At 69.5% G+C, this 114,391-nt stretch carries 106 protein-coding genes and 1 pseudogene (1 of these 107 running past the window's edge); 61 read left to right on the top strand and 46 right to left on the bottom strand.

Annotated features, from left to right (window positions below):
* On the top strand, positions 1-276 hold the 3' portion of the coding sequence (locus BM417_RS10375; RefSeq protein WP_093590545.1) for a hypothetical protein. Its footprint begins 687 nt before the window's first position; only the last 276 of its 963 coding nucleotides appear in the window; its start codon lies beyond the left edge, outside the window; it ends in the stop codon at positions 274-276.
* A gap of 7 nt (positions 277-283) precedes the next feature.
* On the opposite strand, the gene BM417_RS10370 is transcribed toward BM417_RS10375, so the two are convergent.
* Positions 284-2,956, bottom strand: a complete 2,673-nt coding sequence (locus BM417_RS10370; RefSeq protein WP_093590542.1) for a helix-turn-helix transcriptional regulator — start codon at positions 2,954-2,956, stop codon at positions 284-286.
* Positions 2,957-3,063: 107 nt separating this feature from the next.
* Between BM417_RS10370 and BM417_RS10365 the strand changes: the two genes are divergently transcribed.
* The 11 genes from BM417_RS10365 to BM417_RS10315 all read left to right on the top strand — a co-directional run bounded on the left by BM417_RS10365 (position 3,064) and on the right by BM417_RS10315 (position 12,803).
* Entirely contained in the window at positions 3,064-3,510 is a 447-nt protein-coding gene (locus tag BM417_RS10365) for a VOC family protein (protein WP_093591122.1), read from the top strand.
* Positions 3,510-4,853: a dihydrolipoyl dehydrogenase family protein gene (locus tag BM417_RS10360; RefSeq protein WP_093590539.1), complete on the top strand. Its 1,344-nt coding sequence runs from the start codon at positions 3,510-3,512 to the stop codon at positions 4,851-4,853. Before BM417_RS10365 ends, BM417_RS10360 begins: the two co-directional genes overlap by 1 nt.
* Positions 4,850-5,446 carry a VOC family protein gene (locus tag BM417_RS10355; protein WP_245821820.1) on the top strand — a complete coding sequence of 199 codons (597 nt, stop codon included), beginning with the start codon at positions 4,850-4,852 and terminating at the stop codon, positions 5,444-5,446. The genes BM417_RS10360 and BM417_RS10355 overlap by 4 nt, the downstream gene beginning before the upstream one ends.
* Positions 5,447-5,456: 10 nt before the next feature.
* Positions 5,457-7,484 carry a leucine-rich repeat domain-containing protein gene (locus BM417_RS10350; protein ID WP_093590536.1) on the top strand — a complete coding sequence of 676 codons (2,028 nt, stop codon included), beginning with the start codon at positions 5,457-5,459 and terminating at the stop codon, positions 7,482-7,484.
* A 66-nt stretch (positions 7,485-7,550) separates the two neighbouring features.
* Entirely contained in the window at positions 7,551-8,519 is a 969-nt protein-coding gene (locus BM417_RS10345) for an NAD(P)-dependent alcohol dehydrogenase (RefSeq protein WP_093591116.1), read from the top strand.
* Between the two features lie 49 nt (positions 8,520-8,568).
* Positions 8,569-9,075: a DUF4231 domain-containing protein gene (locus BM417_RS10340; protein ID WP_093590533.1), complete on the top strand. Its 507-nt coding sequence runs from the start codon at positions 8,569-8,571 to the stop codon at positions 9,073-9,075.
* 55 nt (positions 9,076-9,130) lie between these two features.
* Positions 9,131-10,582 (top strand): carboxylesterase/lipase family protein, encoded by a 1,452-nt coding sequence (locus BM417_RS10335; RefSeq protein ID WP_093590530.1) that lies wholly within the window; start codon positions 9,131-9,133, stop codon positions 10,580-10,582.
* Positions 10,583-10,609: 27 nt separating this feature from the next.
* Positions 10,610-10,918 (top strand): hypothetical protein, encoded by a 309-nt coding sequence (locus tag BM417_RS10330; protein WP_143138584.1) that lies wholly within the window; start codon positions 10,610-10,612, stop codon positions 10,916-10,918.
* On the top strand, positions 10,915-11,877 hold the full coding sequence (locus tag BM417_RS10325; protein WP_093590524.1) for a hypothetical protein: 963 nt from the start codon (positions 10,915-10,917) through the stop codon (positions 11,875-11,877). The genes BM417_RS10330 and BM417_RS10325 overlap by 4 nt, the downstream gene beginning before the upstream one ends.
* Complete coding sequence (locus BM417_RS10320) at positions 11,874-12,308, top strand: YbaB/EbfC family nucleoid-associated protein (protein ID WP_093590521.1); 435 nt, start codon at positions 11,874-11,876, stop codon at positions 12,306-12,308. The genes BM417_RS10325 and BM417_RS10320 overlap by 4 nt, the downstream gene beginning before the upstream one ends.
* Before the next feature lie 54 nt (positions 12,309-12,362).
* On the top strand, positions 12,363-12,803 hold the full coding sequence (locus BM417_RS10315) for a tetratricopeptide repeat protein (RefSeq protein WP_093590518.1): 441 nt from the start codon (positions 12,363-12,365) through the stop codon (positions 12,801-12,803).
* Here the strand turns inward: BM417_RS10315 and BM417_RS10310 are convergent.
* The 3 genes from BM417_RS10310 to BM417_RS10300 are packed head-to-tail and all read right to left on the bottom strand — an operon-like array spanning position 12,789 to position 16,214.
* Positions 12,789-14,402 carry an SDR family oxidoreductase gene (locus BM417_RS10310; protein ID WP_245821819.1) on the bottom strand — a complete coding sequence of 538 codons (1,614 nt, stop codon included), beginning with the start codon at positions 14,400-14,402 and terminating at the stop codon, positions 12,789-12,791. The genes BM417_RS10315 and BM417_RS10310 overlap by 15 nt on opposite strands.
* A 2-nt stretch (positions 14,403-14,404) precedes the next feature.
* Complete coding sequence (locus BM417_RS10305; RefSeq protein WP_093590515.1) at positions 14,405-15,301, bottom strand: PDR/VanB family oxidoreductase; 897 nt, start codon at positions 15,299-15,301, stop codon at positions 14,405-14,407.
* Between the two features lie 55 nt (positions 15,302-15,356).
* A complete protein-coding gene (locus BM417_RS10300) occupies positions 15,357-16,214 on the bottom strand; it encodes a metal-dependent hydrolase (protein ID WP_093590512.1) in 858 nt (285 codons plus the stop codon).
* A gap of 71 nt (positions 16,215-16,285) precedes the next feature.
* Here BM417_RS10300 and BM417_RS10295 point away from each other — a divergent pair, with 71 nt between their 5' ends.
* Positions 16,286-16,897 carry a TetR/AcrR family transcriptional regulator gene (locus tag BM417_RS10295; protein WP_093590509.1) on the top strand — a complete coding sequence of 204 codons (612 nt, stop codon included), beginning with the start codon at positions 16,286-16,288 and terminating at the stop codon, positions 16,895-16,897.
* Here the strand turns inward: BM417_RS10295 and BM417_RS10290 are convergent.
* Entirely contained in the window at positions 16,842-19,799 is a 2,958-nt protein-coding gene (locus BM417_RS10290) for a BTAD domain-containing putative transcriptional regulator (RefSeq protein WP_143138583.1), read from the bottom strand. The genes BM417_RS10295 and BM417_RS10290 overlap by 56 nt on opposite strands.
* A gap of 63 nt (positions 19,800-19,862) precedes the next feature.
* Between BM417_RS10290 and BM417_RS10285 the strand changes: the two genes are divergently transcribed.
* Complete coding sequence (locus BM417_RS10285) at positions 19,863-20,393, top strand: DUF4386 domain-containing protein (protein ID WP_093590504.1); 531 nt, start codon at positions 19,863-19,865, stop codon at positions 20,391-20,393.
* Here BM417_RS10285 and BM417_RS10280 read toward each other — a convergent pair.
* The 4 genes and pseudogenes from BM417_RS10280 to BM417_RS10265 form a co-directional block, all read right to left on the bottom strand.
* On the bottom strand, positions 20,365-21,321 hold the full coding sequence (locus BM417_RS10280; protein ID WP_093590501.1) for a class I SAM-dependent methyltransferase: 957 nt from the start codon (positions 21,319-21,321) through the stop codon (positions 20,365-20,367). The two genes, BM417_RS10285 and BM417_RS10280, sit on opposite strands and share 29 nt — an antisense overlap.
* 105 nt (positions 21,322-21,426) lie before the next feature.
* Positions 21,427-22,254 (bottom strand): SGNH/GDSL hydrolase family protein, encoded by an 828-nt coding sequence (locus BM417_RS10275; RefSeq protein WP_177320361.1) that lies wholly within the window; start codon positions 22,252-22,254, stop codon positions 21,427-21,429.
* A gap of 67 nt (positions 22,255-22,321) precedes the next feature.
* Positions 22,322-23,164, bottom strand: coding sequence for an SGNH/GDSL hydrolase family protein (locus BM417_RS10270; RefSeq protein WP_093590495.1), 843 nt, complete (start codon positions 23,162-23,164; stop codon positions 22,322-22,324).
* A gap of 63 nt (positions 23,165-23,227) precedes the next feature.
* A pseudogene (locus BM417_RS10265) lies at positions 23,228-23,974 on the bottom strand (HAD-IC family P-type ATPase); the annotation flags it as partial.
* Positions 23,975-24,227: 253 nt separating this feature from the next.
* Here BM417_RS10265 and BM417_RS10260 point away from each other — a divergent pair.
* Both BM417_RS10260 and BM417_RS10255 read left to right on the top strand, forming a co-directional pair.
* Entirely contained in the window at positions 24,228-26,162 is a 1,935-nt protein-coding gene (locus tag BM417_RS10260) for a potassium transporter Kup (protein WP_245821818.1), read from the top strand.
* Between the two features lie 8 nt (positions 26,163-26,170).
* Complete coding sequence (locus BM417_RS10255; RefSeq protein ID WP_093590492.1) at positions 26,171-26,773, top strand: AAA family ATPase; 603 nt, start codon at positions 26,171-26,173, stop codon at positions 26,771-26,773.
* On the opposite strand, the gene BM417_RS10250 is transcribed toward BM417_RS10255, so the two are convergent.
* Positions 26,770-28,551 (bottom strand): FAD-binding dehydrogenase, encoded by a 1,782-nt coding sequence (locus tag BM417_RS10250; RefSeq protein WP_093590489.1) that lies wholly within the window; start codon positions 28,549-28,551, stop codon positions 26,770-26,772. The genes BM417_RS10255 and BM417_RS10250 overlap by 4 nt on opposite strands.
* A gap of 161 nt (positions 28,552-28,712) precedes the next feature.
* Here BM417_RS10250 and BM417_RS10245 point away from each other — a divergent pair, with 161 nt between their 5' ends.
* A complete protein-coding gene (locus tag BM417_RS10245) occupies positions 28,713-29,843 on the top strand; it encodes a helix-turn-helix domain-containing protein (protein ID WP_093590486.1) in 1,131 nt (376 codons plus the stop codon).
* Between the two features lie 4 nt (positions 29,844-29,847).
* Here the strand turns inward: BM417_RS10245 and BM417_RS10240 are convergent, their stop codons facing one another.
* The gene (locus tag BM417_RS10240) at positions 29,848-30,261 is read right to left on the bottom strand and encodes a ribonuclease domain-containing protein (protein ID WP_245821817.1); all 414 of its coding nucleotides are present in this window, start codon (positions 30,259-30,261) and stop codon (positions 29,848-29,850) included.
* Positions 30,262-30,483: 222 nt separating this feature from the next.
* Here BM417_RS10240 and BM417_RS10235 point away from each other — a divergent pair, with 222 nt between their 5' ends.
* Positions 30,484-31,308, top strand: a complete 825-nt coding sequence (locus tag BM417_RS10235; protein WP_093590479.1) for a cellulose binding domain-containing protein — start codon at positions 30,484-30,486, stop codon at positions 31,306-31,308.
* Here the strand turns inward: BM417_RS10235 and BM417_RS10230 are convergent.
* Positions 31,305-32,117: an alpha/beta fold hydrolase gene (locus BM417_RS10230; RefSeq protein ID WP_093590476.1), complete on the bottom strand. Its 813-nt coding sequence runs from the start codon at positions 32,115-32,117 to the stop codon at positions 31,305-31,307. The two genes, BM417_RS10235 and BM417_RS10230, sit on opposite strands and share 4 nt — an antisense overlap.
* Positions 32,118-32,186: 69 nt before the next feature.
* A complete protein-coding gene (locus BM417_RS10225; RefSeq protein WP_093590473.1) occupies positions 32,187-32,759 on the bottom strand; it encodes a TetR/AcrR family transcriptional regulator in 573 nt (190 codons plus the stop codon).
* Between the two features lie 107 nt (positions 32,760-32,866).
* Between BM417_RS10225 and pcaH the strand changes: the two genes are divergently transcribed.
* The 9 genes from pcaH to BM417_RS10180 are packed head-to-tail and all read left to right on the top strand — an operon-like array spanning position 32,867 to position 40,180.
* Complete coding sequence (pcaH, locus tag BM417_RS10220; protein WP_218164417.1) at positions 32,867-33,604, top strand: protocatechuate 3,4-dioxygenase subunit beta; 738 nt, start codon at positions 32,867-32,869, stop codon at positions 33,602-33,604.
* A complete protein-coding gene (locus BM417_RS10215; protein ID WP_093590467.1) occupies positions 33,597-34,091 on the top strand; it encodes a dioxygenase family protein in 495 nt (164 codons plus the stop codon). The genes pcaH and BM417_RS10215 overlap by 8 nt, the downstream gene beginning before the upstream one ends.
* Before the next feature lie 2 nt (positions 34,092-34,093).
* Positions 34,094-35,200 (top strand): lyase family protein, encoded by a 1,107-nt coding sequence (locus BM417_RS10210; RefSeq protein WP_245821816.1) that lies wholly within the window; start codon positions 34,094-34,096, stop codon positions 35,198-35,200.
* Positions 35,197-35,952 carry an alpha/beta fold hydrolase gene (locus BM417_RS10205; protein WP_177320359.1) on the top strand — a complete coding sequence of 252 codons (756 nt, stop codon included), beginning with the start codon at positions 35,197-35,199 and terminating at the stop codon, positions 35,950-35,952. The genes BM417_RS10210 and BM417_RS10205 overlap by 4 nt, the downstream gene beginning before the upstream one ends.
* Positions 35,949-36,290 carry a carboxymuconolactone decarboxylase family protein gene (locus BM417_RS10200; RefSeq protein WP_093591104.1) on the top strand — a complete coding sequence of 114 codons (342 nt, stop codon included), beginning with the start codon at positions 35,949-35,951 and terminating at the stop codon, positions 36,288-36,290. Before BM417_RS10205 ends, BM417_RS10200 begins: the two co-directional genes overlap by 4 nt.
* Complete coding sequence (locus BM417_RS10195; protein ID WP_093590461.1) at positions 36,287-36,649, top strand: CoA-transferase; 363 nt, start codon at positions 36,287-36,289, stop codon at positions 36,647-36,649. The genes BM417_RS10200 and BM417_RS10195 overlap by 4 nt, the downstream gene beginning before the upstream one ends.
* Complete coding sequence (locus tag BM417_RS10190) at positions 36,646-37,815, top strand: 4-hydroxybenzoate 3-monooxygenase (RefSeq protein ID WP_093590458.1); 1,170 nt, start codon at positions 36,646-36,648, stop codon at positions 37,813-37,815. Before BM417_RS10195 ends, BM417_RS10190 begins: the two co-directional genes overlap by 4 nt.
* A 34-nt stretch (positions 37,816-37,849) precedes the next feature.
* The gene (locus tag BM417_RS10185; protein ID WP_093590455.1) at positions 37,850-38,938 is read left to right on the top strand and encodes a winged helix DNA-binding domain-containing protein; all 1,089 of its coding nucleotides are present in this window, start codon (positions 37,850-37,852) and stop codon (positions 38,936-38,938) included.
* Positions 38,939-38,983: 45 nt separating this feature from the next.
* Positions 38,984-40,180, top strand: coding sequence for a hypothetical protein (locus BM417_RS10180; protein ID WP_143138582.1), 1,197 nt, complete (start codon positions 38,984-38,986; stop codon positions 40,178-40,180).
* 1 nt (position 40,181) lies between these two features.
* Here the strand turns inward: BM417_RS10180 and BM417_RS10175 are convergent, their stop codons facing one another.
* Positions 40,182-41,441 (bottom strand): molybdopterin molybdotransferase MoeA, encoded by a 1,260-nt coding sequence (locus BM417_RS10175; RefSeq protein WP_093590450.1) that lies wholly within the window; start codon positions 41,439-41,441, stop codon positions 40,182-40,184.
* Between the two features lie 62 nt (positions 41,442-41,503).
* On the opposite strand from BM417_RS10175, the gene BM417_RS10170 reads away from it, so the two are divergent.
* A complete protein-coding gene (locus tag BM417_RS10170) occupies positions 41,504-42,745 on the top strand; it encodes an MFS transporter (RefSeq protein ID WP_093590447.1) in 1,242 nt (413 codons plus the stop codon).
* 390 nt (positions 42,746-43,135) lie between these two features.
* Complete coding sequence (fdhD, locus tag BM417_RS10165) at positions 43,136-43,975, top strand: formate dehydrogenase accessory sulfurtransferase FdhD (RefSeq protein WP_093590444.1); 840 nt, start codon at positions 43,136-43,138, stop codon at positions 43,973-43,975.
* Here the strand turns inward: fdhD and BM417_RS10160 are convergent.
* Positions 43,972-44,445, bottom strand: a complete 474-nt coding sequence (locus BM417_RS10160; RefSeq protein WP_093590441.1) for an NUDIX hydrolase — start codon at positions 44,443-44,445, stop codon at positions 43,972-43,974. The genes fdhD and BM417_RS10160 overlap by 4 nt on opposite strands.
* A 90-nt stretch (positions 44,446-44,535) precedes the next feature.
* Here BM417_RS10160 and BM417_RS10155 point away from each other — a divergent pair, with 90 nt between their 5' ends.
* Genes BM417_RS10155 through BM417_RS10140 form a run of 4 tightly spaced genes read left to right on the top strand, consistent with a single transcriptional unit; the run spans position 44,536 to position 48,526 of the window.
* Entirely contained in the window at positions 44,536-45,405 is an 870-nt protein-coding gene (locus BM417_RS10155; protein WP_093590438.1) for an ABC transporter ATP-binding protein, read from the top strand.
* Between the two features lies 1 nt (position 45,406).
* Positions 45,407-46,474 (top strand): ABC transporter permease, encoded by a 1,068-nt coding sequence (locus BM417_RS10150; protein WP_093590435.1) that lies wholly within the window; start codon positions 45,407-45,409, stop codon positions 46,472-46,474.
* A 4-nt stretch (positions 46,475-46,478) separates the two neighbouring features.
* Complete coding sequence (locus BM417_RS10145) at positions 46,479-47,390, top strand: Gfo/Idh/MocA family protein (RefSeq protein WP_093590432.1); 912 nt, start codon at positions 46,479-46,481, stop codon at positions 47,388-47,390.
* Positions 47,391-47,422: 32 nt separating this feature from the next.
* The gene (locus tag BM417_RS10140; protein WP_093590429.1) at positions 47,423-48,526 is read left to right on the top strand and encodes a macrolide family glycosyltransferase; all 1,104 of its coding nucleotides are present in this window, start codon (positions 47,423-47,425) and stop codon (positions 48,524-48,526) included.
* Here the strand turns inward: BM417_RS10140 and BM417_RS10135 are convergent.
* Positions 48,501-49,343 (bottom strand): alpha/beta fold hydrolase, encoded by an 843-nt coding sequence (locus BM417_RS10135; protein WP_093590426.1) that lies wholly within the window; start codon positions 49,341-49,343, stop codon positions 48,501-48,503. The genes BM417_RS10140 and BM417_RS10135 overlap by 26 nt on opposite strands.
* Positions 49,344-49,452: 109 nt before the next feature.
* On the opposite strand from BM417_RS10135, the gene BM417_RS10130 reads away from it, so the two are divergent.
* A complete protein-coding gene (locus BM417_RS10130; RefSeq protein ID WP_093590423.1) occupies positions 49,453-50,172 on the top strand; it encodes an SDR family NAD(P)-dependent oxidoreductase in 720 nt (239 codons plus the stop codon).
* On the opposite strand, the gene BM417_RS10125 is transcribed toward BM417_RS10130, so the two are convergent.
* Positions 50,135-50,734, bottom strand: a complete 600-nt coding sequence (locus tag BM417_RS10125) for a DedA family protein (protein ID WP_245821815.1) — start codon at positions 50,732-50,734, stop codon at positions 50,135-50,137. The two genes, BM417_RS10130 and BM417_RS10125, sit on opposite strands and share 38 nt — an antisense overlap.
* An 88-nt stretch (positions 50,735-50,822) precedes the next feature.
* Here BM417_RS10125 and BM417_RS10120 point away from each other — a divergent pair, with 88 nt between their 5' ends.
* The 7 genes from BM417_RS10120 (at position 50,823) to BM417_RS10090 (ending at position 56,684) form a co-directional block, all read left to right on the top strand.
* The gene (locus BM417_RS10120; RefSeq protein WP_093590420.1) at positions 50,823-52,934 is read left to right on the top strand and encodes an XRE family transcriptional regulator; all 2,112 of its coding nucleotides are present in this window, start codon (positions 50,823-50,825) and stop codon (positions 52,932-52,934) included.
* 93 nt (positions 52,935-53,027) lie between these two features.
* Positions 53,028-54,269: a hypothetical protein gene (locus tag BM417_RS10115; RefSeq protein ID WP_093590417.1), complete on the top strand. Its 1,242-nt coding sequence runs from the start codon at positions 53,028-53,030 to the stop codon at positions 54,267-54,269.
* Positions 54,266-54,568 (top strand): hypothetical protein, encoded by a 303-nt coding sequence (locus tag BM417_RS10110; RefSeq protein WP_093590414.1) that lies wholly within the window; start codon positions 54,266-54,268, stop codon positions 54,566-54,568. Before BM417_RS10115 ends, BM417_RS10110 begins: the two co-directional genes overlap by 4 nt.
* Positions 54,565-55,182 carry an ESX secretion-associated protein EspG gene (locus tag BM417_RS10105; RefSeq protein ID WP_093590411.1) on the top strand — a complete coding sequence of 206 codons (618 nt, stop codon included), beginning with the start codon at positions 54,565-54,567 and terminating at the stop codon, positions 55,180-55,182. The genes BM417_RS10110 and BM417_RS10105 overlap by 4 nt, the downstream gene beginning before the upstream one ends.
* Before the next feature lie 13 nt (positions 55,183-55,195).
* Complete coding sequence (locus BM417_RS10100) at positions 55,196-55,540, top strand: YbaB/EbfC family nucleoid-associated protein (protein WP_030478699.1); 345 nt, start codon at positions 55,196-55,198, stop codon at positions 55,538-55,540.
* Complete coding sequence (locus BM417_RS10095) at positions 55,537-55,836, top strand: type VII secretion target (protein ID WP_093590408.1); 300 nt, start codon at positions 55,537-55,539, stop codon at positions 55,834-55,836. Before BM417_RS10100 ends, BM417_RS10095 begins: the two co-directional genes overlap by 4 nt.
* Positions 55,833-56,684, top strand: coding sequence for a hypothetical protein (locus tag BM417_RS10090; RefSeq protein ID WP_177320358.1), 852 nt, complete (start codon positions 55,833-55,835; stop codon positions 56,682-56,684). Before BM417_RS10095 ends, BM417_RS10090 begins: the two co-directional genes overlap by 4 nt.
* Here the strand turns inward: BM417_RS10090 and sucD are convergent.
* Positions 56,681-57,559: a succinate--CoA ligase subunit alpha gene (gene sucD, locus BM417_RS10085; protein ID WP_093590405.1), complete on the bottom strand. Its 879-nt coding sequence runs from the start codon at positions 57,557-57,559 to the stop codon at positions 56,681-56,683. The genes BM417_RS10090 and sucD overlap by 4 nt on opposite strands.
* A complete protein-coding gene (gene sucC, locus BM417_RS10080) occupies positions 57,559-58,659 on the bottom strand; it encodes an ADP-forming succinate--CoA ligase subunit beta (RefSeq protein WP_093590402.1) in 1,101 nt (366 codons plus the stop codon). The genes sucD and sucC overlap by 1 nt, the downstream gene beginning before the upstream one ends.
* Positions 58,660-58,786: 127 nt before the next feature.
* Here sucC and BM417_RS10075 point away from each other — a divergent pair, with 127 nt between their 5' ends.
* The 6 genes from BM417_RS10075 (at position 58,787) to BM417_RS10050 (ending at position 67,024) form a co-directional block, all read left to right on the top strand.
* Positions 58,787-60,472 (top strand): thiamine pyrophosphate-binding protein, encoded by a 1,686-nt coding sequence (locus tag BM417_RS10075; protein ID WP_093590399.1) that lies wholly within the window; start codon positions 58,787-58,789, stop codon positions 60,470-60,472.
* 10 nt (positions 60,473-60,482) lie between these two features.
* Positions 60,483-61,712: a formyl-CoA transferase gene (gene frc / locus BM417_RS10070; RefSeq protein WP_093590396.1), complete on the top strand. Its 1,230-nt coding sequence runs from the start codon at positions 60,483-60,485 to the stop codon at positions 61,710-61,712.
* A gap of 23 nt (positions 61,713-61,735) precedes the next feature.
* Positions 61,736-63,883, top strand: a complete 2,148-nt coding sequence (locus BM417_RS10065; protein ID WP_093590393.1) for an acetate--CoA ligase family protein — start codon at positions 61,736-61,738, stop codon at positions 63,881-63,883.
* A 254-nt stretch (positions 63,884-64,137) separates the two neighbouring features.
* Positions 64,138-65,544: an Nramp family divalent metal transporter gene (locus BM417_RS10060; RefSeq protein WP_218164416.1), complete on the top strand. Its 1,407-nt coding sequence runs from the start codon at positions 64,138-64,140 to the stop codon at positions 65,542-65,544.
* Position 65,545: 1 nt separating this feature from the next.
* Positions 65,546-65,980 carry a hypothetical protein gene (locus tag BM417_RS10055; RefSeq protein ID WP_093590390.1) on the top strand — a complete coding sequence of 145 codons (435 nt, stop codon included), beginning with the start codon at positions 65,546-65,548 and terminating at the stop codon, positions 65,978-65,980.
* 30 nt (positions 65,981-66,010) lie between these two features.
* Positions 66,011-67,024, top strand: a complete 1,014-nt coding sequence (locus BM417_RS10050) for a TerC family protein (RefSeq protein WP_093591095.1) — start codon at positions 66,011-66,013, stop codon at positions 67,022-67,024.
* Here the strand turns inward: BM417_RS10050 and BM417_RS10045 are convergent.
* Both BM417_RS10045 and BM417_RS10040 read right to left on the bottom strand, forming a co-directional pair.
* Entirely contained in the window at positions 67,015-67,200 is a 186-nt protein-coding gene (locus BM417_RS10045; protein WP_093590387.1) for a hypothetical protein, read from the bottom strand. The genes BM417_RS10050 and BM417_RS10045 overlap by 10 nt on opposite strands.
* 266 nt (positions 67,201-67,466) lie before the next feature.
* Entirely contained in the window at positions 67,467-68,192 is a 726-nt protein-coding gene (locus BM417_RS10040; RefSeq protein WP_093590384.1) for a GntR family transcriptional regulator, read from the bottom strand.
* A gap of 99 nt (positions 68,193-68,291) precedes the next feature.
* Between BM417_RS10040 and BM417_RS10035 the strand changes: the two genes are divergently transcribed.
* Positions 68,292-69,269, top strand: coding sequence for a 2-dehydropantoate 2-reductase (locus BM417_RS10035; RefSeq protein WP_093590381.1), 978 nt, complete (start codon positions 68,292-68,294; stop codon positions 69,267-69,269).
* Complete coding sequence (locus BM417_RS10030; protein WP_093590378.1) at positions 69,270-70,187, top strand: LysR family transcriptional regulator; 918 nt, start codon at positions 69,270-69,272, stop codon at positions 70,185-70,187. It abuts the gene before it with no gap.
* Positions 70,188-70,253: 66 nt separating this feature from the next.
* Here BM417_RS10030 and BM417_RS10025 read toward each other — a convergent pair whose 3' ends face one another.
* Complete coding sequence (locus BM417_RS10025) at positions 70,254-70,757, bottom strand: hypothetical protein (protein ID WP_143138581.1); 504 nt, start codon at positions 70,755-70,757, stop codon at positions 70,254-70,256.
* A 139-nt stretch (positions 70,758-70,896) separates the two neighbouring features.
* On the opposite strand from BM417_RS10025, the gene BM417_RS10020 reads away from it, so the two are divergent.
* The 3 genes from BM417_RS10020 to BM417_RS10010 are packed head-to-tail and all read left to right on the top strand — an operon-like array spanning position 70,897 to position 72,825.
* Positions 70,897-71,322: a helix-turn-helix domain-containing protein gene (locus BM417_RS10020; RefSeq protein WP_093590372.1), complete on the top strand. Its 426-nt coding sequence runs from the start codon at positions 70,897-70,899 to the stop codon at positions 71,320-71,322.
* Positions 71,319-71,789 (top strand): hypothetical protein, encoded by a 471-nt coding sequence (locus BM417_RS10015; RefSeq protein WP_093590369.1) that lies wholly within the window; start codon positions 71,319-71,321, stop codon positions 71,787-71,789. The genes BM417_RS10020 and BM417_RS10015 overlap by 4 nt, the downstream gene beginning before the upstream one ends.
* Positions 71,782-72,825 (top strand): MAB_1171c family putative transporter, encoded by a 1,044-nt coding sequence (locus tag BM417_RS10010; RefSeq protein ID WP_093590366.1) that lies wholly within the window; start codon positions 71,782-71,784, stop codon positions 72,823-72,825. The genes BM417_RS10015 and BM417_RS10010 overlap by 8 nt, the downstream gene beginning before the upstream one ends.
* Here BM417_RS10010 and BM417_RS10005 read toward each other — a convergent pair.
* Entirely contained in the window at positions 72,790-73,668 is an 879-nt protein-coding gene (locus BM417_RS10005; RefSeq protein WP_177320357.1) for an AraC family transcriptional regulator, read from the bottom strand. The two genes, BM417_RS10010 and BM417_RS10005, sit on opposite strands and share 36 nt — an antisense overlap.
* Positions 73,669-73,780: 112 nt before the next feature.
* On the opposite strand from BM417_RS10005, the gene BM417_RS10000 reads away from it, so the two are divergent.
* Positions 73,781-74,818 carry an aldo/keto reductase gene (locus tag BM417_RS10000; protein WP_093590363.1) on the top strand — a complete coding sequence of 346 codons (1,038 nt, stop codon included), beginning with the start codon at positions 73,781-73,783 and terminating at the stop codon, positions 74,816-74,818.
* Here BM417_RS10000 and BM417_RS09995 read toward each other — a convergent pair.
* On the bottom strand, positions 74,808-75,638 hold the full coding sequence (locus tag BM417_RS09995; RefSeq protein ID WP_093590360.1) for an alpha/beta fold hydrolase: 831 nt from the start codon (positions 75,636-75,638) through the stop codon (positions 74,808-74,810). The two genes, BM417_RS10000 and BM417_RS09995, sit on opposite strands and share 11 nt — an antisense overlap.
* Positions 75,639-75,730: 92 nt before the next feature.
* On the opposite strand from BM417_RS09995, the gene BM417_RS09990 reads away from it, so the two are divergent.
* From BM417_RS09990 to BM417_RS09965, 6 genes are all read left to right on the top strand, one after another.
* Positions 75,731-76,309, top strand: coding sequence for a TetR/AcrR family transcriptional regulator (locus BM417_RS09990; RefSeq protein WP_093590357.1), 579 nt, complete (start codon positions 75,731-75,733; stop codon positions 76,307-76,309).
* 97 nt (positions 76,310-76,406) lie between these two features.
* On the top strand, positions 76,407-78,332 hold the full coding sequence (locus BM417_RS09985) for a molybdopterin oxidoreductase family protein (protein WP_093591089.1): 1,926 nt from the start codon (positions 76,407-76,409) through the stop codon (positions 78,330-78,332).
* Positions 78,333-80,102, top strand: a complete 1,770-nt coding sequence (locus BM417_RS09980; RefSeq protein WP_093590353.1) for an NAD(P)H-dependent oxidoreductase subunit E — start codon at positions 78,333-78,335, stop codon at positions 80,100-80,102.
* Positions 80,099-80,956, top strand: a complete 858-nt coding sequence (locus tag BM417_RS09975; RefSeq protein WP_093590350.1) for a 2Fe-2S iron-sulfur cluster-binding protein — start codon at positions 80,099-80,101, stop codon at positions 80,954-80,956. The genes BM417_RS09980 and BM417_RS09975 overlap by 4 nt, the downstream gene beginning before the upstream one ends.
* Positions 80,957-80,991: 35 nt before the next feature.
* On the top strand, positions 80,992-82,533 hold the full coding sequence (locus BM417_RS09970) for an aldehyde dehydrogenase family protein (RefSeq protein ID WP_093590347.1): 1,542 nt from the start codon (positions 80,992-80,994) through the stop codon (positions 82,531-82,533).
* Entirely contained in the window at positions 82,530-83,516 is a 987-nt protein-coding gene (locus tag BM417_RS09965) for an acyl-CoA dehydrogenase family protein (RefSeq protein ID WP_093590344.1), read from the top strand. Before BM417_RS09970 ends, BM417_RS09965 begins: the two co-directional genes overlap by 4 nt.
* Here the strand turns inward: BM417_RS09965 and BM417_RS09960 are convergent.
* The 9 genes from BM417_RS09960 to BM417_RS09925 all read right to left on the bottom strand — a co-directional run bounded on the left by BM417_RS09960 (position 83,502) and on the right by BM417_RS09925 (position 97,995).
* Positions 83,502-85,001, bottom strand: a complete 1,500-nt coding sequence (locus BM417_RS09960) for a thiopeptide-type bacteriocin biosynthesis protein (RefSeq protein WP_093590341.1) — start codon at positions 84,999-85,001, stop codon at positions 83,502-83,504. The two genes, BM417_RS09965 and BM417_RS09960, sit on opposite strands and share 15 nt — an antisense overlap.
* An 18-nt stretch (positions 85,002-85,019) precedes the next feature.
* Positions 85,020-86,546: a YcaO-like family protein gene (locus BM417_RS09955; protein WP_177320356.1), complete on the bottom strand. Its 1,527-nt coding sequence runs from the start codon at positions 86,544-86,546 to the stop codon at positions 85,020-85,022.
* Complete coding sequence (locus BM417_RS47665) at positions 86,543-88,270, bottom strand: hypothetical protein (protein WP_177320355.1); 1,728 nt, start codon at positions 88,268-88,270, stop codon at positions 86,543-86,545. The genes BM417_RS09955 and BM417_RS47665 overlap by 4 nt, the downstream gene beginning before the upstream one ends.
* Positions 88,267-89,346 carry a hypothetical protein gene (locus tag BM417_RS09945; RefSeq protein WP_093590332.1) on the bottom strand — a complete coding sequence of 360 codons (1,080 nt, stop codon included), beginning with the start codon at positions 89,344-89,346 and terminating at the stop codon, positions 88,267-88,269. The genes BM417_RS47665 and BM417_RS09945 overlap by 4 nt, the downstream gene beginning before the upstream one ends.
* Positions 89,343-91,760: a lantibiotic dehydratase gene (locus BM417_RS09940; RefSeq protein WP_093590329.1), complete on the bottom strand. Its 2,418-nt coding sequence runs from the start codon at positions 91,758-91,760 to the stop codon at positions 89,343-89,345. The genes BM417_RS09945 and BM417_RS09940 overlap by 4 nt, the downstream gene beginning before the upstream one ends.
* Positions 91,757-91,930: a thiazolylpeptide-type bacteriocin gene (locus BM417_RS46535; RefSeq protein ID WP_094030699.1), complete on the bottom strand. Its 174-nt coding sequence runs from the start codon at positions 91,928-91,930 to the stop codon at positions 91,757-91,759. The genes BM417_RS09940 and BM417_RS46535 overlap by 4 nt, the downstream gene beginning before the upstream one ends.
* 110 nt (positions 91,931-92,040) lie before the next feature.
* A complete protein-coding gene (locus BM417_RS09935) occupies positions 92,041-94,725 on the bottom strand; it encodes an AfsR/SARP family transcriptional regulator (RefSeq protein ID WP_093590326.1) in 2,685 nt (894 codons plus the stop codon).
* A gap of 309 nt (positions 94,726-95,034) precedes the next feature.
* Positions 95,035-95,658, bottom strand: coding sequence for a TetR/AcrR family transcriptional regulator (locus BM417_RS09930; RefSeq protein WP_093590323.1), 624 nt, complete (start codon positions 95,656-95,658; stop codon positions 95,035-95,037).
* Positions 95,659-95,667: 9 nt separating this feature from the next.
* Positions 95,668-97,995, bottom strand: a complete 2,328-nt coding sequence (locus BM417_RS09925) for a glycoside hydrolase family 3 protein (RefSeq protein WP_093590320.1) — start codon at positions 97,993-97,995, stop codon at positions 95,668-95,670.
* A 142-nt stretch (positions 97,996-98,137) separates the two neighbouring features.
* Here BM417_RS09925 and BM417_RS09920 point away from each other — a divergent pair, with 142 nt between their 5' ends.
* A complete protein-coding gene (locus BM417_RS09920) occupies positions 98,138-98,839 on the top strand; it encodes an AfsR/SARP family transcriptional regulator (protein WP_177320354.1) in 702 nt (233 codons plus the stop codon).
* Positions 98,840-99,032: 193 nt separating this feature from the next.
* On the opposite strand, the gene BM417_RS09915 is transcribed toward BM417_RS09920, so the two are convergent.
* The 11 genes from BM417_RS09915 to BM417_RS09865 all read right to left on the bottom strand — a co-directional run bounded on the left by BM417_RS09915 (position 99,033) and on the right by BM417_RS09865 (position 111,163).
* Positions 99,033-101,240: a hypothetical protein gene (locus tag BM417_RS09915; RefSeq protein WP_093590314.1), complete on the bottom strand. Its 2,208-nt coding sequence runs from the start codon at positions 101,238-101,240 to the stop codon at positions 99,033-99,035.
* 87 nt (positions 101,241-101,327) lie between these two features.
* A complete protein-coding gene (locus BM417_RS09910; protein WP_093590311.1) occupies positions 101,328-102,710 on the bottom strand; it encodes an FGGY-family carbohydrate kinase in 1,383 nt (460 codons plus the stop codon).
* A complete protein-coding gene (locus BM417_RS09905; RefSeq protein WP_093590308.1) occupies positions 102,707-104,182 on the bottom strand; it encodes an FAD-binding oxidoreductase in 1,476 nt (491 codons plus the stop codon). The genes BM417_RS09910 and BM417_RS09905 overlap by 4 nt, the downstream gene beginning before the upstream one ends.
* 18 nt (positions 104,183-104,200) lie before the next feature.
* A complete protein-coding gene (locus BM417_RS09900) occupies positions 104,201-104,968 on the bottom strand; it encodes an SDR family oxidoreductase (protein WP_093590305.1) in 768 nt (255 codons plus the stop codon).
* Positions 104,968-106,380: an NAD-dependent succinate-semialdehyde dehydrogenase gene (locus BM417_RS09895; RefSeq protein WP_093590302.1), complete on the bottom strand. Its 1,413-nt coding sequence runs from the start codon at positions 106,378-106,380 to the stop codon at positions 104,968-104,970. The genes BM417_RS09900 and BM417_RS09895 overlap by 1 nt, the downstream gene beginning before the upstream one ends.
* Positions 106,381-106,391: 11 nt before the next feature.
* A complete protein-coding gene (locus tag BM417_RS09890; RefSeq protein ID WP_245821814.1) occupies positions 106,392-107,285 on the bottom strand; it encodes an NAD(P)-dependent oxidoreductase in 894 nt (297 codons plus the stop codon).
* The gene (gene fae / locus BM417_RS09885; RefSeq protein WP_093590299.1) at positions 107,282-107,782 is read right to left on the bottom strand and encodes a formaldehyde-activating enzyme; all 501 of its coding nucleotides are present in this window, start codon (positions 107,780-107,782) and stop codon (positions 107,282-107,284) included. The genes BM417_RS09890 and fae overlap by 4 nt, the downstream gene beginning before the upstream one ends.
* A complete protein-coding gene (locus tag BM417_RS09880) occupies positions 107,782-108,702 on the bottom strand; it encodes a glycine betaine ABC transporter substrate-binding protein (protein ID WP_093590296.1) in 921 nt (306 codons plus the stop codon). Before BM417_RS09880 ends, fae begins: the two co-directional genes overlap by 1 nt.
* Before the next feature lie 28 nt (positions 108,703-108,730).
* On the bottom strand, positions 108,731-109,549 hold the full coding sequence (locus tag BM417_RS09875) for an ABC transporter permease (RefSeq protein WP_093590293.1): 819 nt from the start codon (positions 109,547-109,549) through the stop codon (positions 108,731-108,733).
* Complete coding sequence (locus BM417_RS09870; RefSeq protein WP_093590290.1) at positions 109,546-110,517, bottom strand: ABC transporter ATP-binding protein; 972 nt, start codon at positions 110,515-110,517, stop codon at positions 109,546-109,548. Before BM417_RS09870 ends, BM417_RS09875 begins: the two co-directional genes overlap by 4 nt.
* A complete protein-coding gene (locus BM417_RS09865) occupies positions 110,510-111,163 on the bottom strand; it encodes an ABC transporter permease (RefSeq protein WP_177320353.1) in 654 nt (217 codons plus the stop codon). Before BM417_RS09865 ends, BM417_RS09870 begins: the two co-directional genes overlap by 8 nt.
* 110 nt (positions 111,164-111,273) lie before the next feature.
* Between BM417_RS09865 and BM417_RS09860 the strand changes: the two genes are divergently transcribed.
* A complete protein-coding gene (locus tag BM417_RS09860; protein WP_093590287.1) occupies positions 111,274-112,110 on the top strand; it encodes an IclR family transcriptional regulator in 837 nt (278 codons plus the stop codon).
* 117 nt (positions 112,111-112,227) lie between these two features.
* On the opposite strand, the gene BM417_RS09855 is transcribed toward BM417_RS09860, so the two are convergent.
* The gene (locus BM417_RS09855) at positions 112,228-112,794 is read right to left on the bottom strand and encodes a hypothetical protein (protein ID WP_322788949.1); all 567 of its coding nucleotides are present in this window, start codon (positions 112,792-112,794) and stop codon (positions 112,228-112,230) included.
* The gene (locus tag BM417_RS09850; protein ID WP_093590284.1) at positions 112,781-114,382 is read right to left on the bottom strand and encodes a vWA domain-containing protein; all 1,602 of its coding nucleotides are present in this window, start codon (positions 114,380-114,382) and stop codon (positions 112,781-112,783) included. The genes BM417_RS09855 and BM417_RS09850 overlap by 14 nt, the downstream gene beginning before the upstream one ends.
* Positions 114,383-114,391: the final 9 nt, after the last annotated feature.

Raw genomic sequence — 114,391 nt, 5'->3', positions numbered from 1 at the left:
AACGACGGGACCTTCGGCGTGCGCTGGAACGCCGACGGGTCGATGACCAAGTACGGTCCCAACCTCAGGCCGTCGAGCATCAACGACCACGGTACGGCGGTCGGGTGGAGCACGACCGCGAACCAGAACGTCCCGTACCGCTGGAGCAACGAGGGTGAGGAGCTCGACCTCGGGTTCCCCAGCGGCACCCAGTTCGCGTACCCGATGGACATCAACAACGACGGCGTGATCGTCGGACTGGCAGGCGCGGCCGCGTACAAGTGGATCGTCAGCTGATCGTCGGCTAGAACCTCGCGTCGCGCAGCTGGCGGCGCGAGGTCACGCCCACCTTGCCGAACACCTTGCGCAGGTGCCATTCCACGGTGCGCGGGCTGATGAACAGCCGCGTGCCGATCTCCGGGTTCGAGTAGCCCTCGCGGGCCAGCCGGGCGATCTGGTACTCCTGCGCGGTCAGCTCGTCGGTCGGTTCGGCGGTGCGTTTGCGGGCCGTCTCCCCGGTCGCCTGCAGTTCGCGGAAAGCCCGATCGGCGAACGTCGGCATGCCACTGGCCGTCAGAATCTCGTGCGCGGTGCGGAGATGCTCACGTGCCTCGACGCGCTGGCCCTCACGACGAAGCCACTCCCCGAACAACAGGTGGGCGCGGCCCAGTTCGCCACGCAAAGCCGTCTGTGCCAAGGAAGAGATCGACTCGGCGAACGCGGCGGTGTCGCCGTTCAACGCACGCAGCCGGGCCTTGATGCCCAACGACCAGTGCGTGTCGACCCACGGCGCCGAACGTTCCAGGGCCTCCGCGACCAGAGCCGTGTCGCCGGTGCGGGACGCGGCCTCGGCCAGTTCGGACGCGATCAGGCAGCTGTAGACCAAGGTGTCGGACGCGAACACCCGCAGCGCGGCGTCCCGGGCGAGGTCGTGGCGTCCCAGTCCGTTGTGGAGGATCGCGGCGGTCCAGTCGGCGATCACGGCCAGCCGTCCCTGACCGGCGGCCAACGCCTCCGCCCGAGCCGTGGCGGCGGCGTCCTCGCCGCGGTAGGCGGCCTGCAGCAGCATCGCGTAGCCGACCGGCGGGGTGCCGGTGACCTCCGAGATGCGCTGGTCCTCCTCGATCAACGCCTGTGCGGCCGCGGGTTCGCCGGCGAGCAGTTCGTTGTCCGCCAAGAAGTTCAGCGCGAACTGGAGCTGCACGAGTGCGCCGGCGTCGCGGGACAGGCGGACCTGTTGCTGGGCGAACGCGCGGCGCGTGTCGAAGTCCCACAGCTCGCTCGCGACGATCCCGCCCGCGCGGTTGCCGAACAGCCACGGCACCCGGCTGATGTCGTCGGCGCCGACCTTCAACGCCCGCACCTCGTCCAGTGCGCGCGTCATCTGCGCAACGGCCGGCGCGTACCCCGACGTGACGCGGGTCGTCAACGCGTCGAGGACCAGGTCCACGGCACGGGCCGGGGTGCGCGCAGGGGGAGCGGTGCGGGCGGCCTCGGCCAGCGGCGTACCGGCCCAGATCGCGGCCGAGAGGCCCTCCAGGTGCGTTTCGCGGGCCAGGTCGGCGTCGAACGGCGCGAGCCTGCGGGCCGCGCTGAACAGCAGCGGTGCGGCGTCGGCGACGCGGCGCTGGTCGAACGCGATGTGTCCGCGCAGGTGCTCGATCTCGGCGCTGCGGCGCTCGTCCGGTGGCCCGGCCTCGACCGCGGACAACAGCCGCAGCGACGCGTCCAACGCCCCGGCGTCACGCTTGGCCCGCGCGGCGGCGAGTTCGCGGGAAGCCCGGCGGCCGGGTTCGGGGGTGAGCACCGCGGCCTGTTCGAGGAACGCGGCCGCGGCCAGCAGCCCGCCACGGGCCTGCGCGCGACCCGCGGAGTGCTCCAGGGCGGCGGCGACCTCCTCGTCCGGCGCGGCGGTGCCCTGCGCCCGGTGCCACGCGCGGCGGTCCGGGTCGATGGCCGGATCGGTCACGTCGGCCAGCGCCCGGTGCACCCGCATGCGCTCCACGGTGGAGGCCGACCGGTACACGGCGGACCGCACCAGTGGATGCCGGAACTGGACGCGGGCGCCGAACTCGATCAGCCCGGTGCCCAGCGCGGCGGCGGCCGGGTCGGCGCCCAGCCCGAGCAGCCCCGCCGCCTGCCACAGCAGGGTCGCGTCACCGAGCGGTTCGGCGGCGGCGGTCAGCATCAGCAACCGCGTGTCGGCGGGCAGCGGCGCGATCTGCCGGACGAACGCGGCCTCGATGCGGCTGGTCAGCGGCTCGGCGTCCAGTCCGTCCACCAGTTCGGCGGTCGTCCACGCGCGCGGCAGCTCCAGTAGCGCCAGCGGGTTGCCGCGGGCCTCCGCGACGATCCGGTCGCGCACCCGGCCGTCCACCGGGCCCTTGATGACGGACTCCAGCAACGAGCGGGCGTCGGCGTCGTCCAGGCCGCGCACGAACAGCTCTGGCAGCCCGTCGAGGTAGTCGTTGCCCTCGCGCAGCACGAAGACCAGCGCGATCCGTTCGGCGAGCAGCCTGCGGGCGACGAACCCGAGCACCGCCGACGACATCGAGTCGAGCCACTGCGCGTCGTCGACCAGGCACACCAGCGGCTGTTCGTCGGCGACCTCGGCGAGCAGCGTCAGCACCGCCAGACCGACCATGAACCGCGTCGGCCTGGGGCCGGTGGCCATGCCGAACGCCGTGCCGAGCGCCTCGCGCTGCGGTGGCGGCAGCTTGTCGAGCCGGTCCAGGAACGGCACGCACAGCTGGTGCAGCCCCGCGTACGGGAACGCGCTCTCGGACTCGACGCCCGCGGCCCGTGCCACGCGGAAGCCCGAGGCCCGCGTCGACACGTGGTCGAGCAGCGCGGTCTTGCCGATCCCGGCCTCACCCCGCAGGACCAGCACCTGACCAGCACCGGAGCGCGCCTGCGTGAGCAGTCGGTCCAGCGTTTCGCCCTCAGTGCGTCTGCCCAGCAGACCTTCGTCCGACACGGGTCCGAGCGTAGTCACCAGGGATCGACCAGGGGGTTCCACGGGTTCGAACGGGCCCCTGGCGGGAGCAGTCTCATGTCATCGACAAAACGAAGGAGATGGACCTGATGGACTACAAGTTCGAGGTGACCGTCATCCCGGTCAGCGACATCGACCGGGCCGTGCACTTCTACAAGACGCTGGGCTGGCGCTTCGACGCCGAGTTCGCCGACGACGAGGGCTACCGCCTGGTCCAGTTCACCCCGACCGGCTCACCCGCGTCGATCATCTTCGGCAGCGGCGTCTCGAACGCCGCGCCGGGCAGCGCCGAGGGCATGCACCTGATCGTCGACGACATCGAGGCCGCCCGCGAGGACCTCGTCGGCCGCGGCGTGCAGGTCAGCGAGATCTTCCACGACAAGACCGGCGTCTTCCACCACGCTGGCACGGTCGGTCGCGTCGCTGGTCCCGATGCCGCCCGCACCACCTACGGCTCGTTCGCCTCGTTCAGCGACCCGGACGGCAACGGCTGGGTGCTTCAGGAGGTCACGACGCGCCTCCCGGGACGTGTGTGATGACCTCGCACTACGACGTGATCGTCATCGGCGGCGGATCGCCCGGCGAGCACTTCGCCGCCGCCGTCGCCGAGGGCGGGCTGAGCGTGGCACTGGTCGAGCGCGAGTTGCTCGGCGGCGAATGCACCTTCTACGCCTGCATCCCGTCGAAGACCCTGCTGCGTGCCGGTGAGGCCGTGGCGGCGGCCCGGGAGGTCCCCGGTGCCCGTGAGGCGGTCACCGGCGAGATCGACGCGCAGGCCGTGCTCGCGTACCGCGACTTCATGGTCTCGTCCTACGACGACGCGGGCGGCCAGAAGTGGGCCGAGAGCGCCGGAATCGACGTGCTGCGCGGCGACGGCAAGATCGCCGGTCCCGGCACCGTCGCGGTGGGCGACCAGACCTACACGGCCGACCACGTCGTGATCGCCACCGGCTCGTCGGCGTTCATCCCGCCGATCCCCGGCCTGCGCGACCTGGACGTCTGGACGAACCGCGAGGCGACGTCGGTCCAGGAGATCCCGCGCCGGCTGCTGATCCTCGGTGGCGGCCCGACCGGTGTCGAGCTGGCCCAGGCGTTCACGCACCTCGGCGCCTCGGTCGCGCTGGTCGACGGCTCCGACCGGGTGCTGCCTCGCGAACCGGAGGCGGCCGGCCGCGCACTGGGCGAGGCACTGGCCGCAGGCGGAGTCGAGCTGCACCTGGGTGTTCACGCCAACAACGCTTCGTTCGAGAACGGCGAGTGCGTGCTCGACCTATCGGACGGCACGCAGTTGCGCGGCGACAAGCTCCTCGTCGCCACCGGCAGGCGACCGCGCGTCGACGGCATCGGGCTCGACACGGTGGGCATCGAACCGGACCCGCGTGGGCTCGCCACCGACGAGCGGATGAACGTGGCGGACGGCATCTGGGCGGTCGGCGACGTCACGGGCCAGTGGAACCTGACCCACGTCGGCAAGTACCAGGGCCGTGTGGCCGCCGCGAACATCCTCGGCCAGAAGGCGAGCGTCAACTACGACGCCGTGCCACGGGTCGTGTTCACCGATCCGCAGGTCGCCGCAGTCGGTGCGGCAGAAGGAAAGTACACCGCGACAGCCCACCTGTCCGGCGTCGCGCGCACGGCCACCTACACCCGTGAGTACGCCACGCGACCCGGATTCCTGACCCTCGTGTCGGACGGCGAAGTCCTCACCGGCGCCTACGCCGTCGGCCCGGAAGCGGGCGAGTGGTTGCAGCAGGCCACCGTCGCGATCCGCGCGAAGGTCCCGCTGTCCGTGCTGCTCGACGTCATCCAGCCGTTCCCCACCTTTTCGGAGGCGTTCCTCAACGCCCTCCGCGATCTCGCAAAGGAAGTAGCGAAGTGAAGAACCTCGACCAGATCGACATGTTGCTCGAAGTCACCGTCATCCCCGTCACCGATGTCGAGCGCGCCAAGGAGTTCTACTCCCGCCTCGGCTGGCGCCTGGACGTCACCCCGCCGTGGGTCGTGCAGTTCACCCCACGCGGATCCGACGCCTCCATCCACTTCGGCGAGGGCGCGACGACCGCGGAACCCGGCTCTGGCAGGCACTTCCTGATCGTCTCGGACATCGTCGAGACGCACGAGGCCCTGCTGGCGTCCGGCATCAAGGTCGGCCCGCTCTTCCACGGCGGCCCGGACGGCCCCGTCGAGGGCCCGGACCCCGATCGCCGCAGCTACTTCACCCGCGCCGAGTTCGCCGACCCGGACGGCAACACGTGGATCCTTCAGGAGGTCACGACCCGTCTGCCCGGCCGCGTCGACGCCGACGACACGTCCTACGCGTCGATCGCCGACCTGGCCGCGGCGTTGCGCAGGGCCGCTGTGGCCCATGGCGAGCACGAGAAGCGCAACGGCGGCGAGTACGACGAGAACTGGCCCGACTGGTACGCCGAGTACATGGTCAAGGCGCAGACGGGCGAGCAGCTGCCGCAGTAGGTTCGGGCGGGTGAACGAGGAAATCGCCAGAGCGTTGCGCGGAACGCCGAGCTCCTTGGCGTTCCGCGCGCTTTGCGCTGCCGTGACGAGGTCCGGTGAGGATCTCCTTGCGTGGTGCGAAGAACAGCTTGCCACCTGGCCCGACGAGACCCGGCAGGCGCCGTACTCCTGGATCGCCGCGCTGAACTCCGGTTTCACCACACCCGTGTGGCCTCTGGTGCGTTCGCTCGACCTGCGCGGCGGCCGTGACGGGATGCGCGAACTGGAGCTGCCGGATCCGCGGGTCCGTCCCGAGGTGCGCGCGGTGAGCCACCTGCGGCTGGACTGGTACGGCCACGACCAGACGGCGGCACTGGCGGAGACCGCGGACCACTGGGAACACCTGCGCTCGGTCGAGTTCGCGGGCCTGTGGGAGTTCGACGGGAAGGCGATCGACCGTTTCGCGGCGAGCGAGGCGGTCACCCGGCTCGAGTCGCTGACGACGGTGCGGGTGTCGGAAAGCCTGTGGCACTTCAAGATTCCGCCGTTGCGCGTCGACCGGCCGACCCGGCTGCGGCACGCCGGCCTGCTCGCACCCGACCTGGTCCACCTGCTGCGGAACGACCTCGCGCCGGACCTGAAGTCCGCCGTCGTGATCGTGGAGAACGCCGACGACGCACGCGACCTGGCCGGGTGCGAAGGACTCTCCGCGCTGGAGCACCTCGCGATCGGGTTCCGCTGCGGCAAGGACGGCAAGCAGCCGTTGTGGGCGCAGTACTTCGGCAACGTCATCGAAGCGGACGACACCGCGTGCGAGGAGTTCTTCTCCCACGCGACCCTCACGAATCTGCGCAGCCTCACCGTGCACGGCTCCACCATGGGCATGGGCCGCGAAGGGCTCGGCGCGCGAGGCGTGGAGGCCATCGCGAACAGCGGTGTGCTCGGACAGCTCACCGAACTGTCCCTCGCGGCGTTGCCCGTCGGCGATGACACGATCGCGCAGGTACTCGGCGCCACCGACGCCGCGATCATCGAGAAGATCGCGCTGACCAACCTCGTCGCCACCGACCGCACCGCGGAAGCGTTCGCGGCGGAGTACCCGCGGCTGCGGCATCTCGACCTGCGCAACAACCACCTCGGCCCGGACGGCGTGCGCAGGCTGTTCACCGCGAACATGCCCGCACTCGAACACCTCGACCTCGGCGGCAGCGCCGGAGGTTCGCCGCACTACAGCCGATCGGACGTGCAGCCGATCGGAGACGCGGGCGCGCGGGCCATCCCGCGGCAGGCCCGCCTGAAGGTCCTGAACCTCTCGGCCACCGGTCTCACCTCGGCCGGCCTGAGCGCGGTGCTGGAGCTTCCACTGGAATCCCTGGACGTGTCGGGTAATCCGCTGGGCGACCTGCCCTCCGTGCCGGAGGCGCCCGCGTGGCGCACGTTGCGGACGGTGAACCTGGACGACTGCGCGTTCGGCGACCCGGCGTCGCTGCCACCGCAGGCTCCGCTGATGGAGAGCATCTCGTTGCAGCACAACAACATCGGCTCGAACGGCGCGCGTGTGCTCGCCGAGTGGCCGGTGCTGCCCCAGCTGTGGGAGCTGCGTCTGCACGACAACGTCATCGGCGACGACGGCCTGACGGACCTGGCTCGATCCCGTGCGGCGCAACGACTCCTGGAACTCGACCTGGAACAGGACGTCTGGACCGCGCACCACCGCCGCGACAGCGTGCCGGTGCCGGCCGAGGTCGTGGCGCGGGAGTCGTTCCCGAACCTGGACGCGCTGTACCTCGGGGTGATCGACGGCTACCACGGTGCTCGCTACTCGTGCGGGTTTCCCGCTGATCGGCACGAGGAGCTGATCAGGACCGGACGGCCGGAGCTGGCCGCGTTCCTCACGCACGTCAAACCCTTCGAGTACCTCCCGGACGAGGACCAGGACCCGGACCCGCCCACGGAGGACTTCCGCGCCGAACGCATGGCCAAGTACGCGAAGGACTTGGCCGACGCCCAGGAGTTCGCGGCCAGGATGAAGTCGGACGACATCGGGTGGCCACCCTAGGGGGCGTCCCTGATGTGCCGGGACGTCGCCGCCGCTTACCTTCCTTCGCAAGCGAGGGAGGCCGCGATGAAGGCGATCGTGCAGGACAGATACGGGTCCGCGGACGTGTTGGAGCTGCGAGAGGTCGAACGGCCCGTGCCCGCGGCCGGCGAGGTGCTGGTGCGGGTGCGGGCGTCGTCGGTGAACGCCGCCGACTGGCACATCATGCGCGGCGACCCGTACTTCGCGCGGCTGTTCCTCGGGCTCAAGGGCCCGAAGACGCGGATCAGGGGGATGGACTTCGCGGGCGTGGTCGAGGAGACCGGCCCCGGGGTGGGCGGCATGGTGCAGGTCGGGGACGAGGTGTTCGGCGAGGTCGAGGGGTCTTTCGCCGAGTACGTCCGGGTGCCCGCGAACCTGGTGGCGCACAAGCCGTCCAACCTCACGTTCGAGCAGACGGCGACGCTGCCGCTGGCGGGCAACACCGCGTGGATGGGGTTGCGGGACCTTCAGGCGGGGCAGAAGGTGCTGATCAACGGCGCGTCCGGCGGGGTGGGGCTGATGGCGGTGCAGATCGCCAAGGCGCGCAAGGCGACCGTGACCGGTGTGTGCAGCACGCGCAACGTCGAGCAGGTGCGTTCGGTCGGGGCCGACCACGTCATCGACTACCGGACCACGGACTTCACCCGCACCGGGCAGCACTACGACGTGGTCTTCGACCTGGTGGGGAACAGGTCGATGGGGGAGTTGCGGGCGCTGCTCACCCCGGACGGCACGCTGGTGCTGTCCGGCGGTGGCAGCTTCAGCGGCGGGGCGTTGTTCGGCCCGTACCGGCTGATCATCCAAGGCAGGCTGCTCGCGTCGTTCTCCCGGCAGCGGCTCGTCGTGCTGGAGGCCAAGCCCAGCAAGGAGAATCTCGTCGCGTTGCGGGAGCTCGCCGAGTCGGGGCAGCTGGTGCCGGTGATCGAGCGGACCTACCCGCTGACCGACGCTCCGGACGCGATCCGGCACGTCGAGTCGGAGCACGCGCGGGCGAAGGTCGTCGTCACGGCCTGAGCGCCTATCGTTGGGGGTGGGGAGTCAGTTCTGGGCGAGGGGGAACCAGATGAAGTCCATCCCGGCGTTTCCGGACCGCATCGCGAAGATGAGCGACGGCGTGATCGCCACGGCGGACGCGTACGGCACGTGGCTGCGGTCGTTCTACGACGTCAGGGCGCGCTGGCACCGGCTGTTCTACCGGCTGAGCGGCACGCTGGTGATCCTCGTCGGTGCCGCGCTGCCGGTGCTGACGAGCCTCGACTACCCCGGCAAGGCCGTGACGATCTCGCTCGCGGGCGTGGCGGTCGCCGGGCTGACGGGGCTGCGCGCGTTCTACCGGTGGGACCAGTCTTGGATTCTGCTGCGCAACAGCGAGATGGCCGTCACCGCCGCCTACCTGGAGTGGAAGACCACGCCGGGCAACTTCCCCGCCGCCGAGGACGTGTCGCAGCGGGTGGTGCAGGAGAAGGCCGCGAGCGCGTTCATCGACAAGCTCGGCGACCTGAGGCAGCGGGAGGCGACGGTGTTCTTCAAGGACATGGCGTTCCCGGACCTCAACGGCGCCAAGACCTGACCGCTCAGCGGTAAATCCCTGGCTATTTCGGGAGCGGTGCGCCGACGATTCGCCCATGGTCGAGGTTCGAGTCAGCGGTGGAACGGTCCGGGGCGCTTCCGAGGCGGGGATGGCGGTGTTCCGCGGCATCCCGTTCGCCGCGCCACCGGTCGGGGCGGCACGTTTTGCCGCACCGCAGCCCGTGGTGGCATGGGACGGCGTGCGGGATGCGCTGGCGTTCGGGCCGCCGCCACCGCAGGCCGGCGTGTTCGGCATGGACGGCGTCGGCGTCGCCGGCGACGAGTGGCTGACCGTGAACGTCTGGTCGCCCGACATGGCCGGTGACCTGCCGGTGATGGTGTGGATCCAGGGCGGCGCCTACACGATCGGCATGTCCGGTCTGGCCGAGTACGACGGTGCGCGGCTGGCGGCCGACGGTGTCGTCGTGGTGACGTTCAACTACCGCGTCGGCATCGAGGGTTTCGCTCTCATCGAGGGTGCTCCGGCGAACCGCGGCCTGCTCGACCAGGTCGCCGCGCTGGAGTGGGTGAGCGCCAACATCCGGGCGTTCGGCGGTGATCCGGCGCGCGTGACGATCTTCGGTGAGTCGGCCGGCGGTGGTTCGGTGGCGGCGTTGATGGCGATGCCGCGCGCCAAGGGCCTGTTCCACCGTGCGATCGCGAGCAGCGTGCCGGGGGTGTTCTTCGCGCCGGACCTGGCCGCGGACATCGCCGTCGCGTGCGCGGCCGAGCTCGGGTTGCGCCCCACCGTCGCCGATCTGTCCACTGTGGAGCCGGAGATGCTGACGGTCGCGGGCGACGAGGTCATGGCCAAGATCGGCCAGTTCGCCCGGTGGGGGCAGGTCGCGCACAAGAACATCCCGTTCGCGCCCGTGGTGGACGGCGACGTCCTGCCGGTGACGCCGTGGGAGGCGTTGGAGTCGGGTGCGGGACGCGATGTCGAGCTGATCGCCGGGCACACGCGCGACGAACAGCGGCTGCTCACCGCGTTGGAGGGGATGCTCGGCCAGGTCACCGCGGACCAGGCCGCGTGGGCGTTGGAGGTGTTCGCGCCCGGCCTGACCTATCCGCAACTGGCGCCTGAGGAACTGTTCGAGGTGGTGTGCTCGGACTGGCTGTTCCGCATGCCGTCGCTGCACCTCGCGGAGGCCCAGGTCGCGGGCGGCGGTCGCGCGCACGTCTTCGAGGTGACGTGGGCGCCGGCCGGCCCGCTCGGGGCGTGTCACGGGCTGGACGTTCCGCTGGTGTTCGGCAACCTCGGAGTCGGAGGGACCGCGGCGATCCTGGGCGACGTCACGGCGGAGACCGAGGAGGTGTCGGCGCGGATGCGGACGGCGTGGAGCGGGTTCGCGATCCACGGCGATCCCTGGCCGGCGTACGACGCGACGAACCGGCTCACGCGAGTGTTCGGAGTGGAGGACGAGGTGACCGCCTACCCGGAGGAGGTCTCGCGGATGATCTGGCGGGCCCACGCTTTCCGCCAGATTTCGCTCGATCCGCAACACTGATCTTGCGTTGGGTGTTGGCTGGCCGTCATGAGCTCATTCGCCGTAGAGGTGGAGAACCTCGTGGATGCCGCGAAGGTCATGGAGACGCACATCGCGGGCTCGTTCGAGTCGGTGCACCACTGGATCAAGGGTGCCACCGAGAAGGAGAACGACGCCTTCTACAGCGGTGACGGGCAGGGCGGCCGTCACCTGTACGACCAGGTGGGCGACGAGTGGCGGGTGACGGCCGACTTCATGAACCGCATCGCCGTGGACAACGCGGAGACGATGCGCCTGGCCGCGGAGGCGTTGCGGGAGATCGCGCAGCGCTACCGGGAAGCGGACGGCCAGGCATGAGCTACACGATCGACGTCGACGTCGAGAACGACGCCGAGTGGCTCTCGACCATGAACGAGCTGGGCCCGGCGTGCATGCAGCTGCTGGCCGTCTGGGCGGACATGGAGGGGGAGGAGGACCAGCTCCCCAACTACCTGCCCCGGATGGAGGAGATCTTCCGCTGCTTCTCGTCCGGCTCGCAGCACCCCGCCAACGAGATCGCGGACGCGATGCGTGACGGCCGTGACCTCATGGACGCCGTGCTGCACAAGCACATCAAGGACGTCGGGACGAACGTCCGGCACTGGCACGGCGCTGCGGCGGACCAGTTCCTGGTGTACCTGAACTCCATGTCGCTCGCCGTCAAGGAGTACCAGGACGCGCTGGAGGCGCTCAACCTCCTGGTGGAGGCCTACCGCAGTCTGGTGGTGTCGATGCGCAAGGACGTGTCGGCCATGGTGCAGCGGGTGTTCGCGGCGCTGGAGGCGGAGCAGCAGTCCCAGGACAAGATCGGCCTGGCGGTGGCGGGCGCGTTCGTCGCGGTGATCGGCACGGTCGTGACCGGCGGCACGGCCACCGGGCTGGTGGTCGCGGCGCTGAGCGGCGGGATCGGCATCCAGATCGAGCAGATGGGTGCCTCCGACAACTTCCACGTCGTGGCGAGCATGGTCGACCAGGGCGAGGACATCGTCCACGGCGTGAACCAGGCCCGCGCGAAGATCGAGAAGGGTTTCCGCGCCGTGACCGAGGCGCTCGTCGGCTCGAAGCTCGACGTGGTGCGCCCCGCCCGCCCGGAGATCATCACCGCCCCCAGCTTCGACCCGAAGGACTTCGCGCTGGAGGAGGAGTACCAGCGCGGGCACGATGTTCCCGCCGCGGGAGGTCCCCTGGTGGAGGCGCCGCCCGCGAAGAAGGGCCCGGACAGCGACATCGACGAGGAGACCGGCCTCGACGTCTACCCGGAGCAGGTGAAGCGATGACCTCACCACGTGACCTCGCCGCGCAGGGCTCTTTCCTGCTGGAGAAGGCGAAACGCCGCCGGGACACGCTGCTGGCCGCGCAGCGCCAGTCGACGTCGGAGACCGGCGAAGCGTCCTCTTCGGACGGTCTGGTGCGGGCACGGGTCGACGCGGGCGGCATGCTCACCGGACTCTTCCTCGCGCCCGGCGTCCGTCAGCTGGATCCGCGCGAACTGGCCGCGTTGATCACCTCGGTGACCCAGCAGGCGGCCGCGGCGCCTCGTGCCGCGATCCGGCGGACCTACGAGCAGCTGCACAACGAGGGCCTGGTCAAGCAGATGCCCGCGCTGCTGCCGGAACCCGTGGTCGCCCCGCCGGTGTCGCGCCCGCGCCGTCCGGAACCCGTCGAGGACGAGCCGGACCGGCCGGTCCTGCGCGACCAGGGCTGGTAGGGCTCGGGAATACCTGCTCCCGGACGGCGTTGTACGCGCCGGAAGGGAGGTTCGATGAACAACGAATTCTCGGTGCACGACAGCACCGGTTTCAACAGCTACCAGCCGGGCGGTGAGGTGGCCGCAGATCGCTGGGCGACGGTGAGGCACCTGTTCGACGCGGACTACGTCGAGACTCCCGCCGACAAGTGGGAGCGCGCACAACTGCTGTTCGAGTCCCGCGACTACATCAAGGCCGCGGAACTGCTGGCGTCCGTCGCCGGCGAGGTGCCGTTCCAGACGGACCTCTGCCTGCTGCTGGCCCGCGCCTACTACCACTCGGCGCAGCTGGGCAAGGCCGAGGCGCAGCTCCGCGTGATCGTGGACCGCGACCCGGTCGAGCACTACGCCCACCTGCTGCTCGGGCGCACCCTGGAGCGGCAGGGACGGCCTGAGGAGGCCGCGCCCTGGCTCCGCCTCGCCGCCGCGTTCGGTGGCGAACTAGCCGACGTCTAGCTTGGCGAACGTGCGCAACAGGCCCGGTGCGGCCCGGCTGGCCAGCCGGGCCGCCTTGGCCTCGGCCGTCACCGGCACCACGGGCTTGTTGCGGCGCACCGCGCGCACGATCTGGGTGGCCACGCCCTCCGGGCCGAAGCCGCGCCGGGCGTAGATCCGGGACGCGCGGTCCTGCTTGCGGCGTTCCTCCTCGGAGCTGACGCCGGAGAACGTCGTGGTCGCGGTGATGTTCGTGTTCACCAGTCCCGGGCAGATCGCGCTGACGCCGATGGCGTGCGGCGCGAGTTCGGCCCGCAGGCAGTCCGAGAGCATGAACACCGCCGCCTTGCTGGTGGCGTACGCGGAGAGGATCTTCGACGGCAGATAGGCGGCCGCCGAGGACAGGTTCACGATGTGGCCGCCCTCTCCGCGTTCCGTCATCAGCTCACCGAACGCCCGGCAGCCGTGCACGACGCCCCACAGGTTGACGTCCAGCACCCGCTGCCACTGCTCGGTCGAGGTCGACATGAACGACCCGGAGTGGCCGATACCGGCGTTGTTCACGACAACATCGGGCACGCCGTGCTCGTCCGCGACCTGCCGCGCCCAGGCACGTACCGCCTCCTCGGAGCGCACGTCGACCTCGTAGGCGTGGCCGTCGATCATGCCCGCGGTCTCCTTGGCGGCCGTGAAGTCCACATCGGACACCACGACCTTCGCGCCGGTCCTGGCGAACGCCACCGCCGTCGCCCGGCCGATGCCGCTGCCACCGCCGGTGATCACGACGAGCTCGCGCGGAGGAGTGGAGCCGGTGACGAACTCGCTGATCATCCGGGCGAGCGGTGCCGGGTGGCTCAGCGGTGCCCAGTGCCCGGCCGCGATCTTCCGGCGCGTCAGTGACGGCACCCAGCGTTCGAGATCGAGCGGCTCGGTGCGGATGTAGCGGTCGCGGGTCGGCTGGATCACCTGCACGGGCATGGGCGCGAGACGGTGCCGCGGCGAGCGCATGACCTGCCGGATGTTGGCCCGGTACAACGAGATCCCGCGCACCGCGTCCGATGTGATCGTGCGCGCGGGCTTGACCTTCACGCCCTCCAGCCGGTGCAGCACGCCTGCCCAGCGCGGACCCAGGTAGAGCCGCCAGAACAGCGGCGCGAGCACCGGCAGGTGGAACGCGCCGATGTACCAGGACCGGACGAACTGCTTGATGTGAGCGATCGACAACCCTTTCCGCGACCAGTGCCCCATGTGGTCGAGACACGGCCCGGAGATCGAGGTGAACGTGGCGATCCGCGCGCCGGGCGTGGTCACGGCCTCCCAGGACTGGATCGAGCCCCAGTCGTGGCCGACCAGGTGCACCGGCTCGTCCGGGCTGACCGCGTCGATCACCGCGAACAGGTCGGCGGCCAGCCGCTCGAGCCGGTAACCGTCCTCAGTGGACGGTGGCGTCGACTCGCCCGCACCGCGCACGTCGTAGGTGACGACGCGGAAGTCCTTCTCCAGCAACGCGGCCACCCGGTCCCAGACCTCGTGCGTGTCCGGATACCCGTGCACCAGGACCACGGTCGGCCCGGACGTGCCGCGCACCTGCACGGCGAGTTCGACTTCCCCGGAACGCACCTTCACAGCTCCTCCAAGACGAGTCGATCCCCGGTTGGCCTGTCCACGCAGATCCGCACACCGCCGACGTCGCACGTGCCGCAGAACCCCTGCCGGCACGAGTACGCGACCGACGGCCGGAAGTCCCTGATCACGTCGAGCGCCGACCGGTCGGCCGGCACGTCCAGGGATACCCCGCTGCGGCGCAGTTCGACCGTGAACGGCCGCCCGTCGACGATCGGCGGCGGGCTGAAGCGTTCGAAGTGCAGCCAGCGCGACGAGAACTCTGCCCGCACCTGGTCGAGCATCGACGCAGGCCCGCAGCAGTACACCGCGCCACGGGGTGAGGCGTCGCCGAGCAACGCCCCGCCCCGGCCGATCCGCACATCGACATGGCCGACGGGCAACTCGTCCAGGAACGGCATCGCCGCCATCGACCGCCCGCAGTACACGAGCCGCCAGTCGAGGCCCGCCCGCGCGGCCGCGTGCACCATCGGCAGGATCGCGGTGATCCCGATGCCGCCCGCCACGAACACGACGGGCCCGAGCCCGGCGAACGGGAAGGCGTTGCGCGGCCCGCGCACCTGGATCCGGTCGCCCACCCGCAACGCCTGCACCTCGCGCGACCCGGCGCCGACCTCGCGCACCGCGATCCGGTAGGTGTCCTCGCCTGGATCACCGCACAGCGAGTACTGGCGGCGCAGCCCGGACGGCAGGTGCAGGTCGAGGTGACACCCCGGCTGCCAGGCGGGCAGCGCCGGACCTCCGAGCCGGAGGCTCACCACCCCGTCCGCGACCTGTGAGCGTTCGACAACGTTGAGCCACAACGCATCCCGTGCGACGCCAGGCCGTGCCCGCCCGCCGAACCGGGTGACCGCGGCGTCGTAGAGGCTGCCGAACCGAGTGAGGCCGCTCAGCATCGAACCGCCTCTCCGCGTGGCGTGAGGTGGGCGGCGCCGGTCGAGTCACGGCACATCAGTGGGCCTCGCGAGCGGCGGGAGAGGAGGCGAGGTACGCGATCGCCTGCGCCGTCGACCCTTCCTGCTTAGGGTGGTAGGCCGGGTGGAAGTACCGCAGGAACGCCCGGAAGATCTCCGACAGCCTCGGCAGCAACCCGCGCCGGGAAGCCCGCATGAACTCGCGCCAGGTCAGCCGCACTCGTGTGCTCTTGTCCGCGTGCACCATGAACCGCGCTCCGCGCACCCACAGCCAGAACAGCACCGGCGCGACCAGCAACATCGTGCGCGCCCGCCGCACGTACCGGCGGTCGAGGTGACACATCAGGTCGTACGCGACGCTGCGGTGCTCGACCTCCTCGGCCGCGTGCCAGCGCAACAGGTCCAGCATCACCGGGTGGATGCCGGCCTTGTCGAGCGCGTCCGCGTTCAGCATCCAGTCGCCGAGGTAGGCCGTGAAGTGCTCGATGGCGGCGACGATCGCGACCCGTTCGAGCAGCTGGTCCCGCGCCTGCTCCTCGCTCAGCCCCGGCCTGGGCGCGAGGATCCGCTGGAACACGTGCTCCATCTGCCGCGTGAACGGCCGCGGGTCCAGCCCGTTGGCCAGCAGGTGGTCCAGGACCTCGCTGTGCGCCTCGGCGTGCATGGCCTCCTGCCCGATGAACCCGAGCACGTCCTCGCGCAACGTGTCGTCGGAGATCAGCGGCACGGCCTGCTGGAACGTCCGCACGAACCACCGCTCGCCCTCGGGCAGCAGCAGGTGCAGGACGTTCATGACGTGTGTCGTCACCGGCTCGTCCGGGACCCAGTGCATCGGCAGGGTCGACCAGTCGAACTGCACGTCACGCGGCTGCAGAACGAGGTTGTCCGGCTCCATCGCAGTACCTCCGCCAATTACTACGCCAGCGTAGCTTTGTGAAAGCTACGCCACCGTAGCAATATGGTCCCGTGAACACAACGCGTCGCAAGTACGCCCGCCGCCTGCCACCCGAGCAGCGCCGCGAGCAGCTGCTGGACGCCGCACTGAGCCTCATCCCGGCCGGCTTCGACACCGTGACGATGGAGTCAGTCGCCAAAGAAGCCCAGGTCACCAAGCCCGTGCTCTACGACCTGTTCGCGAACCGCAGCGAGCTCATCAGCGCGCTACTCGACCGCGAGGCGGGCCGCGCCACCGAACAGGTCATCGCCGCCCTGCCCACCGACTTCGCGACGCGGTCCCCGGACGACGCCTTCGCCGACGCCGTCCGCGTCTTCGTGAACGCCGTCATGGAGGCCCCCGACCGCTGGCGCCTGGTGTTGCTCCCGCCCGAGGGCACCCCTCACGAGTTCCGCGCTCAGGTAGAGCTGGTGAGAGCGGGCGTCCTGGCCCAGATCGAGGACCTGGCCGCGCTGGGCCTCAAGGAACTGGGCCGCCTCGACGACCTCGACTCGGCCCTGCTCGGCCACGCGATGCTGGCCCTGGCCGAGATGTCGGGCCGCCTGGTGCTCACCGACCCGGAGAAGTTCACGCCGGACCGGCTGGCGGCCTTCGTGACCCGGATCGCCCACGGCCTGCGCTGAGCACCGACCGCAGGTAGAGCAACGCCTCCCGGTCGTCCATCCCGGACGCCTCCGTGGTGAGCCCCTGGACCAGCCGCTCCGCCGCCATGGCGCCGAAGTCGCCGGCGTGCTTCAAATACCCGAGCACCCGCGCCGCCTCCACGGGCATGGTCCCGCGGGCGATCGCGATGAACTCGACCGCGACCACACTCGCCGCCACCACGTTGCCGGTCTCCAGCAACTCGTCGACGTGCGCCCCGAGCAACTCGAACGCCTCATCGAGCTCCCCACGCCGAAACGCCCGCCGCGCCTCGGTGGTCTTGTTGGCAGACAACGTCCCCGGCGGCAACTCGATGTCCGCCGCCTCGTCGAAGAACACGTCAGGCACACGCCCCTGGAACATCGCGCTGTACCCGAGCGTCTGCAACGCCCAGTGCGCCAACGTCGGCGGCCCGCACTCCCGAAACCGCCCGGCCAGCACCGCGACCACCCGGTCGACGTGCCCGAACTGCCCGGCCCCCAGCAACGTGCCCGCAGGCATCATCTCCAGGAACGCCCGGAGATGCGGCTCCTCCACCGACGCCACCGCCTCCGGCAGACACGCCGCGAGCTCCGCGCCGTCGCCGGTCGCGTAGGCCCGTGCGTACCGGCTCAGCGGATGGTCAGGCACCTCCGGCAACCCGGCCGAACTGGACCCCTGAACGTTCCGCTCAGCTACCCACACCAGCCAGAACGCCGCCAACCCGGCCTCGCGCCCGCCAAAACTGTCAGACCCACTCGCTATTGTTGAATTTGGGGGTACCCGGCCAGGGTCGTGTGTGTGGTGTGACCGCACGGCATGCACGGCGCGCGGTTCGTGCAGGGCGCGGGGCTCGTTTGCGGCGTGCGGCTCGTGCAAGGCGTGCGGTTCGTGTGCGGCGCGCGGCTCGTGCAACGCGTGCGGCTCATGCATGGCGCGCGGTTCGTGCATGGCGCGCGGTTCGTGTGCGGCGCGCGGTTCGTGCAAGGCGTGTGGCTCGTGTGCGGCGCGCGGTTCGTGCAACGCGTGCGGCTCATGCATGGCGCGCGGTTCGTGCATGGCGTGCGGCTCGTGCAAGGCGCGCAGCTCGTGCACGCCGTACGGCTCGCGCACGGCGTGTACGAGCCGCTCACCCCAGTCGCCGATCTCACGCCGCCCCCGCAGTGGCAGCTCAGTCACCACCGGGCGGATCAGCGCGTCCACCATCCGCACGTCTCCGGAGTCGAAGGCCCACGTGACCGCCGCCCGCAGGTTCGGCCACAACTCCGCGAGCCGCCCCACGCCCTCGATCTCGCCGTGCCCACCCAGCAACTCGCCGACGCGAGCAACCTCTCGCAAACACCACGAGCCGTGCGCGGACATCGCCGAAGTACGGTCACGCAGCAGTGAAGAAGCAAACTGCCGCAACGGTTCCAACATCCTGAACCGCCGTCCGAACGGTCCATCGTGGACCGCCACCATCGACCGTTCGACCAGGTCCCCGAGCAGATGATCCTCCGCCACCGCACCGAGATCGAACGGCGCCGCGAACACCGAAAGCCGGCAGAACAACTCCTGCTCAGCCGGGGACAACAGGTCGTACGACCACTGGATCGCCGCCCGCACGGTTCGATGACGTGACGAACCGGTCCGTCTCGCCCCGATGTCCAACCGGGTCAGCAACTCGGCAGGCCGATGACTCCGCACCCGCGCCGCCGCCAGCTCAATGGCCAGCGGAATCCCGTCCAGCAACCGGCAGAGCTCCTCCACCGAACCGTCGCCCGAATATGAGGGATCAGCAGCGCGCGCACGAACGTCGAACAGCTCAACGCTCGCCGCCACGTCCAACGGTTCCACGACGACGACTCGCTCGTCGGCCACCGAAAGTCGTTCCCGCGAAGTAGCCAGAACCTGCACCGAAGCACACACTGCGGAAGCAAAAGCGGCTGCGCCATCCAGCACGTGTTCGCAGTTGTCCAGCACCAGCAACGAAGGTCGTGCCGCGACCACCGCCTGCGCCACGGAAATCCCAGGCCGCTCAACGATTCCCAACGCATCCGCGACCGCGCGCGACACATCGGCGGACGACGTGATCTCCGCCAGCGACACGAACGTCCCGCCCAGCTCCGAAGCCAGCCGCGTCTTGCCGATCCCACCCGGCCCGACCAACGTGACCACCGCGGCCAGCCGCAACGCCTCCGCCACGCGGTCAAGATCGGCATCACGGCCGATCAGCACGGGCCCGGGAACAGGCGCGTGAGCGAGCACCTGCTGTTCGGCGGCACGCAACGCAGGCCCCGGCTCCACCCCGAGCTCGTCCACGAGGTGCTGCCGAACCCGTTGGTACACGGCGAGAGCGTCGGCCTGCCGACCGGTCCGATAGAGCGCCGTCATCAACAGCGCCGCCGGCCCTTCACGAGTCGGATGCTCCGACACGAACGACGACAGCTCACCGACAACAGCCTCAGGCTCGGCCATCACGCGCCGCGAGAAGTCCTTCTCGACCGCACCCAGCCACTCCTCAACGAGCCCGGCAACGGTCGCGTCCAGCCCCGGCGCCTCCAGACCCGCCAACGGCACGCCGCCCCACGCCTCGACAGCCGCAGAAGCGTCCCCGGCACGCACGTGCTCAAGAAACCGCGAAACATCCGTGGGCACATCGAGCCGATAGGCGGCACCGACCCGTGCGATCGCATCAGCACCAAGAGACTTGCGCAGCTGCGCGACGTGCCACTGCAACGCCTTCGGAGCGGTGGCAGGTGGAGCGTCACTCCATACGAGGTCGATCAGCCGCGACACCGGCAGCGGCACACCCGGCGAGAGCGCGAGGGCCGCCAGCACGACCTGCGACCTCGGCGAACCGATGTCGACCGGCTCGCCGTCGTCGGTGGTGGCGCGGACACCACCGAGCAAACCGATGCGCACCGGCGAATTCTCACACACCGCACGCACACCAGCCGCACACCGCAGTCAGCCAACCTCTGCGCCATGACAGCACGTGTTGTTGGTTCCCTCTTCATCACCGCCACCGCCGCAGGGGTGATCAGCGCCGCCACTCAAGGCACGACCAGAGGCGTGATGGTGTTCGTCATGGCCGTGGCCATCGCGTTCATCGCGTCGACGTTGTTCCCGATCCTCAAACCGCACGGCGAGGGCATGGCGATGGGCTACGTCGTCGCCAGAACACTCGAGGTCGTCTTCCTGATGTCGGCCGTGGCACCGATTGCGCACGTTCACATCGACGAGCTCTGGGGCCACGCCAGCGCGATCTACTTCTGCGTCAGCGTGGCGCTCCTGAACGTCCTGCTGTTCAGATCAGCGCTCGTGCCGAGATGGATCTCGGTGTGGGCGCTGATCGCCGTGGTGCCCTACCTGGCCGGTGCCGTGCTCGTGCTGCTCGGCGTGCTCTCGCAACCGCAGGCCGGCGCGCTCTTCGTCCCGTTGGCGCTCAACGAGATGGTGCTGGCCGTCTGGCTGTTGGTGAAGGGGTTCAGCCCCGCCTCGTCCGGACGTGCGTGAGCAGTGCCAGCCCGGTCGGGTCGTGGCCGACGGACACGTCGCAGCCCGGAAGCAACGCGCGCACGGCGGGCTCGTCGCGTTCGATCACCGACCAGTCCATCAGGTACTCCAGCGACCACCGGAACGGGTTCCCGGACGTGATGCTGGAGAAGTAGAACGTGCCGCCAGGACGGCAGAGCCTGGTCAGCACGGCCTCGGTCAGCCGCACGGCCGCGCGGTCGTTGAGGTAGTCGTACAGGCCGTTGACGAGCACGAGGTCGAACGGGCCGAGCTCGGCGAGCTTCGGGAGCGCGCGGAACACGTTGCCGGAGACCGAGGTCGTGACGTCGTTGAGCGGTCCCAGCCGCTTCTCGGCCAGCTCCAGCGCGTCCGGGTCCACGTCGGTGAGCACGAACCGGTCGCCGGGCCGCACGATGCCGGGCGGGATGAGCCGCACGTCGGGGGCGGCGCCGGCGGCGATCACCAGGATCGACCGAGGGCCGTTGCGCGGCGCGGTGAGGGTGTCGCTGATCAGCCGGGCCTGGTGCATCACCCGGTTGCGCTGCTGCTGGGTGATCGCCGAGTTCTGCAGGTTCGTCTCGACGTGCCAGCCGAGCGTGCCCGGCGCGGCCTCGTTGGCCTGCGCCATCACGTGCTCCACCAGCTTGAAGTCGCTGGGGTAGCCGCGCGCCCACTCGTTCTCGTCGCGCATGAAGGGTGAGCGTGAACACGCCGACCGCGCGGGCTGGACGATGGCGGCGATGTCCTCGTCCGGGATGCCCGCGGCCACACTGGCGCCGATCTGCGTGCCGAGCGTGCGCAACCGGCCTCCGACCAGCATGTGCGCCGACGGGTCGGTGAGGTTGAACTCCCTCTCACTGCGCAGGAAGCCGTCAACGGCGTCGCTGAGCCGGTGCAGGGCGTCTGTGGTGTGCGGGAGCACGGTCATCGAACACTTCCTCGGTGCGGCAACGGTTCGAGAGCTTGTCAGGCGCGGACGCTGATCAACAGAGTCTTTCGGGTAATACGGAGCCGACCCTGCTCCGGTTCGCGTTCAGCGACCCGCGGCGATGGCGTCCGCGATCGCCTGGTGGCCTGCCGGCGTGGGGTGCACGTCGGTCTCCTCGCAGAAGTAGGTGAGCGTGCACACCTCGGCGACCGAGACCGGGATCTGGCCGTACTTCGGGTCCTCGGTCAGCTCGGTCAGCGCCCCGTAGCCGCCGGTCGTGCCGGTGACGTCGATGAACTTCGCGCCGAACTTCGCGTACTCCGCCGCGATCTCGCCGTTGAAGTCCTCGTACAACGTGACCGACGTGCGCGCGAGGTCCTCGCCGTTCGGGAGCGAGGGGTTCACCCACGCGCCGAGGAACACGTCCGGGTAGCCCAGCCCGACGATCCGCACGTCCGGCGCCACCTCGCGGATCCTGGTGAGCGCGGTGGCGATGTTGATCCTGGTGTCGGTGATCGTCGAGGTCGCGCACTCGATCGGGTCCTGGGCCACCGCGCACGGTTCCAGCAGGTCGTTGCTGCCGATCACCATCGTGACCAGGTCGACCTGACCGGTGCGCAACGTGTCGACGGTGACGTCGACCTGGGTCCTGTCGCCCGCCTCCGGTTCGCACGCCTGCGAGGAGAGCAGGTCGGCCGAGGTGGCGCCGTTGCAGGCGACGTTGACCAGTTCGAGGCCGGACTGCCTGGCGACGATCTGGGCGAAGCTCTCGCCGGTGCCGTTCGGTCCGAGCCCGGTGGCGTAGGAGTCGCCGAGCGACACGTACAGCCGTTGTCCGGTCGGAGCGGTGCTGGTCGAAGGGGGCGCACACGCGGAACACGAGGCCACCAGCAACGTCAGCGCAGAGGTCAGGACCAGCGAGAACCTCTGCACACCTGCTCCTCGTCCCTGCGCGAACCGACGTGCCGAGGGTACGAGATCGCCCGTGAGGCCGTCGTGATCAACGACCCGCGGCGGTGACGGCCTCCGCGATCGCCTGATGACCGGCGGGCGTGGGGTGCACGTCGGTGCGGTCGCAGAAGTGTGTGAGCGTGCACACCTTGGCCACGGAAGCCGGGATCTGGCCGTACTTCGGGTCCTGGGTCAGCTCGGTCAGCGCGCCGTAGCCGCCGGTCGAGTTCGTGACGTCCGCGAACTTCGCGCCGAACCTGCCGTACTGGGCCGCGATCTTGGTGTTGAAGTCCTGGAACATCGTGACCGACAGCCGGGCGAGGTTCTTGCCGTTGGGGAACGACGGGTTCACCCACGCGCCGAGGAACACGTCCGGGTAGGTCAGCCCGACGATCTTCACGTCCGGCGCGGCCTCCCGCAGTTCGGTGAGCGTGCCCGCGACGTTGGTCTGGATGTCGGCGACGGTCCTGGTCGCGCACTCCAGGGGCTCCTGCGACAGCGCGCACGGCGCCAGGTCGTTGCCGCCGATCACCACCGTGACCAGGCCCGCCTTCTTGCCGCGCAACGCCTCCACGGCGGCGTCGAGCTGGGTCTTGCCGCCGGCGTCGGGCCCGCAGGCGGGCTTGGAGGCGAGATCGGCGGACGTGGCGCCGTTGCAGGCCAGGTTGATCAGCTTGAGGCCGGACTGCTTCGCGACGATCTGCGCGAAGCTCTCGCCGGTGCCGTTCGGTCCGAAGCCCGTCGCGTAGGAGTCGCCGATCGACACGTAGACCTGCTCGGCCGGCGGCGGGGCACTGCTGCTGGGCGCGGGCACCGGGGTGTTCGCGGGCGGCGTCGAGGTGCACGCCGTCAGCGTTACGAGCAACGCCGCGACCAGGGCAAACCTCGGCACACCCGACTCCTGTCCTTCGGAAGCTGATGTGCCGAGGCTACGGAACCGCCCGTGTGGGGCCTGTCAGCGGAAGCCGCGCAACCGCAGGCTGTTGCTCACCACGAACACCGACGAGAACGCCATCGCCGCGCCCGCGATCATGGGGTTGAGCAGGCCCAACGCCGCCAACGGCAGTGCGGCGACGTTGTACGCGAACGCCCAGAACAGGTTGCCCTTGATCGTTGTGAGCGTGCGCCGGGCCAGCCTGATCGCGTCCACGGCCGCCCGCAGGTCGCCGCGCACCAGCGTGAGGTCGCTGGCCTCGATCGCGACGTCCGTTCCGGTGCCCATGGCCAGACCCAGGTCGGCCTGGGCGAGCGCGGCGGCGTCGTTCACACCGTCGCCGATCATCGCCACGACCCGCCCTTCGTCCTGAAGGCGTTTCACGACGTCGACCTTGTCGGCCGGTAGCACCTCGGCGATGACCTCGTCGATGCCGACCTCGGCGGCCACGGCCTCCGCCGCCGCCCTGTTGTCGCCGGTCAGCAGCACCGGGCGCAGCCCGAGCCTGCGAAGGCCTTCGACGGCTTCCTTAGACGTCGGTTTCACCGTGTCCGCGACGACCAGCACGCCGCGGGCCTTGCCGTCCCACGCGACCAGGACCGCCGTGCGTCCCTGCCGTTCGGCCGTTTCCTTGGCCTCGGTGAGGTGTACGTCGAGCTTGACGCTCCAGTCGTTCAGCAGGCGTTCCCGGCCGACGAGCACCGCGTGAGCGTTCACAACCCCTTGCACGCCAAGGCCTTCGACGTTCTGGAAGTCCTCGACGGCGGGCCACATGCAGGTAGGGGTGTCAAGCGGGCGAAAAGCGTGCCCGCTTGACACCCCTACCTGCATGCAGCAAGAGCTGTGGTGCGACTCGTGACGGGACCTCACCGCCCTGACCGCTTGGTAAGGACGGCTCGCCTTCGGCTTCGCGGGTGGTTGGGTGTGCTGTCAGGATCGCGTAAAGATCACCCGGTCGTGCTGAGCGTCAGGTCGGGTGCGCGGTTATCTTGCGGGCACCAGGCGGTTTAGGGGGTTGCTCGTGGCTGATCAGCAGATTTCCGACGCGTCGGCCCGGGGGAAACTCGCGCACGATGGTGTTCGGCTGGCTGTGATCGTCGGGGCGCTCGGTGTTGTGTTCGGCGACATCGGTACCAGTCCGATCTACACGATCCAGACGGTGTTCAACCCCGCTGATCCGCATCCGATGCCGGTGAGCGAGGACAACGTGTTTGGCGTTGTTTCGCTGATCTTCTGGTCGGTCATGATCATCGTGACCATCACCTACGTGTTGCTGGCGATGCGTGTCCACAACGATGGTGAGGGCGGCATCATGGCCCTCATCACCTTGTTGCGTCGGTGGAAGGCCAAGCAGGGGCGGAAGGCGGCGGCGACGCTGGCCGCGCTAGGGGTGTTCGGCGCTGCGTTGTTCTTTGGCGACAGCATGATCACGCCGGCCATTTCCGTGTTGTCCGCTGTGGAGGGGTTGAAGGTCGTCGAGCCCGAGTTGGAGCGGTTCGTCGTGCCGATCACTGCCGTGATCATCGTTGGGCTCTTTCTGGTGCAGCGCCGGGGGAGTGGGGTGGTCGGGCGGTTCTTCGGGCCGGTGATGATCCTGTGGTTCACCGTGATCGGGGTGGCCGGGATCGTGGGGATCGCCAGTCATCCGGAGATCCTCAAGGCGTTGTCGCCGACGTATGCGTTCGGGTTCTTGTTCGGGCACTTCGACATCGCGTTCTTCGCGTTGGCCGCGGTGGTGCTGGCGGTGACCGGTGCTGAGGCGCTGTACGCGGACATGGGGCACTTTGGGCGGCCTGCGATCGCGCGTGGGTGGTTGTTTCTCGTTTTTCCGGCTTGCGTGCTCAGTTACATGGGGCAGGGGGCGTTGATTCTCGACGACCCGGCCAACGTCAGCGGGCCGTTCTTCCTGCTGGTGCCTGAGTGGGCGCGGTGGCCGATGGTCGTGCTGGCCACGGCGGCTACCGTGATCGCGTCGCAGGCTGTGATCACTGGCGCCTACTCGGTGGCGTCGCAGGCCGCGCAGCTCGGGTATCTGCCTCGGTTGCGCATCGCTCACACTTCCGAGTCGACCATCGGGCAGATCTACGTGCCGTGGATCAACTGGATGTTGATGATCTCGGTGTTGACGTTGGTGTTCGCGTTTCAGACGTCGGCGGCGCTGGCGTTCGCGTTCGGCATGGCCGTTACCGGGACCATCACGATCACCACGGCGCTGTTCCTGTTCATCGCTCGGCTGAGGTTTGGTGCGCCTGCCTGGGCGATTGGGCTTGGCTGTGTCGTTTTGCTGGGTGTGGACCTGCTGTTTCTTGCTGCCAACATGACGAAGTTGCTGCACGGCGCGTGGCTGCCGTTGTTGATCGGGCTGACCGCGTTCACCGTCATGACCACCTGGCAGCGGGGGCGGGCGATCGTCACGAAGGCCCGCCGGGATGCTGAAGGGTCGTTGCAGGCGTTTGTCGAGGAGCTCCACGAGCAACGGCCTACGCGGGTGCCGGGGTGTGCTGTTTTCCTCAACCGCGGCAAGGAGACCGCGCCGCTGGCCTTGCGGGCGAACGTCGAGCACAACCACGTGCTGCACGAGCGCGTGGTGATCGTGTCCATCGAGACCGAACCTGTGCCGCGGGTGCCGCTGGACCGGCGCGTCCAGGTCGACGAGCTCGGGTACGCCGACGACGGGATCGTTCATGTGAGCGCTCGCTTCGGGTACATGGAGGCGCCGGACGTGCCTGCGGCGCTCGCGTTGCTGGACCCGGTGCAGACCGAAGGGGCGCTGGATCTTGACCAGGCGCGGTACTTCCTGTCGAAGATCGAGCTTCAGCGCGGGCCGCAGCGCACCATGGCCGGTTGGCGCAAGCGGTTGTTCGTGGCGACGTCGTACATCACGGCCGACGCGGCCGAGCACTTCGGATTGCCCCGAGAGCGAACAGTGATCATGGGCGCGCACATCGATGTTTAGGTAGAGCCATGACGGACCCCTACCTGAACCTGGAACCCACGGCCGAGCGTCCTGTCGTCGTGCTGGTCGCGGGGATTCCCGGGGCGGGCAAGAGCACGCTCGCGGAGTCGCTGGCCCGTCGTCTGCGCACGCCGATCTTCTCCATGGACTGGGTGCTGGGGTCGCTGGTGCTCGCCCGCGCGGTCACGGACGAGAACGTTGACGAGGTGGTTGATCTGCAGTTGCGCGCTGCCGTGGCCCGGCACGTCCAGCTGGGGATCGACGTGATCGTGGACGCGACCGGGCACACCCGCGAGGAGCGCGGTCAGTGGCGTGAGCTCACCGAACGGCTCGGGGGCGTGTTCGTCGGCGTCGAGTGCGTCTGCTCGGACGAAGTCCTGCATCGAGAACGGGTCGAGGGGCGGGACCGGGGGATTCCTGGTTGGCACGCAACGGTTCCGTGGAAGCACGTCCAGCGCATGCGTGGCCTGTGGGAGTCGTGGGAGGACGACCACCTGGTGCTCGACTCGGCCGTCGAGACCCCGGACAGCTCGCTGGAACGCGTCCTGGAGATGGTGCGGGGCCTGCGGTCAACAGGGGAGACCGCAGACCCCGTGATTCTGGGCCGTTAAGCGCTTTCCGCCGCGGCCGCCCGTCCTGCGGCGCGGCCGGAGAACAGGCAGCCACCGAGGAACGTGCCTTCCAGCGCGCGGTAGCCGTGCACGCCGCCACCGCCGAACCCGGCGACCTCGCCCGCCGCGTACAGGCCGCCGACCGGCTGGCCGTTCGAGCCGAGCACCCGGCCCTGAAGGTCCGTCTGCAGGCCGCCCAGCGTCTTGCGGGTCAGGATGTTCATCCTGATCGCGATCAGCGGGCCGGAGCCGGCGTCGAGGAGCTTGTGCAACCCGGCCGTGCGGGCGAGGCTGTCTCCGCTGTAGGCCAGGGAGTTGCGGATCCCCATCACCTGGACGTCCTTGGAGAACGGGTTGTCCGTCTGCTGGTCGCGGATGGTGATCTGCCGGCGCAGGTCGTCGAGGTTGATCAGGTTCTGCCCGGTCAGCGCGTTCATCCCGGCCACCAGGTCCGGCAGGTTGTTCTTGATGACGAAGTCGACGCCCTTGTCCATGAACGCCTTCACCGGCGGCGGCGTGCTGTTCAGCAGCCGCATCGCGAGGTAGGCGATCAGGTTCTTGGCGGTGATCTCCGGGTTCTGCTCGGATCCGGAGAGCACGAACTCCTTGTCGATGATCTTCTTGTTGAGCACGAACCACGAGTAGTCGTAGCCGGACTTGCCGATCAGCTCCAGCGTGCCGAGCGTGTCCAGCGACGGGATGCCGGGGTTGGGGAAGCGTTTGCCCCGCGCGTCGAGCCACAGCGACGACGGCGCGGCCAGCACGCGGATGCCGTGGTCCGGCCAGATAGGCGTGTGGTTGATCATGCCCTCGGTGTAGTGCCACATGCGGTCGCGGTTCACGATCCGGCCGCCGGCGAGCTCTGTGATCGCCAACATGCGGCCGTCGACGTGCGCGGGAACGCCGGTGACGAGCCGCCGCGGGGCAGGGCCGAGGCGAGCGGGCCAGTTGCGGCGCACCAGGTCGTGGTTCGCACCGATGCCGCCCGACGTGACGACCACCATCGGTGCGTACAGCTCGAAGTCGCCGACCTTGGTGCGGGAGCTGGGTGTGCCGCGCGCGGCGCTGCTGGGTTCGAGGACGGTGCCGCGCACGCCCGTCACGGCGCCGTTGCTGACGATCAGTCCGTCGACCTGGTGGCGGAACTTGAAGGTGACCTTGCCGTCCCGGACGGCGTCGCGGACCTTCTTCTCGAACGGCTCCATCACGCCGGGCCCGGTGCCCAGCGTCATGTGGAAGCGCGGCACCGAGTTGCCGGGCCCGTCCGCGAGCTGGCCACCGCGTTCGGCCCAGCCGACGATCGGCACCCAGCGCACGCCCAGGCCGTACAGCCAGTCGCGCTTCTCCCCGGCGGCGAAGTTCAGGTAGGCCTCCGCCCACTTCGCCGCCCAGTAGTCCTCGCCCAGGGGATCGCTCACACCGCGGTCGAACCCGGCGGTGTTGAACCAGTCGGCGCGGGCCAGTTCCAGCGAGTCCTTGATGCCGGCGGTCCGCTGCTCGGCGGAGTTGACGAAGAAGAGGCCGCCGAGCGACCAGAACGCCTGTCCACCCAGGCTGGCCTCGGGTTCCTGGTCCAGCAGCAGGACCTTGCGGCCCGCCGCGGCCAGCTCGGAGGTCGCGACGAGACCGGCCAGGCCGTGCCCGATGACGATCACGTCCGCGTCGACTCTCGGCGCCGCCCCGGCGACGGCCTGCCCCAGGGTCCCGCTCGCGGCGATCGCGCCGATCGCGCCGCTCGCGGCCAGCAGGTTGCGGCGGCTGATGTTCCGGTCTGACATCCCGGGCCTTCCTCGTTGAAGGGTGGTGCCAACGCGAATTACTCTCGCGTAAAGCAACTAACCAGTAACCGGAGAGCGGGGGATAGGGGCCCGCCACCAAACGGCGACGGCTGTGTTGTGGCCGTCACACAACGTGGTGTTTGGGAGCCGATGTGCCGGGTATGTCCGCGATGGTCCGCCGGGTGCTCGAAGCCGTCGCCGCCGACGAGAAGGTGGTCGAACGGGTCGTCGACGCCGCCCGTGGCAACTCACCGGAGGTAGCCAGGCTGCCCGCGGAGGAGAACCGCAGGCACATCGCTTTCCTGCTGGCCGAAGGGATCTCGCACCTCGAACGCGGCGGTTCGGCCGACGACGGCGACTTCTCCGCCGCGTTGTCGCTGGGCGCTGATCGCGCCGCTCAGGGCGTGTCGATGGCGGGGCTGCTGCGCGGGGTGCACGCCGGGCGCACCGAGTTGATCAGGGCGAGCGTCGAGCTCGCGCGGTCGCTGGGGGTCGCGGACGGCACGATCCTGGACTTCATGATCGACCTCGACCACTACGTCGGCGCGGTCGAGCGGCACATCATCAGCGGCTATCACACCGCCGAGCTTCAACTGTCCCGCACGGCCCGGGATCTGAATGCCCAAGTGCTGCGACGGTTGCTGGTGTCCGGTGAGTTCCCGGACGCCTCCGAACTCGCTCGCACCGGCCTGCGTCCCGATGGTCGCTATCACTGCGTGGTGTCCGGGGTGACCGACCCGAGTCACGCGCGCACGTTGGAACAACGGCTGCACACCTTCGGAGGCGTGTACGGGCTGGTCGAGGGGCGGCTCGCGGGACTCACGCACGTGCCGCCGTCGTGGTCGGACGACCTGCTCGTGGTGTCACCGGCGACCGCGCTGAAGTCGTTGCGGGGCACGTACTCCCTGTGCACGCGGGCGCTGGCCGCAGCCGGAGCCGCTCTGGGAGTGCGGCTGCTGACCGATCTCGCTGGTGAGACCGCTCTCGCGGCGGTCCCGGCGCTGGCGGACACGCTCGCCGACTCGCTGCTCGGCCAGCTGGATCCGAAGAGCACGTTCCACCACGAGATGGTGGTGACGGCGTTGTGCTACCTGGACAACGGCGGCCGGCTCAGCGCGACGGCCTCGGCGTTGCACATCCACGCGAACACCGTGCGGTACCGGCTCGACCGGCTGGTGGAACTGACTGGTGCCGATCTCGGCGAGAACCCGGATGCGGGACGTTCACACGTGCTGACGACGCTGCACACCTGGTGGGCGCTGCGGTCGTGGATCGACCGCAGCGCCCGGTGAGGCTTCAGAGACGGTAGAAGTTCGCGTAGTGGTCCGGGGAGAAGTAGACCGTGCCGGCGGTGCGGTCGACGATGATCCGGTACGCGTCCCGGGACGCGCCACAGGCACGCGGGTAGACGTCGAACTCCAGGTAGTAGTGGCCCGCGGGCAGCTGGCCCTCGCGGTTCTGGTGGACGCCACCGGCGTAGTTGCACTGGCTGCCCGACCAGTTGCTGACCCAGCCGCGCGTGCTCGGGTAGCCCTTCGCCTTCCACGTCGTGTTGGCGGAGCGGGCCGCGGAACAGCGCGACTGCGTGCAGGAGCTGTAGACGGCGGCGTCGGCGGCAGGTGCGACGGCCGTGGTCACGCCGAGGACGGACGCGACGATGGCAAGGGCGGCGAGGGTGCGACGTGTCCAGTGCTGTTGCAGGGTTTGCACTTCAGGCCTCCATCGGCAGGGAACGAGGGAACGTCTTGATCCTGGCTGTTGATCACCACGAGCCGATGAACGGCAGGGAACCATCCGCGCAACTGTGGCCTCTTCACGCTCGCACACTCGGTGGCGTCGCGCGAGGCTTGACCGTCCACGACTCTGAACGCCGGAGTTGATCAACTCCGAACAGTCGATTGCCATCGCTGCCTCCGGCGATAAGTTTGTCCAATGGCAGCACGGAAGCACATGTTGGTGCTGTTGACCTTGCTCGTGGCCGGGTGCACGGCCCCGCAGGACGGCAGACCTTTCCCCGCACCACGCGCGTCTTCCTCCGCTGTGGAGAAAGAGCCGTCCACAAAGGTGCGTGCCGTTGTGGACGGCCGCACCGTCGAGTTGGCCGACGGCACGCACGCCCGTATCGCGCGCCTGGCCGAACCTCCGTCGTGTGCCGCCGCGGCTGCCCTCGACTTCGCCACGAAGACGTTGCTGGACAAGGAAGTCCGGGTGAGCAGCATCACTCCCGGCGAGGTCTCGCTGGCGTTGCCGGACGGCGCCGACTACGCGTTGCTGGCCGTGCAGTACGGCATCCTGCGCACCGCGGGCGTGGACGGCGGTCCGCTGATCGAGGCGGAAACCAAGGCGTCGAAGGCGAAACTCGGCCTGTGGGCGCAGGACTGTCCCTCGTCGACCGCTCCGCCGCCCTCGTCCACCGCGGTCACGCCTCCGCCCGCGTCGCCCTGCGTCGTGGTCTACCGGATCACCAGCCAGTGGGCCGGCGCGTTCCAGGGCGAGGTGACCGTTCGCAACGTCAGCAGGGCGTTGGTCCAGGGCTGGACGGTGCGCTGGCGGTTCGCCGGCGGGGAGACCGTGACGCAGCTGTGGAACGGCACGGTCTCCCAGTCCGGCGCGGATGTGAGCGTGACCAACGCCGACTACAACGCGCTGATCGTCACGGACGGCTCGGTGTCCTTCGGTTTCAACGGCTCCGTCACCGGTCCCAGTTCGCCGCCGAGCTCGTTCAGCCTGAACGGCGCGGCCTGCACGACCGGTTAGTTCTTCTGCCACCAGGTCGTGACGATTCGGGCGTACTCGTCCGCGTTCTCCTCCCACACGAAGTGCCCGGCGTCCACGACGTCCAGCCTGCTGTTCGGCAACCGCTCGTGCAGGTACTCCGCGTTGGAGACCGGCACCACGGTGTCGTGCTTGCCGTTGATCAGCTGGACGGGCGTGGTGATGCTCGGCAGGAGCTTGCTCAGCTCCTGAAGCTCCGCCGGGTACGCGCGCACGTACGCCATCTGCTCGACGAACCGCTGGCCCTGGTATCCGGCGAGGTAGTCCTGCCGCACCACGTCCGGCAGTTCGTAGCCCTCGATGGCGTCCATGGCGACGTTCACGACGTCCTTGGGGCCGAGTGCCCGGTACGGCGTGAGGTCCTCGTCGTGCACCCACTCGTGCAACGGGGTGCCCAGCTCCGTCGGTGACACCGCGCCGCCGCTGCCGATCACGATGCTGCGGAACCTCTCCGGTGCTTTCGCCGCGGCGAACAGGGCCGCGCTGGTGCCGATGTCGGGACCGACGACGTGCGGCCGCTCGAGCTCGAACTCGTCGGCGACGCGCACGAGGAACTCGCCCATCCTGCTGGGGGACAGCAGGTCCTCGCGCAGGTCGGAGTGGCCGAAGCCGGGCAGGTCGACCGCGATCAGGCTCGCGTGCTCGGAGAGTCTCGTCCAGGTCGGGTCGTAGGCGTAGATGCTCTCGGGCCACGGGCTGAGCAGCAACGCGGCCGGTTTGCTGTTAGCGCTCACGGCGTAGCGGACGGACAGGCCGTCGATGGTGCGGAACCTCGGGTGGATGTCGCTCATGAACTCAATATGACCGGTCGTCTTGAGCGCGTCAAGGGGATAAGACGGTCGGTCATATTGAGCTGGGTCTCAGTGCAGGACGACCTCGAAGGCGACCGTGAAGAACGCGGCGAACGACGAGCCGTCCTTGGCTGCTCGCTCGCCGACGATGGCGCCTTCCCAGGAGTTGAGCAGGAACCTGGCCAGGGTCTCGGGGCTCTGGGTGTTCGTCACGTCGCCGGCGTCCTGCGCCTCGCGGATCACGGCGGCGATCGCGTTCCCCCAGAGGTCGAAGGCGGTCTTGACCCCCTCACGGATCGCGGGGATGTGGTCGGCGGCCTCGGTGCTGAAGTTGCCGTAGACGCAGCCGCGTTCGTAGCCGAAGTCCACGATGTCCTGCGCCAGCGCGTCGAAGTGGTGGCGCAGCCGGGTGAGCGGTGCGGTCTTCGGGGTTTGGAGCTTCTCCAAGTGCCGCGTCTCGCCGTAGCGGTCCATCACGACGAGGGCTAGCGCTTCCTTGCTCTCGAAGTGGTTGTAGAACGAGCCCTTGGGCACGCCCGCGCTGTCGGTGATCAGCTTGACGCCGCACGCGTTGTAGCCGTGCCGGTGGAACTGTTCGAACGCGGCGTCGACGATCTGCTCTCGCACACTTGCCCTGGGCATCCCACCAATATGAGCGGTCGTCTCGGGGACGTCAAGTACGCCTGCCTTTCCGTTCAGTGGAAAGCCGCGGTCGACTACGACGAGGTGCTTGCCTAGCGTTCGATGTCGTGACGACCAGCCAGCACGAGATCAGCGACGAGATCGCGAAGATCCAGGCCGACTCACCGGGGGGTGCGCCGCTGCTGGACTTCGCGCCGTACCGCAGCACGACGTTGCGCCACCCCACGAAGGAACCGCTGCACGTCGACCCGGAGGGCGCCGAACTGCTCGCGCCCGTCTTCGGGCACTCGGACGTCGACGCCGTCGAGGCCGACCTGACCCTGCAGCGCGGCGGCGAGCCGATCGGCGAACGCATCCGGGTGCACGGCCGTGTGCTCGACGGCGACGGCCGTCCGGTGCGCCGGCAGCTCGTCGAGGTCTGGCAGGCCAACGCCGCCGGCCGCTACTCGCACCAGGGCGACCAGCACCCGGCGCCGCTGGACCCGAACTTCACCGGTGTCGGCCGCTGCCTCACCGACGACGACGGCTGGTATTCGTTCACATCGATCAAGCCGGGCCCCTACCCGTGGCGCAACCACCACAACGCCTGGCGGCCCGCGCACATCCACTTCTCGTTGTTCGGCACGGACTTCACCCAGCGGCTCATCACGCAGATGTACTTCCCCGGCGACCAGTTGCTGGCGCTGGACCCGATCGCCCAGTCGATCACCGATCCCGCCGCCCTCGCCCGGCTCGTCGCGTCGTACGACCACGCGCAGTCCGAGCACGAATGGTTACTGGGTTACCGCTGGGACATCGTCCTGACCGGCAGCCACGCGACCTACCTGGAGCCGTCCGATGACTGAGTCGACGCCCGGCCAGACCGTAGGCCCGTTCTTCCACCACGCGCTGGCGTTTCCCGGCGACTCCGAACTGGTGCCGTTCGGTTCGGCCGGATCCGTGGTGCTGCACGGCTACGTCTACGACGGCGCGGGCGATCCCGTGCCGGACGCGATGATCGAGATCCGCCAGTCCGACGCCTCCGGTGTCGTGCCGCGGATCGGCGGGTCGTTGCGGCGGCGCGGGGCCGGGTTCACGGGCTGGGGGCGGTCCTGCACCGACGGCGCCGGGCACTACTGGTTCAGCACGGTCGAGCCAGGGCTGCCGTTCTTCGCGGTGACGGTGTTCGCGCGCGGACTGCTCGACCGGTTGTTCACGCGGATCTACCTGCCGGGCGCGGCGGATGCCGTGGAAGGGCTGGTGTCGGAGCGGGAGGCGGACGGGCGGTTGCGGTTCGACCTTCATCTTCAGGGGCCGTCCGAGACGGTGTTCTTCAAGTTCCCGCGGACCTGATCGTGCTGCCTGGTTCTCATCGCGCCGCCGGCCTCCTCGACGATGCCGCGCTGGTGCGCGCGATGCTGGAGGTCGAGGTCGCCTGGGCGCGCGTGCTCGGGGTTTCGCTCTCGTTGGGCGACTGGGTTCCGTCGCTGGACCCGGTCGAGGTCGAGGCTGCCGGGAATCCGGTTCTGCCACTGGTCTCCGCTTTGCGTGCGAAGGTCTCCTCGCCCGTCCACACTGGACTGACCAGTCAGGACGTCCTCGACTCCGCGCTGATGTTGCTGGCGCGCGGGGCTTTGGAGCGGGTGTCGGCGGATCTCGGACGAGTTGCTCTGGCGCTGGCTCGGCTGGCTGACGAGCACCGGTCCAGCGTGATGGCCGGGCGGACGTTGACGCAGTACGCCGTGCCGATCACGTTCGGGCTCAAGGCCGCGCGGTGGCTGGTCGGGGTGCTGGACGCGCTGGACGAGCTGGAGGTCGTGGCGCGGAACCTGCCGGTGCAGTGCGGGGGTGCGGCGGGGACGTTGTCGCGTGTCGCGGATCCGGTCGCGTCGGCAGCGGCTTTCGCTGGTCACCTGGGACTGGTGTGGCCGGGGATGCCCTGGCACACCTACCGTGCGCCGGTCACGCGGCTCGGTGATGCGGTGGTGCGGTGTTGCGACGCGCTCGGGGTGATGGCGGCGGATCTGCTGACATTGGGGCGGCCGGAGATCGGCGAGGTCCGCGAGGGGTTCGTGGCCGGGCGGGGTGGGTCCTCGACCATGCCGCACAAGCGGAACCCGGTGTTGTCGGTGCTGGTGAACAGCGCCGCCCTGCAGGCTCCCGGGCTGGGGGCGCGGTTGCACCTGTGTGCGGCGCGGGCGGTGGACGAGCGGCCGGACGGGGCCTGGCACGCGGAGTGGCCGGCTTTGCGGGCGTTGCTGGAGCTGGCGGTGGTGGCGGCTTCGCAGGCCGCGGAGTTGCTGGAAGGGCTTGAGGTGCGCGCCGACGTGATGGCGCGGCGGGCTGCCGAGGCCGCTACGGAACTGCTGGCAGAGCGCGGTGGCGGAGCTGATCCGGGCGCCTATCTCGGGGCGGCCGAGGTGTTCGTCGACGAGGCGCTGAAGAGGTGGAGTGCGCGGTGACCGTTGAGCTGAGCCTGACGCGGCTTGCGGGGCCGGAACGCTCCGGGCGGTTGCTGGTGGTCGGACCTTCCCTGGGCACGTCGGTGGCGCTGCTGTGGCGGGACTGCGCGAGGGTGCTCGGCGCGGAGTTCGAGGTGATCGGCTGGGACCTGCCTGGGCACGGCAGCGGTTCTCCGGCTACCGGGGCGTTCTCCGTGCAGGACATCGCGGATGAGCTGACGGAACGTGCTGGTGCGTTGGTCGGTGGGCGACCTTGTGCGTACGCCGGGGTGTCGTTCGGCGGCGCCGTCGGGTTCGAGCTGGCGTCCCGGAGCGACGGGCCGTTCGAGGCTGTGGTGTGCATCGGGGCGGCGCCGCGGATCGGGGTGCCGGAGATGTGGCGCGAGCGGGCCGCGCTCGTTCGGCGGGCCGGGACGCCGGTGATGGTGGACGGGTCGGCGCAGCGGTGGTTCGCGCCGGGCTTCATCGCGCGGGCGCCGAGGGTCGCCGGTGCGCTGCTGCGGGCGTTGACGGAGGTCGACAAGGAGTCGTACGCGTTGGCGTGTGAGGCGTTGGCTGTGTTCGAGGCCGGTGCGGCTGCCCGGCCTCTGCGGGCGTTGGTGGGCGAGCACGACGTCGTGGTCTCGCCGGAGGGCGCCGACGTGGTGCTGGCGGGGTGTGGGCACCTGCCTCCCGCTGAGGAGCCGGCCGCGGTGGCGCGGACGTTGGTCGAGGTGCTTGAGGAGATGCGGTGTCCTACGACGACGGCATGAAGGTTCGGCGCGAGGTGCTCGGGGACGCGCACGTCGACAGGGCGACGCCGGACGAGTTCACGCGTGACTTCCAGGAGTTCATCACCAAGTACGCGTGGGGTGAGATCTGGACGCGGCCCGGGCTCGACCGGCGGATGCGCAGCGCGATCACGCTCACGGCGTTGATCGCGCAGGGGCATTGGGACGAGCTGAAGCTGCACGTCGCGGCGGCGGTGCGCAACGGGCTGAGCGAGGACGAGATCGGCGAGGTGATCCTGCAGAGTGCGATCTACTGCGGGGTTCCCGCGGCCAACCACGCGTTCGCGGTGGCGCGGTCGGTGCTGAGGGAGGGCGTGTGAACGTGCTCAGCACCCCGCTGGAGGCCGTCGCGGACACGCCGGACGGGGCGACCGTGCTGATCGGTGGGTTCGGGCGGGCGGGGGAGCCCGCGGCGTTGCTCGAGAGCGGCGCGATGGACCTCGCCGCGGGTGCGAAGCAGGTGTTCGTGATGATGAACCTGCTGACGCGCGACGGGAAACCGAAGCTGCTCAACGATTGCACGTATCCGCTGACCGGACCGCGGTGCGTGAGCCGCGTCCACACCGACCTCGCGACGTTCCTCATCACCGGCGACGGTGTGGTCGTGCGCGATCTGCACGGCATCTCGTTCACCGATCTCCAGGCACTGCTCGACGTCCCGTTGAAGGAGCTGTCATGACGCGCACCCAGGTTGGCATCGTCGGTGCGGGACCTGCCGGGCTGATGCTCTCGCATCTGTTGTCCCTCAACGGGATCGATAGCGTTGTTATCGACAACAGGACACGGCTGGAGATCGAGAACACGGTCCGCGCCGGCATTCTGGAAGCCGACAGCGCGCGGCTGCTGGCCGACACCGGGGTGTCGGACCGGGTGCTGCGCGACGGGCATCCGCACGAGGGCATCGACCTGCGGTTCGGCGGCGAGAGCCACCGCGTCGACTTCCGCGCGCTGGTCGGCGAATCGGTCTGGCTCTACCCGCAGACCGACGTGTTCGTGGACCTGGCGAACGCTCGCGAACGCGACGGCGGCGACGTGCGGTTCGGCGTCAGCGACACGTCGGTCGACATCACCGAGCCCGCGATCCGGTTCGTCGACAGCGACGGTGTGCGGCAGGAGGTGCGCTGCGACCTGCTCGTCGGTGCGGACGGCTCCCGTTCGATCTGCCGTGCCCAGGTGCCGGAAGCCCTGCGCACGCACAGCTTCCGCGAGTACCCGTTCGCCTGGTTCGGCATCATCACCGAGGCGCCGCGCAGCGCCCCCGAGCTGATCTACGCGCACTCGCCGCGCGGGTTCGCGTTGATCAGCCAGCGCACCGAGACGCACCAGCGCATGTACTTCCAGTGCGATCCGGAGACCGATCCCGCGGGGTGGTCCGCCGATCAGATCTGGGAGGAGCTGCAGGCGCGGGTCGCCGGCCCGGACGGGTTCACGCTCAAGGAAGGGCCGATCACCGAGAAGACCGTGCTGCGCTTCCGTTCGTTCGTCGCGGAACCCATGCGCCACGGCAAGCTTCTGCTCGCCGGCGACGCCGCCCACACCGTGCCGCCGACCGGCGCGAAGGGCCTGAACCTGGCGTTGCAGGACGTCCGGGTGCTCGCCGAGGTGATCGAACGCGCGCTGCTCAAGAACGACGAAGACGCGCTGGACGAGTACGGTCCGCGTGCGCTGGACAGGGTGTGGAAGGCGCAGCACTTCTCCTACTGGATGACCACGATGCTGCACTCCCTGCCCGGCGCGACGGACTTCGACGTGCGCAGGCAGCTCGGCGAGCTGCGTTCGGTGGTCGGGTCGGAGGCGGGATCGAGGTTCCTGGCCGAGGGGTACACCGGCTGCTGGCCCGCTTGAGCGAGACTGGAGCGCGGTCCGCGAGACTGTCCTGATGGACATCGCGGCGCTGCGCCTCGGCAACATCGGGCGGCTCCAGTCGGCGGAGGACGTCGTGCGCTCCCTCGGAGCGATGCAGGGCCAGGACTACGGCCAGTCGCTGTGGGCGATCGGCCTGCGCACGGCCGATGGACGCATCGCCGACGTCGAGGAAGCGCTGCAGGCCGGACGCGTCGTCCGCACGTGGCTGATGCGCGGCACGATCCACTACGTCCTGGCCGAGGACGTGCGGTGGATGCTTGGCCTGTTCGGCGCCCGTGACCTCGCCAGGCTGACGCCCAAGGCGTGGCAGTACCACCACATGACGCCCGAGCTGATGTCGTTGGCGCGCAAGACGTTCGTGGAGGCACTCACCGGCGGCGGCTGCCTCACCCGGCGCGAGATGATCGACCTGATGGCGGGCGTCGGCATCCCGGACGACCGGCAGCAGAGCTACTTCACGTTCATCCACCTCGCCCAGGAGGGCCTGGTGGTGCCGGGACCGCCGCGCGGCAAGGAACAGACCTTCGTGCTGCTGGACGAATGGGCGCCGCGGCAGCGTTCCCTGGAGGGCGACGAGGCGATGGCCGTGCTGGCGTCGCGGTTCTTCGGCAGCCACGGTCCCGCGACACTCGCGGACTTCGCGAACTGGTGCGGCATCGGCGTGCGCGAGGCCTCCCGCGGGCTCGAGGCGGTGAAGCACGAGCTGGTGTGCGAGACGTTCGACGGCAAGGAGTACTGGCTGCCGCCGGACCTCACGCCGGGCTCGGGCGCGTTCGTGCTGCCCGCGTACGACGAGCTGGTGATCGGGTACAAGGACCGGAGCGCGTTCTTCACCCGGTACGACGAGATCCCGATCTCCACGTACAACGGCATGTTCTACGCGACGATCATCGAGGACGGCCAGATCGCGGGGCTGTGGCGGCGGGTCATGAAGAAGACGTCGGTGGACGTGGAACTGCGGCCGCTGCCGGGTTTCGACGTCGATCGGCTCGCCGAGCACACCGCGCGGTTCGGCGATTTCCTCGGTCTGCCGGTGCGGACCGTGGTGAAGGACGCGCCGGAGGCCGGTTCGTCGAAGGTCAGCTGGCGTTCACGCAAGTAACAGGAACGCCTGCCTTCGACGACAAGCGGTCGAGCGGGAGGCGCCATGACACTGCAGGACTACCTCGCGGCGGGGGCATTCGCCGCGGGCGTACTGGCCCTGCCGGCGGCGTGGGCGGCTTGGTCGAGTTGGCGGACTGCCAGGCGTGCCGGTGGGAAGGACCGGTTTCGTGACCAACTGCAGTCGTTGCGCGACAACCAGAAAGCCTTGACGCGCCGAATGCTGGCCGCGAGTCCCGAACACCTGAGGCAGACTGACCTGCCCGTGCTGACCAAGCCGGAGTGGGCTCGGCTCTTTCCGTTCGACCTCGCCGATGTCCAAGTCGAATGGCTGGACGAACAGCTCGACGACATCGCGAAGTTCCGTCGCGCGTCGTCGAAGGTGCTGGCCAAGGTGCAGATCGCACCCATCACCCGGTACAGCTCCGCGCTGATCGAGATCGCGGGGCTTACCAGGCTCTTCGACGGTGTGATCTATCGGCTCGTCGAGGTGGAGTTCACCGGGGAGACGAAGCGCATGGTCTTTGCCAGGGCGACCTATTTCGCCGACCTCGACACCAGTGAGGTGCTGGCGTTCGAAGCTCAGACCTCCCGCCGACGGTCGTATCGACGTCGGCTGCGGGATCCGTTTGACTTCCGCAAGCGGGTGGCGGGCCTCGGCATCGACACGCTCACCATTCGGCGTGATGGCGAGCGAGCGGGCTTCTTTCTTCACCAACGAGATCCGAAGAACGTCGTCAACAACGCCTCCATGATCGGGTTGATACCGGCGGGTGAGTTCACGCCATCTGACGTGTCGAACGAAGCGGTGTCCCGTGACCTTGACCTGTGGCGGAACATCATGCGCGAGTACGCCGAAGAGATGCTTGGTGTGCCGGACGCACAAGGGCAGGGCGGCAGGTGGATCGACTACGCCTCGGAGTCGCCGTACTGGGAACTGGAGATGGCCCGGGCGACAGGGCATCTGCAGGTCAAGGTTCTTGGGCTGGGCGTAGATCCACTCCCGTGGAAGACTGAGCTTCTCACCGTCTGCGTGATCGACGCAGAAGTGTTCGACCGGGTGTTCGCGCCCGTCCCGGCGCGCAACGAGGAAGGCACCATCATCGCCGGTGATCGCAAGACTGGCCTCCCGTTTGATGAGGCCACTGTCGAGCGCTACTGCCGTGCGTACAACGTCTCTCCGAACACGGAGGCGTGTCTGCGACTGGCCTGGCAGCACCGAACTGCGCTCGGGCTCGGCTGAGTCAGAACGGCAGCAGCTCCACCTCGCCGCCCCGGTGACCGGGCGGGACGACCGCGAGAGCGTCCGCCAGTGCCGCGCCCCAGAGCGAACCGGGCCGGTCGTGGCCCACGGCGACGGCCTCGCCGCCGGTTCTGGTGACCGGAATCAGCCGGGTGTCGCGAGGGTGAGCGCTCACATCGCTCAGCCGGGCCGTGATCGGCGGGCGGGCGGTGTGGCCGCCGAGGGTGTCGAGCAACGGGTGCAGCAGGGTCAGGACCGCGGCCAGGGCGGCGAACGGGTTGCCGGGCAGGCCGACGACGCAGCGGCCGTCGGGCAGGACGGCGAGCAGCATCGGGTGGCCGGGCCGGCAGGCGACGCCGCTGACCAGGATCTCGGCGTCGAGGCCGGTCAGCACCCGGCGCAGGTGGTCGGCCGGGCCTACCGAGGTGGCGCCGCAGGTGACCAGCACGTCGGCCTGGTCGAACCTCAGGGCGTCGGCCAGAGCAGACGGGTCGTCGCGCAGGTGGGTGGTGCCGATCAGGTCCGCTCTGGTGAGCAGGCCGGGGAGCATCGGGCCGATGGCGTCGCGGACCCGGCCTGGGCGAGGAGGTCCGGTGTGGAGGAGTTCGTCGCCGGTGACGATCACGGCGACTTGCGGGCGGCGGTGGGCCAGGAGGGTGTCGTGGCCCACCGCGGCGGCGAGGCCCAGGACGGCGGGGGAGATGAGGGCGCCGGCGGGGATCAGCTCGTCGCCGGCCGACCAGTCCTCGCCTTGGCGGCGGATGTGTCTGCCCAGCGGCGTCTTGGAGGTGGCTCGCGCGGGGTGGTCGTGTCGGTTGGCCGGGGGTGGGCCGTCGTGCGGGTGGGCGGGCTGCTGGTGGTTGTGAGGTGTGGGGGCGGTCCGGCGGTCGTCAGGGGCGAGGGCGTTCTGGGTCTCCCTGAGTTGTGCGCCGTCGATGGAGCAGAGCTCCACCGGCAGCACCGATCCGGAGCCGTCCGGCACCGGAGCCCCCGTGGCCACGCCGAACGCCTCACCTCGCCGCAGCAACACCGGAGGCACCGGGTCTCCGGCGGCCACGCGTCCCACGACGGTCCACGGGCCGGGGCCGGCCACCGCGTAGCCGTCCATCGCCGACGTGTCGCAGGTCGGCTGGCTGGTGAGGGCACGCACGGCCGAGGCGAGTGCGAGGCCCAGGGCGTCGGGCAGGGCGAGCTCGGCCGGGTCCAGTGGCTTCGCGGCTTCGCGTGCTGTCTGGCGGGCGAGCGTCCAGGGCATGTTCATCAGGGCTCCCGTGGTATAGCCTACCGAATACTGTATGCAATCCTCGGGACGGGGTGAAGGGCATGTCGGTCGCGACTTACGTCCGTGATCACGTCGGCAGGCTCTACCGGGTGGGGGAGACCGACGTCGAAGCGTCGGGGCGCTCGCGCCGCACGGTGCTGTGGGCCGCTTGGGCGGCGATGCTCGCGGCCGGCATCGGGCAGTACGGGTTCGGGGCGCTGATCCCTCAGTTGCAGGACCGGTGGAGTGTGCCGGAGTTGTTCTGGGCACTGGCGTTGTGGACCGTCTGTCAGGCGGGCACGGCGTTTCCGGTGGCCTGGCTCAGAGAACAGAAGAGGCTGACGTCCACCGGCGCGATGTGGATCGGCGCGATCCTCTGCGGCGCCGGGCTTCTGACGCTCGGGCAGGGTCAACTGGTCGGGTACGCCGTGCTCGGCGGTGTCGGCGCGGGGCTGGTCTACGCGACTTGTCTCGGCACTGTCGTGCGCTGGTATCCAGAGCGTGTGACCAGGAAGGTCGCGTTCGTCAGCGGGGCGTTCGCGTACGGGTCGGTGCCGTTCGTGCTGGCCGCGGGGGTCTTCTTCGGCGGCGGGTTCCTGATGCAGGCCGGGATCGCGATCGCCGTGGTCGTGGCGGTGGCGGGCGCGGTGATGAAGGACCCGCCCGAGCACTGGTGGCCGCCGCACATCCCGCCGCGCGAGTGGGCACTCGACCGGGCGCGCGTGCCGAACCGGTCTGCTCTCAAGGAGTTCCGGACGCACGAGGCCATGCGGTGCGGCACTTTCTGGTGGCTGTACGGCGGTGTGGCGTTCGCGGCGGCCGTTTCCCTTTACGACCTGGCGTACCTGCCGCTGTTCGTCGGCGACGAGGTGCTCGGGGCCGTCGCGCTGGCGACGCTGGCCGCGGCGACGGGCACCGGGCGCGTGCTGGTCGGGTGGATCTCGGACCGGGTCGGGCGGCGGAAGGCGCTGGTCTGGACGCTGGCCACGGGCGGGCTGGCGCAGTTCGTGTTGCTGTACTCCCAGAACGTCACGGGGCTGCTCATCGGCGCCACGCTCGCGGGCCTTGGCACCGGGTGCTGCTACTCGTTGCTGGTCGGCGTCACGAGGGAGTACTTCGGCGAGACGAACGGCGCGCAGAACTTCGGCGTCCTCTACACCGCCAAGGCGGCGGGGGCGCTGATCGCCGCGATTGTGCTTGCCTCACAAGGACCCACCTTCGCGTTCATCGCGGCGGGCGTGCTCGGGCTGGCGGGCGCGGTGCTCACCGGGCACCTGTCGCAACCGGGAAGGCCGCGCCTGTGAGCCGCGTGCCGCGGCTCTCGAAAGGCTGGCACCAGACGCCCGCGGACGGCTGTTGCCTGATGGAACTGACGTCGGTGCTCGCGGGCGAGGTGTGGTCGGACCGGCCCGCCTGCGTGCACCCGGTGCTGGCGTGCGTGGCGCGATGCGTCAACGACCAGTCCACAGAAGACGGACGGCGGAGACTCCTTCCGTTCGCCACCAAGGTGATCGGGACGCGGAAGGCGCCCGCCGAACGGTTGATCGCGCACTGCACGCGCAGGGCCGGGATCGTCGCGCCGAAGTGGTGGCCGCGCGACTGGGTCGTGGCCAGGGCCGTCAGGGCGATGTCGGGGGACGAGGTGTTGCGGCGCCTGCTCGACGAGTGCGTCGCGATCTGCTGGGAGGCAAGGCATGGGACGAGTGACGAGCAGGCGGCGGGTGGTGCGGCTGGTGGACGACGCGGTCACCGTGCGACCGGACACGCTGGCGGTCGAGGAACCCCTGGAGATCCGCGTGCGGGGCAAGTCCCTCGCCGTGACCATGCGCACGCCGGGTGACGACTTCGACCTCGCCGCCGGATTCCTGGTCAGCGAAGGCGTCGTGCGCGCGCCGTCCGACATCGCGTCGATCCGCTACTGCGCGGGCGCCACAGCGGACGGGAGCAACACCTACAACGTGCTCGACGTCGGGCTCGCGGACGGCGTCGCGCCACCGGATCCGTCGATCGAACGCAACTTCTACACCACCTCGTCGTGCGGCCTGTGCGGCAAGGCGAGCCTGGACGCCGTGCGCACCGTGGCGAGTTGGCAGGTCGCGGCCGACCCGATCCGCCTCGACCCGAGACTGGTCACCGAGTTCCCGACGAAACTCCGTGCCGCGCAACGGGTCTTCGACCGCACCGGCGGCCTGCACGCGGCCGGGCTGTTCGACGCCCAGGGCAACCTCCTGTGCCTGCGCGAGGACGTCGGCCGGCACAACGCGGTCGACAAGGTCGTCGGCTGGGCCACGCGCGGCGGACGGCTGCCGCTGACGAGCACCGTGCTGATGGTGAGCGGCCGGGCGTCGTTCGAACTGGTGCAGAAGGCGGTCATGGCCGGGATCCCGGTGCTCACGGCGGTGTCGGCGCCGTCGTCGCTCGCCGCCGACCTGGCCGAGGAGATGGGCGTGACGCTGGTCGGCTTCCTGCGCGGGACGTCGATGAACGTCTACACCGGCGGACACCGGCTGGGGGTCACGGCCGGCGCCCGCTAGTGCAGGACCAGGCCGCCGACCGGGACCGCGGCGACATGCCCGGTCGGCGGCGTTCCCAGGGCCAGCGCGAGACCCACGTCGACCAGCGACGCCCGGCGCAGACCGGCGACGTCGGCCAGCGGTGTCCACACAGGATCGACGGTCGCCCCGTTCGGCTCCGGCCGCGGTTCGCCGGTGATCCGGACGCGGTAGAAGACGCCGATGTTCTGGTGCGGTCCCTTTTCCGGCATGTGCCGTTCGGCCGCGGGGATGAACCGGGAGTCGACGCCGAGCAGCCGTTCGACCTCGCCGTCGCACCCGGTCTCCTCGGCGACCTCCCGGACCACGGCCTCGAACGGATCCTCGCCGTGCTCCACCGCACCACCGGGCAGCGACCAATGGCCTTCGTCGAACGCTGATGTACAACGAACGAGCAGCACGCGGTCGTTCTCGATGCTCACGGCGTAGGCGGCCAGCCGGAAGGTCGTCATGCGGCGCACGTTAGCCCGTAAGGGGTCCTCCGCGAGGATGATGCCGCGAGGCGGACGCGATCTTGAACGCCACGACCTACCGTTCTCCCCATGTTGACTGTCAGGGGGATCAGCCGGAGCTTCGGCGATCACAAGGTGCTGGACGAGGTGAGCTTCGACGTCCGGCCCGGCCGGATGACGGGCTTCCTGGGCGCCAACGGGTCGGGCAAGACGACCACGATGCGGATCGTCCTGGGGGTGCTCGCCGCTCACGGGGGAACGGTGAGCTGGCAGGGGGCCGAGGTCGGGCCGCAGAACCGGCCCGACTTCGGTTACATGCCGGAAGAGCGCGGGCTCTACCCCAAGATGAAGGTGCGTGACCAGATCACGTGGCTGGCGCGGCTGCACGGCGTCGACCGGGAGACCGCACAGCGCAACACCGACGCGCTGCTGGCGGACCTGGAGCTGACCGAACGCGCCGGGGACCGGCTGGAGGAGCTGTCGCTCGGCAACCAGCAGCGCGTGCAGATCGCGGCGGCGCTGGTGCACGACCCGGCCCTGCTGATCCTGGACGAGCCGTTCTCCGGCCTCGACCCGATCGCCGTCGAGACCGTGCTGGACGTGCTGCGCAAGCGGGCCGCCGGCGGGGTGCCGGTGCTGTTCTCCAGCCACCAGCTGGCGATCGTGGAACGGCTCTGCGACGACGTCGTGATCATCTCAAAGGGACGGATCGTGGCCAACGGGTCACGCGAGGAGCTGCGCGCCCGGCACGCGGGCCAGCGGTACGAGATCGTCGTCGCGGAGGACGCGGGCTGGGTGCGTGACGTGCCCGGCGTGACGATCCTGGAGCTCGACGGACCGCGCGCGGTGTTCGAGGCGGAACCACAGCAGGTGCTCAGGGCGGCGCTCGACCGCGCCGAGGTCCGCTCGTTCACGCCGGTCGTGCCCACGCTGGACGAGATCTTCAGGGAAGTGATCTGACATGGCTCGGGCATCCTTCAGCCAGGCGACGTGGCTCGTCGCCGAACGTGAGATGAAGACCCTGGTCACCGCCAAGGGTTTCTGGATCGGGTTCGCCTTCACGATCATCGGGTTGTTCGCGCTCACGATCCTGCCGACGGTGTTCGGCGGCGACGACCCGAAGGTCGCCGTGGTCGGCTCGGCCACGCAGGCGGTGCAGGGCAAGCAACTCGACGTGCTGGAGGTCGGCAGCGTCCAGGAGGCCGCCGACCTGGTCAGGGCCGACGACGTCGAGGCCGCGATCGTGCCGGACGGCGCCGGGATCAAGGTTCTCGCGCTCAACGACGCGCCGGACGACGTGGTCGCCCAGCTCGTCCAGGCGCCCCCGGTGGAGCTGCTGGACGCCTCGGCGGTGACCTCCGGCCAGCGTGCCGTCACGGTCATCGTGTTCGGGCTGGTGTTCCTGATGTTCGGCATGGGCGGCGCGGCCATCGCGCAGAGCACCGTGACCGAGAAGCAGACCCGGATCGTGGAGATCCTCGTGTCGACGGTGCCGGTGCGGGCACTGCTCGCCGGCAAGATCCTCGGGCACACGATCCTCACACTCGGGCAGGTCGTCGTGCTGGCGCTCACCGCACCGATAGCGCTGCGGGTCGCGGGACTCGGCGAGCTGCTGGGGGTGGTGGCACCCGCGCTGGGCTGGTTCATCCCGTTCCTGATGCTCGGGTTCGTGCTGATCTCGTCCATGTGGGCGGTCGCGGGCGCGCTGGTCAGCCGCCAGGAGGACCTCGGCTCGACGATGGGCCTGGTCATGCTCGCGGTGATGGGGCCGTACTTCGGCGTGCAGTTCTTCTTCGAGAACCCCGTGGCGCTGAAGTGGATGTCGTTCGTGCCCTTCACGGCAGGCGTCGCGATGCCGGTGCGGTTGTTCGCACAGCAGGCGCAGCCGTGGGAGGCCATCCTGTCGCTCGGCATCCTCGCGGCGACCGTCGTGGCGATCCTGCTGGTCGCGTCACGGCTCTACACGGGCTCGTTGCTGCAGACCGGTGGACGGGTGAAGCTGTCGAAGGCCTGGGCACCGGCAGAATAGGCGCATGATCGCTGATCCGATTCGCCTCGCCGTCGTCGGCCTGGGAGCCATGGGCACCCGGATGCTGACGGCGGCGCTGGCACATCCCGACTTCACCGTGGTCGCGGGTGTCGACGTCGCACCCCGCACGCTCGACGTCCCGGTCGTCACGAACCTGGACGACGTCCTGTCCGATGTGGACGCGGTGTACGTCTCGACGCCACCCGCGTCGCACGCCGAGCTGACGACGAAGGCGTTCCAGGCCGGCAAGGCGGTGTTCTGCGAGAAGCCGCTGGCCGTCGACCTCGCCGAGGCCCGCGCGATGGCCGAAGCCGCCCAGGGCAGGCCGAACGCGGTGAACTTCGCGTTGTCGGACATGGTGGCGACGATCGAGATCGAACGGCGGCTGCCCGAACTCGGCACGTTGCGGGGCGTGGAGATCCGGCTTCAGTTCCCGCGCTGGCCCAGGGCGTTCCAGGCGGAGGCGACCTGGCTGTCGCGGTCGGAGCAGGGCGGGTTCGTCCGCGAGGTGTTGTCGCACTTCGTCTACCTCACCGACCGGATGCTCGGGCCGCTCACGGTCGAGTCGGTGTCCTCGGACTTCCCCGAGCCCGGTGCGGCCGAGGTCGCGGCCCGCGGTGTGCTGCGGGGCAGTGGCGTGCCGGTGCACGTGTCGGCGTTCTCCGGAATGGCAGGGCCTGAGATCTACGAGTGGACCGCGTGGGGCACCGAACGGTCGCTGCGCCTCGACCAGTGGGCCCTGCTGTCCACTTCGGACGGTGGCGCGTGGGAACCCGTGCCGCTGGAGCAGACCGGGTCCGACTACGCGCGGCTCACGCTGTTCGCGCAGGCCGTGCGCGGCGAACACCCGCGTGACCTGGCGGATTTCGCCAGCGGGCTGCGGGTGGCCGAGGTGATCGAGGCCTTCCTGCGCTAAACCGCTTGACCCTGTTCGGCAGGATCGGGCCAATGGGGATCTTGTTCGTCACGCTCGCAGGCCATGGACACGTCACGCCGACCCTCGCGGTCGTCGAGGAGCTGACCAGACGCGGTGCCGAGGTCGAGTACGCGACCGGCGCCGAGCACGCCGAGGCGGTGATCGGAGCGGGCGCGCGGTGGGTGGAACTCCCCGCGCTGCCCGACTTCCGGCCCGTCACCGCCAACCCGATCGACGAGTGGTTTCCGCACTACTTCCGGGCGATGAGCGCGACCTACCCGGTCCTGCTCGATCACTGCCAGACCGCCGAACCGGACCTGATCTGCTACGACTCCACGAACTGGCCGGCCAGGCTGATCGCGCACGCACTCGGTGTACAGGCGGTACGCACGGTGCCGCACACTGCGTCCAACGCGCATTACAACCTCATGGACGCGAGCCTGGCGCGCTACATCGCCGACGACCTAGCGGAATTCACCAGCCGCTACGACGTGAAGCTCGACATCCCGAGCACGATCGAGGCACCCGAGGCGTGCAGCCTCGTGTTCGTGCCGCGCGAGTTCCAGCCTCGTGCGGAGACGTTCGACGAGTCGTTCCACTTCGTCGGCCCGGTGCTGGGCAGCAGGCTCGACGAACAGTGGTCACCGCGCCGCGACGACGTGCCGCTGCTGTTCGTCTCGCTCGGCTCCATCATGAGCGACGCCGGCTTCTACCGGGCCTGTGCCGAGCAGTTCGACGACGGCACCTGGCAGGTCGCGATGACCGCCAAGGACGTGGAGAGCACGGACCACCTCGACGTCCGGCCGTGGTTCCCGCAGCCCGCGGTGTTGAAGCACGCCAAGGCGTTCATCAGCCACGGCGGCATGAACTCCACGATGGAGGCGCTGCACCAGGGCGTGCCGCTGGTCGTCGTGCCCCAGACCCCGGAACAGGCCGCGAACGCCGACCGCGTGGCCGAACTCGGCCTAGGCGAACGCGTCGACGACCACGCGGACCTGCGCGCGGCCGTCGAACGAGTGGCGGCCAGCGGCACGATCCGGCAGAACCTCGACCGGATGCGTGCCGCCATCGCTCAGGGCGGCGGTGCCGCGAAAGCCGCCGAGATCATCCTCAGCCGAGCACCTCGCGCAGCCTGACGCCGAACTCCTCCGGCTTGCCCGCGTAACCGAACTCGCCGCCGAGGAAACCACCGTGGTGGCTGGGGAACACGGTGGCTTCCTGGCCGAGCAGGCGTGCCGTGTGGACGGCCGTGCGCCCGGTGAACGCGTCGCCCGTCTCCTCGCCCACGGCGATCACGACGCGAGTGGGTGCGGCCGCCAGCGCCTGCACCCGCGGGTAGTAGTCGGTGATGGCGAGCGAGGAGGTCCCGAGCAACGGGTCGTCGCGCTTGCCGTCGTCCTCGGCCGGCATCCCGAACTGCGCGGGATCCGGCAGCCCCAGCGCGAAGTACTCGTCGGTGTACTCGCCCTGCCACGAGCTCATCTGGATGAACGCCGCCATGCCCGCGCCCCCGCCGCCGGCCTGGTACGCGTTCATGAACTCGTCACGGGCCCGGCGCGCGGCGGGCGCGTCGGGCAGTACATCGATGATCGGCGGTTCGTGCGCGACGAGCGTGACGACGTCGTCCGGGTAGGCCGCCACCAGTTCGAGAGCCGTGACGGCGCCACCGCTGGACGCGAACAGGTCGACCGGACCGCCCACGGCCTGGATCACCGCGTGCACGTCGGCTGCCTGGATCTCGGGTGTGTTGTCGGTGCGACCGTCCGAACGGGTGCTCCGGCCGAGTCCGCGCGGGTCGTAGGTGATCACCGTGCGGTCGGGGAACTGCTCGCGCAACGCGACGAAGCCGCTCGCGTCCATCGGCTGGCCGATCATCATCAACGGACGGCCGCCCTCGCCGCTCACGTCGTAGGTGATGGCCGCGTCGCCGGTTTCCAGAACGTGGGATTTCATGAGGTTCTCCCCAGTGGAGTCGGGTCTGAGCAGCCTAGTCACAGACGTGAACCCCGATGGGCTAACAGGCCGATCGACCTGCATGTATTCCCCTGTTATCAAAGGTCGCATGACACGAACAGCAGTGGTGACCGGCGGCGGCACCGGCATCGGCAGGGCGGTGGCCGCCCGGCTCGCCGAGCAGGGCCTGGACGTGGTGATCACGGGCAGGCGCGAGGACGTGCTCAAGACGGCGGCCGGGGAGATCGGCGCACGGGCGGTCGTGTTCGACGCGGCCGACCCGGAGTCGGTGCAGGCGGCGCTGAACGACCTGCCGTCCTCAGTGGACGTTCTCGTCAACAACGCGGGCGGCAACATGACCCGCCGCCTGCCCGCGCCGCAGAACCTGACCGACGTGCGGAACCTGTGGCTCGCGAACTACGAGTCCAACGTGGTCAGCGCAGTCCTCGTGACGACCGCGCTGGAACCGCGCCTGGCCGACAACGCGCGGGTGGTGACGCTCGGCTCGATCGCGGGCCGGCGGGGTTCGGGCGCCTACGGCGCGGCCAAGTCGGCGGTCGAGGCGTGGACGGCGGACCTCGCGTTCGCCTTGGGAGCAAGAGGGATCACGGTCAACGTCGTGTCGCCGGGCGTCACCGAGGAAACCGAGTTCTTCGGCGGCACGCTGAGCGAGGAACGGCGTAAGAAGCTCGTCGGCAACCCGGCGAACGGCCGCGCGGGCACCCCCGCGGACGTCGCCGCGACGATCGCGTTCCTGGCCTCGCCAGAAGCCGGACACATCACCGCCCAGGTCATCGGGGTGAACGGCGGAGCCGGCCTCGGACGCTGAACCCGATGACCGCGAGCAGCACGACCACGAGCGCGATCCACGAGAACTCCGCGAGGTAGTGCTCGGCGGCTTCTCCGACCAGGTAGACAGCCGCCGTCGTGCCGCCGGCCCACGCGATGCCGCCAGCTGCGTTGGCCAGCAGGAACTTCCCGTAGTGCATGCCCATCGTGGCCGCGAGCGGACCGGACAGGATCCGCAGCAACGCCACGAACCGGCCGAAGAAGACCGCCCAGGCGCCGTACTTCTCGAACAGCGCCTGGGCGCGGCCGACCTTGTCCGGACTGAAGTGGCTGGGGAACTTCTCGCCCGCCCAGCCGAAGATCCGCTGCCCGAACCGCTTGCCCAGCGCGTACCCGATGCTGTCGCCGATGATCGCCCCGGCCGACGCGGCGATACCGACCCACAGCGGTGAGATGCCGTCGTGGTGCGAGGCCATCAGCGCCGCCGCGACGAGCACGACCTCGCCCGGCAACGGGATCCCCATGCTCTCGACACCGACCACCAGGCCTACGACGACGTAGACCAGCAGTGGTGGAACGGTGTGGAGCCACTCGGTCAACACATCCGTGATCTTCCTCCAACCGGATGGGATCGGCCACGAGACACGGCCGTCTCGGTACCCTGCTGATCATCAGGACGAGGGGGCGGTTGTGGCGAGCCAGTTCGGCTTACTGCTGCGTCAGTGGCGGCAGCGGGCCGGCTTGAGCCAGGAGGCGCTCGCCCAGCGCGCTGCCGTGGGCATTCGTACGGTGCGTGGGCTGGAGACCGGCGAACGGACCGATCCACGCATGGGTACCGTGCGCGCGTTGGCCGACGCACTGGAGCTCACGGGAGCCGAACGCACGGAGCTGTTCTCCGCCGCCGGGCGCGACGAACCCATGGCCGCCGCGGAGCCCGTCAGGTTCGATCCGCTGCACGAGGCCGTCGAGACGTTGAAGGTCGCCATCGAGGCGCGGTGGCGGCGTGAGGAAGAACAGCGGCAGATCCACGACCCGGTGCCGCTGCCGGTGCGGTGGGACGCCGCGCCCGCGCCGTTGATGGACAGCTGGCTCAACATCGGCGGCGAGGCCACGCTCGGGGGACGGCTGGACCAGGTCGTGGACGTCCATCGCAGGGTCGGGTCGCGACGGCTCGTGGTGCTGGGGCGAGCCGGGTCCGGCAAGACGGTGCTGACCACGCGGTTCGTGCTGGACCTGCTCGGCGCGCACAACCCGGCCGATCCGGTGCCGGTGATCTTCAGCCTCGGGTCCTGGCATCCCGAACGCACCGGCCTGCGCGACTGGCTCGCCGACCAGCTCACGCGCGATCACCCGTTCCTCGCGGCTCCCGGCCCGAGCGGCGGGACGCTGGCGGCGGCGCTGGTCGACTCGCAGCGGGTGCTGCCGGTGCTGGACGGCTTCGACGAGATCGCGACCGGACTGCATCGGCCCGCGCTCACCGCGTTGAACACCACCACTCTGCCGTTGCTGCTGACCAGCCGGGTGGACGAGTACCGCGACGCGGTCGAGGGCACGGACGTGCTGACGTCGGCCGCCGCGGTCGTGCTGGCCGACCTGACGTGCGACGACCTCGCGGACTACCTGCCGCGCACCACGCGCAAGACCGGGCCGGGCGGCAACGTCTGGAAGCCCGTTCTCGACGAGGTGCGGTGTGGCGGTCCGCTCGCCGACGTCCTGACGACGCCGTTGATGGTGGCGCTCGCGCGGCGGATCTACAGCGACACCCCTGACCACGATCCGGCCGCGTTGCTGGACCTGCACGAGCCCGACGAGATCGAACGACACCTGCTCAGCAGCTTCGTACCAGCTGTATACGGGGTGCATGCAGATCGTGTACGGCCGTGGCTCGGCCATCTCGCCGATCACCTGACCCGGCTCGGCACGCACGACGTCGCGTGGTGGCAGTTCGGCACCTCGTCGACGGTCACCGGGCTGGGTGTCGGGGTCGCGGTCGGGCTCGCCGACCTGGTGCTGGAGACCGTCCTGGTGGGCGGGCTGACCGCCAGGGGTGTGCTGTTCGCGGTGATGATCGGGCTGGTCACCGGGCTGCTGTTCGGGGTGGCGCACCGGTACGTGGTGCGCAGGACGCCGCTCGAACCCGTGCGGACCCGGCTGCGGTTGCGTGGCCGGGCCGGGCGGCGGGTGTGGTCGCGAGCGCTGCTCGGGCTGGCTTTCGGCGGGGCGGTCGGTGCCGCGTACGGACTGGTGCGCGCGATGGCGTTCTGGCTGGTCACGCCCGATGTCCCGTGGTCGGCCGGGGTGCTGGTCGACATCGGGGTGTTCGGCCTGGTGTTCGGGCTCGGCGCCGCGCTGGTGTTCGCCGTGGTCGCCGCGATGGAGGCGCCGCTCGACGTGCGGTCGGCGGGCAGCCCCGACGGGCTGCTGGAGGCGAACCGGCGCGCGGTGCTCGGCCTCGTGGCGGTGATGGTGCCGGTGTTCGCGGTGTTCGTCGCCGGGGCCACCGGGGTCGTCGCGAGCGGGCTGACGGCGTTGCGGTTCGAGGTGTTGTGGAGCCCGACGACGGCTCTGGCGCTCGGCCTCGTCGGCGGCATCGGGGGCGGGCTGGCGTACGTGCTGAGCCTGACCGCGTGGGGCCAGTGGGTGGTGTTCGCGCGCGTCTGGTTGCCGTTGACCGGGAAGCTGCCGTGGGGGCTGCCGGCGTTCCTGGACGACGCCTATCGGCGTGGCGTGCTGCGGCGGGCCGGTGCGGTCTACCAGTTCCGGCACGCGCGCCTCCAGGAGCATTTCGCGCGTTTGCGCTGATCAGGCGGACCGGCCACAAGTGGCCGGTCGTCTGGCCTGTTCCCTCGTTTGGTCCCGGTGTGATCGTTTGCCGGGACGAAGGGGGAACCAGGGGTGTCAGGCATCAACTGGGAGGCGTACAGCCATGAAGAGTTGCACCGGATGCTGTGGCAGGACGCTGATGTCGCGGACGTGAGCACCGTCGCCGAGGAGTGGACGCGGCACCGCGCCGCGTTGGACGCGCATGCCGAGGTGCTCCGGGAGCAGCGGACCGCGTTGCTCGACGGGTGGGCCGGGGCGGCGGCGGAGGAGGCCGCGGCTCGGCTGGGGGCGCTGGCCGAGCGGGTCGAGAAGATCAGCGAACTGGCGGTGGCCGGGCAGAAGGCCGCGCAGGACTCGGCGGACGCGCTGGCCGCGGCCCGTGCCGCGATGCCGCCGCCACCGGCTCCCGGGACGACGATGCCGGCGTTCGCGGGGCTGCCTGCGGTGCCGGGGCTGCCCGGTGCGCCGACGCCTGTCGCGCCGCCCGCGTCGCCGGGCTCGCTCGGGCTGCCCAGCGCGCCGGGCCCGTTCGCGCCGCCCGCTTCGCCAGCCTCGTTCGGGCTGCCCACTGCGTCGGCTCCGTTCGCGCCGCCCGCTTCGCCGGGCTCGCTCGGGCTGCCCAGCGCGCCGGGCCCGTTCGCGCTTCCCAGCGCGCCTGCGCCGTTGGGGTTGCCGGCCGCGCCCGCCCCATTTGCGCTGCCGACGGCGCCGGCCCCGTTCGCGCTCCCGACGGCGCCCGCCCCGTTCGCGTTGCCGAGCGCTCCGACCATGCCCGCAGGAGCCACCTCGGGCTTCTACTTCTACTTCGGCGCCGCCTCGGCCGACCAGCAGAAGGCGCAGGCCGTCCGGGCGATGCAGACCTACGAGTCCAGCCTCAACGGCAGCGGACGCCTTATCGACGACGCCCGCGGCAACATCCCGCAGGCCGCTCCCACGCCCCGTGCGGCGGCCGTGGCGCAGGTCAAAACGCCCAGCTCAGGCGGCGTGCCGTGGCAACGCCTCGTGGGAGGCGGCGGTGGCTCGGTGGCGACGACCCGAGGCCCGGTGATCGGTGCCGCCACCCCGGTCAGCCAGCAGCTCACCCCAGGCATGCGCGCGGGCGTGGTGTTCGGCCAGCACGGCGGGATCGCCGCGACCGGGACGCTCACCGCCGACCCGAGAACGGCCGCCCAGAACAACGCGATGGGCGCGCCGCCGGGAGCGGCCCGCAAGGACGAGGACGAACGGCACGAGAACCAGATGCCGACGCTCGACCACGACCTGTTCGCGGTGACCGAGCGCGTGTCTCCGGCGGTCATCGGGGAGGAACAGTGACCGGCTACGAGGTCTCGCCCGACCAGTTGCAGGACCGGGTGAAGACGCTGACCAGGCTGGCCGAGCTGACCGGTGACCTGGTGGCGACGGCGAGCAGGCTGGCCGAGCGGACGCCGTTGCTCGGTACCGCCCCGCCCGCCCAGGACCTGTCGCGGCGCCTCAAGGACGCCGGGTCGGGGCTCGCCGGCGAGGTGAGTGCCGCCGAACGCGAGGTGCGCGAGTTCCGGCAGATGCTCGCGGAGATCAGGACCACCTACACCGAGACCGACGCCGACCAGGCGCGGAAGGCGGCACGATGATCGCCTTCGACCTCGTGGAGATGGATCTGCTCGCCACGCACGCCGGGGTGCGCTGGCCGTTCCCGTTGCGGGTGCCGTCGTTCGGGCGGCTCGCGGACGAACGCGCGACGCTCCTCGCCGAGGCGGGCCACGGGTTGCAGGCACGTGGCCTGGCGGCACCGCACGGCCCGACGGGCATGGCCGCCGAACTGGTGACCGCGCTGCACGAGCACACCGCCGTGGTCGATCTCGTCGTGCCGGGAACGGGCGCGGTCGCGATGGTCTACGGCGACGACGCGCTGGTGTGCACGCAGTCCGAGAGCACGGTCCGGGTGACGCACGTCGAGGCGGAGACGCTCGGCGACGAACTCGTGGCGTTGGTCCCGGAGTCGAGGCCCGCACAGCTCATGCCGATCACCCTGCCGCCCGGCGCCGGACTCGACCTGGAGGTCACCGGGCAGGGCCAGGCGGGCGTGATCAGAGGTGGGCAGCGGCAGGAAGTGTCCTGGTTGGACAGTGCGAGCGGACGGGTCAGGGTCGACGCGGGCGAAGACGGCTGGGTCAGCGTCAACCCGTTGCGGCACCACGACCTGGTCCGGCTGATCGGTGAGCTCGCCGCGGTCGCGCGAGCCTAGAAGAGGGGGAGAAGTGGATCCAGCACAGTGGCTGGCGGACTACCAGGAACGCCTGGAGCGCGTCGCCTACAGCGCGCGGTCGGCGAGCGCGAGCCTGGCTGAGGTCGGGGCCAAGGCGACCTCGCCACGCGGTGAGGTGACCGTGACCGTGAACGCGGGCGGCGTGCTCGGCGACGTCGCGCTGACGCCGGCGGCGCGCAAGCTCGACGTCGACACGCTCGCGATGCTGATCGTCAGCACCGCACGGGAGGCGCAACGGCTGGCGAGCGCGCGGATGACCGAGGTGATGGCGGACTACCTCGGCGAGAGCGACGCCCTGCACCAGATCACGAGGCACCTGCCGGAGGCCGTGCGATGAGCTTCACCGCCGACCACGAGCAGTTGCGGCGCCACGCCACGACGGTGACCGGGTACGCCGACCAGCTGTCCGAGACCGGAACCCGGTTGCCCGACCAGCTCGGCCAGTCCTCGCTCGGCTCGTTCGCGCAGTTCCTCACCACCGGCCTGAGCGGCCCGATGGGGGAGACGATGGGCGCCTTCGCGCACGTCGCGTCCACAATGGACAAGGTCGGGGAGGGCATGCGCCGCACCGCGGAGAACTACCAGCGCACCGACGAGCGCAACGCCGAGAGCATCACGGGGGCGGGCCGATGACCGCCACCGCGACGGACGCGGGCACGATCGCCGCGCTGCTGAACGAGCTCCGCACCACCACGAACGCCATCGCGGGCGACGAATGGCTGTCGTCCGACCTGGCCGCCACGCCCAAGGCCCCGATGAGCGAGCTGGGTTCGAACGGGAAACCGTTGCAGGCCCTGGACAGCGCGGGCGTCGGCTTCCTCACGCCGATGATCTCGTTCCTGGAGGAGCCGCTGAGCCAGTTGCGCGGCAACCCGGACGGCGTCCAGCAGGGAGCGAGCGAGTTCCAGACCGCGAGCAAGGCCGCGACGACCCTGGCCGACGAGTACGGCGCGAAGGCGGGCAGCGAGACCAGCGACTGGACCGGGGACAGCGCGGCCGAGTACGCCAAGACCGGCAAGGAACTCGTCGACGGCGTGCTGTCCGTCGCCGAGACGGCGCTCACCAACGCCACCGCGCTGATCAAGGCGGGCGAGGTCGTCGCGCAGGTCGTCGCCGAGGTGACACGGCTGATCACCGAGGCGGTCGGCAAGATCGTGCCGATCATGACCCAGGCGATCGCCGCGGCGGCCGCGACGTTCGGGCAGAGCATCGCCGTGGCGATCCCGCAGTGCGTGCAGATCGCCGTGGAGTGCGGTGCGCGGATCGCGGCCAAGCTCGGTGAGCTGCTGGCCAGCGGCGAGAACCTGATCAAGCTGGTCGAGGGCGCGCAGGCCGTGCTGAAGATCGTGAAGCAGGCGATGTCGGTGATCGGGGACAAGGCGTCGGGCGGCACCACGTCAGGGGAGAAGCCACAGGGCACCGCCGAACTGCCGACCATCTCGGCTCGCGACGAGGCGAGCCGAGACAGCCAGCTGGTCTAGCTGGTCAGGATCGCCCTGGCCAGGGCGGCGGTCTCCGACGGCGTCTTGCCGACCTTGATCCCCACCGCCTCCATGGCCAGCTTCTTGGCCTCCGCCGTGCCCGAGGAACCCGAGACGATGGCGCCCGCGTGGCCCATCGTCTTGCCCTCGGGCGCGGTGAAGCCGGCGACGTAACCGACCACGGGCTTGGACACGTTGTCCCGCACGAACTCCGCCGCTCGTTCCTCCGCGTCGCCGCCGATCTCGCCGATCATCACGATCAGCTCGGTCTCCGGGTCCGCCTCGAACGCCTCGATGGCGTCGATGTGGGTGGTGCCGACGATCGGGTCGCCGCCGATGCCGACGCACGTGGTGAAGCCGAAGTCCTTCAGCTCGTGCATCAGCTGGTACGTCAGCGTTCCGGACTTCGACACCAGGCCGATCGAGCCGGGTTTGGTGATGTCGGCGGGGATGATGCCCGCGTTGGACTTGCCGGGGCTGATGATGCCGGGGCAGTTCGGGCCGATGATCCGGGTTGACTTGCCCTGGGCGTGCGCCCAGAAGCGGGCCGTGTCGTGGACCGGGACGCCCTCGGTGATCACCACGGCCAGGCCGATGCCGGCGTCGACCGCCTCGATCACCGCGTCGGCGGTGAAGGCGGGCGGGACGAAGAGCACCGACACGTTCGCGCCGGTCTCCGCCATCGCCTGGGCGACCGTGCCGTACACCGGCAGCGTCACGTCGTCGAAGCCGACGGAGGTGCCGGCCTTGCGCGCGTTCACGCCGCCGACGACCTGGGTGCCGGCCGCGAGCATGCGGCGGGTGTGCTTGGCACCCTCCGAGCCCGTCATGCCCTGCACGATCACGCGGCTGTGCTCGTCGAGGAAGATCGCCATCAGGACTCCTTGCCAGCGAGAGCGGCGGCACGGCCCGCCGCGTCGTCCATCGTGTGCGCCACGGTGATCAGCGGGTGTCGTGCCTCGTCGAGGATGCGGTGGCCCGCGTCGGCGTTGTTGCCGTCGAGCCGGACGACCAGCGGTTTGTCGGCGCGGTCGCCGAGAATGCCGAGGGCCTGCACGATTCCGTTGGCCACCGCGTCGCACGCGGTGATACCGCCGAACACGTTCACGAACACGCTGCGGACCGCCGGGTCCGAGAGGATGACGTCGAGGCCGTCGGCCATCACCTGGGCCGAGGCGCCGCCGCCGATGTCGAGGAAGTTCGCGGGCGCGGCACCGGCCAGCGCCACGACGTCCAATGTGGACATGACGAGCCCCGCGCCGTTGCCGATGACACCGACGGTGCCGTCGAGCTTGACGTAGTTCAGCCCCTTCTCGGCGGCCCGCACCTCCAGCGGGTCACCGACAGCGCTGTCCGAAGGTCGAGAGTGCCGGAACGACGCGTTGTCGTCCAGCGTCACTTTCCCGTCCAAAGCGACGATTCGGCCGTCCTTGGTGCGCGCCAACGGGTTCACTTCGACCAGCGTCGCGTCCTCGGACACGAAGACCTTCCACAAAGCGGAAGCGACCTCGTTGACCTCCGGGGCGATCGAAGGTGAAAACACCGCAGATGCGTCGAAGGTCGAAGCTGGCATTCGAGTGATGGAGTCCGTCATCTCCTCGATCTCCATGCCACCGGTGGCCGAGGTCATGCCGATGAACGTCCTGTTGGCACGGTCGAGGAGGAACGACAGGTAGTACTCCTCGGCGATCTCGCTCGCCTCGGTGACCAGAACCTTGTGCACGGTGTGGCCCTTGATGTCCATCCCCAGGATGGCCGTAGCCGCCGCGAAAGCTTCGTCGGGTGTCGAAGCGAGTGTGATGCCGCCGGCCTTGCCGCGCCCGCCGGTCTTCACCTGGGCCTTCACGACGACAGTGCCGCCGAGCCGGGAGGCGGCCTCGCGCGCGGACTCAGGAGTGTCCGCCACGAAACCACGCGGAACGGGCACCCCGTACCGCTCGAAGAGGTCCCGCGCCTCGTGTTCGAAAAGATCCACCGTCTACGTCCTCTCGCCGAAAACTTGCGGCCATCTATGGACATCCGGTTGGTAGCGGAGTAACGATATGCCTACCTCATACGGTATGCAATCTACAGTCGAAGCGCCAAAGGGGAGCTGATCGCCGATGACGAGTTCCGCGGAGCCGGAGTCGATTTCTGGAGGCCACCTGGTGGCCAAGGCGCTCAAAGCCGAGGGCGTCGACACCATCTTCACGCTGTGCGGCGGGCACATCATCGACATCTACGACGGCTGCGTGGACGAGGGCATCGCCGTCATCGACGTCCGGCACGAACAGGTCGCGGCGCACGCGGCCGACGGTTACGCCCGCATCACCGGCAAGCCCGGTTGCGCCGTCGTCACGGCGGGCCCGGGCACCACCGACGCCGTCACGGGCGTCGCGAACGCGTTCCGCGCGGAGAGCCCGATGCTGCTGATCGGCGGCCAGGGCGCGCTGAGTCAGCACAAGATGGGCTCACTGCAGGACCTCCCGCACGTGGACATGATGACGCCGATCACGAAGTTCGCGGCGAACGTCCCGCACACCGCCCGCATCGCGGACATGGTGTCGATGGCGTTCCGCGAGGCCAACGCCGGCGCGCCGGGCCCGTCGTTCCTGGAGATCCCGCGGGACGTCCTGGACGCCAAGGTGCCGGTGAGCGCCGCACGAGTACCGGAGGCGGGCCACTACCGCGCGTCCACGCGCAGCGTCGGTGACCCGGCGGACATCGAGAAGCTCGCGGACCTGCTGGTGCACGCCAAGAAACCCGCGATCCTGCTGGGTTCCCAGGTGTGGACGACGCGTGCCACGGACTCCGCGATCGACCTCGTCCGCACCCTCAACATTCCCGCCTACATGAACGGAGCGGGCCGCGGCACCCTGCCGCCCGGCGACCCGCACCACTTCCAGCTCTCGCGCCGCTACGCCTTCGACAACGCCGACGTCATCGTGATCGTCGGAACCCCGTTCGACTTCCGGATGGGCTACGGCCGAAGGCTTTCCGCGAACGCGACGGTCGTCCAGATCGACCTCGACTACCGCACGGTCGGCAAGAACCGCGACGTCGACCTCGGCATCGTCGGTGACGCAGACCTGGTCCTGTCCAGCGTCGCGGCGGCCGCGTCGGGCCGTGAGGACAACGGCGCGATGGGCCGCAAGGTGTGGCTGGAGGAACTGCAGGCGGTCGAGGAGAAGGCCCGGCAGAAGCGCGCGGAGCACCTGCTCTCCGAGGACCTGCCGATCCACCCGTACCGGCTGGTGAGCGAGATCAACGACTTCCTCACCGAGGACTCCATCTACATCGGCGACGGCGGCGACGTCGTCACGTTCTCCGGTCAGGTGATCCAGCCCAAGTCGCCCGGCCACTGGATGGACCCCGGTCCGCTCGGGACGCTCGGCGTCGGCATCCCGTTCGTGCTGGCCGCCAAACTGGCCAGGCCGGACAAGGAGGTCGTGGCCCTGTTCGGCGACGGCGCGTTCAGCCTCACCGGCTGGGACTTCGAGACGCTGGTTCGCTACGACCTGCCGTTCGTCGGCATCGTCGGCAACAACTCGTCGATGAACCAGATCCGCTACGGCCAGGCGGCCAAGTACGGGCTGGAGCGCGAACGCGTCGGCAACACGCTCGGCGACGTCCGCTACGACCAGTTCGCCAAGATGCTCGGCGGCTACGGCGAGGAAGTCCGCGACCCCAAGGACATCGGGCCCGCGTTGCGGCGCGCCCGCGAGTCCGGCAAGCCCTCGCTGATCAACGTGTGGATCGACCCCGACGTGTACGCGCCCGGAACCATGAACCAGACGATGTACAAGTAGGTGAGCTGACATGGCCAAGGCCCTGGAGGGCGTCAAAGTCCTCGACATGACGCACGTGCAGTCCGGACCGTCGTCGACCCAGCTGCTCGCCTGGCTGGGCGCGGACGTCATCAAGCTGGAAACGCCGGGACGCGGCGACATCACCCGCGGCCAGCTGCGCGATCTGCCCGAAGTGGACAGTCTCTACTTCACGATGCTCAACTGCAACAAGCGGAGCATCACGCTCAACATGAAGGCCCCTGAGGGCAAGGAGGTCTTCGAGAAGCTCATCGGCGACGTCGACGTCCTCGTCGAGAACTTCGGCCCCGGCGTCGTCGAGCGGTTCGGCTACCCGTGGGAGAAGCTCCAGGCGCTCAACGACAAGCTCATCTACGCGTCGATCAAGGGCTTCGGGCCCGGCCGCTACGCCGACTTCAAGGCGTACGAGGTGATCGCGCAGGCGATGGGCGGCTCGATGAGCACCACCGGGTTCGAGGAGGGGCCGCCGCTCGCCACGGGCGCGCAGATCGGCGACTCGGGCACCGGCATCCACCTGGTGGCCGCGATCCTGGCCGCGCTGTACCAACGAACGAACACCGGACGCGGGCAGCGCGTCCAGGTCGCGATGCAGGACGCCGTCCTGAACCTGTGCCGGGTGAAGCTGCGCGATCAGCAGCGCCTCACCCACGGGCCGCTGGGGGAGTACCCGAACGAGCAGTTCGGGGACGAGGTGCCCCGCTCCGGCAACGCATCCGGTGGTGGCCAGCCCGGCTGGGCGGTGCGCTGTGCCCCCGGCGGCCCCAACGACTACATCTACGTGATCATCCAGCCCGTCGGCTGGGCCCCGCTGACCGAGCTGATCGGCAGGCCCGAGCTCGCCGAGGACCCGGCGTGGAACACGCCCGAGGTCCGGCTCTCCAAGCTGGACAAGGCGTTCGCGCTGATCGAGGAGTGGACGGAGAAGCACACCAAGTGGGAGGTGATGGACAAGCTCAACGCCCACAACATCCCGTGCGGACCCATTCTGTCCACGAAGGAGATCATCGAGGACGAGACGCTGGCCGAGCTCGGCACCGTGGTCGAGGTCGAGCACCCCGAACGCGGCTCGTTCAAGACGGTCGGCAACCCGCTCAAGCTCTCCGACTCGGTCGTCGAGGTGCAGCGTCCACCGCTGCTCGGTGAGCACAACGACGAGGTCCTCGGAGCCCTCGGGTACAGCGCCGACCGCCTCGCGGGACTGCGCGCCGCCGGCGTCATCTAATCCTTCAAGGGAGACGAAATCTCATGCCGGACAACGGCTACGACCGCGCCGCGGTCGAGAACGTACTCGCGAAGGTGCGGGCGGACGGACGGTCGTCGCTCACCGCACCGGAGGGCAAGCGGGTCTGCGACGCCTACGGGATCGCGACCCCGGCCGAGGCGCTGGCGAAGTCGTCGGAGGGCGCCGTGGCGTTCGCCGAGGAGATCGGCTACCCGGTCGTGCTCAAGATCGTCTCACCGGACATCCTGCACAAGACCGAGGCCGGCGGCGTGCTGGTGGGCCTGAAGAACGGGGCCGAGGTCGCCGAGGGCTACCGCACGATCATCCACAACGCCAAGAGCTACCGGGCGGACGCGGACATCACCGGCGTCCAGGTCCAGCAGCAGCTGCCGACCGGGAAAGAGGTCCACGAGGTCATCGTGGGCGCCACCACCGACGAGACGTTCGGCAAGATCGTCGCGTTCGGTCTCGGCGGCATCCTGGTCGAGGTGCTCAAGGACGTCACGTTCCGGCTGGCGCCGACGAGCAACGCCGAAGCCCTCTCCATGGTCGACGGCATCGCGGCGGCGGAGATCCTCCGCGGCGTCCGCGGCGCTGAGGGCGTCGACGCGGACAAGCTCGCCGACCTGATCCACCGCGTCTCGGATCTGGTCACGGACTTCCCGCAGCTCGCCGAGGTCGACCTGAACCCCGTGCTGGCAACGCCTTCCGGGGCCACCGCGGTCGACGTCCGCATCCTGGTGGACGAGAACGCCGCCAAACAACCGCACAGGTTCACGCAGGACGAGATCCTCGCCTCGATGAACCGGATCATGAGGCCCAACGCCGTCGCCGTGATCGGTGCCTCGAACGAAGAGGGCAAGATCGGCAACTCGGTGATGAAGAACCTCGTCAACGGCGGCTACCAGGGCGAGATCTACCCGATCAACCCCAAGGCGGACGAGATCCTCGACCGCAAGGCGTTCGCGAGCATCGCCGATGTGCCGGGGGACATCGACGTCGCGGTGTTCGCCATCCCGGCCAAGTTCGTGCCGGCCGCGCTGGAAGAGGTCGGCAAGAAGGGCGTCGGCGGCGCGATCATGATCCCGTCCGGCTTCGGCGAGACGGGCAACATCGAGCTCCAGGACGAGATCGTCGCCATCGCGCGCAAGCACGGCGTCCGCATACTCGGCCCGAACATCTACGGCTACTACTACACGCCGGAGAACCTCTCGGCGACGTTCTGCACGCCGTACGACGTCAAGGGCGGCGTCGCCCTCACGTCGCAAAGTGGCGGAATCGGCATGGCGATCCTCGGATTCAGCCGTTCGGCGGGCATGGGCGTCTCCTCGATCGTCGGTGTGGGCAACAAGGCCGACATCGACGAGGACGACCTGCTGACGTTCTTCGAGTCCGACCCGAACACCCAGCTCGTCGCGATGCACCTGGAGGACCTCAAGGACGGCCGGTCCTTCGCCGAGACCGCGAAACGCGTCTCGGAAAAGAAACCGGTCGTGGTGCTCAAGGCCGGACGGACCGACCAGGGTGCCAAGGCCGCCAGCTCGCACACCGGCGCACTGGCCGGCAACGACCGGGTCTACGACGACATCCTCAGGCAGAGCGGCGTGATCCGCGCACCCGGCCTGAACGACCTGCTGGAGTACGCGCGCGGAATCCCGCTGCTGGCCACGCCGAAGGGCGAGAACGTCGTCATCATCACCGGCGCGGGCGGCTCGGGAGTGCTGCTCTCGGATGCCTGTGTGGACAACGGTCTCAGCCTCATGAGCATCCCGGACGACCTCGACGCGGCGTTCCGGAAGTTCATCCCGCCGTTCGGCGCGGCGGGCAACCCCGTCGACATCACTGGTGGCGAACCACCTTCGACATACCGGAACACCATCGCGCTCGGTCTCGCCGACGACCGCATCCACTCGTTGATCCTCGGCTACTGGCACACCATAGTCACGCCACCGATGGTGTTCGCGAAGCTCGTGGTCGACGTCGTGGAGGAGTACCGGGCGAACGGAATCCACAAGCCCGTCGTCGCTTCGCTCGCGGGTGACGTCGAGGTCGAGGAAGCCAGCGAGTACCTGTACCGGAACGGAGTGGTTGCGTATCCGTACACAACGGAGAAGCCTGTCGCGGTACTGGGAGCCAAATACCGGTGGGCCCGTGCTGCCGGCTTGCTGTAGTTAGGTCGTTCGCGGTTTCCGTTGCTGTCGCGACGGAAACCGCTTGCGGCATGCAAGGAGAGATGGCCCGTCCGCGACCGTGAACACGCCCACGGTCGCGAACCCGCCAGGGAGGTCAACGAAGACAGCCGGTCCTCTGGAGGTTGTTAACCGTGGATGATCCAAATCTGGCAGCTCGCACGGAAACCAGCACGCCACCTGACAGTGTCGAATCCTCTCGGGAGCGTGTCTGGGCCGCGGGCAAGCTGGAAGCGATGCCCATCAGGAAACTCCCCGACGCACCACCGTCGATCCACCTGCTCGGTCCCACGGTGTTCCTGGTGGCTCTTGGCGTGGGCATGGGCGAGTCCTACATGTGGCCCCGCCTGGTGCTGGTCTTCGGACCGGACATCAGGTGGCTCTTCCTGATCGGCGTGACGCTTCAGGCCGTCGTCATGCTCGAGATGGCGCGGTACGCGATGGCGACGGGGGAGAGCATCTTCTTCGGCGCCGCACGCGTGTTCAAACCGATCATGTGGTTCTTCTTCGTGGTCGCGATACTCGTCTACATCTGGCCAGGCCATCTCTCCGCCGGAGCGGCGGCTCTGGAGAAGATCACCGGCATACCCTGGACGGTGTCGGCGTGTGTCGGACTGATCCTGGTCGGGGTGTTGTTCAGCCTCGCCAAGGTCATCTACAACCTGCTCGAGAACCTGCTTTCCATCCTCATCGGACTGCTCGTCGTCAGCACCGCGGTGGTGGCGGCGATGGTCGGCACGTGGGGCGACCTGACCAGCACGATCGGCGGCATGTTCCAGTTCGGGTACTTCCCGGCGCAGGCCATGTCGCCGGAGTGGTTCCCGATCATCGTCGGCTCGATCGCGTTCGCTGGCCCGTCCGGCATGCAACAGATGTGGTACACGCTGCACCTGCGCGACAGCGGCGCCGGCATGGGCGCGCACATCCCGAAGGTCCGCGGGCTGCGGCACGCGGGCGAGGAAGAGAAGATGCCGGCCCGCGGCTTCATGTTCGACACCGAGGACAAGGCGGAGCTCGCGAAGTGGAAGGGCTGGCGGCGCTGGGTGACGTTCGACGCGCTGTTGCTCTTCTGGGGCATCACGATGCTCGTCACGGTCTCGTTCACGGTCCTCGCGCAGTCGGCCAGCCGCACGTCGCCTGATGTCAAGGCGCTCATCGAGTCCGGTGAGCGTGAAGCCGCTCTGAACGCCATGTCGGACGCTTTCGCGTCGGCGGGCGGACCGGTGCTCGGCGCGGTGTTCCTCGGGTTCATCGCGTTGATCGGCCTGAACGCCACGCTGGGTCTGTTCGACTCGTTCTCGCGCGGCCAGGCCGACATGACGTACCACTTCGTCAAGGGTGCCAAGAAGTTCCGCATGTCGCACCTCTACGCGGGATTCCTCTGGGGTGTCATCACCTTCGGCATCCTGATCCTGCTGTTCGGACCGGCCGACGGACCGGGAGCGATCCTCGACGTGCTCGCGTTCCTGTCGACGTTCGCCATGGGCGCCTACTGCGTGGTGCTCCTGCTGGTGAACAACCGGATGCTGCCCAAACCGATCCGCCCCAAGCTGGTCACGAACCTCATCATCGGCTTCGGAGCGGTGTTCTACCTGGGCATGCTGTTCTTCAGTCTCATCAAATTCGGAGTAGTGGTGGGCTGAGATGCAGATCCGCGAAGGCTTTTTGACGCAAGCGGTGCCCGGCGCGTTCGTCGGTCTCGCCGCGGGGCTCATCGCGGGAGGGCTGGCCGCACTCGTCGGCCAGCCGCTCGGGTGGGCACTCGTCACGACGGTCGCCCTCGGCCTGCCGCTGGGCGCGTTCGGCGGCGGCTTCGGCCTGCTGGTGGCGGCAGGCCGGCTCCCGGCCGGACGGTTCGCTCCGGTGGCTTTGTACTGGCTCGTCGCGTTTCCCGCGGCTCGGCTGGTGCACGAGATCACCGTGAGCCTTGTGCTCACCGGTCAGGTTCGACTGCCCTCGGACCTGGTCGGTTTCCTCGCCTACCAAGGGATCGTGAGTTTCGGCTGGGCCATCGGCTTCCTGTGGCTGCACGAACGCATCTCGATGCGTCTCCGTGCGCGTGCCACCGCCTCCCGCTGACCTTCCCTTCCGCCGAAGGAGCCAAGGATGTTGGATCTTCCTGTCTGGGTGTGGATCGCGACCATGGGCGGCATCGCCGCCATCCTCGCGCTCGACTTCTACCTGGTGGTGCGCAAGCCGCACGAACCGTCGTTCCGCGAGTCGTTGTACTGGGTGATCTTCTACGTCGGTCTGGCCGTCCTCTTCGGACTCGGCGTCACGGTGTTCGCCGGGCCCGGCCACGGCGGTGAGTTCTTCGCCGGCTGGATCACCGAGTACTCGCTGAGCGTCGACAACCTGTTCGTGTTCGTGATCATCATGGCCAGGTTCGCGGTGCCGCGGGAGTACCGGCAGAAGGTGCTCATCGTCGGCATCATCCTGGCCCTGTTGCTGCGCGCCGTGTTCATCGCCCTGGGAGCACAGGCGATCGCGCGGTTCGACTGGCTGTTCTACTTCTTCGGTGCCTTCCTGATCTTCACGGCGTGGAAGCTGGTGAAGCAGGACGAGACCGAAGAGGCCGACGTTCCGGAGAACGCCGCTTTACGTGCGGTGAAGCGGTTCCTGCCGGCGACCACGGTCTACCACGGCGCCGCGTTGACGACGCGCATCGACGGCAAGCGCGTCGTGACGCCAATGCTGATCGTCATGGTCGCGGTCGGCACCACGGACCTGTTGTTCGCGGTGGACTCGATCCCGGCGATCTTCGGGCTCACCAAGGAGCCGTACCTGGTGCTGACCGCCAACGCCTTCGCGTTGATGGGCCTGCGCCAGCTCTTCTTCCTGGTGGGCGGTCTCCTGGATCGCCTGGTGCACCTGAGCAAGGGCCTCGCGGTGGTGCTCGCGTTCATCGGGTTCAAGCTCATCTTCGAGGCGATGCATCACCACGGTGTCTCGTGGGCTCCGGAGATCCCGATCGTGGTGTCTCTCGGGGTCATCATGGCGACGCTCGCCGTCACGACGGTCTGGAGCCTGCACACTTCACGATGGGCTGCCCGCTCCGCGGTGGAGGACGCGGAGAGTGCGCGAAGGAGCGAAGACGCTCCTGTGAAGGACTCTCAGCCGTGAATCGTGTGGCCTTCGGCGTCCTTGCGGAGCGTCTTGGCCACGGCTGCCTGAGCCTCGGCGTCCTTGCGCTGTTCCGTCAGCGCGGTGGACAGTCCGAGGCCCAGCGCGCGGCCGTCAGCGGAGAAACCCTCACGCGGCTGGGTGAGCGAACGAGCGAAGTTCTTCAAGCGGGACATGGTCTTCCTCCTGACGATGGTGGCTCCCGGGGCGCGCAGAGACCTGACAGGCACTGTGGCACGGGAGGAACAGGGTTGCGGCCGGGGTCTTGTCCACCGGATGCCCATTGCGTGGGTACCCGGTGGGAAACCTCTCGCGGGTCTTCGTTGACCCCGTCCCTGTCGCGATTCAGCATACTGCGTTTTGTATGCAATCCGCCGCCATCGTGTCGCGGATCACCCGTACGGTACCAAATGACCGATTTGGGTGGTCTGAGAGTAATGGATCAGTCGCTTTCCGTGGAGCCTTCGGGTGTCTTGCGGTCGTGGTAGGTCTGGCGGGTCTGCTCTGCGTGGTTGTGCATGACCTCGCCGGCCCGCTCGGCGTCGCCGTCGGCGATGGCCGCGACCAGTTCGGCGTGCTCGTTCCACGAGTCGCGGCTGCGGGGGCGGGCGATCGGGGTGTAGTACCAGCGCACCCGGCGGTCGACCAGACCGATCATCTCGGACAGGACCTTGTTGCGGCCGATCGCCGCGACGGCCGCGTGCAGGTCGGCGTTCGCCTTGACCAGGCGCTCGACGTTCGCGGTGACCAGGGCCTCCTCGCCGGCCTTCTGGAGCTTCTTGAGAAGCTTCACGTCGGACGCGGTCGCGTGCTCGGCGGCGAGCTTGGCGGAGTAGGTCTCCAGCACGCTGCGCACGGCGAGCAGCTGGTCGGCCTCTTCCTCGGTCGGGGTGTGCACGAAGGCGCCCTGAGCGGGACGCAGGTCGACCCAGCCGTCGGTCTGCAGTCGTTGCAGGGCCTCACGCACCGGCTGCCTGCTCACGCCCAGGTACTCGGCCAGTTCGGCCTCGACCAGGTGCTGGCCGGGGGCGAGGGTGCGGTTGACGATGAGCTCGAGCAGAGCGTCGTAGACGGCCTGTCGCAGCGGTGCGGGACGTTCGACCCGGCGGGTCGCGGCGGCACTGAGCGAGCCGCGAGGTGCCCGGCGGCCACTGGGCGAAGAGGTCATGCCGGACAGAATACAGCTTTTGGTATGCAAAAAGCACTTCTGGAGAAATACCTGCGTTGTCCGTATACTGTATGCAATCCTTGACGAGCGGGGCGTGCTATGAGGATCGCTGTTCTCGGAGCCGGAGCGATCGGTGCCTACGTCGGTGCGGCTTTGCATCGTGCGGGCGTGGAAGTCCATCTGATCGCGCGTGGAGCCCATCTCGCCGCAATGCGTGAGCACGGCGTGCGGGTGCTGAGCCCGCGTGGTGATTTCACCGCGCGTCCACATGCGACCGCCGACCCCGCCGAGGTGGGCGAGGTCGACTACGTTTTCCTCGGTCTGAAGGCGTACTCGTACGCGTCGTCAGGCGATCTGCTGGCACCGCTGATGGGACCGGACACCGCCGTGATCGCGGCGCAGAACGGGATCCCGTGGTGGTACTTCCACGGCATGACCGGGCATCCCCTTGAGGGACAACGGATCGAGGCCGTGGACCCTGGCGGGTCCGTCACCGCCGTGCTGCCCATGGAACGGGCGATCGGCTGCGTCGTCTACTGCTCGACCGAGATCGAGGAACCAGGTGTGATCCGGCACCTGGAAGGCACCCGGTTCTCGATCGGCGAGCCGGACCGCAGCATCTCTCCCCGGTGTGTCGCGCTGAGCGAGGCGATGATCGCGGGCGGGCTGAAGTGCCCGGTGGAGAAGGACGTCCGCGAGGACATCTGGATCAAGCTCATGGGCAACGTGGCGTTCAACCCGCTCAGTGCGCTGACCCGCGCGACGATGGTGGAGATCTGCGACCACTCGGACAGCCGCGACCTGGTGGCCCAGATGATGGCGGAGACCCTGGCCGTCGCGCGGGCGGCGGGCTGCGATCCGCAGATCTCCATCGACAAGCGCATCGACGGCGCCCGCCGCGTCGGGCACCACAAGACGTCGATGCTGCAGGACCTGGAGGCGGGCAAACGGCTGGAGACCGACGCGATCATCGCCGCGGTGGTGGAGATCGCCGAGCTCGCCCGCGTGCCGGCACCGACGCTGCGGCACGTCTACGCGGCGATCGACCTCCTGTCGCGCACGTCGCTGGTGTCGTAGTTGTTGCTGCGTCAGCTGGAGTACCTGGTCGCCTTGGCGCGCGAACGCCACTTCGCGCGTGCGGCCGAGGCGTGCCACGTGTCCCAGCCGTCGTTGTCGGCGGCGATCAGCAAGCTCGAACGCGAGCTCGGGGTGCCGATCGTGTCCCGCGGCCGCCGGTTCGAGTCGCTGACGCCGGAAGGGGAACGGGTCCTGTTGTGGGCGCACCGCATGCTCGCGGATCGCGACGCGTTGCGGCAGGACCTGTCCCGCATGAGGGAGTCGCTGTCGGGGGTGCTCCGGATCGGAGCCATTCCGACGGCGCTCCCGGTCGCGCCCCTGCTCACGGCGCCGTTCTGCGAGCGCTACCCGCACGTGCGCGTGACGCTGGAGTCGTTGTCGTCGGTGGAGATCACGCACGGGCTGGAGGAGTTCGAGCTCGACATCGCGATGACCTATGTGGACAGTTCGGTGTGCGCCATGCCGTTATACGAGGAGCGGTACGTCCTGCTGACGCCCGCCGACGAGGAGATCGCCTCCCGCCTGGTGGCGCGGTGGGCGGACGTGGCCGCGCTGCCGTTGTGCCTGCTGACCACCAAGATGCGCAACCGGCGGATCCTCGACTCGGTCTTCGCCGACGCCGGGGTGCAGCCGGTGCCGGTGATCGAGGCCGACACCGTGGCGACGTTGTGGGCGCACGTGGCGACCCGGAAGTGGTCGAGCGTGATCGCCCACGCCTGGTTGCAGATGTTCGGTACGCCGGAAGGGATGCGGGTGGTGCGCATCGAGGATCCGCAGCGGGTGCCGCAGATCGGGCTCGTGGTGGGGGAGCAGGCGTCCATGCTGGCGCGAGCGATGCTGGGGCTCACGCGGGGGCTGGACGTGCGCGGGGAGCTGGATCGGTTGCTGCACAAGCACCTCGACCGCCGGGATCTGTGACGGAACGACGAACCGGGGGCCGGTGCGTCACCTCACCGGCCCCCGTTCCCCCCCCGGCCCCCCAGCTCAGCTGCCGGTGGCCTTTCCCTTGCCCCACAGCTGGGCCGGTCCCCAGGGCTTCTGGATCTCGAAGTGGTGCGGGTGGGCGACGGTGAGGCTGGTCCAGCAGTACTTGCGGGGCTGGTCGAGCTTGAAGTCGACGGTGGGGCCCTTCTTGCCGTCGATGCCGTCCTCGTCCCACATGATGACCTTGACCTTCTGGCTCCTCCAGGACGGATCGTCGCTCTTGGTGCCCCACAGCTCCACGCAGGCCTTCCCGGCGTTCCCCCGGCCGGGCGGCTGGAACTGGCGTGAGTCCAGCGAGCAGCACATCTGGAACTCGAAGTCGAACGGCAGGACTGAGATGGCCTGGCTGGACGTCTCGCCGACGGGTCCCGGCACGTACGGCCCCGTGATCGGCTGGGCTTCGACCACCTCCTCCGGCGTGTCGGCCGCTATCGCGGACCCGGCGAAGAGTGTGGACATGAGCAGTGTCGCCGTACCCACGGCAGCAAGCGTTCTGGTCAGCATGGATTCCCCCTCCATTCGCCCCAGTTCATGAGGCGTCGTGAGAAGTAAACTGAGATGTCCAGACGCTGTCAACTGGCGTGTGGACGAAAGCTCCACTCCGTGCCACAGGAGTTCATGGGCTGATCGGTAGGATGTCGCCATGTCAGAGGATGAAGGGGTGCTCGCGGCGCGGGTCGACCACCTGTTCCGCACGGTGCGGGCGGACGACGGCGGCGAATACACCTTCGAGGAGGTCGCCGAGGCGATCAGGGCCAAGGGAGGCCCCACGATCTCCGCCACCTACCTGTGGCAGCTGCGCAAGGGCGTGCGGGACAACCCGACCAAGCGTCACGTCGAGGCGCTGGCGAGCTTCTTCGGCGTGCCGCCCGCGTACTTCTTCGACGCCGCCGAGACCGCCCGCATCGACGCCGAACTGACGCTGCTCAACGCGTTGCGCGACGCGCCCGTGCGTCAGCTCGCCCTGCGCGCCAGGGGACTGTCGGACAAGAGCCTCGCCACCATCGCCGACATGGTCGAGCGGGTGCGCGAACTCGAAGGACTGCCCCGGGAGGACGGCTCGAAGTGAGCGCCCGGAGGCTGCGAAAGCTCCTGCGCGGCCTGGACATCCCGGTCCCGTTCGACGTGACGTCGTTCGCGGGCCGCATCGCCGCGCGCCGAGGCAGGCCGATCCACCTGAAGCCCGTCGCCGGGCTCGCCGGTGTGTGCGGCCTCTGGATCGCCACCGATGCCGCGGACATCATCTTCTTCGAGGAGGACACCGCGCCGTTCCACCAGGAACACATCGTGCTGCACGAGCTGAGCCACGTGCTGTGCGACCACTACCCGGGGTCGGCGAGCCTCACCGAGCTGGCGGAGCTCCTGCTGCCCGGTCTCGATCCGGCTCTGGTCCGGCGCGTGCTCGGCCGCACCGGGTACTCCACCGAGGAGGAACGGGAGGCGGAACTGCTCGCGACCTTGATCCGCCAGCGCGTGCACACCGGCACCACGCTGGCCGACCGGCTCCGCGCCGCGTTCGACGGTTTCCATGGGTGAGTTCCTGCTGCGGTACGTGCCGCCCGCCGCCGCGTGGCTGATGGTGTTCAGCTGGCGCGACGGCCAGGACGCGATTCGCCGGCTGTTCCTCGGACTCGCCGTGTCGCTGACCGTGCTCACGCCGGCGGGGCAACTCGCGCTGGGACACCTGACCGGGGTGAGCACCCTGGCGCGGTTGCTCGGGCACGCGGGCATGGTGCTCGTGGCGTGGTCCGCGCACGATCTTCTCGCGCACCTCAACGGCTTGCGGCGCAGCCGGTGGAGCACGTGGTGGACGGCGGGCATGTTCGGGGTGATGTGCCTGTGCTTCGCGCTGGAGCCGAGTCTGCTTCCCCAGGCGCGGTGGGTTCTCGAGTACTGGGCGGCGTACCTGCTCACGCTGACACCCGCGTTCGGCAACGTGGTCCGGCTCGGCCAGCGATACGCCCGCACCACGTCCGACCGCGCGCTGCGGTTCGGGCTGCACCTCGTCGTGGCCGGTGCGGTGATGGCGTTGGTGTACCTCGTGAACAGGGTCGTGCGCGTCGGGTCCAGCCGCTTCGGGTTCGACTACCCGCTGGGGTGGAGCTTCTGGATGAGCGCGGTGCTGCCCAACGCCGCCCACGTCGTGGTGCTGGCCGGTGCCGCCGTGCCGGCCGTGGCGGCCTGGCGGCGCCGGTACCGCCAGTACACCCGGCTCGAACCTCTCTGGCGGGCGCTGGCCGACGCGGATCCGCGGATCGCGCTCAACCCGCGCGTCGGCTGGTGGAACATGCGGATGCGCCTGTACCGGCGGGTGATCGAGATCCGGGACGGCCTGCTGGACCTCCAGCCGTGCCGGGACGCCGGCGTCGCCGCCGCCGCACGGGCCGCGGCGGCGAGCCCGGCCGAGGTCGAGGCCGCGGTGGTCGCCGCCGCCATCAGGGCGCGGGGCTTGGCACCGGAGAAGGTGGAACCTGGTGCGGGGGAACCGGACCTGGACGGCGACACGGCGTTCCTGTGCGACGTGGCGGACGCGTTCTCACTCCTGGACGATCGACGCGTGCTGCAGGCGTAGCGCGTCCTGTCCGGGCGGCGCACCGAACATCCGCCGGTACTCGCGGCTGAACTGCGACGGGTTGTCGTAGCCGACCGAATAACCGATCGCCGCCACGTCGTGCGGTGCGGTGATGAGCGCGGCACGAGCCCGTTGCAACCGGATCTGCTTCTGATACTGCAACGGGCTCAACGCGGTGACGGCCCGGAAGTGCCGGTTGAGCGTCGGGACGCTGGTGCCGACGTCGGCGGCCAGGTCGTCGATGCGGATCACCCGGTCGTAGCGGGCCTTGATCCACGCGATGGCGCTCGCCACGAGGGCCAGGCGGCTGTCGGCCGTGCCCGCCTGGCGCATCAGCGCCGCCTGCGGGCCGTTGAGCAGCCGCCAGTGGATCTCGCGCCGCACGGACGCGCCGAGCACCCGCAGGTCGCGTGGCTCGTCCAGCAGGCGCAGCAGTCTCGCGAGCGGATCGAGCACGCGATCTTCGGCGTCGCTGATCGAGATGCCGGGGCCGTCGTGCGGGCGGATCTTCGCCGGGCCGCCGTCCACGAGCAGTTGCGCGATGGTCTTCGGCTCCAGTTTCAGGCCCAGCGCGAGGAACGGGGCGCTGGTGATGTGGCCGGTCAGCGGGAGGTCGACGGTCACGACCGCGATCTGGCCCGGTCCGTGGTCGAAGGTGTGAGCACCGAGGACCGTGCGTTTCGTGCCCTGGGCGACGAGCGTGAGCACCGGTTCGGTGACCGTGCACATGGGCTCGGTCACCCGATCTCCGGCGAACACCAGCACGCCGCCGATCCACAGTGGACGGCCGGGGGCACCGGCGTGCCGGAGGATCCCGCGGCGGATCTCGTCCAGGTGCGTCATGGTTCCCAGTCTCGCACCGCAGTGACCTGATCGCCGCGAGGCTGAGCGGATCGTGCAACGGACCGAGCCCATCGGTCTAGGTGATCACGCCGCCGGGGCCTTGAATCTGGGTATGTCGCTTGATTCCTACATCACTCTCGGCCGCTCCGGCCTGCGCGTCAGCCCGTTCACCCTCGGCACGATGACCTTCGGCGAGGACTGGGGCTGGGGCAGCAGCCCGGAGGAGTCCGCCAAGATCCTCGCGTCCTACGTGGAGCACGGTGGTAATTCCATCGACACCGCCAACATGTACACCGCCGGGCACTCGGAGAAGATCATCGGTGACTTCTTCGCGGACCGCCCGTCGTTGCGCGACCGGGTGGTGATCGGTACGAAGTTCTTCTGCAACCTGCACGTCGGCGACCCGAACGGCGGCGGGCCCGGCCGCAAGGCGATCGTGCACCAGCTGGAGGACTCCCTTCGCCGGTTGCGGACCGACTACGTGGACATCTACTGGCTGCACAACTTCGACCCGGCCACTCCCGTCGAGGAGACCCTGCGCGCGCTCGACGACCAGGTGCGCGCCGGCAAGATCCGCTACGTCGGCTTCTCGGACATCCCGGCGTGGGCGACGGCCGAGGCCGCGACGCTCGCCCGGTGGTACGGCTGGTCGCCGATCATCGCGTTGCAGCTCTGCTACTCGCTGCTGGAGCGCACCTCCGAAGGTGAGCTGATCCCGATGGCGCAGGCCATGGGCATGGGCGTGCTGCCGTGGTCGCCGCTGGCGGGCGGTCTGTTGTCCGGCAAGCACTCCGGCGACCGCGGCCAGGCGCCGAACGCCGCCGAGCAGGCCGTGATCGACGCCGTCACCGCCGTGGCCGACGAGATCGGCGTCCCCGCCGCCCAGGTCGCCCTGGCGTGGCTGCGCGGACGGCCGGGCGTCAGTTCGGTGGTGATCGGCGCCCGCCGCGTGGACCAGTTCGAGACGAACCTGGGCGCGCTGGACGTGACCCTGTCCGACGCCCAGTGCGCCGCGCTCGACGAGGTGTCCGCGCCGAAGCTGAACTTCCCGGCCGACAACAACCGTCAGCTCGCGCCGATGCTCCAGTTCGCGGGGGCCACTGTGGACGGACGACCGTCCGCGGTGTTCCCGTCGCTGCTCACGCGCTGAGGAACTCCAGCGCCTGCTCGACGAACAGCGCGTGGTGCTGGAACAGGGCGCCGTGCCCGGCGTCGGGGTAGATGCTCAGCTGCGCGTTGGGCAGGTACTTCGCGAGGTTGAACGAGCTGATCGTCGGGGTCATGACGTCGTTGTCCCCGTTGACGACGAGCACGGGCTGGCGGACCGTCGTGAGACCCTCCGGCGAGCTCTGCTCCCACTTGGCCAACGCGGTCGCCTGCGCGCCGATGGTCTCGTTCGTCACCTCGGCGTCGCGGTCCTCCGTCCGCTCGTTCAACCGCGCGAGGAACGCGTCCGCGGCCTCCTGGCTCCGCGCGGTGGGGGAGAAGAACAGCACGTGCTTGGGGTGCTTGCCTTCGGCGGCCGCTTGCTGAAGGGCGTTCTGCAGCAACGCGAGTGCGTTGGCGGGACCCGCGTCCCCGGCCGGTGAGGTGCCGGCGAGGATCATCCGGCGCACCAGGCCGGGTTCCTGCTGGGCCAGCACCTGGGCGATCATGCCGCCCATCGACACGCCGAGCAGGTCGACCTCGCCGAACCCCAGCGCGCGCAGGAATCCGGCGAGGTCGGTCGCCATGGCCTCCACGCTGTCCGGCGTGGTACCGCCCGAGCTGCCCACCCCGCGCAGGTCGACCAGGACCACCCGGTGCCGCTCGGCCAGACCGTCCACGACCGCGGGGTCCCAGTCGTCGAGCACCGCGGTGAAGTGGTGCAGGAACACCAGCGGAACGCCCTCGGTGAGGCCGATCTCGCGGTAGGCGAACGGGGTGCCGTCGACGTCGACAGTGCGCGTGACAGCGGAGTTTGCAGACATGGCCCCTCGCGAATTCATAGAATAACGATCGCTATGTAACGAGCGTTATCGTATGATCATGACCCCGGTGGAAGTCAAGTGGGGAGTTCGGCGTGCGGTACGCGAAGGACCACAAGGAGCAGGCCAGGGCCGCGATTCTGGCCGCGGCCGGACGCCGGCTGAAGGAGAAGGGCTTCCACGGCGTGGGCGTGGACGGTCTCGCCTCGGCCGCCGAGGTCACCTCGGGTGCGATCTACTCCCACTTCGGGAGCAAGGAAGGGTTCCTGGAGCAGGTGATCCGCGCGAACGTCAGCCCGGAGTTCGACGCGCTCGAAGTCGCCGACACCGACGAACGACGACGCAGGCTCGTCGCGCTCGTCTACAGCTACCTGAGTGAGGAGCACTGCGAGGGCGTCGCCGACGGCTGCGTGCTGACGGCGCTCACGGCGGACGTGGCCAGAGCGGGCGACTCGGTGCGCGAGGTCTACCAGCTGCAGATCTCCCGCATGGTCGCACTCGTTCTGCCCGCCATGCCCGGTGACTTCGAGGAGCAGCGGCGGCGTGCCTGGGCGCTCGTCGCCGCCATCGTCGGCGCGGTGTCGGTCGCGCGCGCACTGCCCGCCGGAGCGCACCGCGACGCCGTTCTCCAGTCCACGCTGCGGTCGATCGAGGAGTCGATCGCGCGCTCCTGACCCGCCGTCCGTCTTCGGGCCGCTGGGCAACAGAACCGCATCTGGGGCTAGCGCATACCGAAGATTGCATACAGTATGGGCGGAGGAGGTGCAGACGATGAGCAGGCGGAAGAAGACCGAGCCCTACGTGCGGCTGACCCAGCCACTGGTGCGCGACGCGGGAGTCCTGCGGCCGGCCACCTGGGACGAGGCGCTGGACAAGGCAGCAGAGGGCTTCCGCAGGAACGTGGCCAACGGTGGTCCGGACGCGTTCGGCATGTTCTCCTGTGCGCGGGCCACCAACGAGATGAACTACATGGCCCAGAAGTTCACGCGTGCGGTGATCGGCACGAACAACGTCGACTCGTGCAACCGCACCTGTCACGCGCCCAGCGTGGCCGGACTGGCCAAGGTGTTCGGCAGTGGTGGCGGTACCTCCTCCTACCAGGAGATCGAGGACGCCGACCTGATCGTGCTGTGGGGCTCGAACGCGCGGGAGGCGCACCCGATCTTCTTCCAGCACGTGCTGAGGGCGGTCAACAAGGGCGCGAAGCTCTACGTGGTCGACCCGCGGCTGACCAGCACCGGCAAGTGGGCGCACGGGTGGTTGCGGCTCAAGGTCGGTACGGACATCCCGCTGGCGCACGCCATCGCGCGGGAGATCATCGCTTCGAACCTCACCAACATGTCGTTCGTCGAGCGCGCGACCGAGGGCTTCCAGGAGTTCGTGAAGGCCGTCGAGCCGTGGACGTTGCCGGTCGCCGAACTGGAGACCGGGGTGCCGGCCGCGCTCATTCGCGAGCTCGCACATGCCTACGCCAAGGCGGATCGCGGTCAGCTGAGCTGGACGCTCGGCATCACCGAGCACCACAACGGCACCAACAACGTGCTGAGCCTCATCAACCTGTCGCTGCTGACCGGCCAGGTCGGACGTTACGGCGCGGGGCTGAACCCGTTGCGCGGGCAGAACAACGTGCAGGGTGGCGGCGACATGGGCGCCATCCCCGACCGGTTGCCCGGCTTCCAGGACATCACGGACCCGAGCGTTGCCAAGAAGTTCAACGACGCGTGGGGTTCGAACTTCAAGGCAGCCAAGGGCTGGAACCTCACCCAGATGCTGGAGGCGATGGAACGCGGTGACATGACCACCGTGTACATCATCGGCGAGAACCCGGTGCAGTCCGAGGCCGACTGCGAGCACACGATCAAACGACTGTCCAACTTGGACCACGTCGTGGTGCAGGACATCTTCCTCACCAAGACCGCGCAGCTCGCGCACGTCGTGCTTCCCGCCGCGGCGGCGTGGTGCGAGACCGACGGCACGTTCACGAACAGCGAGCGCAGGGTCCAGCGGGTCAGGAAAGCACTCACACCGCCCGAGGGCGCGCGCGACGACATCGAGATCATGGGTGAGATCGCGACACGGCTCGGCGCGGACTGGCAGCACAAGACCGGCCAGGACGTGTGGGACGAGCTGCGCAGCCTGTCGCCCATCCACACCGGCATGACCTACGACCGGCTGGAGGCGCTCGGCGGCATCCAGTGGCCGTGTCCGAGCGAGGACTCCCTCGAACCCAGCTTCCTGCACGGCAGGCTCTGGGAGGAGGACCCCGTCAAGCGCGGCATGCCCGCGACGTTCTCGCCGGTGCCGCACAGCCCGCCCGTAGACGAGCTGACCAACGAGTTCCCGTTCCGGCTCACCACCGGGCGCCGGCTCGACTCCTACAACACCGGGGTGCAGTCGAGCGGCTTCGAGTCGCCGCTGCGCATGGGCGAGACGCTCGACCTGTGCCCGCAGGACGCTCTGATGCTCGGAGTGGAAGCCGGCGAGGAGGTGGCGATCACCAGCAGGCGCGGGCAGATCCAGGCGCCGGTGCGGATCGACGACGGACTGACGCCGGGTCTGGTGTTCATGACGTTCCACTTCCCGGACGAGATCGACGTCAACATCATCACGATCGAGGCGACCTGCCCGATCGCGGGAACGGCCGAGTACAAGGCCGCGGCCATTCGCATCGACAAGCTTCCGGTGAAGGTGGGCTGAGTGGATCTCAAACTGCTCGACGTCGAGCCGTCCGAGGCCGAACGCGTCGTCGTGGACCTGTTCACCGGCACGGGCCGGGACCAGTTGCTGCCCGCCCTGCACGCGGTCAACGACCGGGTCGGCTGGATCAGCCAGGGCGCGCTGAACCACATCTGCCGCGTCCTGCACGTCCCACCGGCCGAGGCGTACGGGGTGGCGAGCTTCTACTCGCTGTTCTCGCTGACCGAACGGCCTGCGAAGATCGTGCACGTCTGCGTCGACCTGGCCTGCCAGGTCAACGGCGCGAAGGCGTTGTGCGACAGGCTGACCGACGAGCTCGGCCCGGCCGGGGCGCGCAGCGGCTGGTTGCGCAGCCCGTGTCTCGGGGTGTGCGAGAAGGCTCCGGCCGCGCTCGCGTTCGAGGCGGGGGAGGTGGCGAAGGAGCAGCTCCTGGCGCCCACCCACGCCGGCGAGGTGATCGCGGTGGCGGCCGGCGGTCCCTCTCCTGTGGACGGTGAGCGCGCGGAGGTGCCGCAGGCCGGTGCGGCCGGCCTGCGGCTGCTCAAACGGGTGGGTGTCGTCGATCCGGAGTCGCTCGACGACTACCGGGCGACGGGCGGCTACGCGGCGTTGCGGACTGCCCTCCTCCTGGGCCCGTCCGGGGTGATCCGCGAGGTCACCGACGCCAAGCTGATGGGCCGCGGCGGCGCGGCGTTCCCGACGGGACGCAAGTGGGACGCGACCGCCCGCCGACCCGTCCGGCCGCACTACCTGGTCTGCAACGCGGACGAGAGCGAGCCCGGCACGTTCAAGGACCGGTTGCTGATGGAGGGCGACCCGTTCGCGGTGATCGAGTCGATGACGATCGCCGGGTTCGCGGCCGGCTGCTCGCGCGGTTACCTCTACCTGCGCGGCGAGTACCCGAGGGCGCTGCACCTGCTGCGCAACGCCATCGCACGGGCTCGTGAGCGCAACTTCCTCGGCGAGAACATCATGGGCCACGAGGGTTTCTCGTTCGACATCGAGATCCGCCGCGGCGCGGGCGCGTACATCTGCGGCGAGGAAACGGCGATCTTCAACTCCATCGAGGGCTTCCGCGGTGAGCCGCGCTCGAAGCCGCCGTTCCCGGTGGAGTCGGGGCTCTTCGGCAAACCGACGGTGGTCAACAACGTGGAGACGCTGGTCAACGTGCCGGTGATCCTCACGGAGGGATGCGAGGCCTACACCCGCATCGGCACCGAGGCCTCGACGGGCCCGAAGCTCTTCTGCCTGTCGGGCAACGTGAGTCGTCCGGGCGTGTACGAGGTGCCGTTCGGCACCACGCTCGGAGAACTCCTCGATCTGGCGGGTGGCGTGCCGCCAGGCCGGGAGCTGCGAGCGGTACTGCTCGGCGGGGCGGCAGGCGGGTTCGTCCGCCCGGACGAGCTCGACCTGCCGCTCACCATGGAGGACGCGCGCGCCGCCGGGACCACGCTCGGCTCCGGTGTCGTGCTGGTGCTGGACGACACGGCCGACCTGGGCAGCTTCCTGTTGCGCATCGCCGCGTTCTTCCGCGACGAGTCGTGCGGGCAGTGCGTGCCGTGCCGGATCGGCACCGTGCGCCAGGAGGAAGCGATGCACCGGCTGGTGGGCAAGCGTCCGCTGAGCACGTCGGCCGAGGATCTCCAACTGCTGCGGGAAGTCGGACAGGTCATGCGCGACTCGTCCATCTGCGGACTGGGCCAGACCGCCTGGAACGCCATCGAATCAGCACTTGACCGGCTCGGTTACGCGGAGGAGGCGGCGTCATGACCATCGTGGAGATCGGCCTTCCGAAGCGACTGGTCGAGCTGACTTTGGACGGCGAGTCCGTGCGGGTGCCGGAGGGCGCGACGATCCTGGATGCCTGTACAGCGCAAGGGAAATCGATCCCGACGCTCTGCTACGGCGACACCCTGAAGCCCGCAAACGCTTGCCGCGTCTGCATGGTCGAGGTCGAGGGTGCTCGCACGCTCGTGCCGTCGTGCTCGCGCAAGGTCGAGCCGGGCATGGTCGTGCGCACGGACTCCGAACGCACGCGACACAGCCGCAAGCTGGTGCTGGAACTTCTCGGGTCCGCCACGGACCTCTCCACCACGCCGCACGTGGACGAGTGGATGTCCGCGTGCGGCGCCGACCCCGCTCGCTTCGGTCCGGACGCCGCCACCGTGGCACAACCGATCAAAGTGGACAATCCGCTGTACGTCCGCGACCTGGGCAAGTGCATCATGTGTTACAAGTGCGTGGACGCATGCGGTGATCAGTGGCAGAACACCTTCGCGATCTCGGTGGCCGGCCGCGGCTTCGACTCGCGGATCTCCACGGAGTTCTCCGTGCCACTGCCCGAAAGCGCATGCGTCTACTGCGGAAACTGCATCGAGGTCTGCCCGACCGGTGCGTTGAGCTTCAAGCGCGAGCACGACAAGCGCGAAGACGGCACCTGGGACGAAGAGGCCCAGACCCAGACCACGACCATCTGCACGTTCTGCGGTGTCGGGTGCAACCTCACCCTGCACGTGCAGGACAACGAGATCGTGAAGGTCACGTCGCCGCACGAAAGCACGGTCACGCACGGAAACCTGTGCATCAAGGGCCGCTTCGGCTGGCAGCACGTGCAAAATCGCTGAGCAGTGACATCTCTTCCGGAGTGGAGGGCCGCCCAATGCCGTTGATCCTCAAGCCCGGCACGTCGTGGAACGACGTCTACTCGCAGTGTGTGAAGGCCGCACCCGAAGCGTTCCACGACGATCGGCTGCTCAACCACTTCGGCGGCGAGTGGAGCCGTTCCGGCGAACCGATGCCCGCCACCACGCCGGTCGACGGCTCCACCATCGCGGGCCCGCCGTTCCTCGACTTCGACGTCGCGGGACGAGCCGTGGTCGCGGCCGTCGACCAGCACATCGAGTGGCGCAACGTGCCACTGGCGGAACGCAAGGCGCGTGTGTCAGAGGCCTTGGACGCGCTCACCGAGCACCGCGATCTGTTGTCGTTGCTGCTGGTGTGGGAGATCGGCAAGCCGTGGCGGCTCGCGACGGCCGACGTCGACCGCTGCATCGAGGGCGTGCGCTGGTACGTCGAGGAGATCGACTCGATGCTGGCCGGCCGGGCGCCGCTCAACGGCCCGGTCAGCAACATCGCCTCCTGGAACTACCCGATGAGCGTGCTGATGCACGCGATGCTGGTGCAGGCGCTGGCGGGAAACGCCGTCATCGCCAAGGCGCCGACGGACGGCGGCGTGAGCTGCCTGACGCTCGCGACCGCGCTGGCCGTGCGGTCGGGGCTGCCGTTGACGCTGGTGTCGGGAAGCGGAGCGGAACTCGCACCGGTGCTGGTCGGGTCGTCGTTCCTGGGCTGTGTGTCCTTTGTGGGCGGTCGCGACGTCGGTGGTGCCATTGCGACGCGCCTGGTCGACTCGAACCGGCGGCACGTCCTGGAGCAGGAGGGCCTGAACTGCTGGGGCGTCTGGGAGACCGACTCCTGGGACATGCTCGGCGCGCAGATCCGCAAGGCCTTCGACTACGGCAAGCAGCGCTGCACCGCCTACCCGCGCTACGTCGTGCAGCGGTCGCTGTTCGACAAGTTCCTGAGCGTCTACCTGCCCGCGGTGCGGGACGTGAAGTTCGGCCACCCGCTCGCCGTCGCCTCGCCCGGCGACGAGCTGCCTGAACTGGACTTCGGTCCGTTGATCAACGACGCGAAGGCCAAGGAGCTCGGCGACGTCGTGGACGAGGCGGTCCGGGCCGGTGGCGTGCCGCTGTACCGGGGATCGCCGGACTCCGGCCGGTTCCTGCCGGGCCAGCAGACCGCCGCCTACCTGGCACCGGTCGCGATCCTCGACCCGCCGCGCTCGTCGGTGCTGCACCACGCGGAGCCGTTCGGGCCGGTCGACACGATCGTCCTGGTGGACACCGAGGCCGAGCTGCTGGCCGCGATGAACGCCTCGAACGGCGCCCTGGTCGCCTCTCTGGCCTGCGACGACGAGGCCACGGCTCGTCGGCTGAGCGAGGACGTCCAGGCGTTCAAGGTCGGCATCAACAAGCCGCGGTCGCGGGGTGACCGGGACGAGGTGTTCGGCGGCCGAGGCGCTTCGTGGCGCGGCGCGTTCGTCGGTGGCTCGTTACTCGTGCACGCCGTGACGGAGGGGCCGCCCGACGAACGCCCGTACGGCAACTTCCCCTCCTACTCGCTCTACCCACCCACGTGACGTACCGGGCGGACCTGCTCCGCATCGTGCAGACCGTGGTGGCGCCGAACGCCGCCGACATCGACCAGCACTCCAGATTCCCGCGCGCAGCCCTGAACGCCCTGGGCGCGCGCGGCCTGCTGGGAATGACGATCTCCCGCACGGTCGGCGGAGGAGGCCAGGACGTCCGATCGGCAGGACGCGTGGTCGAAGAGGTCGCGAAGGTTTGCGGCGCAACGGCTTCCGTGCTGCGCTCGCACTACTCCGCCGCCGCCGTGCTGGACCGCTCCGGCCCGCACTGGTTGCGTGCCGAGATCGCGGCGGGCCGGCACCTGTCGACGCTGGCGGCTTTCGGTCCGCCGGGCGAGATGTCGACGCACGGTGACGTGGTTCAGGTGCGGGCGCGCAAGACCTGGGTGATCGCGGCCGGCGAGGCGGACAGCTACGTCTGGTCGTGCGGCTCGGAGTTGGTGCTCGTTCCCGCCGAGGCACCGGGCCTGCTGGTCCCGGCCGATCATGCCGGGATGGGCCTGCGGGGCACCGTCGCCACCTGCGTGGAGGCGGATCCCGTACGGGTACCCGCTTCCAATCTGCTGTGGTCGGAGGAACTCGCGTTCCCGTGGTTCATGGTGCTCGGGGCCGCGGTGTCGCTGGGGCTGATGGAGGGCGCGCTGGCGGCGGCGATCGGGCATCTGGGCGGCGGCGATCCGCGCACACGGTCCGATCTGGCCCGGATGCGGTTGCGGACCGACGCGCTCAGGGTGCTGTACAACGACACGCTGTCCGCCGTGACGTGGCATCCGGAACGATCGGCCGACCGCGTCCGGCTGCTGGCGGTCACCGCGACCGAGGCCGCCGTCGCGGTGACGGACCTGGCGATGAAGGTGTGCGGGGACGCGGCCTTCCGCCGGGACCTGGGCATCGAGCGCCGGTTCCGGGACGCGCGGGCGGCGGCCGCGATCGAGCCGACGGTCGACGTCATGCTGGACTCAGTCGAGCTCTGAGGCCAGCGGCAGGAAGTAGACGAGTGCGTCGTTCACGCCGTCGAGCCCGATGACGTCGTGGGCGATGTCGTCGTAGAACCCGCCCACGAGTCCTGTCTTGATGCCGTGGTTCGCGGCCGTCACCGTCAGGTTCTGGGCCAGGTGACCGGCTTCGGTGAACGCGAACCGCAGCGCCCTCAACCCGTACGTCTGCCGCAGTGCGCCCAGCCTGATGTAAAGAGCCAGGACGGCCGGGGTTCCGCCGAGTTCGGTGGTGCCCTGGCCGAACCACATCGAGGTCGCTTCCAGGTCCTCGATCGACGGCGCCTCGCCGAACCAGGTGAGAGCTCGCTCGACCTCGTTGACCTCATACCGTCCGCGGGCCAGGCCGTCGACGTTCAGGGCGATGAGCCTGATCCGGGCGCAGTACTGGGCGCCCGCGCTCGGGTACGGCCACCTGCCGTCCTTCGGGGACATCGCGTTCCACAGCAGGGTGCCGAGCTGCCCGGCGTCGAGCTCGCCGGTGAGGTCGCGGCTCGTCCTGCGGGCTCTGAGCGTGTCGGTGTCCACTGTGGATGGCAATGAGGTGGTGGCGGGCCAGGACTGCCTTGGTGCCGCCGACTTGCGGGGCAGTTGGTCGTTGAAGCCCGGCAGGAACTTGCTCGCCTCCAGGTAACGGCGGTCCGGCGCGGTCTCGCCGTCGTCGTGGAAGTCCGTCAAACCGTTGGGGGACATGGCGGCGGCCGCGGTCGTCCAGCAGATCATGCGCTCTTCGTTGGGTGTGATGCCCATGCGGTTGAGCAGCATGTGCAGCTGCGAGGCCCAGACGTACGGCAGCCAGACGTCGAGGCGCTGCTTGGCTTCGTTGATCGTGGTGCGCCAATGCGCGATGGCACCTCGTGGTTCGCGGTGCCACCGAGCGGCGAGGTCGCGGCCGCGTTTGGCGAGCAACTGGTTGGCGGCGTGCTGGGATCCGATGGTGGGTGCGGGGGCCCGCTCCTGGACGTTGCGCCAGCCGGAGCCCAGGCTGCGCAGCCAGCTCGCGGCCTGCGGCAGGTTCAGGTCGAGCGCCTTCGCCGTCGCGATCGTCAGGTCGATGGCGGCGGTGAGACGAGCGCTGTCGGTGTGGGTCGCCTTGAGCACCGCGACGGCGACCTCGGTGCTGTGGCAGAACACTTCCTCGGCGATCGGCAGCGCGTCCGGGCCGCCGTACCGTTCGGTCTCCGGGACGTACTCGACCTCGCGGACGTCGCCGTGAGGGAGCCAGTCCGGTTCGCCTTGTTCTTGCTGGAAGTCCTGGGCCGCGATGAGTTCCTCCAGTTGCCGCTGGAGTTTGTCGACGTTCTGCGCGTTCTTGATCCTGACGCGGAGATGCGGCCCGGTCTCCCAGTAGCGCAGGAAGTACCACTCCTGGCCGGCCATCGCGGGGGCCAGCGTCTCGGCGACGAACGTGTCGAGGTCCGCTCGGTTCCAGTTGACCCTGCAGTGCAGGCCGGTCCAGGTCACAGCTGCTCCAACGGTGGTTCAGGGGAACGGGTGGGGATGTCCGGCCTGGAGGTCCAGCCGGGGAAGACCACGTGTCCGGCGGTGCAGGTGGCCGAACGTCATGGGCAGCGTTCCCGGCACGATGACCTTGGCGGAGTGCAGCCCGAGGGTGTTCGCGGTGTGCGGGTCGGACTGGTCGACCGCGATCAGCTCCAGGCCTTTGGCCTTCAGGTCTTCCGTGTAGTGGTCGAGCAGTTCTTTGAGATCTGTGTGGCGTGGCTGGTTGTTCAGGGCTTGCGGGGGTTCGTCGCTTACGAGGGACGCGTATCGGGTTTTGGCCTCTGGCAGCGTGTTGACCGCGACGTGGTCGTCCATGCTTCTGACCTGCGTCGGGTCGTGGAGGAGGCTGAGCAGGCGTTCTCTTTGGTAGTTCTCGGGGTTCTCGCGTGCGCGGTCGGCGAACGCCTCGACGTCCACGGCCACCTCTACCGCCGCCGACCGCATGGCTTTGGTGGGGTCCGGGCTGGCTCCGGCGGCGAAGAACGCCTGGGGCAGGTCGCTTCTTCTGGCTCTGGCCAGGCTCAGCACGGCCGGGATGCCCAGGTCGTTGGTGGCGTCGAGGAACAGGAGCTCGTAGCCGAGTTCCGCCAGCCGGTCGGTGAGGTGGTGCAGCAGCGGTTCGTTCGGGAGCTTGATCTTTCTCAGAGGAGTTTGGGCGTACCAGGCCATCAGGAACGCGTCGCGTTCGGCCACCTCGAACAGGCCGTGCAGCACTGCCTCGGTCAGGCTGTTGCCGAGCCCGCAGCCGTTGGACGTCTCGTGGAGGAACCGTTGCTCTGGCGGTGTGTGCGCGCCCCAGTACGCGACCTGCTCCGGCACCTGGATCGGCTTGCGCCGGGTGTACGACCATCCTGGGGTCCAGCGAATTCGGAGGTCTGGGTGGTAGGTGTTGCCGAAGTCGTTGAGGCCCAGGCGTTCCGGGTCGAGCGCCTGGTCCGGTCCCAGCTCGGCGAACGAGGCTTCGAGGGTGCTCGGGACGCGGGGGCGCATGCCGTTGAGGCGTTCGATCGCCTCGAAGATCGCTACCCGTTCCGCCTCCTCGAACGACGTGGTGCGGCCGTAGCCGGCGGTGTGGGAGTCGAGTTCGGCGGTGACGGTGGCGAGGGGCAGGTTTCCGGTGCGGAACAGGGCGGTGACCGGTCCGTGCCGGAAGTCGACCACCGCGTCCTTCAGTCCGTCCACTGTGGTCTTGTCGTTCGGGGTGCGGAGCTCGCCGGCGGGGGTCGAGGTGTCCTTGTGGGACACGGGTTCCGGGGAACAGCAGTTTCCGGGCGTGATCCGGTGGGTGGACACCAGCCCGAGGTCGGTGCGGATCGCGATCACGGTGTCGCGCTCCTGGCCCTGGAGTGCTGCGACCAGAGGCTGGAACGCCGGTGCGATCAGGCCTTTCAGACGCAGGTTCTGGCGTGGAGCCCGGGCGGTCGCCAGCCGTGCGTTCTCGGCGCAGTCGACGCAGACGTTCGTGGTCGGGCCGATGAGGGTCAGGCCGCCGTCCACGCGGATCATCGGTACGCCTTCAGACCGGCGGAGCGGAGTTCCGGGTCGAGCCGGAGCGGCACGACCCGGACTCCCGGCAGCCTCGCGATCGCCTGCTGGAGCCGTTCTTCGCGGTCTCGCACGTCGGCGGGCCAATGCCATTGCCTGGTGACCCAGTCGGGGTTGTCGGTGGCCCTGCACGGGGTCGCGCCGTTGAGGTGTGCGGTGCCGGTGCGACCTGCCTGCGCGTAGCCGGTGGCGGCGAGGGCCGCGAACGCCACCGCGTCCGCGGCCGTTGCCTCAACGGCCCACGCGAGGATCTGCCTGCCGTTGCTGATCTCCGCCTTGTGCACGCCAGATGCGAGCCGCTCGACCCGGACGACCGCCGGGACACCGAACCTCGCGGTCAACGCCTTCCACCACCGGTGCGCGGTCGGGTCGCCGGTCCACTCGTGTGCGTCAGCCGGCTCGCCGCGGTGGTGGCGCGCGGCCTGGCGCAGTGCCGCGCCGCGGGCGTGGGTCTCGTCGATGCCGATCACGCCGTCGGTCTTGAGGGCGTTGAGGGCCGCGTTGAGGCGGGCGGCGTCGGCTGTGGTGCCGATGCCGAGGGCGTCGCCTGAGGTGGCGAGGTTGGCCGGGACCTGGGCGAGGGGGCCGAACGCCGGGGTGTCGACCGGGCCGAGTTCGTTGTCCGTGAGGGCTTCGAGGGCTCGCCACGGGTCCGCTGTCGGCGGGCCTTGTAGGAGCGGGTGGTAGGTGGCGCGGAGCGGGGTCGCGTGGGCGACCAGGGCCATCGGATAGGTGGGTGTGGGCTCGGTGGTCGCGGGCGTGGTGGCCGGGCCGGTGGTGGCCGGGCCGGTGGTGGTCGCGGGCGTGGTGGCTGGGCCGGTGGTGGCGAGTTCCGCGGCCGGGTCGGGCAGGCCGGCGATGGCACAGGCGAGGCGGTGGATGGCGGCGGATCCGATGAGGGTGGCCAGGATCTCGGATGGTTCGCCGGTGATGCCCAGTCTTGCTGCGGTGCGCATAGTTACTTCAGTGTTGAGTGAAGAGAGGCTTCCAGTGGTGGGCGGGAGGACGTAGCCGACTTCGGTTCCGCAACCCGCCAGGACGGCGAGGGTGCCCGCGGAGACGACGAGTTCCCTGCCGGCGGGTGGGATGGGCGCGTCGCTTCCGTGGAGGAGTCCGGCGGCCGGCTCGCTTTTGTTCGCGTGCGGGGTGATTGGCGCGAGCGTGGTCGTGTGCCCGGCTTCCGTCGTCTGCGCGGCTTCCGCCGTTTGCCCGGCTTCCGCCGCCTGCGCGGCTGTCCCTGACCACCGAACCGTCAGCCCCACCGCCTCCGCCGCCCGAACGGCCGCGCTCTCCAACGGCCCAGGCCCCGACACGACGACCGTGGCCGCGCGAAGCCGCTGCCAAGCCTCCACCGGTGCCGCGGCCGCGGACTCCAGCCAGGCCGCCACGTTCGGCGCGGGCGCGTCGGCTCCCCACGCCGGCATCTCGACCAGCATGTCGTGCTCCCACAACTGCTCCAGGATCAACGAGACCGCCGCCCGCACGGCCGGAGCGGCATCGGACGGCACCTCCAGCGCGGACCGTGGGATCCCGGCTTCCAACTGTGGGGCCAGGCGTTGCCACACCTTCCACAGGCCGGTTCCGCCGGACAGGGTGCAGCTGGACGCCCAGCCGCGCAGGTGCAGGCCGTCGGCGGTCTGGGTGGCGGTGACGACTGGGCGCAGCCGTACGAGCACGCGCGTCACCCCACCTTCGGGAGGGCGGCGAACTGCTCGGCCCAGGTGGTGCCGAGGACCTTCTGCGCGGCGTTGGCCAGGAGGTGGGCGGCGGCGTAGCGCTCCATCGGGGTGACGTCGCAGATCGCCAGCAGTTGGTAGAGGACGTTGGTGCCCAGGCGGTAGACGGTCATCGAGCGTGCGATCGCCGGGTCGGAGAGGTCCACGGTCCACATGGCGGTGTGGTAGTCGGTGAACTTGGTGCGCTCGCCGTAGTTGTAGCGGCGGATGGCGTCCTGGTCGCCTACCTCGTGGGCGCGTTCGCCGTGGCGTGGGTTGGGGTCGGAGGTGAGCTGCCCCGCGTCGTAGCTTTCCTGGGCGGTCAGGCGCAGGGCGATGGTCCAGGTCTGCCAGGCTGCTTCCAGGTGTGTGGTGGGGTGACCCAGGGCTACCTGTTCGACCAGGGCACAGGCGGCGGAAGCGTTTGCGGTCCAGATCGAGTCCAGTTTGGACCGGATGACGCCGTCGGGGTCGCTGGCCAGCAGGAAGTCCTCTACGTGCGAGAGGAACGAGTGGTAGCCGTACTGCAGGCCGGCCGGGTAGCGGCTGGCGTGGACGGCCATCGCGGTCAGGGCGAGTGTCGGGCGTGGCACGGACAGCGAGTGGCGCAGGGCGGGCAGGCCCAGGCGGAGGCCTTCCGCGCGCAGAGCGACGTGTGCTGGAGGGAGGAAGTCGCGGGCGCGAGAGTCGTCGGTCGGCTCGATGCGCACGGAGTTGTTGGGGTGGAACGGAGTGAACGGCGGCAGGAGCAGCTCGGCCACGGCCGCGGACTCGGCGTGCGCGAGCAGCTCGGACTCCGAAAGCTCCACTGTGGACGGGCTCGAAGCCAGGTAGGAGCGGAGCAGGGTCGCCACCAGCAACGCCGCGGTCGGGGCGGACGGGCCGGTCAGCACGACGCGGACGTGCGGGCCGTGCAGCCAGTGGCGTTCGACGTGGCCCACGACGTCGGCGAAAGTGGATTCGGCGGCGGCGAGGGCCGGTAGGACGCCGTCGCGCAGCAGCGGTGCCTTGATCGGGTCGTGGTAGTAGCAGACGACGTCGGTCATCCGGCCCTCCGGTAGGTCTCCGCCACCACTTCGAGCACCTGGCCGGAGGGCACGGGAAGTGCCTCGGTCAGTCGGACGTGGTCGCCGTAGCGGGACGTCAGGCGCGGCAGGCAGCGCAGGTGCAGTGCGTTGGTGAGGTCGGCGTACTGCGGTTTCGGGCCGTTCACGCGGGCCTCGAAGTCCTCGCGGGACGTGATGACGCCACCCATGCCCGCGAACAGCTCCGCGGGCATGCCGTACCGGGCGCGCAGAGACGTCGCGCCGGCCACCGACGAGAACGCCTCCGTCAAGGAAGAAGCCGGGAAGTCCCAGTAGCGGCGGCCGAGCACGACGTCGCGGTAGCGCAGCCGATCGGCGACGCGGACATCACCGGCCACCGAGACCGGCTGCAACGGGGAGAGGTCGGCCGCGCCGCAGGTGAGGTCGGAGTACAGGGCGGCGACGCGGTCGGGTAGCGAGATCGGCATGAGGTAGCCGAGGTAGAGCACGTCCAGCACCGCGCCGTTGTCGCGGCGGCGCAGTCGCAGTTCGTCGTTCTGCTGGTCGTGGAAGACTTCCAGCGCGTCCGGGGTGTAGTCGGCCCAGCGCGGGTCCTCGCCGATCTCCGCGCGTCCGAGCAGAGGGTGCAGGTTCGGGTTGAAGCCCTGTACCGGGCGGTACTCCACGAAACCGCGCGGGAACACACCGTCCAAAGTGGCCCGGACGGTCGCGTACGCCTCGGGTGGCAGCAGATCGAGGAACCGGCCGGGGAAACGGCCGAAGCCGTCGTAGATGTGGTTCACCACCAGGCCGTCCGGTGACGGCTGGGCGAAGAACGAGTACGAGGTCGGCCTGGTCTTCATCCACGCGGGCAGCAGGTCCGCGGCGGCCGTGACGACCTCGTCGGTGATCACGCCGTCCCGCACCAGATCGGCCACCTGGGCCCGGCTCGCCCCGAGACCGCCGGTCGGCGCGCCGGACATGGCCTCGTGGATCAGCGGCGCGCAGGCGGCGAGGCGGGCGGAGCCGCCGTGACCGAACTCCGTGACGAACAGGTCGCGTGAGTGCCGCCGGATCGCGAGGTGCCGGTCGAACAGCATCAGCAACGGAGTCAGGCCGGCCAGCGACCGCACGCCGTCGTATCCGTGCGCACGGCCGAGCCGAACGGGCAACGGCAGCACGACGTCCTCGCTCAACGGCGTCACGTCACCGAGCTCCGTGCCGACGATCGAGCCCAGCTCCTCCCACGACGTGAACAGGGCGGCGAGCGCGGCGGGCCTTGCGGCTGCGTCGATCTCGGCGAACGCCAGGGTGTCCCGGTAGATCGAGATCACCCGGTCGGCGAGCTCGGACCTGCCGGTGTCGCGCAGCCACGAGGCCAGCGCGGGACAGGCCTCGGGGTCCTGCGGGTCGGCGGGCAGCACCGGCACGAGGAGCTTGATGTCGAGCAGCAACGCGACGTAGTGCTGCGCCCGGCCGGACTCGCCGTCGGGCAGGCGGGTCGCGAGGGCGCTGGCGAGCTCGGCGGGGCTGATGCCCTTGGGGTTGGCGCCGGTGAGGCCGACCAGGAACTGCAGCGGCGGGCTGGACGCCAGTTCGACGTCCTCCTCGATGCCGACGTTGGCGCGCAACGGTCCGCGGGCGGGAATGTCACGACGGAACTTCACCTGGCCGCCGTCGGCGTGCACGTCGGGCGCGAGGCGGTGGGGGTGGTCGAAGAGATGACTGCGATCGGCGAGGAGAGCGGTGATCAGCCGGGTCAGCAGCACCTGGTTGACCCGCGTGACGGCGACCGGTGTGCCGAAGTCCGGCGCGGGGGCGTCGGGGGACCAGGTGGCCCAGCCGACCGCCGCGTACCAGGACAGGGGACTGGTCTTCGACGTCGCGCGCAGGGCGTAGCGCAGCACGGTGGGTTCCGCCTTGCGGGAACGCTTGTCGCCGGCGCCGGCGCGGGCGAGGCCCTGCCAGAGGTCGCGGCCGCTGAAGACGGCGGCCTTCCGCACGGACTCGTTGCCGCACAACGACGCGAGCACCTCGCGTTCGGCGGCGAGCGCGTCCGGGAGAAGTCGCTCGATCTCCGCGGTCACGTCAGCGCGTTGATCCATGGCCGACAGCCATTCGCCGAGCTGCGGAAACCGCGACACCAGCCCGTCAACCTCCGCGCGAAGGGAAGGCCGGGGCAACCGTCCGTTGTGGACGTCGCGGCGCAACGGCAGCACGACCGTGCGGTGGTAGGTGTCGGAGTGCGTGCCTGCGCTGTCGTGCAGCAGGTCCGACACCGGGCCGGCCAGTGACAGCAGCGAGGCTTCGAGCGCCGCCAACGTCTCCACCGCCCGCCGGAACGGCGCTGCCGTCGCAGCGCCGTCCGGGTGCGGCAGGGCCGCCAGGCGCACGAGTGCGTATGGCGCTGTTTCTCCCTGCACGCGATCGCTCATGCGTTCTGGACGGGAGGCTGGGTGCAGCTGCTGCACGACGAGCTGCCGCACGAGCACGACGAGGCGCCTCCGGAAGCGCCGGACTCCGGCAGCGCGACCGAGTCGCGCAGGGAGGTGACCGCGAGGTCGCCGAGCTCCAGGTCGTCAGGGTCGAAAGAGAGATCCTTCATGCCGTGTCCTCACGTCTTCAGTTGTTGTTGAACTCGCCCAGGGGCTGTTCAGTCAGGCTGAAGAAACGCGATACGGCACGGATCGCGCTTTGCTTGATCGCACGGCGGCCCTACAGGCGGCCGCGCACCTCGTCGGCCTTGGGTTCGCCCAGTTCCTCGAACAACGTCACGGACTCCAGCCAGCACTTCTCCGCGCCCCGGCGGTCGCCGAGCCCGTCCAGCGCCAGCCCGAGGTTGTCCAGCGACTCGGCCTGCCCGTAGAGGTCGCCGATCGCCCGGAACGTCTCCAGCGCCCGGTCGACGTACGACACGGCCTCGGGGAAGTCGAGCAGGCCCCGGTACACCTCGCCGATGTTGTTGAGCAGGATCGCCTCGCTGTACGGGTCCTTGATGTCCTGGCGGATCTCCAACGCCCGCAGGTACCGCGCCAGCGCGACGTCGAACCGGCCCGCGTCGGCGTGCAGCAGCGCGATGTTGTTCAGCGTCACGGCTTCCGAGTGCCGGTTGCCCAGTTCGCGGGCGATCTCGGCGGACTGCTCGTAGCACGCCAGCGCGTCCTCGGCCCGGCCCAGCACCATGTAGACGATGCCGAGGTTGTTGAGCGTCGGTTCCTGACGGGACCTGTCGCCGGTCGCGCGGAAGATCGCGAGCGCCTGCTGGTTGCACTCGATGGACTCGTCGTGCCGCCGGACCTCGCGCAGCGCGATGCCCAGCGTGATCAGCATCCTGCCCTCGGCGCTGCGGTCACCGACCGATCGTGCGGCGGCCAGCGCGACGCCGTGCGTGTCGATCCAGTCCGCCCAGTGCTTGCGCAGGTTGAAGAAGTCCCACAGGCATTGAGCGAGGCTCCAGGAGTGCTCCGGCAGCTCGTGCCCGGCGGCGTCGCGCACCGCCGCGACGAGGTTCGCGCGTTCGGTGTCGCACCACAGCAGAGCGGCGTCGCGGTCGGCGAACGAACGTGCGTGCACGACCGGGTCCGCGGGGCTGATCTCCAGCTTGCGCTGCGGGTTGAGCTGCTGCGCGCTCTGCCACGACGTGTGCACGTACCAGTCGAGCACGCGGCGCCGCGCCAACGTGCGAACGGGCGGCGGTTCGGCGGCGGTGACCTGCTCGACGGCGTACGTGCGCAGCAGGTCGTGCAGGCTGTAGCGGCCGGGGGTGTGTTGCTGCAACAGGTGTTCGTCGAGCAACGTCTCCAGCAGGTCGCCCGCCTCGTGCGGGGTCAGCCCGGCGAGTGCGGCGGCCGAGTCGGCGGAGAAGTCCTCCCCCGGATGGAGTCCGAGGAGTCGAAACAGGCGCCTCTGGTTGTCCGGCAGCGCCTGGTACGAGAGGTCGAACACGCCCCGGACACCGAGACCCCCTCCCCGCTCGAGCCGGTCCACCAGGTCGCGCATCGTCCACTGTGGACGACGGGCGAGCCGTTTGGCGGCCAGCGCGACGGCGATCGGCAGGTGCCCGCACAGCTCCGCGATCTGTTCCGCTGCCTCGAGATCGGCCTGCACGCGGTCCTCGCCGGCGATCCTGGAGAGCAGCGCGAGCGCCTCACCGGAGGTGAAGACGTCGAGGAAGAGTGACCTCACGCCGTCCAGCCGCAGGAGCGTGCGGCGGCTGGTGATCAGCACCATGCAGGTGGAGCTGCCCGGCAGCAACGGCCGCACCTGGTCCTCGCCGGCGGCGTTGTCGAGCAGCACCAACGCGCGCTTGCCCGTCAGCCGGTCGCGGTAGAGCGCGGCCCGTTCCTCCAGCGACGCCGGGATCTGCCCGCCGGGTACGCCGAGCAGCCGCAGGAAGCTCTCCAGCACGGCGGACGGGTCCGCGGGCAGCTCGTCGGCGTCGAAGCCGTGCAAGTCGGCCCACAGTTGCACATCCGGATAACGCTGAACGAGCTGGTGCGCCGCACGGACGGCCAGCTTCGTCTTGCCGACCCCGGCCATGCCCTCGATCGCGGAGATCACGACGGTGGTCTGCGGCCCCGGTTCGCACAGCCGCCGCAGCTCGGACTCCCGGCCGGTGAACTCGGCGATGTCCATCGGCAGCTGGCGATGCGCGTTCAAAGCCGCGGGCGAGGGCACCCGGCTTTCGAGGATCACCTGCTGCAACTGGCGCAATCGCGCGCCCGGCTCGACGCCGACCTGCTCGACCATGTGCTTGCGGGCCGTCGCAAAGGCTTCGAGCGCCTCGCTGCGACGGCCCGAGCGGTCCAGCGCCAGCATCAGCTGGACCCAGAGCTCCTCGCGCAACGGGTGCAGCGCGGTCTCCCGCCGCAGCCGGTCGATCACGTCGTCGATCCGGCCGAGCTCCAGCGAGGTCTTCGCGAACCGCTCGACGGCGGTGAGGCGGCGTTCCTGGATCCGGGTGAACTCGGCGCGCAGCAACGGTCCCGCGTTGAGCTCGGCGGTCGGGATGCCGTGCCACCGGCCCAGCGCCTGGCCGAAGAGGTCCGCCGCCGCTTCCGTGTCGGTGTCCGCCAGGGCGTTCTCGCCGTCGCGCACGAGCTGGTCGAACGCGTCGAGGTCCAGCTCGCCGGGTTCGACCACGAGCTGGTAGCCGTGGCCCGGATGCGTTATCAGTCGTTCACCGAGGACCTTGCGCAACCCGGCGACGTACGTGCGCAGGTTCGACTCGGGTGACACCGGCGGCGAATCCCAGACGGCGTCTGTCAGCTGTGCGACGCTGACCGCCTCGTTCGCGTGCAGCAACAGCATGGTGAGCACCGCGCGCTGCCGGGGTCCGCCCAGCTCCAGCAGTGTGCCCGTCCGCCGTACCGCCAGCGAACCGAGCAGCAGGAACTCCACGGGTATATCGCTCCTCGATGATCCAGGCGTTGGGGTGCACAGCCATCCTCGCGCACTTCCTGAACGTCTGTGCACGGCCTGGGCGAAATCTGTGCACGCCGCCTGTCATCTTTGTGTCCAGATCCGGTACCTGCGCCGCCGGGCCCGAGAAACTCCCGGGATTGGGGGTCGGCGCAGTTGCCGGATCTGGTTCCCCCAGAACCCGGCCGACGTGTGAAAGTCACCGCGCACGTCGGCCACCTTTCGCAAGACCGGTGGCCCGGACGGGTCCCCCAGACTGCACCGGGCCACCACCTTGCGATCGGGCTCTCAGCGAGCCCAGCGGGCGCGCAGAGTTCCCGCGAAAGCCTCGAATTCGGCCGTCATCGACACTTCGTCCGGTTGGAGCAGCCACTGCTGCTGCAATCCGTCGATCACCGCGATCGTCGTGCGCACGATCGAACCGACCGGGGCGTCCGCCGCGATCTCGCCGCGTTCCTGGCCTGAACGCACGGCATCGCCCAGCCATCGCTGCAATCCGCTGTAGTGCTCCCGCACCCACGTGTGCGCGGGGTGGGCGGGTTCGGTCGCCTCGGCGGCCAGTCGCACGAACAGGCCGACCAGGTGCGGCCGCGTCGAGTTGCGCGCCACCAGTGCGGCCAGCGCGTCGAACGCCGCCCAGCCCAGCGGAGGACCCGCGCTCCCGGCCAGGAAGTCGCCGTCCTGCCTGTCGCGTTCCTCCAGCACGGCCGTCAGCAACGCCGCCTTGCTCGGGAAGTGGTGCAGCAGACCGGACTGCGAGAGCCCCGTCCTGGCGGCCACGGCCGCCACCGAGGTTCCCTTGAAACCGGTCAGCGCGAACAGTTCGGTCGCGACGGCCACCGCTTTGGCCCGGGACTCCTCACCGGAGACGTCCACCCGCGACTTGGCCCGGTACCGGGGCGGGACCGACACGGCGTCACCTCACTCCTGATCAGCGGGCAGGGTAACGCGGACGTCGCCGAGCCCGCGGGCGATCAGCACCTCGCCGCCGCCGATCGGCTGCCAGCCGTCCGCCCAGACCCGTTGCACACGCCGGGAGCACGACACGTCGACCTGCACGGTCTCGCCCGCGGCGACGTCCGCGACCGCCCAGCCGATGAGCCGGACGGGTTCGCCGGCCGGCCGCAGGTAGACCTGCACGACCTCGCGTCCGGGGCGTTCGCCGGTGTTGGTGAGCTCCACCGACACCGAGCCGATCACACCATCCACAGTGGACTGAGAGGCGGCGCCGTACTCCCAGGTCGTGTAGCCGAGGCCGTGGCCGAACCAGAACAGCGGATCGGTCGCGCCCCGGTAGCCGATGGCGGTGCCTTCGGAGTACACCAGTTCGCCGTTGGACGGAATCAGCGGCAACGCGTCGAAGTCGGTGCGAGGGAACGTCGTCACCAGGCGCCCTGCCGGTTCGATGTGGCCGAGCAACGCGGCTGCCACGGCGTCCCCGGCCTCCTGTCCGGGCAACCCTGCCCACAGCACGGCGTCGACCTGTGCGAGCCACGGCATGAGCACCGGCGTGGCGGCGTTCACCACGACGACCGTGCGCTGTGCGGCCGCCGCCACCGCCGCGACCAGCGCGTCCTGCTCGCCGGGCAACGCGAGCGTGGCCTTGTCGAAGCCCTCGGTCTCCTGCTCCTCGGTGAGGCCGACGACCACGACCGCCACGTCGGCCTCGCGCGCGGCCCGCACCGCGGCACCGATCGCGTCGGCGGGAGCGCGGGGGACCGGCTGGGTGATCAGGCCGACCAGCGCGCTGGCCTCGCGGACGCGGGCCGTGATCCGGTCGCCGGGAGACAGCACGACCTCGGCCGTCCAGTGCGGCGGCTTCAGCAGCGCCTCCTCGACGATGCCGTTGGCCCAGGCCAGAAGCGTGGCGTACTGACCCCCGGCGACGTCGAGCGTCCAGTCGCCGAACCCGCGCACGCCGATCAGCATCCGCGTCGGCTCGTCCAGCACGACCTCGCCGGACACCTCGATCGACGACGCGCCCTGCGCCCATCCGCCGTACGCCGCGAGTTCGGCGATCTCCATCTCGCGTGACGCCAGCACCTCGCCGTCCGCGTCGTACGTCGTGGCGCGGATGTCCTTGAGCACCCCGGGACCGGGAGCGGCGTACCGCAGCCGGACCTCCACACCGTCCACAACGGACACCGCCGAGCCGAGCCGCGAGGTCAGGCCGTCCGCGATGCTGATGACGTGCGGTGGCCGCACCCCGGCCGAACCGCCGCCCTGCGCGACGGTGTCGATCGCGTGCCGTCCGATCAGCGCCACGCTGGAATCCCGCAACGGCAGCACGCCGGAGTTCTTCAGCACGGTCATGCCACCCGCCGCGAACCTCCGCAGCTGCTCGCGGCGAACCTCGCTGTCCGGCGCGGGCAGGTCCTGCGGCCAGGCGCGCTGCTCACCCAGCGCCCCGGTCCGCGACGCCAGGAGCAGCAACCGGCCCAGGTGGTCGTCGATGACCGACTCGGCGACCTCGCCGGCTTTCACGGCCGCGACCAGCTTGTCCTCCCACGGACCGCCCGGACCGGGCATGACCAGGTCGAGGCCGCCGTTCGCGCTCGCCGCCGTGGACTTCGTGGCGAACCAGTCGGACATGAGCAGGCCGTCGAACCCCCACTCGCCCTTCAGCACGCCCTCGACCAGTTCGGTGTGCTCGGTCGCGGGGATGCCGTTGATGTTGTTGTAGGCCGCCATGATCGCCCACGGCGCGGAGTCCTCGACCACGATCTCGAACGGCAGCAGGTAGATCTCGCGCAACGTCTTCTCGTCCAGCACCATGCTCGCCGTGCGCCGCTCGGTCTCGGACTCGTTCGCGACGTAGTGCTTCGGCGTCGCCCCGATGCCCTTGTCCTGCAACCCGTGCACGTACGCGGCGGCGATCACGCCGGTGAGCAGCGGATCTTCGCTGTAGGCCTCGAACAGCCGGCCGCCGAGAGCCGTCCGGTGCAGGTTGATCGTCGGGCCGAGCACGACGTGGACCTGTTGTGCCGCCGCCTCGTCCGCGAGCACCTCGCCGACCTCGCGGGCCAGCGCCGGGTCCCAGTGCTGGGCGAGCAACGTGGCGTTCGGCAGCACGCACGCGATCGTGCCGCCCCGCAGTTCGGCGCCGCGGACACCGGTCGGGCCGTCGGACACCTTCAGCGATGCCAGGCCGATCTCCGGCTCCGGGTGCAGCGCGAACAGCGCGGAACCGGTCAGCAGCCGGACCTTGCGAGGCAGGTCCAGGCTCGCAAGCACCTTCTCGATGTCCATGCGTCCGAGCACACCAGAAGGACCGACTGAGTGGTCGGTCGGTACATCTTCCTGTTATCGCTCGGTTACCTCGCGGTGATGTGACGCCACGCGGCACACCCGTGGCACGCCTCTACCTATGTCCAAGGGGAGGGGAATGGTGATGAAGATCGAGGTGCGGCTGCTCGGGCCGCTCGAGGTGCGCGGACCGAACGGGCCGGTGCACTTCACCGGGGCGCGGCGGCGGGCCGTGTTCGCGTTGCTGGCGTTGCGGACCGGCCGGTTGGTGTCGAGATCGGCGCTGGTCGACGGCCTGTGGGGCGAGGACGTGCCACCCACGGGGACCAAGACGCTGCAGGGGCACATCGCGAAGGTCCGAAGAGCGCTGGAGCTGGCCGGCGCGGACGGCGTGGTGCTGACGCGCGAACCCGGCTACCTGCTCGACGTCACGCAGGTCGTGGTCGACGTCGAGGAGTTCGACGAACACCTGCGCTGTGGCAGATATGCGGAGGCGCTGGCGTTGCATCGCGGCGATCCGCTGGCGGACTGCCCGGTCGAGGGCTGGGCGGGCGCCGAGATCGTGCGGCTGCGGGAGGCGGTGGCGTTCGCGGAGGAGAACCAGGCGGCGGCGCTGTGCCTGGACGGCCGGTACGCCGAGGCGATCACGCAGCTCCAACGGCTGGTCACGCTCTACCCGCTGCGGGAGTCGCTGTGGGAGCTGCTGATGGAGGCCCAGCACCGGGCGGGCCGCGCCGGTGACGCGCTGCGGACCTATCGGCGGGTGCGGGCGCTGCTGGTGGAGGAGTTCGGCATGGAACCCGGTTCGGCGTTGCGGCGCAGGGAGGCCGCGGTCCTCGCCGGGTGAGCTGAAGCGCCGTGGCCCGTGTCGGGGGTGCGGGCCACGGCACTTCAGCGACCGGTCAGTGCTTCCCCCTCGGAGGCACTCGCCGGAGGTGGGTCGTGGCTCGCCCTGGGGGGTGCGAGCCACGACCCGGCCCGAACTGGTACCAATGCTGCGCAACCGCGGTGGCCAACCGGCTGCCGCGCGGTGGTCAAGATCAGCTGGGCTGGTACGAACAGTGGTAACCCGTGGTCACGGCCTCGCGCAACGCGTCCGCCGTCGACTGGTCGGTCGCCGCGATGGTGTCGATGGCGCGGCGGATCGCCTTGCGCACGGCGGTTCTGGCGCGTTCGGCCGGGCCCGCGAAGTTCCGGCCGCGGCCACCCATGCCGGTCTCGCGTTCGAGATGGCTGAGCAACGCCTCCAACTCGGCCTCGGCGCGCGGCGTGGGGTTGTCGTCGAGCTGCGCGCGAAGGTCGCGGATGCGCGTGAGATAGGCGGCGCGAGCCACCGGGTCGAGCACCGGCTGGTTGCCGCTGTCCTGTCCTCCCACGAGTTCCAGCGCGGCGATCTCGACGCCCGGATCAGCGACGAGCCGCGCGAGGTAGCGCATGCCCACGAGGTCCTCGACGCGGGTTTCCTTGCCCTGGTGGGAGACGATCCACCACGCGTTCTCCCGGCGGATCACGATCCGGCCGGACAGCCCGTCGCGGGTCTTCGCCCACATCGCGGCGCGCGCGGTCATGCCGATCGCGTTCGCGTCGCTGATGGCGACGTCGAACAACGCCCTGCCCCGCTCGCCACCGACCGTCTGGGCCAGCGTGGCGCGGGCGTAGGCGGTCATCGGCAGGTTGCCGAGCCGGATGTTCGTGGTGACGGCGCGTTCCAGGTGTTCGGTGGCGAGCGAGGGCTCGCCGAACGTCGTGGCGGCGATGCCCAGCAGCAGTTCGGTCGAGCCGAAGCAGACGATCGCCGTCGCCGGCACGACGGGCAGTGGCGCGAACGGTTCGAGCAGCCGGTAGGCCTCGCGGGCGATGTCCGCCTCGCCCAGCGCTGCGGCCACGTGCACCACGCAGAACATGCAGGTGATCCAGGTGCTGGACAACGGAACCGCCGTGAGTCCGTTGATGGTCAGCCGATGCAACGCCGACCGCGCGCGATCCCGTTGTCCCGCCTCGAGTGCCAGCAACGCGAGCGCGGCCTCGAAGCTGAACTCCAGGTCCGGCAGCGTAGGGGAGTGCGTGACCTGCTCGGCCAGGTCGACGAGTTCGCCGCCGCGGCCCTGCAACCAGCGGATCGCGAACAGATGCGTGCTGTGGAACGTCTCCGCGTCCACGTCGCCCGCCTCGAGCCCGAGCCTCAGACAGGCCAGGGACTTCTGCTCGGCCTCGGCGAACCGGCCGGCGCGGATCGTCCGCATGACGTCCATCGCGGCGTGGAAGAACAGCAGCCCCGGATAGCCGGACGCCCGCCGGGCCAGCTCGACCTGCGACCGTTCCGCGTGCGGATCGCCCAGGCAGAACAGGTCCATCGTGCGGCGGCACAGGCCGCTGAGCGCCAACAGGTCCAGCCCCGCCGCCGAGGCCACGGCGATCAGCTCGTCGGCCAGCGCCAGCCGGTGGGCCGTGTGCTCCGGAGACCACAACGCGTGATGTGCCAACGACAAGGCCTCGGCCAAGGTCAGCTGGTCACCGGTGTTCCTGGCCTGCTCCAACGCTTCCAGCACGCACTCGGTCTCGCGCCGGTCGTAGGCCTGCTCGGCCGCGAGCCTCGTGACCAGCCGGGTGTGCAGCGGTTCGGGAGGCTGTGCGGCGACGGCCTCGCGCAGCCGGGCGATCGCCAGCGCGCGGTCGGCCCGGCCGCGGAACTTGTTGACCCACATGCCCGGCAGCCCGAGTGCCGCCTCCGGGTCACCGTCGCGCGCGGCCTGGTCGAGCAGGTCCCGTGCCTCGGTGATCCTGCCCCTGGCCAGCGCGGCGTGCGCTCGTTCCACGAGCCGGACCGCGTCGTCCAGCGCGGTGCTGCCGGTGGAGGTGACAACGATGACGACCGGTAGGTGATGCACGTTCCCGGCCACCAGCCGGGTCAGCTGGAACGCTTCTTCGCCCGCCACGTCGACGTCGTCGATCAGGATCAACGCGGGCGTGCGCTTGAGGACGTCGACGACCTTCTGCGCGCAGACGTCGGGTTCGGCGTCCAGCGCCGCCGCGTCGCCACCGAGGCCGGCGAGGATCGCGTGCCACGGCCAGTACGCCGGAGCGTCCGCGCGGCAGGTCGTCCAGACGACGGCCAGCCCCTGCGCCTGTGCCTGCTCCACGGCCTGGACCAGGTACTGCGTCCGTTCGGCGCCCGGCGGCCGGGTGACCGCGACGAGCTGCCCAGACCCCAGTTTCGCCCGTTCGAACGCCGACTCCGGCACCAGCACCGCTTCACCCTCGAATGCACTTCTTCAGCCAGGACTGGGGAAACCTAGCGGAGGACGGCGACCGGCACGTACGCGGTCAACACGCATTTAAGGATGAAGGTTCTGGTGCGTTGATGCGAACAGCGGATCGGTGTAGTCCGTGATGCGGGCATGGTCCCGCGCGATCTGCTGATATGCCGAGGCTGCGGGGGAGGGCGTGAAGACGTCGGCCGTCGTGACCATCGCCTTGACGGCGCTGTCCCAGTCGGGGTGCACGCCGCTGCCGACCGCCGCGCAGATCGCGGCGCCCAGACCGGCGGCGTCGCTCATCCTCGTGCGCCGCACCGGCCGTCCGAACACGTCGGCGAAGATCTGCATCACCAGGTCGGACCGCGACCCGCCGCCGGACACGATCAGCTCGGGGAACTCGCGACCCAACGCCTCGGCCATCGACGTGCTGTGCCGGTTCATGGTCAGAGCGATGCCCTCCAGGATCGACCGGTACACGTGGTAGCGGCCTTGGGTGCCGTCGAACCCGAGGAGTGCGCCGCGCCGGTATGGGTGGTCGCCGGGTGCGAGCCAGTCCAGAACGGTCATCAGCCCGCCGCAGCCCGGTTCGACGTTCGCCGCACCTGCCTCCAGCTCGCCCAGGTCGGAGTCGACCAGCTGGCGGTACCAGCTGACCGTCCACATGCCGCGCCGGATTCCGTTGCTCTCGTACAGGTACTTCCCCGGTACGGAGCCGAAGTTCGACCAGAAGCGGCCTTCCGGGTCGACGGTGTGCCGGTCTCCGGTGGTCATCGCGGCGATGTAGGTGCCCAGCGACACCAGCAGCTCGTCGCCGAGCCCGCTGCCCAGCGCCTCGACCGCCTTGTCGTTCGAGGTCGCGTACACCGGCAGCCCGGCCGGGAGACCGGTCGCTTCGGAGGCCTCCACCGTGACGTTCCCGAGCAGCGCGCCGGGGTCGACGAGGTCGAACAGCTGCTCGCGGCGCATGCCGGTGTCCGCATAGGACGGTGATGAATCCGGCCAGAGCCAGGTCTCGTGGTCGATCGGCCACATGCCTTCGTAGTTGCCGGCCGTGTCGCGCCGCTCGCCGGTGAGCCGGAGCGTCACGTGTCCCGAGGAGGTCGTGACGTACCGGATCGCCTTGTCGTCCCACTGCGGCCGGCCGAGTCTGTCGTCCATCCAGCTCAGCAACGGCTCCGCCAGCGTCCCGTCAGCTTGGAGCAACGCCCGGCAGAAGCGGATCGTGCACAGCCCGACGCCCGCGATCTCGCCCGACGCGCCGGTGAACCGTTGCATGGCCTCGGTGCAGGCCTCGGCGATCGAGTCCCACACGTCGTCGTCCGGGTGCACGACCTGGCCCGGCCGCGGGTGCTCGTACGGCCGCAGTGGGCGCTGGGCCGAGGCGTGCACCCGCCCGAACTCGTCGACGATCGACACCTTCGTGCTCTGCGAGCCGTTGTCGATCGCGATCAGGTAGCTCATGACACCGGGAAGATCGTGCCGGCGTTCATGATCCCGTTCGGGTCGAAGCCGCGCTTGAGCACCTCCAGGAGGTGGTAGGCGCTCCCGTGCTCCGCGCGCGTCCACGGCGTGCGGTACTTGCCGATACCGTGGTGGTGCACCATCGAACCGCCCAGCCGCAGCGACTCCTCGACGATGATCGCGTTGAGTGGGATGTGGTACTCGGTGATCTCCTGCTCCGGCTCGCAGGTGATGTCGTAGTCGTAGACGAAGTAGAGGTTCGTGCCGGTCTGGTAGCTGTGCGACGAGTGCGCGCCGAGCATCGTGAGGTCGGCGAAGCGCGGGAACTCGGTCCGCACCCGGTTCATGATCGCGTCGTACAGCGGCGTGACGTTGGACCAGTCGACCGAGACCTCGGTGGTGTAGCCGAGGTGCCGCGTCTCCAGCATCGCGCGCTTCTCGGCGTCGATCTTGTCCTGGCCCCAGTTGAGGTTGTCGAACCACTCGACGATCAGCTTCGGGTCGACGGCCTCGGTGCCCGCGAACGTCTTCTCGATCGCCTCGGCGGTGGCGCGCGCGATGCCCTCGGGGCCCTCCGCGACGAGCACGACGACGTTCTTGTCGTTCGAGAAGTGGCTGAAGTGCTGGTTCGCGTCCTCGGGCGAGTAGACACGGCACACGCTCGGCCGGTAGCCATCGGTGATCAACGTCCGCAGCCTCTCGACCGCGTCACCGAAGTCGTCGGTGAGGAAGCCGAAGTAGTGGTTGTGCTCCGGCTGGTAGCGGAACAGCTTCACGGTGACCTCGGTGATCACGCACAGCGCGCCCTCGTTGCCGATCACGACGTGCCGGATGTCCGGGCCGGCCGCGCGGCGCGGGACGTTCTTGATCCGGGTGACCGTGCCGTCCGGGAACACCGCCTCCAGGCCCACGACCATGTCCTCGATCCCGCCGTACAGCGTGGAGAACTGGCCGATCGACCGGGTCGCGACCAGGCCGCCCATCTGCGCGAGCGGCTTGGACTGCGGCGAGTGGCCGGTCGTCAGTCCCCGTTCGCGCAGCGCGTCCTCCAGCTGCTGCAACGGAACGCCGCACTGCGCGGTGACCATCATGTTCACCGGGTCGATCCGGACGATGGCGTCCATTGTGGAACCGTCGAGCACGACGGTGTTCTCCACCAACGTCTCCAGCCCGCCCTCGGTCGCGGTGCGGCCGGTGCGCGGGACGACGTTGATCCGGTGGTCGTTGGCGAACGCCAGCACCTTCGAGACCTCGTCGGTGGTCGAAGGCTTCACGATCGCGGCCGGGATCGGGCCGGTGAAGATGCCGTGCACGGAGGTGTACTTGCGGAACCTGTCGACGCTCGCGTCCCGCAGTTCGTGCTCGTCGGTGTCGACCTTTTCGGAGCCGAGCAGGTCGGTGAGCCCGGCGACGATCTGCTCGCGGCTCAGGTCGGAGGCGGAGGGGACGGAGGGCGGCGGTGCAGGAAACATGGCTCTGCCTTCAGAGAGTCAGCGAACGAGGTATCCGCCGTCGACCACCAGCGTGTGGCCGTTGACGTAGTCGGAGGCGCGGCAGGCGAGGAACACCAGCGCGCCCATGAGGTCGCTCGGATCGCCCCAGCGACCGGCCGGGATGTGGTCGATCACGCGCTGGTTGGTCTCGGGATCGGACCGGGTGGCCTCGGTGATCTTCGTGGCGAAGTAACCCGGCGCCAGCGCGTTGACCTGGATGTTGTGCTGTGCCAGCTCGTCGCAGTAGGCCTTGGTGAACCCGGCGATGCCGTGCTTGGTCGCGGCGTAGGCGGGGGACTGGCGGCCGCCCAGGAACGAGAACAGCGACGCGATGTTGATGATCTTCCCGGACCGCTGCGGGATCATGTACCTGGTCGCCTCGTGGGCCAGTTCGAAGGCCGCGGTCAGGTTGATCGCGATCATCGGGTCCCACTTGGCGCGGTCGAAGTTCTCCACGTCGTCGAGCAGGCTGATGCCGGCCGAGTTGACGACGATGTCGACGGATCCGAACTGCTCGAAGCACGCGTCCACAACGGACGCGCACGCGCCCGGTGCCGTGATGTCGGCGGTCATCTCGGCGAACCGCTGTCCTTGCGCTTCCACGAGTTTCTGCGTCTCGCCGTCGTCGGACACCAGGCTCGGCACGAACACGTCGGCCCCGGCGGCGGCCAGGCCGAGCGCGAACGCCTGGCCCAGCCCCGTGTTGCCGCCGGTGACGATCGCGTTCTTCCCCTTGAGGGAGAACAGGTCCAACCCGAAGTCCATCAGATGCTCCCAAACGGGTCGGACACAGCGACATAAGTGGTTTCGAGGTACTCCTCGATGCCCTCGGCGCCGCCTTCGCGGCCGATGCCCGAGTGCTTGACCCCGCCGAACGGCGCGGCGGGGTTCGACACGATTCCCGTGTTGAGGCCGAGCATCCCGGTCTCCAGGGACTCGGCGAGCCGCAGACCTCGATCGAGGTCACGGGTGTAGGCGAAGCACACCAGGCCGTACTCGGTGGCGTTGGCCAGCCGGACCGCTTCTTCCTCGGTCTCGAACGTGACGATCGGCGCGACCGGCCCGAAGATCTCCTCCTTCAGCAGGCGGGCGTCGGCGGGCACGTCGGTGAGCACGGTCGCCTCGTAGAAGAAACCCTTGCCCTCCAACGCGACTCCGCCGAGTGCGAGCTGAGCCCCGTGGTCCAGGGCGTCGTCGACCAGTTCGGTCACCTTCGCGCGGGTCTTGGCGTCGACCAGCGGTCCGAGCGGGTAGTCCTTCATGCGTTCGGCCAGCTTCGCCGTGAACTCCCCGGCGACCGAGGAATGCACCAGGAACCGGTTCGCCGCCACGCAGGCCTCGCCGCCGTTGCGCAGCTTGGCCAGCACCGCTCCGTCAGCCGCCGCGTCGATGTCGGCGTCGGCGAAGACGAGGAACGGTGCGTTGCCGCCCAGTTCCATCGAGACCCGCAGCACCTGGTCGGCGGACTGCGCGATCAGCTTCTTGCCGACGGCCGTCGACCCGGTGAACGACAGCTTGCGCAGCCGCGGATCGGTGAGCAGCGGGCCGGTGACCGCGCCCGGATCGGTCGTGGTGATCACGTTGAGCACGCCCGCCGGAAGTCCGGCCTCGGCCAGCACCTCGGCGAACAGCAACGCCGTCAACGGGGTGAGCTCGGCGGGCTTGAGCACCATGGTGCAGCCCGCCGCGATCGCCGGGGCGATCTTGCGGGTGGCCATGGCGAGCGGGAAGTTCCACGGTGTCACGAACAGGCACGGCCCGACCGGTCGTTTCACCGTGACCAGGCGGTTGCGGCCGTCCGGCGCGGTCGTGAACCGGCCGGAGATCCGCGGCGCCTCCTCCGAGAACCACCGCAGGAACTCCGCGCCGTACGCGACCTCGGCCCGTGACTCGGCCAGCGGCTTGCCCATCTCCGAGGTGATGAGCCGCGCGAACTCCTCGGTCCGCGCGGTCACCAGCTCGAAGGCCTTGCGCAGGATCTCGGCCCGCACCCGTGGAGCGGTCCTGCCCCACGCGGCCTGAGCGGCGACGGCGGCATCGAGTGCTTTCACGCCATCTTGAGGCGTGGCTTCGGCGACCTGCGCCAGAACCTCCTCTGTGGACGGATCCAGCACCTCGAACGTGCGGCCGTCGCTCGAATCGAGCCACTTGCCGTCGATGTACAACTTGGTGAGCATGGCGTGTCCCCTCACAGCCTCAGGTCGACCCCGACGAGGTCCTCGTAGAGCTTCATCGGGGTCATCTCGCCGGCCCGGTCGCCGTAGCTGGCGCGGGCACGGCGGAAGATCTGCTCGACGAGCGCGGACAGCTCGGCGGGCACTCCGACGGACGCCGCGAGATCGGTCGACAGGCCGAGGTCCTTGCACGCCAGCGCGATCGCGAAGCCCTCGTCGTAGTCACCGTGGTCCAGCACGGACAGCACGTCGTGTTCCACGAAGTTGCTCTGGGCAGGGCTGTTGACGAGCGCGTTGCGCAGCACACCCAGCTCGACACCCGCCTTCACGCCGATCGCCAGCACCTCGGCCGTCGCGACCAGGTGCGAGAACCACAGTTGGTTCAGCATCAGCTTCACGGTGTAGCCCGCACCGTGTGCGCCGACGTGCAGGATGCGTTCCCGGTCTCCCATGGCGTCAAACACAGGCCGGAGGCGGTTCACGTCATCGGGATCGCCGCCGACGAAGATCTGCAACGTGCCGTTCGCGGCGCCCACGGACATGCCGCTGACCGGCGCGTCCAGCACGTGCAGGCCGGGGTTCTTCTTGCGGATCTCGTCGGCCACCTCGGGCACCGAAGTGGACATGTCGATCCACGTGCCGCTGGGCACCATTCCGGCGAGCACACCGGCCTGGCCGTTCATGACCTCGTGCACGTGCTTGGGCGTGGGCAGCATGGTGATCACGAGGTCGCTGTCGGCGGCGACCTCGGCGGGCGTGTCCGCCCACTTGGCGCCACCGTCGATCAGCTCGTCCGCCGACTCGCGGCGGATGTCGTTGACCACCAGGGAGAACCCGGCCTTCTGCAGGTTGCGGGTCATGCCGGACCCCATGCTGCCCAGGCCGATGAAACCGACGGTGAGACTCACGCTCTCTCCTCTGGGGGCGTGTAGAAGGGGTTGCTCGGGGAGGCCGCCAGCACGTCCTTGAGAAGCGGCAGGTCCTGCGCTCCGTTGGCCAGCGCGGTCCGCGTGGCCTCACGGTTGTTGCGGTACACGGTGTCCGCGTCGTCGGCGCCGGGATTGACCCATACCGCCGCGATCAGCACGTGCGTCGAGGTGTCCGGTTCCGAGACGCTGCCCTCGGCGATCGCGTCGGCGACACCGGCGGCGACGCCGGCCTGCGCGGGACCCCAGATCAGCAGCCCGTGGTCGTCGTTCGCGGGCGCGGCCTTGGTGACGAACAACGTCATCGGCTTGACCGGCAACGAAGGCCGCAGGACCGCGACGAACGGGACGTGACCCGCTGACGGTGTGGCCAGAGCCGTTGCCCACGCGGTGCCCGCCGGTCCTTCGCGATGGCCCAGAACCGTGTTGATGTGGGCGGCGTTGACGCCTTCGCCGACGAAGCTCTCTCCGATCTGCATCAGATCAGCCCCTGCGCGGTCAGCCACTCCTGCGCGACCTCGTCCGGCTCGTCACCGTCGACGTCGACCTTGGCGTTGAGCTTCTGCATCTCCTCGGTGGTCAGCTTGTCCGCCATCGGCTTGAGCACGTCCGCGATCTTCGGGTGGCTCTTGAGCACGTCGGCCTGCAGCGTGAAACCGCCCTGGTAGATCGGGAAGAACGCCTTGTCGTCCTGGAGCACGGTCAGCCCGAGCGCGGCGATGCGGCCGTCGGTGGCGAACACCTCGCCGAAGTTGCAGTCCTTGCCGTCCTTGGTCGCGGTGTAGATGACGCCGGTGTCGAGCAGCTTCACGTTGTCCTTGGGCGCGTCGAAGCTGTAGGTCTTCGAGACGCCGGGCCAGCCGTCGTCGCGCGTGGAGAACTCGCTCTCGATGCAGAACGTCCGCTCGTTCGCGGGGAGTTTGGCGATGTCGCTCATCTTCGTGACGTTGAGTTCCTTCGCCTTCTCGTTGCGGATCGCGAAGGTGTAGGTGTTGTTGAACGGCGCGGGCGCGACCCACGCGATGCTCTTGGCCTCGTCGGCCTTCTTCACCGCGTCGAACTGCTCCTGCTCGGTCTTGATCGGCTGCGTCTGCTTGTTGTAGGTGATCCAGGACGTGCCGGTGTACTCCCAGTAGCCCACGAACTGCTTGTTCTCCAACGCCTGCCGCACGTTCGCCGAACCGACCAGCTTCGTGTTGGCCTCCAGCGTCGCGCCGTGTGCGTTGAGCAGCTTGGTGGTGAGGTGGGCGAGGACGTACTGCTCGGCGAAGTCCTTCGAGCCGATCTGGCCGGACAGGCCCGCGAGATCACTGGTCTTCGCGGCGGTGTCGGCGGACGGGGAGCTCGAACAGGCGGCCAGCCCGAGGGCCAGCACGCCGACGAGGGCGCGCTTGTACATGGAATGTTCCTTACGGCGGAGGTGTGTTTCAAAGACCGCGGGGGCGGACGAGGTCCTCGACGAGACCGGCGGCCCAGTCGATGAGGACGGCGATCGCGGCGACGAGCACGGCGCCGACGACGATCACGGGGTAGCGCTGGAGCTTCAGGCCGTTGACGATCATGTCGCCGAGGCCGCCTGCGTTGATGAACGTCGCGATGGTCGCGACACCGACGGAGAACACGAGAGCGGTCCGCAGCCCGGCCAGGATCACCGGTGAGGCCAGCGGAAGCTCGATGCGCCAGAGGACCTGGCGCGGGGTCATGCCCATGCCCCTGGCGGCCTCGCGGGTGGCGTGGTCGACCTGTTCGAGGCCGGTCAGGGTGTTGCGCAGCACGGGCAGGAAGCAGTAGGCGACCAGCGAGATCAGGGCGGTGTAGAAGCCCGTCTGCCACACGATCGCCAGCAGGATCACCACACCGACCGCGGGCGTGGCCTGGCCGATGTTGCCCAGGGCGATCACGAACGCCCGCACGGCCTTCGACCGGACTCGGTAGGCGGCGATTCCCGCCGGGATGGCGAGCAGTGCGACCAGGGCGGACGAGACGACGGTGAGGATCAGGTGTTCCTGCGTGCGGTCGAGGAGGTAGCTCGTGTTGAGCGTGCGCTGCTCGATCGAGTCGAGCGTCAGGGTGTTGAGCCAGAGGAACAGGACGGCCAGGGCTCCGGCCACGGCCAGCGGGGTCGCGAACCGGCGCAGGGAGAGCCGGGGTGCGGTGGTGGGTTGGGGTGCGGCCGTGGGTTGAGGTGCGGCGGCGGGTTGGGGTGCGGCGGCGGGTTTGCGCGAGGCCGAGGGCCGGGTGCTCATGACGCCTCCACCGGCTGCCTGGCCTTGCTCAGCGCGGCCGAGATCCTCGCGTGGGTCAACGACCCGCCGCCTCCGGACACGTTCACCCGCTCCGCTCCCGTGACCATCAGCAGGTCCAGCGCGTCCCGCAGCGAGGCGTCCGCGTCGACCGCCGGCGCGGTCGAGTCCGGTGCGTCGAGCTCGACGTCGCCGATCGGGATCAGGGCGAGCCGCATGAGGCCCGCGCCGTGGCCGATGAAGCTCGACACGTAGTCGTTGGCGGGGTTGGCGAGGATGTTCGCGGGCGTGTCGAACTGCTCGATCTGGCTGCGTTCGCTCAGTACCGCGATCCGGTCGCCGAGCCGGATGGCCTCGTCGAAGTCGTGCGTGACGAAGATGATCGTCTTGCCGATGTCGGCCTGCAGCTTGAGGAACTCGGCCTGGAGCTTCTGCCGGGTGATCGGGTCGGTGGCGCCGAACGGTTCGTCCATCAGCATCACCGGCGGGTCGGCGGCCAACGCCCGTGCGACACCGACGCGTTGCTGCTGCCCGCCCGAGAGCTGCTTGGGGTAGCGGTGGGCGAACACCGCGGGATCGAGCTGGACGGTCCGCAACAGCTCGTCGACGCGGTCGTTCGTGCGCTCCTTGGACCAGCCGAGGAGCTTCGGCACGGTGGCGATGTTCTCCGCGATCGTCATGTGCGGGAACAGGCCGATCTGCTGGATCACGTACCCGATGTGGCGGCGCAGTTCGTTGGGGTCCAACGACAGCACGTCCTGGCCGTCGATCGTGATCGACCCCGAGGACGGCTCGATGATCCGGTTGATCATCTTCATCGTCGTGGTCTTGCCGCAGCCGGACGGGCCGACGAACATGACCAGCTCGCCGGGGTGGACCGACAGCGAGAAGTCCTCGACGGCGGCCTGCTGCTGGCCCGCGTACAGCTTGGTGACGTGGCTCAGTTCGATGCCGACTCCAGGCTCAGACACGGAGACCCCTAGAAGTGCTGTAGCGGGCGATGAGGACGAAGGCGCCGTCGAGGAGCAGGGCCAGCAGCACGACGCAGATCGTGCCGGTGAGCGTGAAGTTCAGCGCGTTGACCGAGCCGAGCGAGGACAGGCCCTTGAAGATGTAGAGGCCGAGACCGGGACCGGCGACGTAGGCCGCGATCGCCGCGATGCCGACGGTGAGCTGCGCCGCGACCCGGATGCCGGTGACGATGACCGGCCAGGCGAGCGGAAGCTGGATGCTGATGAGGGTCTTCGCGGGGGTCATGCCCATGCCCCTGGCCGACTCGATGAGGTGTGCGGGCACCTCACGCAGGCCGACCACGGTGTTCCGCACGATCGGCAGCAACGAGTAGAAGACCAGCGACACCACCGTGGGCGCCCACCCGAGCCCGAGCACGGGGCTCAGCAGCGCGAGCAGGGCCAGCGACGGAATGGTGATCGCGATGCCGGCGGCGGTGAGCGCCGCGGTGCGCGGGACGTTCTTGTCCCACACCAGAAGTCCGATCAGAACGCCGAGAACGGTGGCGATGGCGAGACTCAGGGCCACCACGGCGAGGTGTTGCAGCGTCAGCGTGACGAGGTCTTCCCAGCGGCGGGCCAGGAACACGTCGAGAGAACCGGACACGGGGCCTCCTTTCGGCGTCGGTGCCGATGGCCGGGAACGGTAGATTTGGCGTGGTCTTATGCACAACAGGTGTTGGCAATATGGCAACGCCCCTCGTAGAGTGCCCCGCCATGCAGGGATCTCGACGCAACTCCGCAGGCCTGGCACGCGACATCGAGGTGCTGGAGGTGCTCGGCCGACCAGAAGCCGTGCAGGCAGGCGGGCTCGGCGTCGTCCGGATCGCCACCCTCGTCGGCAGGGACAAGACCGTCGTGTCGCGCACGCTCGCGACGCTGGGCGAGGCCGGGCTCGTCGACCGCGACCCGGACTCCCAGGCGTACCGGCTGGGGTCGCGGCTGTACGCGCTGGCCGCCCGGACCGCCGAGGGCGCGTTGGCCTGGAACGCGCGCGGGCACCTGAAGCACCTGGCACAGGTGACCCGCGAGACCGCTCACCTGTGCGTGCTGCGCGGCGGGAACGTGCTGACGTTGCTGAGCGAACTGAGCCCGAACCGCTTCCACACCACCGGTTGGGAGGGCGTGACGACGGCGGCGTGGCGGACGCCGTCCGGGCGGGCGTTGCTCAGCGACTGGGACGCCGGGTCGCTCGGTGTCTGGTACGCCGAGCACGGCCACGACGAAGGCGTGCTGGAGGCGGGGGAGCGGGCCGATTCGACGTTCGCGGTGCTGGAGCAGCCGTCACCGCGGCCCAACTCGATCACCGACCTGGACGCGCTGGTCGCCGAGCTTCGCCGGGTGCGGGAGCGGGGCTACGCGACGTCGGACGAGGAACTGGAACGGGGCGTGGTCGCGGCTTCGGCGCCGGTGTACGACTTCACGTCACGGGTGGTCGCGGCGCTGAACGTGTCGGCGCCCAAGGAACGGATCGGTGCGCAGCTCGACAAGCTGGGCCGGATCGTCGCCGGTGCGGCCCGGGATCTGTCGGGCGCGCTGGGTCACACGGGCTGATGCGGGAACATCGCGTACGACAGGTCTCCGGTGAGCGGCGTGGAGAGGTGGCCTTCGCCTTCGGTGTCCTCAAAGGACAGCAGCGCGCGCCGCTGGTCGCGGGAAATGGGCCCGAGGCTACCCGCGATCTTCCAGGTAGCGGGTGTGGTCGGCCTGCCGTTGCGCGTCGGCCGCGTGGAACCGTTCCGCGGTCCGGACGGCGTCGGCGTGCAGCAGGTCCAGCTGCCGCACCAGTTCCGCTCCCGAGCCACGCGCGGCGGCGTACCACCACGGCAGGTTCAGGTAGCTCTGCACGGACAGCGGCAGGTCGGTCCCGACGAGCCGGGTGACGGCGTGCAGGGCGTCCGGGTCGGCGCGCAGCTCACGCGGGCGGTCCAGCATCCCGCGCAGGACCTCGGCGATCTCCGCGAACCTCGGCGCGACCTCGTCCGGCACCCGGAATCCCCGCACCCGCTCGACCAGCGCGTCCAGTTCGGCCCGCAGCGCGCCGGCTTCCTCCACCGGGTCGGTCACCAGCGTGACGCGTTCGGGCGGCGCGGCCAGGGCCCCCACGCCGTAGAGGCCGATCACGACCAGAACCCAGTAGGAGCCTGCCAGTCCGGCGAAGTGCAGGCCGAGGCCGATCAGCCCGCCGGCGCAGCCCGCGAGGTTCTTCCAGGAGGCGAGATATCTACTGATAGCCACGGATCTCCTTGAAGGCGGACGACAGCGAGCGGTTGCGGGCGTCGAACACCTTGCCGCCGCTCATCTTCGCCACCTGTTCCATCTCGGCCGTGGCGCTCTCGCCGAACAGCACCGGGAAGATCGGGATGCCCTTCAGGTTCTGCGGCAGACCTTGGTGGAACAGCTGGAAGTCGGTGACGTCCTCGCTGCCGGTGTTCTCGCCGTCGGTCATCAGCACGATCGACGTGAACCGGTCGGGGTCGGCGTCGATCTGCTGGCGCAGCACGTCGTAGCCGCCGCGCAGGCTGCTGTAGATCGCCGTCCCGCCGGACGCGTCGAGCGACGTGGCGGTGTTGCGGATCTGGTCGAGGATCGGCCGCGGGTCGTCCTGCGGCACCTCGTACTTCAACGCCGGCCGCGCGCTGCTGCTGAACGGCAGCAACGTCACCTGCTCGCGGCCGTGGAACCGGCTGAACTTGCCCGCGAGCGACTCGTCGGCGCCGGTCAGCCCGACCAATGCCTGGCGCAGGCCGTCGATGCGGTCGCCCTGCATCGACCCGGACGTGTCGAGCACGTACAGCGTGCGGGACGGGCGGCGCAGCTGGTCGAAGTACGTGGTGATCAGACCGTCTACAGCGGACTGGCTGCCGGGGAACGGGAGTTCCACGAGGTCCTTCACCGTGAACTGCCCGTCCGGCTGCACCTGCGGCACGGCGGGGCGGCGATGCGTGGTCTCCATGATCTTGCGTTGGACGTCCGCGCCGCGCAGGTGATCGGACAGCTTCTGGTGCGCCTCACGGGCTTCCGAGGACGCCGACGTGAGCAGCGTGAGCGGGTAGTCCGCCGTCACCACGCCGTCGCTCGGGTAGACCAGCGTCAACGGTTCGGGCGACGACAGCAGCACCGACTCGTAGTTGATCAGACCGTCCACTTTGGCGCCCGGATCCTCGCCCCTGGCCCTGCGCTGGTAGGCCTCCGACAGCCAGCCGGACGAGCCCGCCGACAGCGTCTGGGCCGAGAAGAACTGCTTGAGCTGTGGCGCCACGGCGTCGATCTTCGCCGCGTCCAGCGCCGAGCCCGACCCCGACAACGCCGCCGCGACCCCGACCAGCGCGGAGAACCCGGAGTTGGACGCGGACGGATCGGTCATGCCGTAGGTGAACTTCTGCGCCCCGGCCGCCGCGGCGATCTCCGACCAGCCGACGCGTTTGCCCTCCCAGCCCAGTTCCTTGACCTTCGCGGCGGGCAGGCCGAGTACGACGGGGGAGGACATCACCTTGGTCGGCGTGCCGAGCCGTTTCTGGGCCTCCGGCACGAGTTCCAGGTAGCGGTTGGAGGAGAACCAGACGGCGTCGAAGCCCTGCTCGGCGGTGCCGCCGGCGACCTTCTCGGCGCCCTCGATGGTGCCGGTGAAGCTGAACTTCACGGAGATCCCGGTGGCCTTGGCGGCCTCGTCGAGGATCGGCTGGAGGTCGGCGAGCTCGCTGCCCGCGAGGACGCGGAGGGTGCCGGGGGTGGCGTCGCCGACGGGTTTGGCCGGGTCGGCTGCGTCGGAACATCCCGCCAGCACCGCCACGACGGCGACCGCGGGGATGAGACGGCGGATCATGCTGGCTCC

The organism is Lentzea waywayandensis, from assembly GCF_900115955.1.
Classification (GTDB): domain Bacteria; phylum Actinomycetota; class Actinomycetes; order Mycobacteriales; family Pseudonocardiaceae; genus Lentzea; species Lentzea waywayandensis.
The sequence above is the reverse complement of the archived record's forward strand: the minus strand, read 5'-3'. Positions and strand labels throughout refer to the sequence as shown.

Bases quoted from the DNA above. Each gene is read 5' to 3' on its own strand.
- BM417_RS10180 (WP_143138582.1), top strand. From the start codon at position 38,984: ATGACACTGCAGGACTACCTCGCGGCGGGGGCATTCGCCGCGGGCGTA.
- BM417_RS10060 (WP_218164416.1), top strand. From the start codon at position 64,138: ATGCCCATCAGGAAACTCCCCGACGCACCACCGTCGATCCACCTGCTC.
- BM417_RS10150 (WP_093590435.1), top strand. From the start codon at position 45,407: ATGGCTCGGGCATCCTTCAGCCAGGCGACGTGGCTCGTCGCCGAACGT.
- BM417_RS10345 (WP_093591116.1), top strand. From the start codon at position 7,551: ATGAAGGCGATCGTGCAGGACAGATACGGGTCCGCGGACGTGTTGGAG.
- BM417_RS10235 (WP_093590479.1), top strand. From the start codon at position 30,484: ATGGCAGCACGGAAGCACATGTTGGTGCTGTTGACCTTGCTCGTGGCC.
- BM417_RS10005 (WP_177320357.1), bottom strand. From the start codon at position 73,668: ATGACGCACCTGGACGAGATCCGCCGCGGGATCCTCCGGCACGCCGGT.
- sucD (WP_093590405.1), bottom strand. From the start codon at position 57,559: ATGGCGATCTTCCTCGACGAGCACAGCCGCGTGATCGTGCAGGGCATG.
- BM417_RS09895 (WP_093590302.1), bottom strand. From the start codon at position 106,380: ATGCTCACCAAGTTGTACATCGACGGCAAGTGGCTCGATTCGAGCGAC.
- BM417_RS10360 (WP_093590539.1), top strand. From the start codon at position 3,510: ATGACCTCGCACTACGACGTGATCGTCATCGGCGGCGGATCGCCCGGC.
- BM417_RS10340 (WP_093590533.1), top strand. From the start codon at position 8,569: ATGAAGTCCATCCCGGCGTTTCCGGACCGCATCGCGAAGATGAGCGAC.
- BM417_RS10140 (WP_093590429.1), top strand. From the start codon at position 47,423: ATGGGGATCTTGTTCGTCACGCTCGCAGGCCATGGACACGTCACGCCG.
- BM417_RS10045 (WP_093590387.1), bottom strand. From the start codon at position 67,200: ATGTCCCGCTTGAAGAACTTCGCTCGTTCGCTCACCCAGCCGCGTGAG.
- BM417_RS10175 (WP_093590450.1), bottom strand. From the start codon at position 41,441: ATGAACATGCCCTGGACGCTCGCCCGCCAGACAGCACGCGAAGCCGCG.
- BM417_RS10200 (WP_093591104.1), top strand. From the start codon at position 35,949: ATGAAGGTTCGGCGCGAGGTGCTCGGGGACGCGCACGTCGACAGGGCG.
- fdhD (WP_093590444.1), top strand. From the start codon at position 43,136: ATGGGACGAGTGACGAGCAGGCGGCGGGTGGTGCGGCTGGTGGACGAC.
- BM417_RS10040 (WP_093590384.1), bottom strand. From the start codon at position 68,192: ATGACCTCTTCGCCCAGTGGCCGCCGGGCACCTCGCGGCTCGCTCAGT.
- BM417_RS10075 (WP_093590399.1), top strand. From the start codon at position 58,787: ATGACGAGTTCCGCGGAGCCGGAGTCGATTTCTGGAGGCCACCTGGTG.
- BM417_RS10365 (WP_093591122.1), top strand. From the start codon at position 3,064: ATGGACTACAAGTTCGAGGTGACCGTCATCCCGGTCAGCGACATCGAC.
- BM417_RS10250 (WP_093590489.1), bottom strand. From the start codon at position 28,551: ATGTCAGACCGGAACATCAGCCGCCGCAACCTGCTGGCCGCGAGCGGC.
- BM417_RS10160 (WP_093590441.1), bottom strand. From the start codon at position 44,445: ATGACGACCTTCCGGCTGGCCGCCTACGCCGTGAGCATCGAGAACGAC.
- BM417_RS10335 (WP_093590530.1), top strand. From the start codon at position 9,131: ATGGTCGAGGTTCGAGTCAGCGGTGGAACGGTCCGGGGCGCTTCCGAG.
- BM417_RS10280 (WP_093590501.1), bottom strand. From the start codon at position 21,321: ATGACCGTGCTCCCGCACACCACAGACGCCCTGCACCGGCTCAGCGAC.
- BM417_RS10300 (WP_093590512.1), bottom strand. From the start codon at position 16,214: ATGGAGCCGGACAACCTCGTTCTGCAGCCGCGTGACGTGCAGTTCGAC.
- BM417_RS10090 (WP_177320358.1), top strand. From the start codon at position 55,833: ATGACCGCCACCGCGACGGACGCGGGCACGATCGCCGCGCTGCTGAAC.
- BM417_RS10285 (WP_093590504.1), top strand. From the start codon at position 19,863: ATGACAGCACGTGTTGTTGGTTCCCTCTTCATCACCGCCACCGCCGCA.
- BM417_RS10320 (WP_093590521.1), top strand. From the start codon at position 11,874: ATGACCTCACCACGTGACCTCGCCGCGCAGGGCTCTTTCCTGCTGGAG.
- BM417_RS09975 (WP_093590350.1), top strand. From the start codon at position 80,099: ATGACCATCGTGGAGATCGGCCTTCCGAAGCGACTGGTCGAGCTGACT.
- BM417_RS10130 (WP_093590423.1), top strand. From the start codon at position 49,453: ATGACACGAACAGCAGTGGTGACCGGCGGCGGCACCGGCATCGGCAGG.
- BM417_RS10305 (WP_093590515.1), bottom strand. From the start codon at position 15,301: ATGCTGAGCGGCCTCACTCGGTTCGGCAGCCTCTACGACGCCGCGGTC.
- BM417_RS09945 (WP_093590332.1), bottom strand. From the start codon at position 89,346: ATGACCGACGTCGTCTGCTACTACCACGACCCGATCAAGGCACCGCTG.
- BM417_RS09925 (WP_093590320.1), bottom strand. From the start codon at position 97,995: ATGGACATCGAGAAGGTGCTTGCGAGCCTGGACCTGCCTCGCAAGGTC.
- BM417_RS10185 (WP_093590455.1), top strand. From the start codon at position 37,850: ATGGACATCGCGGCGCTGCGCCTCGGCAACATCGGGCGGCTCCAGTCG.
- BM417_RS10035 (WP_093590381.1), top strand. From the start codon at position 68,292: ATGAGGATCGCTGTTCTCGGAGCCGGAGCGATCGGTGCCTACGTCGGT.
- BM417_RS09850 (WP_093590284.1), bottom strand. From the start codon at position 114,382: ATGATCCGCCGTCTCATCCCCGCGGTCGCCGTCGTGGCGGTGCTGGCG.
- BM417_RS10255 (WP_093590492.1), top strand. From the start codon at position 26,171: ATGACGGACCCCTACCTGAACCTGGAACCCACGGCCGAGCGTCCTGTC.
- BM417_RS10315 (WP_093590518.1), top strand. From the start codon at position 12,363: ATGAACAACGAATTCTCGGTGCACGACAGCACCGGTTTCAACAGCTAC.
- BM417_RS10170 (WP_093590447.1), top strand. From the start codon at position 41,504: ATGTCGGTCGCGACTTACGTCCGTGATCACGTCGGCAGGCTCTACCGG.
- BM417_RS10010 (WP_093590366.1), top strand. From the start codon at position 71,782: ATGGGTGAGTTCCTGCTGCGGTACGTGCCGCCCGCCGCCGCGTGGCTG.
- BM417_RS10145 (WP_093590432.1), top strand. From the start codon at position 46,479: ATGATCGCTGATCCGATTCGCCTCGCCGTCGTCGGCCTGGGAGCCATG.
- BM417_RS10230 (WP_093590476.1), bottom strand. From the start codon at position 32,117: ATGAGCGACATCCACCCGAGGTTCCGCACCATCGACGGCCTGTCCGTC.
- BM417_RS10225 (WP_093590473.1), bottom strand. From the start codon at position 32,759: ATGCCCAGGGCAAGTGTGCGAGAGCAGATCGTCGACGCCGCGTTCGAA.
- BM417_RS09875 (WP_093590293.1), bottom strand. From the start codon at position 109,549: ATGAGCACCCGGCCCTCGGCCTCGCGCAAACCCGCCGCCGCACCCCAA.
- BM417_RS09940 (WP_093590329.1), bottom strand. From the start codon at position 91,760: ATGAGCGATCGCGTGCAGGGAGAAACAGCGCCATACGCACTCGTGCGC.
- BM417_RS09955 (WP_177320356.1), bottom strand. From the start codon at position 86,546: ATGATCCGCGTGGACGGCGGCCTGACCCTCATCGGCCCGACCACGAAC.
- BM417_RS10025 (WP_143138581.1), bottom strand. From the start codon at position 70,757: ATGCTGACCAGAACGCTTGCTGCCGTGGGTACGGCGACACTGCTCATG.
- BM417_RS10135 (WP_093590426.1), bottom strand. From the start codon at position 49,343: ATGAAATCCCACGTTCTGGAAACCGGCGACGCGGCCATCACCTACGAC.
- BM417_RS10155 (WP_093590438.1), top strand. From the start codon at position 44,536: ATGTTGACTGTCAGGGGGATCAGCCGGAGCTTCGGCGATCACAAGGTG.
- BM417_RS09900 (WP_093590305.1), bottom strand. From the start codon at position 104,968: ATGGACTTCGGGTTGGACCTGTTCTCCCTCAAGGGGAAGAACGCGATC.
- BM417_RS09880 (WP_093590296.1), bottom strand. From the start codon at position 108,702: ATGTACAAGCGCGCCCTCGTCGGCGTGCTGGCCCTCGGGCTGGCCGCC.
- BM417_RS10055 (WP_093590390.1), top strand. From the start codon at position 65,546: ATGCAGATCCGCGAAGGCTTTTTGACGCAAGCGGTGCCCGGCGCGTTC.
- fae (WP_093590299.1), bottom strand. From the start codon at position 107,782: ATGCAGATCGGAGAGAGCTTCGTCGGCGAAGGCGTCAACGCCGCCCAC.
- BM417_RS09985 (WP_093591089.1), top strand. From the start codon at position 76,407: ATGAGCAGGCGGAAGAAGACCGAGCCCTACGTGCGGCTGACCCAGCCA.
- BM417_RS10190 (WP_093590458.1), top strand. From the start codon at position 36,646: ATGACGCGCACCCAGGTTGGCATCGTCGGTGCGGGACCTGCCGGGCTG.
- BM417_RS09970 (WP_093590347.1), top strand. From the start codon at position 80,992: ATGCCGTTGATCCTCAAGCCCGGCACGTCGTGGAACGACGTCTACTCG.
- frc (WP_093590396.1), top strand. From the start codon at position 60,483: ATGGCCAAGGCCCTGGAGGGCGTCAAAGTCCTCGACATGACGCACGTG.
- BM417_RS10325 (WP_093590524.1), top strand. From the start codon at position 10,915: ATGAGCTACACGATCGACGTCGACGTCGAGAACGACGCCGAGTGGCTC.
- BM417_RS10105 (WP_093590411.1), top strand. From the start codon at position 54,565: ATGATCGCCTTCGACCTCGTGGAGATGGATCTGCTCGCCACGCACGCC.
- BM417_RS09910 (WP_093590311.1), bottom strand. From the start codon at position 102,710: ATGAGCTACCTGATCGCGATCGACAACGGCTCGCAGAGCACGAAGGTG.
- BM417_RS09995 (WP_093590360.1), bottom strand. From the start codon at position 75,638: ATGTCTGCAAACTCCGCTGTCACGCGCACTGTCGACGTCGACGGCACC.
- BM417_RS10065 (WP_093590393.1), top strand. From the start codon at position 61,736: ATGCCGGACAACGGCTACGACCGCGCCGCGGTCGAGAACGTACTCGCG.
- BM417_RS09860 (WP_093590287.1), top strand. From the start codon at position 111,274: ATGCAGGGATCTCGACGCAACTCCGCAGGCCTGGCACGCGACATCGAG.
- BM417_RS46535 (WP_094030699.1), bottom strand. From the start codon at position 91,930: ATGAAGGATCTCTCTTTCGACCCTGACGACCTGGAGCTCGGCGACCTC.
- BM417_RS10215 (WP_093590467.1), top strand. From the start codon at position 33,597: ATGACTGAGTCGACGCCCGGCCAGACCGTAGGCCCGTTCTTCCACCAC.
- BM417_RS09920 (WP_177320354.1), top strand. From the start codon at position 98,138: ATGAAGATCGAGGTGCGGCTGCTCGGGCCGCTCGAGGTGCGCGGACCG.
- BM417_RS09905 (WP_093590308.1), bottom strand. From the start codon at position 104,182: ATGTTTCCTGCACCGCCGCCCTCCGTCCCCTCCGCCTCCGACCTGAGC.
- BM417_RS10095 (WP_093590408.1), top strand. From the start codon at position 55,537: ATGAGCTTCACCGCCGACCACGAGCAGTTGCGGCGCCACGCCACGACG.
- BM417_RS10245 (WP_093590486.1), top strand. From the start codon at position 28,713: ATGTCCGCGATGGTCCGCCGGGTGCTCGAAGCCGTCGCCGCCGACGAG.
- BM417_RS10000 (WP_093590363.1), top strand. From the start codon at position 73,781: ATGTCGCTTGATTCCTACATCACTCTCGGCCGCTCCGGCCTGCGCGTC.
- BM417_RS10020 (WP_093590372.1), top strand. From the start codon at position 70,897: ATGTCAGAGGATGAAGGGGTGCTCGCGGCGCGGGTCGACCACCTGTTC.
- BM417_RS10330 (WP_143138584.1), top strand. From the start codon at position 10,610: ATGAGCTCATTCGCCGTAGAGGTGGAGAACCTCGTGGATGCCGCGAAG.